Source organism: Streptomyces sp. NBC_01433 (genome assembly GCF_026340105.1).
GTDB lineage: Bacteria > Actinomycetota > Actinomycetes > Streptomycetales > Streptomycetaceae > Streptomyces.
The window spans coordinates 1-115,343 of sequence record NZ_JAPEPM010000002.1; the positions used below are offsets into that span (position 1 = coordinate 1).

Consider the following 115,343-nt stretch of genomic DNA (forward strand, 5'->3'; position numbering starts at 1 on the left):
CCCGCAGACACGACGCGCCGTCGCTACGCGACGGAACCCAGCCGCGCTCCGCGCGGCTGGGTGGTCAACTCCGTTGACCGGCGGTCAACTCCGTTGACCGTCAGCTCGGATCGCTCCGCGATCCGAGCTGACGGAATCCGCTTCGCGGATTCCTCAACGCGGCTGTTGGGTGGGGTGGTTGGGCTGCTGTCGGGTTTTGTTTTTCGGGGTGCTTATGTCGTCCGGGTGAAGGGGCTGTCTCCGGCCGCTGGGAGTCCGGGGTTTCTGCCTTGGCGGCTTCGGGTTGAACTGTGCACTCTATGGAAGCAAAAAACTATGGGATCTCCGGGACTTGGCCGGGCTCCTCTGTGGAGGGTTCATGGTCTGCCGTGATCCAATCGTCCTTGAGGATCTCCCTCATCAACTGGCTCTTCTCCTCGGACAGTTGGTGGAGATTTCGCCTGGTGCGCACCTTGCAGAGCCATGGGCCGATCATGACGCGCTCGCCGTCGGCTTCCATCCACTCCCGGGCACGGGGCGGGCGTCCCCGGCGCTCCACGAACAGGCGCAGGAGCTCGGCGGTCTGGTGGAAGGAACGGCGGGTCCGGGCCCTGGGCGTGGCGCTCGCGCTCTGTGCGGGAGACGGGACTTGACCGGGGGTCAGGCCGAGGTGGGTGAGGAGGGTGCGCCGGCCGTCCTCGAGCCGGGTCCAGGTGGTGAACTGACGGTGCAGCCAGCTGCCGGCCTTCACGCCCTCGATCACCAGGTCCCGGTGCAGGGTGGCAGGGGCGTGGCCGGCTTCGATGTGGCGGCGCAGCAGGTGGTATTTGCGGTGCCAGTCCGGGCCGTGAGGGAGCGTCCAGTGGGCGTCGAGGGCTGTGAGTTGGGTTTCGCGTGTGGGGTCGAGGTTGTTCTTGCGGGCGAGGGTGCGTTGGTCGGCGAGGAATTGGCCGCCTGGTTCGGTGGTGGGGATCGCGAGGTGGCCGTGGGCGGTGTGGAAGGCTTCGGCGGTGGCCATGTGGCCCTGCCAGGCGGCTTCGTGAGCGTCCCAGGTCATGCCCAGGTCTTCGAGTTCGGTGATCCATTGGGCGGTGAGCGTGCCTTGGTGGTAGGCGGTGCGCTGTCCGTCGATGAATGAGCCGAGGCGGTAGCCGTAGGCGTCTTCGTAGGAGGTCGGGATATGCAGGTGGCCGTGCTCGGCCTGGTAGCGGGTGGCGGCTGCGAGGCCGGCCCGGCGTGGCGCGGACAGGGCGGCGCCGGCTGCGGGCCAGGCGATCAGGTCCATCGCTTGGGCGATGCGGTCGGTGTCGAGGGTGAAGTCGAAGCGGAAGCGGCGAGCGAGCAGCTGGTGGGTATCGGTCGCCAGGCGGCGCCTGGTGTTCCCGCGCGGCGCGCGGGCGGCGATCGACTGGTCATGATGCCGGAGCGCCGCGGTGACCAGCCACAGGGCTTCGTAGGGGGTGGAGAGGAGGTCGGTGGGGTCGGCGTCGGGCCGGGTGTAGGCGGGGATGACCAGGCTCGCTGTTTTATGGTCGGTGGTGGGGGGTTTACGCAGGGCACGGCCCAGGGCCTGGACGATACGGCGCACACTCGCGGTACGGTCCGCGAACACGATCGCGTCCACGCCGGGCAGGTCAACACCCTCGCCCAGGACCTGCGCGTTAGTGAGCACGCCCCGGTCGGCGTTGGTGAAACGGGTCAGAATGGCGTGGCGCTGGTCAGGGGTATGAGTACCGTTGATCGACTGCACACTCACATCAGCAGCCCAGACAGGGCATCGGCCCGCAGGAACGGTACACAAGGTATGGACGTCGTGAGCTGCGGCGCCACAAAGATTGTGACCTGCACGGATCTCGGCCGCGGTCTGCGCCGAGTGGTCACGCACGACACCGAACAGCGACCCGGCACTCGCCCTGTACCAGGATACGGGAAGCCTCCTGATCACCGGACGACGAACTGCTGAGCCTCTTGCGTGCTCCCGGCTACCCGACCGATTGGAGCTGACCCGGGCGCGAGGCTACGCCCGGTCGGCGCTGCGGCTTTGGCGCCGAATCCCTACCGGCGCTCCCGTCGGACCAGGAGGCCCTGCCTTCATGCCCCGGTCCCGGCCTCAGACCTGGCCGTGGCCCCCGTCCCGGCCTCGGCCCCGGGAAAGACACGCAACACGGAACCCCCGATCCCCGGGCGAACTTCGCGATACCACAACGGCCTCTCACGTCTCATGCGTCTCGATGCTCAGCCGGGGCAGCAGAACGCGGAAGCAGCACCCTTCCTCGGGCTCCGACCGCAGTTCGATGCGGCCTCCATGCGCGCTGACGAGTGCGTGAACGATGGCGAGGCCGAGTCCTGAGCCCCCGCCCGCCGTGCGGCTGCGCGAGTTGTCCGCACGGTAGAAGCGTTCGAAGACCCGCTCCTGCTCATCAGCCGTCAGACCGGGGCCCGTGTCCTCGATCTCGATCACGGCGTGACCGTCCAGCGAGCCGACCCCGACACGGATGCCGCTGCCGGACGGGGTGTGGTTCACCGCGTTTCCGACCAGGTTGCTGACCACCTGCCGCAGTCGCGCCTCGTCCGCCAAGGCGGGTGCCGAGGTGGCCTTACCGGCGTTCGGGCCGGTCAGTGCGACGGACCGGGTGGGATCCATGGCGTGGATGTCGTGCAGGGCGTCGACCGCAAGAGTGCGCAGGTCCATGGGCGCGAGCTCCAGCGGGTACTGATCCGGCGCGGCGGCCCCCCGCCGGGCGAGGTACGCACTCTCGTCGAGCCTCGCGAGCAGCAGCATGTCCTCGACGAGTCGGCCCAGGCGCTCGGACTCCCGGGCGATGCGTTCCATCGTCTCGTCAACGTTCCGGCGCGTCGGCAGTGCACCCATACGGTAAAGGTCCGTATATCCCTTGATGCCGACCAGGGGGGTGCGCATCTCGTGACTGGCGTCGGCAACGAAGCGGCGCATTCGCGCCTCGGCCTCCTCCCTGGCCTGGAAGGCCGTCTCGATCTGCACGAGCATCCCATTGAGCGACGTGGTGAGTCGGCCCGTTTCGGTTCGCGACCCGGCCAGTGTCGGCACACGGCGGGAGAAGTCGCCGTGAGCGATCGCCGCCGCGGTCTCCTCAATACGGGTCAGCGGGCGCAGGCTCGAGCGCAGGGCCAGCCAGCCGGCCGACGTGAGGAGGCAGAGCAGGACGCTGCCCACGGTGGCGGATATCGTGCGGATCTCGCTCACCGTGTCGTCGACCTGGGAGAGGGACGCCGCCACGATCACGTTGTCCGGCTGGGTGGCGACATCGGCCGGGGCGCTGGTGCCCAAGATGTAGGGCACGGCCATGACCCTCCATCGCCCCGGCCCGTTCCGGGAGTCGACGGTGAACGGATCGCCCTTCCGCGCGTCGACGGCGTGCACGTCGAGGGCGGGCAGGTCCGGCCCGTCCCCCGGCGGAAGCTTCTCCGGTAGTGGTATCCGGTTGAGGACCGTGCCCTGATCGTCCGCGTAGAAGACCACAGGGTTACTGAAGTGGCTCCGCGAGGGAAATCGCTCGGCGCCCTGTGAGACTTCCAGCGCGGCGACGGGCAGCCGGGCACAGATCTGCGTGGTGACCTTGAGGCGGGTGTCAGCCTGCTCCATCAGGTACCCGCTCAGCGCACTGCTCACGAAGAACGCGTTGGTCACCAGACCGACGGCGAGCAGCGTCGCGGCCAGGAACAGCAGACGCGCGCGCAGGGAGTACCGGTTCACCGCCCGCCGGATCCGCGACGCCACCCTGCGCACCATCACGTGCGCGGGCCGCGCATCACATATCCGATCCCGTGGACGGTGTGGATGAGTTTCGGCCCGCCGTTTTCGATCTTGCGCCGTAGATAACTGATGTAGCTGTCCACAATGCTGGGATCGCCACCGAAGTCGTATCGCCAGACGTGTTCGAGGATCTGCGACTTGGACACGGTGCTGCCGGGGTTCGAGAGAAGGAAGTGCAGCAGTCGGAATTCGGTGGGCGAAAGGCGGACGGGCACGCCTCCCCTGGTCACCTGATGCCCCTCGGGGTCGAGCTCGAGGTCGGCCATCTTCAAGGTCGAGTAGGGGTTTCCCATGGTCCTGCGCAGAATCGCCTGTATTCGGGCGATCAGCTCTTCGAGGTCGAACGGCTTGGTTACGTAGTCGTCTCCCCCGAGCAGAAGTCCGTTGACCTTGTCCTGTGTCGCTTCGCGGGCGGTGAGGAAGACCACGGGAATGGGGCCCAGCCGGTCGGTCATGGCCACGTTCGGCTGCTCACGGAGGCGTCGGATCACTTCGAAGCCGTCCATGTCGGGGAGCATGACGTCCAGCAGAACCAGGTCCGGCGGGTGCTGTGCCGCCCTCTCCAGGGCCTGTTCGCCGGTGGCAGCCGTGTCCACCGTGAAACCGGCGTAGCGCAGTGCGGTCGGCAGCAGTTCCCGGACGGTCTGCTCGTCGTCGACGACGAGCAGATTTCCGCTGGCCGTCGGAAAGGGAGTGGTCATCGTCGGCATCCTGGACAGTCGGTCGCCTTATGGCGCGTTCACGAGTTCTCGGCCGCAGCCGCGGGCCGTGCGCGCTCCGCCGGCGCGGACTGGCTCCGACCGGGGCCGGGGCGGCGCTTCACGATGGGAGTCGTGACGGGTCGCCGCATGCGCAGCAGGCGATGGAGATGGCTTCCACCGTAGCCTGCAGCGCCGCCGAGCAGACCTCCGGTGAGACAGGCCAGAAGCCAGTCCCCGCTCAGGTCGGCCGTGGCGCCCCCCATCTGCATGCCCATGATACTGATGCCGAATCCACCGGAAGCCGTGGTGAGCCAGGACACAAGGACCGTGCACACAGACGTGATGACGCCGATGCGCACCGCGATCTGCAGGTGGAAACCGAGAAGTGCGTTAGCGGCCTCACGCGGGATGGGGCGGGGGGTACGGGCCGTGGCCACATAGCCGCAGACGAGCAGCGTGGACATCAGCAGGGCCAGCCCGACGGCCCACAGGGGAATCCCCGCGACGGCGATGTCCATCACTTTCTTGGCGCGGGGAGCCGACTCCGGGGCCGCGGCGGCCTGGCCTGTGAGCATGCCCCCGAGACCGCCGTTGCCCTGTTGGCGCTCCATGGTCCCCAGCCAGGCGAAGCCCTGACCCGAGGTGAGGAGGATCGTCAGGAGATTGGGCGTCAGGAGCAGCAGCCCCCCGATGGCCTTCCCGGCCGCGCCCGGCAGATCGCGACCGCTCAGCGCCACGGCGGCCAGGGCTGCGGACAGCAGCAACGGGACGAGGGCCAGCGCCAGGTAGACGTCGGCGACCGCAGAGGTCACCGGGTTCCACTTGAGCCGATGGGAAGACGTCGCGAGACCACGGGGCAGGGTGGTACGGCGGGCGACGACACAGCCGATCAGCAGGACGACGAGCGCCCAGGTGATTCCCTGGACCGCGACGGCTCCGGCATCCACGTCGACGGCGACGTCCTTCATCACATCGCTGAGTCCACGGCCCCCGGTGCGACTGCCTCCCTTCCCCTTGCCGATCTTCGAGGTGACCGACTCCGGCAACCGCAGCCTTCCGGATGCCTGGGAGGCGACCGCGGCGAACAGCGTCACCGCGGCGAGGGCCGCCCCTCCGAAGCGAACGCCGAGCATGGGCCCGGTCGGCCGTGCCCGCCGCCCGAGCGGCCGGTAGAAGAGCGTGGCGAGCACCACGGAGCCGATGAGCGTGAGCGACAGCGGCATCAGGTCCATGCCTCCTGTCACCTCCAGACTCATGCCACCGCCCCCTCCCGTGCCTCCGAGGAGTCCACCCAGCCCACCACCAGCGGCTTCGTCGCCCACGGCCGGCGTGCCACCCGCCGACGACAGCGTCAGCGAGCCGCCGACCGCCATGGCGAGGACCAGTGGCACCAGCTGAGTCAGCGGGCCGATCGATTCGGCGTGCAGACTCCGCAGAGCCGTGTAGCCCACAAGCGCCATCACCGTGACGGCGACGATCAGGGAACCCGCCCCTTCCAGAAAGTGACGGGTGACCGTTGCCGGGCCTTTCAGCACGGATTTCCGTGAGGTGTTCTTCTTCGACAGGATGGACATAGGGATTCCTTCTCCGTATTCGACCGTCAGGAATGGGTGCTGCGCACACGCGCGGCGAGCTCTTCGCGCTCCTCTTCGACCCGCAGGCCGTCCCCTTCGACATCCAGCTGGGGAAGGACGGAGTCGAGCCGGCGGGGAAGCCACCACGCCTTGTCGCCCATGAGCGCCAGTACGGCCGGAACAAGGGTCATCCGCACAATGAAGGCGTCGATGAACACCGCGACGGCAAGGCCGAAACCGATGGTCTTGACCATCTGCTCGTCCGCACCCATGAATCCGGCGAACACGGCCATCATGATCAGGGCCGCGGCCGTCACCACGCGGGCGCTGTGCCGGAATCCGGCGGTGATCGCGTCGTGGGCGGTCCGCCCGTTGACGTACGCCTCGCGGATGCGGGTGACCAGGAACACCTCGTAGTCCATGGCGAGGCCGAAGACGATTCCGACCATGAAGATCGGCATCATCGACATCACGGGCCCCGGGTCGGTGACGCCCAGCAACGAGGAGAGCCAGCCCCACTGGAAGACCGCGACGACGGCGCCCAGCGAGGCGGCGACAGAAAGCAGGAATCCCAGGGCGGCCTTCAGCGGCACGGCGAGGGAGCGGAAGACCAGGATGAGCAGGAGGAAGGCGAGTCCGACGACGAGGGCGAGGTAGGGCAGGAGGGCGTCGTTCAGCTTCTGCGACACGTCGACGTTCATCGCCGTGCTTCCGGACACCATCAGCCGGCCGCCGCCGTCGTTCATGACGTCGCCGCCCGCATCCCGGATGGCGTGGACCACGGCTTCCGTCTCGGCGCTTCCGGGACGTGATGCGGGGATGACGGTGATCATGGCCGTGTCGCCGGCGTTGTTGAAGCGGGGCGGGCTGACGGTGGCGACTCCGTCGATGTCCTTCATGACGGTGGTGAGTTCACCCACGGCCTGCTTCGGGTCGTCGCTTCCCTGTGTGTCGGCGATCGCGAGGAGCGGTCCGTTGAAGCCGGGGCCGAAGTTCTCCGAGATGAGGTCGTACGCCTTGCGCTGCGTGCTGGTCACCGGCTGGGAGCCCTCGTCCGGCAGCCCCAGCTGCATGGACGCCGCCGGGACGGCCAGCATGCACAGCACGGACGCACCGGCCACCAGCACGGCCACGGGCCGGCGGGTCACGAACGACGCCCAGCGGCCTCCCACGTTCGATGCCCGGCGTGTGCGGGAGCCGTCCGTGGACTCGGGGTCCTCCGGCTTGTTCCGCGTCCTCGGTGCCTTGATGCGGCCGCCGGCCACACCCAGGAGCGCGGGGACGAGGGTCAGCGCGACGAGTACGGCCAGGACGACGGTGCCCGCCGCCGCGACGCCCATCTTCGTGAGCAGCGGGATGTCGACCACGGCCAGGCCCGCGAGCGCGATCACCACGGTCAGACCGGCGAAGATCACCGTCGAGCCCGCCGTACCGAGCGCCCGCCCGGCCGCGTCCTCCGGCAGCCGCCCGTCGGCCAGCTCGCTGCGGTAGCGCGACACGATGAAGAGGGCGTAGTCGATACCCACGGCCAGGCCCAGCATCATGGCCAGCACCGACGTGGTGGAGTCCAGTTCGAACGTCGATGCCAGGGCGGTGATGGAGCACACGCCGATGCCCACGCCCATGAGCGCGGTGATCAGCGGCAGCCCGGCGGCGAGCAGCGACCCCAGGGTGAGCAGCAGGACGACGGCCGCGACGCCGAGTCCGATGACCTCGGCCGCGTGGGATCCCCGCTCTCCCTTGAGGGCGGTGCCCCCGGCCTCGACCGTCATGCCCGAACGGGAGGCTTTCGCCATCGTGTCGCTGAGGGCCCGGCGGGACTGTTCGGAGAGTTCCGCGCCCGAGACCTCGTAGGTCACCTGGGCGTACGCGGCCGACTCGTCGGCGCTGACCGCCTTGACCTCGAACGGATCGGCCACCTGGGCCACTTCGGGTCCGGCAGCGAGTTCGTCGACGGTGTCTGCGACCACGTCGCGCAGGGCCGGGTCAGTGATTCTGCTGCCTTCCGGCGCCTTGAAGACCACCCGTGCCGCGGCACCGTCGGCCCGCTGCCCTTCGAACCGGCGGTCGATCAGGTCGTAAGCCCGCTGGGACTCGGTGCCGGGCATGGCGAAGGACGTGGGCCCGGCGGCGGGGGCCTGGGCAGCGGCTGCACCGCCCAGCGTGAGCAGTGAGATCCACAGCAGGACCACGAGATAGCGACGCCGGTGAGCGAACCGGCCGAGTTTGCAGAGAAGGGCTGCCACGTGTGGCTCCTGGGAGGGGATCGGCTTGCGGGAGACCGCAGAGCGGTCGGCCTTGACGGGGCATTCGCGCGGCATCCGTACACAGGGGTCCGGCGAACGTCACACGTTCGGGAGGGCGAACGTGATGTTCGCCCGTGCCGTCGTCCGTCGGCGTGGCTGCACTCTCCCAACCGGACTTCGCAGCTTTCGGAGAGTTCCTGGGGGTTTCCTGGGTATCCGGCCTCGCTGCTGTCATGGAAGCGACCGGATTGCCCCGTTCTCCTCCCTCGTGCAGGCCGAGGATTCCCAGAGAACGCACAGAGGGGGGCCTCCGAAAATGAATGCGCGATCGTCGCCGTGGTCAAGCTGGTACCCGGTAACGGCAGTTACTCGGGAACGGACGGAGGTCACTGCACATGGCCGGCCCCGTCGAGCTGCCTCACCGCTTCATGCTCTCGCCCTGTCTTCCCTACCTCCCGGGCAGCGCCGATCCCGCGTCCCGCCCGGCATAAGGAGCGAACCATGCCCAAGCCTGAACAGAACTTGTCGCGCCGAGCGTTCGGCGGCGCGGTCGGAGCAGGGGCCGCCGCCGCGGTGGCGGGTCTGCCCGCCTCGGGGGCCCATGCGGCGTCGGCCGCCTCTGGGGCCACCGAGGAACGGTCTTTCCAGGCCGCCACGGACCGAAGGGCCAAGAGGCCGAACCTGCTCTACGTACTCGCCGACGATCTCGGTTGGGCCGATCTCGCCTGCTACGGGTCGCCGCACATCAGGACCCCGAACCTCGATCGACTCGCCGCGCAGGGTGTGCGGTTCACCGATGGCTACGCGGGGTCCTCGACCTGCTCACCCACCCGGCTCAGCCTCTACACCGGCCGCTATCCGGGACGCACGGAGGCCGGGTTGGAGGAGCCGATCATCGAGAAGTCCACCGTCGGTCTCGAACCCACCCATCCCACACTGGCCTCGCTCCTGGGCGGAGCCGGGTACACGACGGCGATGATCGGCAAGTGGCACTGCGGCTTCCTGCCGGACTACTCCCCCACCAGGTCGGGCTGGGACGAGTTCTTCGGGAACTTCGGCGGCGCCCTGGAGTACTACTCGAAGCTCACCAGCGACAGGAACTACGACCTGTACGAAGGCGAGACGCCCTACAAGGACTTGCGCTACTACACACGGGTCCTCACCGAGCGGGCGAGCGAGTTCATCGAGCGCGACCACGACAAGCCGTGGCTGCTCAACCTCAACTTCACCACCGCACACTGGCCCTGGATCGCCGAGGGCGACACTGGGGAGGCCAAGCGGCTGGAGAAGCTCGTCCTCGAACTACCGCTCGAACAGGCCCAACTCGCCCTCGCGCATCTGGACGGCGGATCCCTGGACACGTACCGGGAGATGGTCGAGGGCTTTGACCGTTCCGTCGGCGAGATCATGCGAGTCCTCAAACGATCAGGGCAGGAACGCGACACCCTTGTCGTCTTCTCCAGCGACAACGGCGGGGAGCGTTACTCGAACAGCTGGCCGCTGACCGGCGGCAAGTACGCGCTGCTCGAAGGCGGAATACGGGTGCCGACCATCATGCGGTGGCCCGCCCGCGTCGACGGCCGCCAAGTCAGTCACGTACCCGTGTTCACTCCGGACTGGACTGCTACCTTCCTCGACGTTGCCGGGGCCCGCCTCGACCCGGCCACCCCGCTGGACGGCGTGAGCCTCACCGGTTACCTGTTGCGCGGCGAGAAGGGGCCCGAGCGGGACCTCTTCTGGCGCACCCGCGAGGAGCGGGCCTTGCGCCGCGGCAAGTGGAAGTACCACCGCGCGGCCAATTCCAGGTTCCCGAACAAGAACGGCAAGGACACGCTCTACGATGTGGAGCAGGACCAGCGGGAGTGCGCCGACCGGTCAGCACACGAACCGCAACTGGTGGCCGAGCTCAAGGCAGCCTGGGAGAAGATCGACGCCGGCCTGCTGCCCTATCCGGCATAGGGATGCGGCAGCGGGCGCCATGAGTATCGCTCCACCACCCGCAGGTGGCCTCCGCCTCACCGCTCCCTGGCGCAGCGGAGATCCGCGTGGCCGCGCGTACTGTCCGGCGTGATGACGGTGCGGGCAGCCACGCGGCCCCGGTTGCCCGGGGTCGGCACGCCTTGCGCGGTGCCTCGCCCTCACAGGGGGACATCCACCCCGCACGAGACCACCTTGCGTCGCAGTCGATGAGCGCCGGCGCTCTGGTGTCGGCCCTGGGGCAGCTGGCTGACACGGCGGCTGCACCGGCGCCATAACAGCGGCAGTGCGCCACGAGCAGTTGCGGTCCATCACGACAGCGAGACGCTGCCGGGCATGGCCCAGCGAGCCGACGTCCTTTCGGGCTTCGGCTAGAGCGTGTCTCTTTGATCGCTTGGTCAGTTGATTGGGCGTGTCCGTCCGGGACGGCACCGGGGGCGGGACGGGCAGGCGCATGCCGAACGGGCGGGGCTATTTCCGGCCCCGCCGGATCCAGTGCGCGCGGCGCTGGTACCTGGCCACCGGGGGCGGCGGGGCCACGGGGGGCGGGGCAGGGGCGTCCGGGCCATCCGCTCCACCCGGCGGCACACGGGGAGCATCCGCCGGCGGGCGGAGCCCTTCCGGGGAGTAGTCGGTTCTCGCGATGCTGTCCACCAACTGCGACTCGGTGAAGTTCTCGGAGCCGGGCACATGCGGGACGAAACCGATCAGGACCCCCTCACCGACGATCTCCGCGTCGAGCCCAGCGGCTCCGTCAACGTCCCAGAGCGCCTCGATGCCCTGATCGAGGACCACACGGATACCGAATTCATAGACACCCGCCTGGACAAGGTGGGCCATCACCCTGCGTTCACGGAGCGCCGACACAATGCGCTCGGCACGTTCCGAATCCATCGCAACCGCACCTCCTCGTCTCGGCGTGCCGCTGATCCGGGCGCGTCACCACACGGCGGGAGCGCGGACCGTGCGGCCGGACGCCCGCGATCGCCCTCCTCTCCACCGTAACCCCGTCGGCCAGCCGCGACTCGGCGGCGTCCGGACCGGCCCAAGGGCCCGGCGACAGGGCTCAGCGGCTCGTGGTTACCTCTGCACGAGAGGTAATAGGCGATCACCGGCCTCAAACCACCACCCCGCCGCAGGCGCCTGGACGCAGCTGCGGCCCGTGCCGCCGACGGCGACCACGAGTACCCGCTGATGCCGGTCCGCCTCCAGGGCCGGTCCCGGCACATCGATGCTTTCGCCTTCCGGGTCGACGACCTCGGCGACGAACGACTCCACGATGTTCTCGCTGCCGAAGTCCGCGTCGTCGTCGTGGCCGTAGTTGTCCACCAGGCGGGCGACAGGGGCGGAAACCGTACGTCGCCGTCAGCTCGACCTGGCTGTATCTCGCCACGGTCATCGACATCTGCTCGAGGCGCGTGATCGGCTGGTCGATCGCGGATCACATGCGCACCTCGCTGGTCACCGACGCGATCGAGATGGCCGTGGCCGCCTGCGGCGGCCAGGTCCGCGACGTCGTCTTTCACACGGACAGGGGCGCGCTATTTGGATCGGCCGCCTTCGCCGAGGTCTGCCGTCGGCACGGCATCCGCCGCAGCATGGGCCGCGTCGGTTCAAATGATGACAACGCCCTCGCCGTGAAACCCGGTGTCCACCCCCGGGGATCAACTTCAGCAAGGGCCTGATCCTCAACGGCCCACACAACTGATCCGGTTGATCCGGTTCCGCACCGGCATGCCAGCCTACGGCGGTACAGAGCGTGGTGTCCGCCGCGGAGGGTGCAGAGCGTCCGATCCCAGCGGGGGCAGCCGTCGTGGAGGAAATCCCCTGCATCTGAGGGGTTGATGGCGCTCTTCCAAGCCCTCGGCCCCTGTGGCTGGCCCTGATCCGAGGCGAGGTGGAAGGTGTCGCAGTCGGAGCCGGGCGGCATTGCCCGGCGCAGTGAGGGAGAGTTTCTTGAACGTCACGACAACAAACGCGCCGGTGGACCGGCGGGTGATGACACTCGTGATGGCCTGCGTGGGTGTGTTCGTCGCCTATCTGCCGGTGACCACGGTCTCCGTGAGTCTGCCGGCCATCCAGCGGGCGCTGAACGCGTCGACGTCCGAGCTGTCGTGGGTGTCCTCGGCGTTTGTGCTGCCGGTGGCCGCGCTGATCCTGGCCTCCGGGGTCTTCGGCGATGTCCACGGCCGCAAAAGGGTGTTCCAGGCGGGCCTGGCCTTCTGTGCGCTGGGGGCGGCCGTGTCGCTGTCCGCACAGTCGGTTCAGAGCGTATGGGTGGGGCAGGCGCTGTCGGGCGTGGGTTCGGCCGCGCTGCTGCCGATGACACTGGCGCTGATCAGCCACGCGGTCCCAGACCCGGAGGAACGCGGGAAGTTCATCGGCCTGTGGGCGACGTCCCTGATGGCGGCACTCGCGGTCGGCCCGCTGATCGCCGGATTGATCCTGGACCATTTCGCCTGGCGGTGGATCTTCCTGCCGACCGTCCCGGTGGCCCTCCTGGTGATGGCCCTGTCGGTCCCGCTGCTGAGCGACTCCCGCGCTCCCGGCTCTCGCCGCCTGGACTGGCCCGGCCAGATCACCGCCGCCCTCGCCGTCACCGCGCTCGTGTACGGCGTCATCGAAGGCGGAGCCGGTTCCTTCACAGACGCCCGGGTGATGGTGGCTCTGTCGGTGGCGGCAGCCGGCTTGGTGGCGTTCCTCCTGGTGGAGGGACGCAGTGAGAGCCCGATGCTCGACCTCTCGTTGTTCCGCAGCCCGGCATTCACCGCGACGACCGTGGTCATCATGATCACCTTTCTCGGGCTGATCGGCTTCTTCTTCGTACTGAGCCTGTACTTCGGCACGGTGCAGCACCTCAGCACCCTTGAAGCGGGCCTGCGACTGCTGATGGTCACGCTGGTTCCCGTTGCGCTGGGCGGGGTGTTCGGGCGACTGTCCCGGAAGGTGTCGGCCCGTGTCCTGATTACCGGCGGACTGCTGGTCACCGCGGCCGCGCTGCTGAGTCTCACCACGATCGACGCGGTCACCTCGTTCGGTTCGCTGGCCTGGCGCCTGGCCCTGCTCGGCCTGGGGCTCGGCACGACGTTCACCGCGGTCACGGCCACCGCGGTCGCTTCGGTGCCGCATCACCTGGCCGGTATGGCGGCGGCCGGCAACAACGCCTTCCGGCAGGTCGGCGGCGCGCTGGGCCCGGCTGTTCTGGGCACGCTCCTGACCACCAAGGCCGTCGACGCGCTGCCAGGCCACCTCGCCGACGCCGGCGTCGGTGGCGCGGCAGGCGTGCGCATCGCCTCCGCCGTGGAGGCGGGCGGCTTCGGCGCGGTGGCCCGGATGGACCTGGGACCGATCAGAGGCAGGACGCTCGGGGCCCTGTCCGAGGCCTTCCTCGACGGCCTCCATCTCTGCCTGATCGTCTCGGCGGCACTCATGCTGCTCGCAGCCATGATCAGCGCGCTCCTGCTGCGCCGCCCGCGGCAGACCTCGGTTACCGTGGCCGTGGGCGCCGCGTCCGACGCGGCGCCCACGGCTGCTGCGGCGGCCGCTCAGGAGCGCATCAGCCAGTGACAGTTCGCCGGATCGGATTGCGCCGCGGGATGCGGGCGGTTCGGCGCGGCTGCCGCCCTGGGAACGGGTGGCCCCCCGCGAGGCCCGGGACACCGCACTGGCGGCGTTCCGGGCCTCAGCGGTCAAAGCCGCGGACGATGAGCCTCGTCCGTATCCCCCTACGCCCTTGTGGCAGGAGACATCCTGGTGAACCCCCGCACACCCGACGCACTCGACCTGAAGCTGCTCCAGGCCCTGCAGCTCGACGGGCGGGCGCCGTTCAGCCGTATCGCGCAGGTGCTGGGTGTCTCCGAGCAGACCATCGCCCGACGGTTTCGCCGCCTGCACGGCACGGCAGGGCTGCGCGTCCTCGGAATCACCGACGAGAGCAGGCTCGGCCGCAGCAGCTGGATCATCCGGCTGTGCTGCACACCGAACGTGGCCGAGCAACTTGCCGAGGCGCTCGCCAAGAGACCCGACACCGCACACGTCGCTCTGATCTCCGGTGGCACCGAGGTGATGTGCGCGATGAAGCCGCGCAGCCGGCAGGAGCGCGACGAGCTGCTCTTCGACCGCATGCAACGCACCCCCCGCGTCACCTCGGTCAGCGCCCACTGCGTGCTGCACTCCTTCTACGGCGGCGCCCTCGGCTGGCTCACGAAGATCAGCGCTCTCACCCCGGAGGAGGAGACCGCCCTCCGGCCGCCAGCGGGCGAACCGACCGCTGGCCCCGTATCGCTCGACCCGGCCGATGAGCGGCTGCTCGCCCCGCTCCGGCGCGACGGACGAGCCACGCTCACCGAACTCCAGGCCGTGACGGGTCTGTCGGAATCCGTGGTCAAGCGACGCCTGGGGCACCTGAGGGCAACAGGCGTGCTCTACTTCGACGTCCAGCACGACCATGAACCCCTGGGCCAGGAAGCCAACGCAATGCTTTGGCTCACCGTGGCCCCGGCCAGGCTCGCCGAGGTCGGCCGCGCGCTCGCAGCACACCCGGAAGTCCGCTTCGCCGCCGCGACCACCGGCCCGGCCAGTATCGTTGTCTCCACCCTCCACCCGGGCGTCAACGATCTGTACACCTATCTGAGCGACAAAGTCGGGGCCCTCGACGGCGTGCAGTCCGTGGAAACAGCCCTCATCCTCCGCCAGGTCAAACACCTCACCTACGAACAGCCCCGCGCACGCCTCACATAGTGGGCCACTGCAGCCGCAAGCTGTCGCAATACCCCGGCTTGCCGCTGCCGGGCCTGCGGCGCCGCAGCCAAGCCTGACCATCTTGCCCGCCCGGGTCCCTCCGTCCGGTTCCTTCGCCCCGAGGCGAATTACGTCCACCAATGCCACGCTTGTCGCGCAAATAGGGGGCGAAATACCGTGCACAGAACACTCGTATCTGGTGGCGACCGCGCGGTGGCACTTGAGTCGGTTGATGCCGCACTCGACCGCGTGCCGCTGCTTGTAGTCGGTCTCGACGCCGCCGGGCGCCATGGCGCCGGCCTTGCCCCGAGGCGGCGGAACCGCCCGTGCTCACATCCCGCCGGCGACCCTCATCACCGTGCCGGTGGCGTAGGAGGCATCGTCCGAGAGCAGCCAGGCGACCGCTCCGGCGATCTCCTCAGGCCGTCCGGCGCGGCCCATGGGGATGATCGCCGCCACCTTGGCGGGCCGCTGCGGGTCGGTGTGGAAATCGGTCCAGATCGTGCCGGGGGCGACGCCGTTGACCCGGATGCCGTCGGCCGCCACCTCCTTGGACAGCCCGACCGTCATGGCGTCCACGGCGGCCTTCGCCGCCGCGTAGTGGACGTAGGTGCCGGGGCTGCCGAGGGTCGCGGCGGCGGAGGAGATGTTCACGATCGCCCCGCCCGCCGTCATATCGCCGATGGCCCGGCGGGCGCACAGCAGGTAACCCAGAATGTTGACCTCCAGAGCCTGCCGCATCCCCTCCGGGTCGGCGCCGGCCAGCGGTCCGACCGGCCCGCTCACCCCGGCGTTGTTCACCAGTCCGGTGACCGGGCCCAGCTGCGCGGCGGCGGTATCGAACAGTCGGTCCACGTCCGCCGCGTCGGCGGTGTCGACCGCGACCGCGACGGCCGCCCGGCCCAGCGCGCGCACCCCTTCGGCCACACCCTCGGCCGCCTCGGCGTCCGACCGGTAGCCGACGGCGACGTCGTGCCCCTCGGCCGCCAGCCGCAGACAGATCGCGGCGCCGATGCCCCGGCTGCCGCCGGTGACCACAGTCACCCGCTGCCGCTCTTCCCGTTCCGCCATGTCCGGTCCTCCGAGCTGGGCATATGAATGATCGACTCGGACAGCCACTCTATCCAGAAGGCCTCCGCGTCGATTCCGCTGTTTCTTCTGCCCTTTCTTGAACTCCCCGTCGCGACTGCCGCAGCGTTCGCCGTTCGGCCTGCGCACACCGGAACCGTAGTCCGGGGCGCCCGCAGCCCCACCGCGGCAGTGCCACCCCAGCTCCGTGTGGCCCGGCGGAGCACTGTCGGAGGTTCGGCTGAAGGGTCTCATGCGAGGCTGAGGGCCGGACAGGTCCGGTGATCTCGCGGGGGCATAGATTGAGCCCCTCGACCATCCGGCGGGAGCACGCCGTGGAGATCACCGTCCAGTGGATACGGACGTTCTGGACGAAGGAGTCGCGTGACGGAGAGGCTGCCTCGCGCAGGAACGCGGCCCCGATCAGCTTCGCTCTACCGTATGACGCGGCCTCCTACGCGCATGTGATTCGAATGCGTGAGCGCGACAGCGCCTCGCGCGGGCCCACTCCGCGTACTCGACACGGCTCGCCGTCGCGGCCGGCCGGCCCCTGCCCACAACCACAGCGACTGCACGGCGTGGGTGGAATCCGGTGCGAAGCCCGCCGTCGGCCGCACCATGACGGTCGCCGACGGCGGCACGGCCTTCCCGGGAACACCCATCTGCGTGGGCCCGATCTCCGGGATGCCCGTCGCAGAAGCGGCGTGCTCGGTGTAGCCGTACCCGTAGCTCGGCGGGACGAGGGGAGGATGAGGGCGCGAAGATCCCCTGAGGGTACGGGATTTGACCCTTCACGCCGCCTCCACACATACTGACGTTCAGTGCAATGTCACATTGCAACTGCATCATCCTGAGTGCATCAGTGATGCCTGTGAACGACGCCTCTGAACAGAGAGAACTACCCTCATGTCTCGTATCGCTCTGCTCGCCACCGCGGCCGTGGGCCTGGCCTTATTCGGCGCGGCCCCGGCCACAGCCGTACACGCCCCCACCACCACCGCCACTACCGTGACGTGCGGTCCGTCCGCCCTCCGGGTGGGCTTGTCGACCAAGGTGTGCGCCGAAGTCACCGGCAACAGCGTGCAGTTGAACGGCCAGATAGGCCTGTCGGGCCCGCCCAGCCCGGGGTCCACGCTCCCGGTCAAGAACCTGACCACGACCCTGACCGGCAACGCCGTCGGTGGCACCTCCCTCGGCCACCTGGTGCAGCCGGTCCGTTTCCAAGCCGCGACCACCCGGGTCCGTGGTGTCGGTGGCATCGTCCCCTGCGGCTCGACCGTCCACGCCGAGTTCACCTCATCCGCCCTCGGCCATCCCTCCAGCCCGGTAACCCTGGACGTTCCGGTCACCTGCTGACGAACGTCCGACACGATGAGCAGGCTGCGCGGCCGGAACCGGACGCGGAGCCTGCCAGGGCGGCGAGCCGGTCTTGCGAGTCCGGGACCTGGCGGCGGCCCCACCTGCCAGTGGTGATGAACTGGCGGCCGATGTGCTCGGTGAAGGCGGGCGGGATGGCCTCGGTCAGCTCTTCGTGGACGCCGGTCCAGGTGGTCCATGGCGCTCTGCATCTCGGCGACGGTGCCTTTGCCTCCGCCCTTGCCGTACGCGGCGATGTACGGGCCGTCGCGGTAGACACCGTGGCGCCAGCCGCGCACGAGGCCACGGTGCCTGACGTGCGGGAGCCGCTCGGGGGAGGGACTCCGAGCCAGCCAGTTTCGAAGTGCCGGTGGCGGATGACGCCGAGGCCGAACATTTCGAACCTGGACGGTGAGGCGTGTCTGCTGTGCGGGACCCGCCGCCGTGCGCGCGGAGATGGCACACAAGCCCCAATAACCAGGGACTATGCCAATCAATCTACGATGGCATTCGATCAAAGTTCGATGCCACAGGACACTGGAGGACCGGGCGAGCGCCGTCTTGTCAGCCCAGGGCCGCGCCAAAGCTCTTGCGGTTGCCGAGGTGTACCAACGACGAATCTCTGACTCAGATCACTAGCCCGCTATCCCCGGGGGACGAGCAGTTGGGCGGTCAGCGTGTGCGGCGTCGCGCAGCGACGAAGATGATCGCTGGCGCCAGGGCGATCAGCCGGCAGATGTCCGCCACGAGCCACGGGGCATCGAGGGCCTGGGGAAACCAGCCCACGAAGGAGACCCAGCCCATCACGAGCGGCAGCAGCACGCGGTAGACGCGGTGGATACGGACGACGTCGGCAGGGCCATCCGGCCTAGTGCAGTATCCGACCGCAGCCAGGACGAGGAACACCGCACCCATGCTGCTGATTGCCCACGGCAGCCAACTCACGTCTCCCCCTGACTGATCAGCTGATCATAGCCGCAGGAACATCGCCCGCTGACCAGCAGCTACCGTTCACGCAGCCGGCGTCCGTCAGCGGATGCGCGTGACCGTGAGAATGCCGTGGCGGCCCGGCCCTGCGAGGACCTCGACCACGAGGCCGGTGTCCAGGCCGGTGTACGTCTCCCCCTCGATCACTTCCCCACCGGCCTCGCCCGCCGCGGCGAGCTCCCGGCCGATCCGTCCGGCCAGCCCCGCGACGAGGCGGGCCGACAGTCGCACCTCCGCTCCCCCGGCAGGGACCAGGGCCAGGCGCCGGCGCCGGGGCCGGGCCCGCGGTCCGGTGAACCCGACGACCGCGGCCTCGACCGTGTCCACGCGTCTCACCCTCACCCTTAACTGCACCATCCGGAGAACCGCTAGGCACTGGCCTCGGGACTGGTAAGCCCGCATGCTGAGGTGTCACGTATCCGAGACTGAAGTCAGCCACGTCACGTTCAGTGAGTACGTTCAGTCGCCTCCGCACCGGCGCGGGCGTCATCCGGAGGCTGACTGCAAAGCGAGGCGCTCGGCCGGCGCTCGTTCCTGCCGCCGAGAGCAGTCACCTGCCGCTCCTGGTCGAGCGGATGTCCCGGGCGGCCAGGGCGATCATGACGGCCGGAATGAGGATGTCGTTGGCCAGGATGCCGCCCGTGTTTCCGGCGGCGTGGTCTCCGTTGGCGAACCACTGGTAGACATGGCCGATCGCGGCTCCCCAGAGGAACGCGGCGGCCGCCAGCCCGCTCGTGAGGCGCTCACGGGGCGACGCGGACGCGGCGCGGAAGCCCAGCACGGCGAGGCCGAGGTTGGCGAAGGCGATCTCGAACTGGAACGGCGAGTGGGCGAAGCCGATGGTGTCGGCCATGACCTTCGGGACCGCCAGGAACGAGACCGTGATCCACAGGCTTCCGACGCCGAGCGCCCCGACGGCCCACCAGCGCTGCCAGATCTCCGCCGCCGGCCGGCCCGGGCCGCGGCGGCGGCAGCTCAGCACCGCCCCGAGAGCGGGCACCAGCATGAAGAGGAGCGGAAACGTGGTCTGAACAGCGTACGGGAGGTTGCCCATGACCCGAGTGTTGCATGGTTAATATTAACGACGCAATAGTCCGATAGAGTGGAGACATGGACGAAGGACTGGCAGAGCTCCTGTACCGCGTGGACATGCTGATGGGCGAGGCGGCCCGGCGCCGCGCCGGCCCGGACCGGCGCCTCTCCCACAGCCAACTGCGGCTGCTGGGCACCCTTGAGGAGATCCAGCCCGCCACCCAGCACCGGCTCGCCGAGGCCCTGGCCGTGTCCGACCCCGCCATCAGCCGCGCCCTGCGCCCACTGGAGGCACAGGGGTACGTGACGATCACCGTCGACCCCGCCCACCGGCGCCGACGCCTGGTCACCCTCACCCCGATGGGCCAGGACACCTTTCTGGCCGAGGGCAAACCTCTGGAGGAGGAACTCCGCACCGCCCTCCTCCAGGTCGGCTTCCCCTACGACCGCTACCTCGCCGACACCCACCGGCTCGCCGCGCTGCTGACACCCGCACAGCCGCGGCGCGCAGCCACAGCTCGGCAACCGGACAGCACACCGGAACCCGATCGAGCGGGGCCGACATGAGCAAGGAGAAGTCGAAGCCCAGGCGGTCATCGCCTTCCTCGCAAGCGCAGGCGCATCGTTCGTGACCGGCTCGGAATTCATCGTCGATGGTGGCTACACCGCATAGAGCCGCAGTCCGAACCGGCATCAACTTCGGTCGGCCGCCAGCTGCCGTCCTGGTCGTTGCGAGGGCAGCCAGGCGGCCCAACTGCAGCGTCGGGCGGGCACTGGTTCCACGAGGACAATTGCTGATGGCTCCACTCAGCGGGGTGGACTGTTGCTGGTCAGCGTGAGTTTCGGAACGACATAGCGGTGGGTCGAAGTGCAATCACGTCGACCCATGGCCGGTTCTGGGAATCCAAGGGGTCGGCCGGGCGGCCGGTGCGCACCGGCCGGACCTGGGCAAGGGGGCGCCGGGCGGCCTGTGCGCACGATCCGGGTGGTGCGCATCGCGTGCGATACAGAACATCGGGTGACGCGCGAGAGTGCGGTGCATCGTCGGCCGTGCGCCGATCCGGGTGGTGCGCACCGGATGGCATCGTCACCACAAGTGACACCACCTGATCATCCGGCCCGCTATCTGACAAAACCGCAGATCATGCCCCACGCCAAGACCGCCACCCATACTTGCGCCCCGGCCGAAGCACCCAACCAAAAGACCAACCAGCACACCAAACCGATAGGCCCCGGTGTGGCCACCACCCGCTGATCAGAAATACCGCTCCCGGACAGCACCGGCGAAGCCGTCCACAACACCGATGAGCGCCTTCGAGAAAGGGTGTGGCGGCCCCCTGGCGCAGTACAGGCCCGGCACCGGCTAGGCCGCGTCCAGGCGTTCGGCCAGGCGGAACGACGCGTATTGAGAACCCGCGTCGGAGTGATGAGGCAGGTGGCCCGGCGCCGGTGGGTGGCCCTCGCGATCACGCTGCAACAGGCCCATATCCAGTGCTTCCAGGACAAGTTGGGCCTCTTTCGACAGCGAGGCCGACCAGCCGCCCTACCGTGTGAGGCGTGCGACGCGCCGGCCAGGTACGCGCGGACTGGAGTAGCCGGAACCTGCTATCGGCCCCGATGTCTCCACCCCTCATTTCCGGACTTGCTAGTCCATTTTGTCGACCTAACGTTCAGCACATCAGACCCGCGCGCAACCTGATCGCGGCGGAGTGTGAGGCGATAGGAGAGTTCCCATGCACGCGATATTCGTACGCGGGTACGGCGGCCCGGAGGTCATGGCCGGGACCGAGTTCCCCGACCCGGAACCCGGTCCCGGCCAGGCACTCGTCCGGCTGTGCGCCGCCGGGGTGAACTTCATGGACGTAGGCGCACGAACCCGGCCGCTTCCCACCTGGTCGCTTCCCACCGTCCTGGGAGTCGAAAGCATGGGCCGGGTAACGGCGTTGGGCCACGGAGTGCGCGACCTGACCGTGGGCGACCGCGTGACGTGGTACTACCGCAAGGGCAGCTACGCCGAACAGCTCGCGATCCCGGCGGCCTCCCTGATCAAGGTCCCGGACGACGTGGACGACGAGACGGCCGCAGCGGTGATGATGCAGGGGCTGACCGCCAGTCACCTCACCAAGGCAACCTACGCAGTCAAGCCCGGCGATGTGGCCGTCGTGCACGCGGCCGCGGGCGGCGTCGGCCTGATGCTCACCCAGATGATCAAGGCACGCGGGGCCACGGTGATCGGCCTGGTCTCCCAGGAAAAAGCCGCCGTCGCACAAGAGGCCGGGGCCGACCATGTCCTGGTATCCACCGGGGGCGGCTTTGAGCAGCAGGTGAGGGAACTGACCGGCGGGGAGGGCGCGCACGTCGTGTACGACGGCGGGGGGCCGGCGACGCTGCGCTCGTCCCACTTGGCGCTGCGCACGCACGGCGTCCACGCGTACTACGGCGTCCTGATGGGCGACATGCTGCTCAATCCGAGGGACATGCCCAACAGCATCTTGATGTTCTATCCGACGGTGGGCGACCACGTGCGCACCCGTGACGCGCTCGTCAGGCACACCGGCGAGATCTTCGATCTGATCCGAACCGGGCGGGTCACCGCACGCATCGGAGCGCACTACCCGCTGATGGACGCGGCCGGAGCGCACGCCGACATCGAATCGCGCGGCACGACCGGAAAGCTTCTGCTCCTGCCGTGACGGCGACCGAAGGGGACGGAGGGGAGCACCGGGAAAACCCTTGACCGCCTCGACCTCGGCCACAAGTACGCCAACAGCCTGTTCGGTATCCACCCATCCACCCGGGCAGGTACCGATCCCGCCGCTGCTGGAGGGCGAGCGGTACTGGGACGTCGCTGCCCCGACGGGAACGCGAACTTCGAGGTGGCATTCCCCCGTGACCGCACTCAAGGGAGGCGTCGGCCTGCCGGTTGCCGTCAGACGCCCGTCGGGCCGGACCCGAGCCGCATGATCCCGACGTCGAGCGCGGCCCGTAGATGTGTGGACTGGCCCGTGGACAACATGATTGACACGCCGCCCTGAATACCCGCCAACAGCGAGGCTGCGGCCTTCTCCACATCGAGGCCGGCTCCGACCAGACCCCGATCCTGCAGCGCGCGGATCCCTGCGGCAAGGTACTGCTGCCACTGGCGCATCAGTTCGACCACTATCGCCCTGGCTCCGGGATTCGACCGGCCGACCTGCAGGAACAGCGCCCCCAGTGGGCACTGGTCGCCTTGCGCCTCGTAGCGCTCGATGACCGCGTCCCGCCACCGGCACCAGGTCTCCCAGGAATCCAGGCAGCCCAGATAGGGCTGCTGGTCGTCCAGGACCCGGTCCGCCTCGTACTGCGCCACCGCCAGCAGCAGTTGGTCTTTGCCGTCGGGAAAATAGTGAAACAACTGGCTCTTGCTCGTGCCCGTCCGCGCTCGTACGTCATCCAACGTCGCGAGGGCAACACCGCGCTCGCGCAGCACCTGGGCGGCGCCCTCGATGATGCGCGCCCGGGTGGCCTGCCCCTTCGGCGTCAGCACGGAATCCATCGACCTACCTCGCAAACTGGACCAGTCAGTCCACTATAGCGGCGGGGCGACTCACTTACTGAAGAGCGAAGAGCATCCCCGACCTCTTCAAGTACCCACGTAAAGACCTCCGCCGGGTGACCGAAGGTCATCACTTCGGCGACATCGAAGGTGCCCCTGACGGGACACGCCGGTCCAGCTAATGACGGGGCGCGGGGAACGGCCGTTGCGAAGCGGGAGTAGCGCCGGCCCGGTCGATGGCGCGCAACTCGTCGAGGCTGTCGGCGAGGGTGCGGCCTTCCAATGCGCCGAGGACGGCCGCCTCGGTCTCGTCGGTGAGCCTGACGAAGTACTCAGCGGAGTGGTTGGTGACCAGGCATTCCCGGGGCCCCTCCGGCCGGGGGGCCCAGAGCGGCTTGTCTCCGATGGATGAGCGGTAGATCTCTCCCAGCGTGATCCGGTCCGCGGACCTGCCGAGGCGGACACCCCCGCTGCGGCCCTTGATGGACGTGACGAGAGCGTCATGCACCAGCGGGACCATCAGTTTGCGCACCAGGCTCGGGTTCGTGTTCAAACTCCTGGCGAGCTGGGTCGAGCTGAGGACGGGGCTGCCCTCTTCCTCGGCGTGGCCCAGCAGGAGCATGACCTTCAGCGCGCTGGAGAACCTCACGTCCAGCATGCTCGTACCCCATTCTTCCGCCGTCCGGGTGGCTCCCGACGTCTTCATATTAGCAACTCCTACAGTTGCACTTCCGTCGAAGGATATGTACTTTTCACGCATGCAGATTGCGAGTGCCCGAGGTGCCCGTCGGCGGAGCACCAGCGACCGGGCGCCCGTCCGCCGCACAAGCCCGGACACCGACGGGCACTCCACCGAGAACCGGAGAAAGTCATGAGCACCGAGAACGAGCTCAGAGAGATCGTTTCCCGATACACCCGGGCTGCGGACCGGCGCGACGGCGACGCGCTGGCAAAGCTCTACGAGGCCGACGCAGTCGTCGAGGTCCACTACCACCGCGGGCCCGATGGGACGGAGTTGCTGGGAACCCTCTCCGGAGGGGCGCAGATCGCAGCGTCCATGTCCACGGCCATGGCGCCACACCCGCCCCTGGGCTGGAGCCACCACACCACCTACGACCATCTGGTCTCCGTCGATGGCGACAAGGCGAGCATCGATACCCAGTTCATCACCTTCGATGTCGTCGGAACCAGGAAGCCCGAGGGCGGCTGGCCCGCCGGCACCTTCGGCGCCCAGGGCACCATCAAGCCCATCGAGTCCGGGTACTACCGCTTCGCCTTCCGCCGAACCGACGGCGCCTGGCGCATCCGTCACCAGGACGTCGTACACGACATCCCCTACGTCTTCTGATCACCCTGCGGCCCGCCCCGACGCCCACACAGCGGGCTGCGCAGGTGAGTTGCCGAACCGCGACCGTTCGGCGTTCACCGGCCGGCCGCCATCCCGCAGCCAGGCGACCGGGACCCTGCCCGTCACCCACCGCCGGCCTGTCGAAGTCCTCGAATTGTCGCTCTGGCGGGACGATGCCGAGTGGACCAATTGGTACCGCGCCGAGGAGCTGACCGTGAGGACGCCTGTAGTGCCATCAGCGGTGCCTCCCGAGGTGGTCGAGGCCACACTGCTCCCGGCGGTCAACGATCTGACCGAACAGCGGCAGCACGGTTGACATTGCGTGTGGGATCGTCCGCCGCTCGGCGCTGACCTGAGTGTTGACCTCGGCAAGCAGCGCGTGGTCCCGGCTACCGGTGCCGCGTACTCCTGGTTCCCCCGCGATTGTGTGGACGCCCTGGCGTGCTCGGGACGGAGGGTAGCCCCATGATCGCGTTGACGCAGCAGAGGACCGCCTTTCCGCCGCCGGAGCGCGCGTATCTCGGGCACACCCTCGCGTGCGCCACCTGCCGTACGGGGGCGAACTGCGCGACGTTCATACGCCTCGGCCGCGCGTGGAAGAAGTCACGGCGGTGAGCACGCCAATCGGGTACGGGTACTGCTGGGCGGAGTGCCCCGGCATCTTCGCCCGCTGCACCCAGCGCGCATACAGGTCGCGCTGACACACCCGGCGATCTTGGTGAAGGCGGGCATGCCGAGGTCGACCGCGGCAGACGTGCGTAGGGCAGCGGCGTCCATCTGAACGAGCTTGTCCCGGGCGCCGGCCAGGCTGGCTTCGAGGCCTTCGACTTCCCCGAGCCAGTCCACGCGCTTGGCTTCGCCGATGCGGCCGACGAGATTGTCGCGGATCTCGACGAGCCGGGGACGCTCGGCGGGGATGGATCGTTGAGCCGCTTCGGCGGGACGAGAGTGGCCCATATGGGGGTTTGTGGTGTGATCAGGAGAAAATCCGGTAAGCCTCTGTCCCGGGCAGCCCGGTTGGGGCGATACCGCTGAGCTCCGCCGTGCTCCACCACCACAAGCTTCCGTATCCGCTTGCGGTGAGAGGTCTCCGCACTACAAGAGGAGTGGAACCGCGTGCCTGCCATTGACCGAGTACTCGTGATCGGCGCCACCGGCCGCACCGGCCGGCATGTCGTCGCGGAACTGACAGCCCATGGCCTCACACCCGTCGCCCTGGTGCGTGACGCGACCCGTGCCCGGGGGCTGCTGCCCGACGCTGAGATCGTGGTCGGCGACCTCACTGCGCCGGACACTCTCACGGCGGCCGTCAGTGACATCGATGCGGTGGTCTTCGTCCACGGTTCCGACGCCGACTCCCGCCCTGATTCTGTTGAGCGCGTCGACTACGGCGGGGTCGTCAATATTCTGGACGCGCTCGCAGGCCGCCGTCCCCGGATCGTCCTCATGACGGCGATCTTCGTCACCCGGCGTGGCCACCGCTTCAACGAAGGAGGCCACGCCGTGGATTGGAAGCGCAGGTCGGAGCGCGTCGTCCGGCTCAGCGGCGCTCCGTACACGATCGTGCGCCCGGGATGGCTCGACAAGGGACAGGGCGGCGACCACCTGCGTATCGAACAGGGCGACCGAGGCGAGGACAACATCAGCCGCACCGCTCTCGGTGCGCTGTTGGTGGCGGCGCTGGTCGACGACGGAGCGATCGGCAAGACCTTCGAGGTCTACTCCGGCCCCGGCATCGCGACCGACGACTTCACCACCCTGTTCGACGAAGCCCAGCCGGACGTTCCAGGAGCTCTCGACGGGGTCGATGACGCCAGCAATATGCCCCTCGACGCCGAGCCCGACAGAGTCAAGAACGACCTCACCCGGCTACAACGGCCCAGGCGATGAACCGAGCCGTTGTTGGGTCATGACGGAGACCGTGCTGTATCCCGGGACTCCCTCGGCCCTTCCACGGTGGGCTGCTGTTGAGCAGGGTGCAACTGCTCACGGGGATGGGTACCGTTCCCGCACCTGGTGCGGGGACTTGCCCTGCGCCGGCGCCCGGGAATGCACACGGCGCACCGTGCGCGAGCCGCGACGCGTGAGGACCGAGTCCGTGCAGCACCGCCGCAAGTTCGTGCGCCGACGACGTCCCCGTTCCGGACCACGGCAAACCCGGCCCTGCTGACCGCGCACGCGACTCACCAGGTGGCCTGCCGGGTGGGTCAAGGGGAACACGCCATCGCCGAGCTCAAGCGACGACGTCTTTCCTCCCCGCACCCCTGGCCGTATCAGGACCGGCCACTTCGCCCGGCTCGGCCGCTCCCTTGTCGCATGGTCCGCGATATGACCGGCACGGCCGTCAGCTGCCGGGGCGGTGCAGGAGCCCGGTGATAGTGGTGTTCAGGGCGCTTCGGAGTGTCTGGGTGAAATCGATACACGAGTCCGCCAGCCGGGGATCGCGGGTTGCCTCGGTGACGGCTGGGGAAGGATTGGCGATGGGCCACAGCCCCATGGTGAAGATGATGGATGTCGTGGCCAGCCGCATGGCGTTTTCGCTGTCCAGTTCCGGGATCCGCGCATTGATCATCCGGGCGAGCCTGGTGCGGTGCTGCACTTCCTTCAGCTTGAAGGCCCGGATCGCATCGACGGAGACATTGCGTTCCAGGACCGCGGACAGAATGCTCCACAACTCGCACAGAAACGGGCGCTGCGCCAGGGAGCGTGCCCATGTGGTGGCGACCTGGTCGGTGGCGGAGGGCGGGGTGCCGCGTACCGGGGGGGCCGACAGTTCCTGATCGAGCGCGTCGAGCCACTCCTGGGTGAAGCGATCGAGGAGTTCGAGGAAGACCGCCTCGCGGGTCTCGAAGTAGCGAATCACGTTGGATTTGGAGAGTCCGACCCGGCGGCCGAGTTCACGCAGGCTGATCTCGGCGGCGGGCATCTCGGCGAGCAGTGCCGTGGCGGCGTCCAGGATCGCCTGCCGCCTGTGTTCGCGCTGCTCCGGGCGTCTGGCGCGCTGGAAGGCTGTGTCCACACTGTCGCTCATGGCGCTTCGTCTCCTGTTCCGGCTGCCCCTCCCAAGCGTATCGGACCACTGGCCTCTTGGTAACGGACCACCGGTCCGTTATGGTTGACGGTAAGAGCCCACCGGGCTCTTACCGTCAGGCTCTTAATGGAAGGGGCCCCTGATGACCTCGTACGAGAAGCTCTTCATCGGCGGACGCTGGACCGCGCCTGCGGGGCGCGATGTCTTCGAGATCCGCTCCCCGCATGATCAGCGGCTGGTGGGCGCAGCCCCGCAGGCCTCCCCCGCGGACGTCGACCGTGCGGTGGCGGCGGCGCGGGAAGCCTTCGACCACGGGCCGTGGCCCCTCATGGACCCGGCCGAGCGCCGGGCCATGATCGAGCGTTTCGACGAACTGCACGTCGCGCGGGGAGCTGAGCTGGCCGCCCTGGTCACGTCGGAGAACGGATCCCCGCTGTGGTTCACGCGCTGGCTCCATACCGTCGGGATCTCCCAGCAGACGGCCGCCTATCTGCGGGCGGCCGAGTCCCTCGCCTGGGAGGAGCAGCTGCGTTCCCCGGCTCCGGGCCGTACTACGGTGCGTCGCGAGCCGGTGGGCGTGGTCGCCGCGGTCATCCCCTGGAACGCCCCCCACCAGTCGGCTCTCGCGAAGATCGTGCCGGCTCTCCTGGCGGGCTGCACCGTCATCCTCAAGGCCTCGCCCGAGACCGCGCTGGACGCACTTGTCCTGGGCGAGATTTTCACCGAGGCGGGCCTGCCGGAGGGTGTTCTGAGCATCCTGCCCGCCGGCCGGGAGACCAGTGAGTACCTGGTCTCCCACGCAGATATCGACAAGGTCGCCTTCACCGGCTCGACTGCTGTCGGCCGCCGCATCGCGTCCGTCGCCGGTGAGCAGCTCAAGCGCGTCAGCCTGGAGCTGGGCGGCAAGTCCGCCGCGATCATCCTGCAGGACGCGGACCTCGCCGCAGCGGTCGAGGGCCTCAAGTCGACCGCCCTGGCCAACAACGCGGAGGCCTGCATCGCCCACACCCGCATCCTGGCCCCACGCAGCCGCTACGAGGAGGTCGTTGCGGGGCTGAAAGCCATGATGGAGGGGCTCACCGTCGGAGACCCGGCGGACCTGGCGACCTACATCGGTCCCATGGTGCGGGCCGACCAGCAGCAGCGGGTACGGTCCTACATCGAACTCGGCATCAAGGAGGGGGCCCGCCTCGTGACGGGCGGCCCCGATGTTCCCGAGGGCCTGGAGGGCGGCTACTACGTGCGGCCCACGCTGTTCGCCGATGTGGACAACAGCATGCGCATCGCACGCGAGGAGATCTTCGGACCCGTACTGGCCGTCATCCCCTACGACGACGAGGACGATGCGGTGTGTATCGCCAACGACTCCGATTTCGGGCTCAGCGGCGGCGTGTGGACCTCCGACACCGAACACGGCATGGCCATCGCCCGCCGCATCCGTACAGGCGCCTTCTCCGTCAACGGAGCCTCCGGCTTCGACGGCCCCTTCGGCGGCTACAAGGCCAGCGGGATCGGCCGCGAATTCGGTGCCGCAGGCCTCGCCCAGTACCTCGAGTACAAGACGATCAGCACCTGAGACACACGCCGGGGCCGCGGCGTCCGGGAGCCGTGCGGCGCCGGCCACATCATCCACAGCGGCCTGCGCCATCCGGGACACATTCGTGCTGGGCCCGCCCGCTCCCGAAGGAGAGCCGCGGGCGGGCCCACCCGGCCGAGCGCTGGACCGCACGAGGGAAGACCCGTAGGCGTAAGGAGACGGAGAAGACGGCCCCACCCAGGGACACCGAAACCTCCCACCATCCCAGGACCACCACACTGATCACCGGAGCCGCCCGCAGACTCGGCCTGGAGACCGTCCGCCGCCAGGCCGGGGCCGGGCACACCGTCTGCCTCGGGGCACGCGACCTGGAACGCGGACAGCGGCCGCCCTGCCGATCGGCGCCCGCGCCATACAGCTCGACGTCACCGACGAGCACTCAGTACACGCGGCCGCGGAACTGGTCCGTGAGGAAGCAGGATCACTCGATGTCCTGGTCAACAACGCGGGCATCTCAGGCGCCTGGAATCCGCCTGCCGAGATCACCGCCGCTGACATGGAGACCGTCTACACCACCACCGTCTTCGGCCTGGTCCGCGTCATCCACGCCTTCTTGCCACTCCTGGAGGCCGGCAGCAGCCCTGTCATCGTGAATGTCAGCAGCAGCGGCGGCTCCATCGCCTGCTGCAGTGACCCCACCAGCCTGGAATCAACCTTCCCGATGGTCGCCTACCGCTCCTCCAAGACCGCCGTCAACATGATCACCGTCCAGTACGCCGACGCCTACCCGAACACGCGCATCAACGCCATCAGCCCCGGGTACACCTCCACCGGGTTCAACGACGACCGGGGGCCCCAGAGCGTCGAGGAGGGCGCCGAGATCATTGTCCGGATGGCCACAATCGGCTCCTCCGCCCAGCACGTTGAGAGCGTGGACGTGGCCCTCGAAGAACGCCTCCTGGCCCGCCGAGGCGAAGATGCGGTGGACGGCCGTGCCCGAGTACGACAACCGGAATGCGAACAAGTAGCAGGTCACCAGCTCGCCGGCCAGCTTCACCGTGACGTCCCCGAAGTCGACCTCGGCCTCGGCTCCGGGCGTGTGCGTCTGCGGGACGAAGGCGTCCACAACTCCCTTGCCAGCCTGCAGACGATCCTCCTCGCGGCGGACAGCGACGTATCCGCGGACCATTCGGTAGGAGCTTTCGACGGCGCCGTGCTCGTCATCAGCCGGACGTAGATCCGCTTGACCGTTTGCCGCTGCTTCCGCGGCGCGTTCAGATCCGCCATGAGGATGGCGTCGATCACCGGCCTATAGGGGTCCAGCCGCGTCTCCCGCGGACGCATCTTCTTCCGCGGCTCGGGCAATGCCGACACCAGAGCCCGCTGCACGGTCTCATAGCCGACGCCGTACTTACGCGTGGGCGCCCGCAGCGACATGCCAGTCCTGGCATCACGGCGGATCGCCGCGTACAGATCGACCTTGGACTTCGGCAGCACCCGGCCCCCCTCGTCGTGCAGAGCACAACCAGGGTCCCGAATCAAGCTACGGAGCGTTCTCGAAACTCAGCAACATCACTCTTCAGTGGAAGAGAGCGTTCCCGTGGCTGAGCTACAGGCGTTCTCGTAACTCGCCGACAAAGCCAGGCGGTTAAGCACTTCAGTTGGCGTGATCTGCCAGGCCTGCGTCTCAGTGTGACTGGTCGCGATAGATGACACCTGGTCGCGCGACTGACACCCAAAGCGCGACCGAACCCCCGCCACTAGACTCCAGCACCATGACGGCCGCCACTCCCGTATCGCCCATCCCGGTCGCGCCCGCCGGCCTGACCGACTGGGCCAGAAGGTTCGTCGAGGTGGACGGCGTTCGTGTTCCTCGACAGGGCCTCGGGCAGCACCGAGAGAGGTGCATCGAGCACGGGGTCCCGGCCGTGGAGATCGACCGTGCCTCGGCCTTCCAGGACCGTTGGGGCGGTCTTGCGCTGCCGCCTGCCCCGTTCTACGAGGGCGGTCCGCGCGTCCTGGGCGCCGACTGTCCCGCGGGCTCGGCCGCTGAGAGCTGGTCGTTTCCGGCGGGAAGCTGTCGGGTGTCCATGGCCTACGGATTCATGATCGGCTCCGACGGTGCATTCGGGATCGATGCCTACCGCTGGATACCGCTGCATGCCAGCACAGACGGATGAGTGGAGTCCTTGGCGCTCGCCGCCCATGCCGGTCGCTGGGCCAAGACCGTGACAAGGATCAAGGGGAAGGCCGTAGAGTCATTGGACCTCGTCGGCTTCGAGCCGGTGCCTGAAGTACAGGGCGTGACGGACACGTGGTGGCGGGGCAAGGACTCGCTCATCGCCCTCTACCGAGGCGAGGCCGTCGGCATGGACGCTCCGCGATGCCTTGAAGCCCACGTGTACGGCGGCCTCGACGAGTGGGGGCTCCACGGCGGCTGATCGCCGACGCCACCGAATCTCAGCACCTACTTGGCCGGGCGGCCCACGCCATGGCGCTCAGTCGCATCGAGCTGAGCAAGGTCCCCGGCTGGGAGGAACAGCTCAACGCCGGTGACAGGTCGGCCGACCAACCCGAGCAGGTGCCAACAACGATGACCAAACGGTGCCAACTATCGAGACCGGAGGGGAGCATCGCGCCTGCTCCGCTGGTGTCATCTATCGCGATCAGTCACAACCGCCCGGGCTTCGGTGGCCGGGCCGGTCAGGGGTGGGCGGGCGCGGTATCGAAGAGTGGGGCGAGCGGATCACCCTCGTACCCGAGGACGAGACAGGCCGCGGCCACCGGTCCCCGGGCGAGCTCCACGAGCCGGGCCAGGACCGTGTCCTCGGACGGCAGTCCGGCCGGGTCGAGCCCGAGCGCTCGGGCCGCACGGTCGCGTCGCTGGTCGAGGTCGGGCAGGTCCTGCCGGTAGTCGTCGGCGACCGCCCGGAGTTCTTCGGCCGTCCGCCCGGGAGCCTCCCGCCACCACGGCGCCACGAGGCACAGTCGCACCAGCTCCGGCAGGCCGAGTGCGATCGGTCCAGCCTCGCCGTCGAGGCTCACGTACACCACCGGGCGTTCCTCGCCGCCCTCGCCAACGAAACAGTACGCGTCCCCGGAACCAGCGCGTGCGAACTGCTCCAGCCTGGCCCCGGAGGCGAGCCGGATCCCGTCCTCCAGCTCGTGATCGGCCGGGTTCGTCGCATCGAGGTCCGCGACCCCGGCGAAGAACGCGACGACCTCCTCGTCGGTACCCAGAAGGGGCGACACCGCCCCCAGTACGTCAGGTCCGGGCGACACGTTCGATTGGTTCACCCGGCCACCGTATCCCCGGCCACTGACAGCGCCGCGGCAGACTGTCAGGGCTGTCGGCGGATCAGCTCAGCCGGGCGAGATCGCTTCTGCGCCGGCCAACGGTTCCGCCACCGGTCCAACTTCGATGGCAAACGATCCAGGTTCGGTGGCACGGGGCAGCTTCCACCGCGGCGACTCGGAGTGGTAGCTCTCCAGAGAATCGGACGGCCAAAAGCTGTCCGACGGATCCACGGTCGTTCGCACCTGGGAGACCCTGAGCACACCCCTGAGGTCCGCCCACCCGCAGCAGCTCGTCGACGACGTCCTGCGCCTCATGGCGGCCGACCTGACAGCTGAACGGGAGAACGCCGCTGACTGACCTGCCGGCACCCGCGGCAACCGGCGCCCCCGAAACGGTGCGCGGTTCGGAGGTCTACCTGTGCTGATGGCAGTACCAGTGCTCCTCTGAGGTACTGCCCGGAACAGCGCGATGCCGATCTCCTCCAGTGGCAGCTCGGTCCCGCCCTTCGGTAGAGCTACCGCCGGGTAAGGCCCACGGCGAGGAACAGCGCCATACCGCTCGGTGCGACTGTCAGCAGCGCAAACGAGGGGTGTTGGTACGTCACGTATGCGAGGCCGCCGAAGGTGAGCGCGGCCACTGCGACAAGGAGTACGAGGACGGTGGGTTGGGTGCGGTCCTGCGGTCGGTTCGCGGTCATGGACTCATCTGTTCCAGGCGCCGGGCCAGAGCGTCGATTGCTTCGCTGCGAGGAGTTCGCGATGTGCGGCAGTGAGGATTCCTCCCGTGCCCAGCGCCGGGTCGGTGATTTCCATGGCCGGGTCGCAGACGTCGATCATCTCGATCAGCGTCTCGATGACGACACGCGGCGTGTAGTAGGAGTCTGCGGCGGGCCGGGTCTCGACTGTGACGGTGGTGCCGGAGGAATCTGACAGATGTACGGAGTCGCCGTCGGCCGTCACCACCGTGGTGCCGAGAACGACACGTTGGCCGGTGGCCGTGTGTGACTGAGCGCTTCACGTGGCGAGTCTCGCGACGTGAAGCGCTCAGTCCGTGGTGCGAGCGAGACCTCCTCGCCGGTTGAGTGTGCTCATCGGCAGGCTCACAGGACTCGGTCGTAGACCATGGCCATTTCGCCCAGGTCGCCGGTCTGCTGGTGGGTGAGCTTCCACTTCGAGCTGAGCAGGCCGTCGTCGAACAGCCGCTGCCCGCCGCCGGCGATCTCGGGGAAGATCATGAGGTATAGCCGGTCCAGCAGGTCTGCGGAGAGGAGCGGCTTGATGACGCTCGGGCTGCTATTGGCGAGGATGTCGCCCTCGCCGGTGGCCTTGAGTTCGGCGACGACGTCGGCGGCCGGGGCGTTCACCACGCGGGTGCGTTCCCACGGCACTTCGGTCAGAGTGGTCGAGAAGACCACCTTGTCCGTGTCGACCAGCCACTTCGCGTATCCGCGGTCACGCGGGTCGGCGTTCTCGTCCGCGGCGACCGTCGGCCAGTAGCTCAGGAATCCCTCGGCGTTGATCCGGCCGAGCAGCGCCGTCGTCGCTCCCTCCCAGATGCGGGTGAGTTGGTCCCGCGCGACCTCGGAGGTCACGTACGGCGCGAACATGCTGAAATCGCCGGGTCCGCCAGGACCGTGGTACCGCCCGTCGAGGGTGAGGCTCAGGTTCGCGGTCACCCTGCGTCCGGTCAAGTCGTTCATTTCGCACTCCTTGTGTCGGTGCTGTCGGTGCCGTGGGGATCTGCGGCGAGGGCTGCCGCGAGCTTGTCGAGGCTCTGGCCGAAGCCGATCTCGATACCTGCGATGAAGTCGGCGGAGTCGACTGCGGTGTCGGTGATCCGCCAGTGGACGTCGAGGTCCGTTTCTGTGCCGGTGCCGGTGGGCCTCAGGTCAAGGGCGACGTGGGCGGTGAAAGCGAGGTTGCCGTCGGGAAGCCGCGGGGAGAGCCGGTAGGCAAGGCGCTCACCGGGGCGTACGTCGTCGACGACTCCCTCCTCGCGCCCGGCGACCGGATCGGAGCCTTCGGCGTCCTCGGCATCGCGGTACTCGTGGACGATCCGCCCGCCTTCTCGTACCTCGAAGACGAGTTCGGAGACGCGGAGGTCGTCGGGTGTCCACCAGCGGGCGAGCAGGGGGGCCTCGGTCAGGTGGCGCCACACCAGCTCAGGGCATCCCGTCAGCGACCGGTGGAACCTGAACGAGCGCCCGTCGGCCCACCCGGCTCCTCCGCGGCGAGCCGCTCCGCGTGGAGGTTGGCCCCGTAGCGATCGTAGGTCTCGCGCGGGCCACCGGCCTGATCCGCGGTGTCGGCGAGACGGCCGAGCGCAGCAGCCAAGTCCCGCAGGGGGCCTGGCCGGAGCGCGTAGATACGGCGCTGCCCGGCGCGCTGGGCGGTGACGACCCCGGCGCGCTCAAGGGTTTGCAGGTGCTTGGTCGTCTGCGGCTGGCGCGCATCGGCGAGCTGGGCGAGGACACCGACCGGGCGGGGCCGCTCGGCCAAGAGTTCCACGAGCTGCCACCGGGCCGGGTCGGCCAGTGCGGCGAGGAGTGCGTCCATGACACGAGTATTCATGATGAAGAATATTCACGTCAAGGAATATGTACCGTCGGCCCATGCGGGATCGGCCGGACCGTGGCCCGCCGGACAGGATGCGCTTCCAGCAGCAGCTGAAGCCACTGCTCGACGCCTACGCCACCCAGCTCACCCAAACCATCGACGCAGCCCGCTCCAGTCGCCAACTCACACGCTCACACGCTCACTCGCCAACTGAAGCGCTCAGTCGCATCCGGGCTTGCTCGCTGTTCGGGTACGGCCTCAACAGGTCGAACTCCAGGTGCAGTACATCGTTGATCTCCACCTCTCGCAGGGAGCCGGCGCGGCGGCCGCCGTCCTGGAAGTACCCCTCCCGGAGTGCGTCGGCGGCGAGCTCGCGCGGCCGGTCTTCGCCTGCGCCCTGCTGCTGGGCGTCGAAGAGGCGGGCGGCGTGCTGGGGCGGGAGGGCTACGGTCAGCTGCCGGAGGCGGTCCTCGTCCGTCGTGTCCATCGGCGCTCCGGCGTAGCCGAGGCGGGCATGGACGTCGATGCCGATGCCGCCGGTCGTCACGGCCTTCTCTCCGGCCTTGGCCCGGATCTGCGGCTGGCACCGCTTCTTGACCTCGGTCTCCAGCCGGGCGGCGAGGTCGGCCTGGGGGTTCTTGATCTGGTCCTTCACGTACCGCTCGACGGTGCGCTCGGAGATCCGCAGCATCTGGGCGACGGACTTGGTGCTCTTGAGCTGCTTGACCAGGTACCGCATCTGCGCGCCGGCCGTCTTCGGTGCCCGGGCGGGTGAACGCCTTCTGCACCGCCCTGTCGAGGCCGTCCCGAACGTACTCATCGCCTGTCTACTCCCCGCTGCCCTTGTCCGTGACGGTGCCGTCCTTGATGTAGCGGACGAGGTTGAGCTCGGGGGCGTTGTACCGCTCCCGTACGCGCTCGCCCCACCGTGTGGTCTGCGTGCCTCGTGCTTCACCAGGCCGGGGTTGACCCCGAGCTTGAAGCCGAGCGCCATCAACGCAGTCTCCGAGGCCGTGGAACACCTGACGCCGGACACACCTCGCCGTCAACGCGTACACCGAGTTGGCTGACATCGCCGCCGTCCCGCACCACAACGTCGTCAAGGTCGTCGTCGCGACCCAGGGGCGACGCCCCGATGTTCTCGCGCCGGCCCATCCCCTACCCGAAGGGTGACCGACCGAAGTACCTCCACCGGCTCGGCCTCTGCGGCTTCACCGGCGCAGCCCTCAACGCTCCCGGAAACTCCAGCAGGCCCCCTGGAACGCGCCGAGGGAGTGGAGATTCCGCGCTTCGTCGAACACGGCCACACCGTACGGATGGTCTCGGTCGCGGACGACGGCGTAGCGGTCGACGCTCCAGAGGATCTCGTGCGAGCCGAAATTCTTCGTGCCCGATGGCAGAACAACGATCACCACGCCTGTACACACGAAGACACTGCTCACTCCACCCGTCCCGGCTTGAAGGAAGCGCTCCGATCGAGACATCGCCGGACGGGGGCGCGATGATCCTTCATCACAACGTCGCAGGCCGGACCGTTGAGCGCCGAGTAAACGACATGGATCCAGCCACCCGCGAGATGGGGCTATTGATTATGATCGCCCGCCGGTGCAGAGTTATTTGAGCAAGCCAGAGTGACTGCTGTGTCGATGGATCGACACAGTCCGTATACAGGCCGGCGCCGAGGTGGCCCACACCCGGCGACGAGAGGGCGGTCCGCCAGGACACGGAGTTGACTCGTCCCGCCGGGCCTCACGAACCCCCATCACCCCACGAATTCACACCTCCTACCCGTCTGCACCTTTCCGAGTTGAACAGCGCATGCCCTGTCTCGCGGCCATTGTGTACGTACGACTGTGAGAGGGATGCACATCGTGCACCCTCTCCCTTGGATCGGTAGGGATATTCGAGATGTCCGCACGGTTATGCATTCCCCTCACCGAGCGGCCGCCAGGAGCTGTGGCCGTACGGTGCGACGGGCGCTCCCCGGTCACCTACTCCGAACTCGACGCCCGCCGTGCCCGCCTGGCGGAACGCCTGCTGGCGCGAGGTGTCGGCCCGGAGACCGTCGTCGCCGTCTCCCTGACCGCACGCGCCGACACCGTGGTGGCCCTGCTCGCCGTCCTGAGCGTGGGCGGTGTCTACCTGCCACTGGACACGACGGCGTCGGCCGAGTGGCGTCGGGAGGTACTGACGGACAGCGGTGCCCAGGTGGAACTGCGCGACGGTCCTCATGCGGGCGCCGAACCCGTCCTGGAAGGCCGCGCCGACCCACCGACGGCCGGTACCGACCCCACGGACGCCAACACCGCGTACGTTCTGTACACCTCGGGGACCACCGGGCGTCCCAAGGGCGTGTGCGTCTCTCGCGCAGCCCTGGCCGCCCACCTGGACGACATGGCCGAGCGGCTGGAAATGGAGCCGGACGACCGAGTCCTGTGGTTCGCCGCCCCCCACGTGGACGTCGCGCTGGAGCAGGCTCTGACAACGTTATTCGCCGGTGCCACGGTGGTGACGCGCGGGCCCGGGCTGCTGTCCTTCGGTGAATTGGCCGAGCTCATCGACCGCCATGCGGTGACGGTCGCCAACCTGCCGGCCGGTTACTGGAACGCGTTCGCCCTGTCGATGAGTGACCGTCAGAGCGCGGCCTGCCGAGGACTGAGACTGATGATCTCGGGCAGCGAACGCATGTCCGCCGCCGCCGTGGCCAACTGGCAGCGGCTCCTCCCGGACGTGCCGTTGCTCAACGCCTACGGCCCCACCGAATCCGTCATCACCTCGACTCTGTTCCGGGTCCCGCCCGGCATGACGACGCGCGAGGAGATCCCCATCGGAACCGCCTGCGGTGGGCGCCGACTGCATGTGCTGGACGAGCGGTTGGATCCGGTTCCCGGCGGACGCGTCGGCGAGCTGTACATCGGCGGTGTTCCACTGGCCCGGGGCTACCTGGCCCGTCCGGCGACGACCGCCGAACGCTTCGTGCCCGATCCGTACGCGGACTCCCCGGGCGCCCTGATGTACCGCACGGGCGACCTGGTGCGGGAGACCGAGGGCGGAAGCCTCGTTTTCGTCGGCCGCGCCGACGACCAGGTGAAGATCAGAGGGTTCCGAGTGGAGCCGGCGGAGGTGCGTCTCGTCCTGGAGCGCCACCCCGCGGTCCGCCACTGCGCCGTACTGGGGCGGTCCACGCCCCGTGGCCACACCTCTCTGGTCGCCTACACCGTGGCACCCGACACCACCGCCGCCGAACTGGTGGCCCACGCGAGCCACTTACTCCCGCCGCACATGGTACCCACCGTCGTACTGCTGCCGGCCCTACCGCTCACCACCGACGGCAAGCTGGACCGGGCCGCCCTCCCCGAGCCCGGGGAATCCGGCCCGGACGCCGCCGGGACCGCGCCGGAGGTGGAGCTGTCCGCCACAGAGGCGGCGCTGGCCGGGATCTGGTGCAGGATGCTGGACATACCGCGGGTCGGCAAGGACGCCAACTTCTTCGCTCTGGGGGGCGACTCGCTGGCCGCGCTGCAGCTGGCCGCCGAACTCCTCGCGGAGTACGGTCCCGGTCTGTCGGCCCAGGCGGTCTTCTCCGCCGGCACACTGGCCGAACTGGCTGCCGTCCTGGACGACATCACGGCTGACACCGCAGCGGAGTCCGCCGCGGAGCCGCCCGGGCCTGGCCAGGACGGTGCGCACCACACCGCCTCCGGCGAGCCGAGGGACGACGGCCTCTCGGCCGGCCAACGATCGTTGTGGTTCCTGGAGCGCTGGGCGCCCGGCACAGCCACCTACAACGTGCCCTGGGAGTTCCGGCTCAGTGGTCCGGTCGACCACGCCGCCCTCGAAGGAGCCCTGCGCACCGTCGTGAGCAGGCACGATGTACTGCGCTCTGTCTTCATCGAGAACCTCGGCCGGCCACAGCGCGTGATACGCCCGGACCTGGCGCCCGGCCTGCGCCTCGTGGAGCCGTCCGCGGCTGCGCTCCCCGCACCGGCCGGGAGCGACTCCCGGGACCCGGCGGGCCAGGAGGAATCCGTCCGCGCCTGCCTGCATGCCGCCGCCCGGGCCCCGTTCGACCTGGAGCACGGCCCGCTGCTGCGAGCGGTACTGGTACGAACCGGCGAGGAGCAGGCCGTACTGCTCGTGGTCTTCCACCACCTGGTCTGGGACGAGCTGTCCCTGCCCGTCTTCGAGCGCGAACTCGCCGAGGCGTACACCGCGGCCGTGGAGCAGCGCGACCCCGTGCTTCCGCAGCTGACCGCCACGTACGACGGCTTCGTCGCCTGGCAAGCGCGAAGTGCCGCAGGCGCGACCCACCGCGCCGGACTCGACCATTGGGCCCGCCGTCTGGCCGACGCGCCGGCTCTGCTGCGTCTGCCCACCGACCGCCCCCGTCCGGAGCAGCCCTCCTACGACGGCGCCACCGTCGGGTTCGCGCTGCCGGCGACCGTCGGTTCCCGAGTCCGCGCGCTGGCCCGGCAGGAGAACGCCACCCCCTTCCTCGTGCTGCTCACTTCCTGCGCGGCCACGCTGCTGCGGTACAGCGGCCAGGAAGACATGGTGCTCGGAACCCCGGTGTCCGGCCGGAGCAAGCCCGAGTTCGAAGGGCTGATCGGGAACTTCGTCAACCTGCTCCCCCTGCGCGTCGACCTCTCCGGCGAGCCCACCTTCCGGGAGCTGCTGCGCAGGGTTCGCACCGCCGTGCTGGCCGACTTCGGCCACCAGGACGTGCCGTTCGAGGCCGTGGTGGACCGGGTGCTGGGCCAGCGCCCCACCTCGCACGCCCCCCTGGTCCAAGCCGTCTTCGAGATGCACCGGCACGCCGGTGACGGATGGCGGGCAGGACCGCTCACCGCCCGTCGTGCGCTGGTCCCCACGGGGACCGCGAAGTTCGATGTCGGCTGGCAGGTCACCGACGACGGGCGAAGCCTCCACGGAGTGGTCGAGTACAACACCGGGCTCTTCGACGAGGAGACCGTGCGGGAACTGGTCGAGGGGTGGAAGGCCCTGCTGAGCGACGCGGTGAACGACCCGGACACCGCGACCCGCACCTGGGGATGGGGGGCACCGCGCACCCCGTCCGAGGCGGTACCGAAAGGAACGGCCATGGATGCCCCATCGTCCGAGCACCGGTCGAGCGCCCCGACCCTCATCGGCGGCGCGCGGAAATCCACCGCCCACCGGAGCGGCGACGCGCCGCCGGACATCGAAGAGACCCTGTACGACCTGATCCGTTCCCGTCCCGACGGTGACCCGGAGCGGCCCGCCGTGAGCGTCGACGGGGTCCACCTCGGCCACGCTGAGCTGACCGCCTCGGCCAACCGCCTCGCCCGCCGGCTGCGCGCGCTCGGAGTCGGGCCAGGGGTCGTGGTGGGCGTCCTGGCGGAGCGCGGCCTCGACCTGGTCGTGGCGCTGCTCGCGGTGGTCGCGTCCGGCGGGGCCTACCTCCCGCTCGACCCGGACCACCCGAGCGAGCGACTGGAGCACATGGTCAGCGACGTGGCCGCCCCGGTGGTACTCGCCCAGCACCGATTCGTCCCCCTGCTGCCCGCGGGGAAGGCCGCCGTGCTGGACCTCGACGACCCGGGTCAGTGGGCCGAGGAGTCCGACCGGCCCCTGGCGCCGCTCGCCGGCCCCGCGGATCCCGCGTACGTGATCTTCACCTCCGGCTCCACCGGGCGTCCCAAGGCTGTCTCCACCTCCCACCGCTCCATCCACAATCGGCTGGCCTGGATGCAGCGGCAGTACCCCCTCGGCGCGGACGACGTGGTGCTGCAGAAGACGCCCTTCGGCTTCGACGTGTCGGTGTGGGAGTTCTTCTGGCCGCTGATGACGGGTGCGCGACTGGTCCTCGCCCGTCCCGGTGGTCACCGGGACCCCGGCTATCTGCGGGAGTTGATCGTCGCCGAGCAGGTGACGACCGTGCACTTCGTGCCCTCCATGCTCCGCGTATTCCTCGCTCAGGAAGGGGTCGAGAAGTGCCTCTCGCTGCGCCGGACCATGTGCAGCGGGGAAGAACTGCCCCCGCGTCTGGTCAACGACTTCCTCAGCCGGATGCCCGGGGAGCTGCACAACCTCTACGGTCCTACTGAGGCCGCGGTCGACGTCAGTGCCTGGCGGTGCCGGCCACTGCCACGGACGGCCCGCACCACTCCGATCGGTCGGCCGATCAGCGGCGTACGGCTGTACGTGCTCGACCCCGCCGGTGAACCGGTGCCGGCCGGCGTCCGGGGAGAACTGCACATCGGCGGTGTCGCCGTGGCGATCGGCTACCTCAACCAGCCACGGCTCACCGCGGACCGGTTCGTACCCGACCCGTTCAGCGACGACGGAAGCCGGCTCTACCGCACCGGCGACGCCGCACTCCGGCGCGAGGACGGGGAGTTGGAGTACCTGGGCCGACTGGACGACCAGATGAAGATCCGCGGGCAGCGAGCCGAGCCGGGTGAGATCGAGACCATGCTGGAAGGCCACCCGGCGGTGTCCGCGGCGGTGGCCGTTCTCGTTCCCGACGGCGAGGACCACCGTCTGCAGGCGTACGTGGTGGTGGCGGCCGGATGCGAGGTCGACGCCGCGGAACTGCGGGCCCGGGCCGGATCGATGCTGCCGGACCACATGGTTCCCACGCACTTCCGTCGCCTGTCCGAAGTCCCGCTCACCGGCAACGGCAAAGTGGCCCGGTCCGCCCTGCGGGCCGGGGACGCCGGGGACCCGCTGCCGTCCGGCACGCCCCCGCCCGGGACCGACGGTTCGGAGGGGGGTGAACCGGTGGAGCAGGTGCTGAACCGCATCTGGTCCATGGTGCTCGCCCTGCCCGGCCTCCACCGGGACCAGGACCTGTTCACCTCGGGGGCACACTCGCTCAACACCCTGCGCGTGCGGGCCAGGATCGCGGTGGCGCTGCACACCGACGTACCCCTGCGCACCATGTTCAAGTCCCGGACCGTCGCCCAACTCGCACGGTCCGTCCGAGCGAACGCCGGCTCCCTCGACGAGATGGATCGACGGGCCTCGGCGGTGGCCTCGCTGCCACCGCTGGGCGACGCCGAGTGGGTACGCGCGGTGACCGAACTCGACAGCGAGGTGAGGTGAGATGAGCGAGTCCTGGCAGCCCATCATCCGTACCGGCGAGACGACGGCGCCGCTGTCGGCCGGTCAGCGGTCGCTGTGGTTCCTCGACCGGCGGGCACCGGGGAGGGCCACCTACAACCTGCCCTGGATCCAGCGGCTGCGCGGCCGGCTCGACCCGGCTCTCGTGGAACGCGCCCTGCGCGGTGTGGTCCAGCGGCACGAGGCCCTGCGCACGGTGTTCTCGGCGGCCCTCGGAGAGCCGCGGCAAGTGGTCCGGCCGGACGGCGACGTGCCCTTCACCGTGCAGGACCTCACCGACGGGCCGGACCCCGAGTCGCGGTCGGAGCAGCTCCTGCGCGAGGTGGTGCGCCGGCCCTTCGACCTGGAGAAGGGGCCGCTCCTGCGCGGCTGCCTGCACAAGACGGGCCCGGACCAGTGGGACCTGGCGGTGGTCTTCCACCACATCATCTGGGACGAGCTGTCCACCGGCGTCTTCGAACATGAGCTGGCCGAGCTGTACGACGCGGCGGAGCAGGGCCGGCCGCCGGCCCTGGAACCTCTGCCGGTGCACTTCGCCGACTACGCCCGCTGGCAACGGGAATGGATGACCGGAGCCACCTACGAGCGCGAACTGAAGTACTGGGAAGGACGGTTGGGCGACGCGCCGACGTCGCTGGCGCTGCCCGCCGATCGCCTCCGTCCCGCGACCCAGTCCTTCCGCGGCGCCACAGCCACCGTGCCCCTGCCCGGCGGTCTACTGGGCCGGGCGGGTGAGCTGGCTCAACAGGAGGGCGCCACCGGCTTCATGGTGCTGCTGGCCGCCTTCGCCGCCCTCCTGCACCGGCACACCGGCCAGGACGACCTGGTGCTGGGCACCCCGGTGGCCGGCCGCGACCGGCTGGAACTTGAGGGCCTGCTCGGATACTTCGTGAACATGCTGGCGCTGCGGATCGACGTCGGGGCGGAGCCGACCTTCCGGCAACTGCTGGAGCGCGTCTGTGACGGCGTGCTGGAGGACTTCGACCACCAGGACGTGCCGTTCGAAGCCGTGGTGGAGCGGGTGCTCACCGGCCGGCCGGCCGGCCACTCCCCCCTGGTGCAGGTGGTCTTCGGCCACCACACCGGCCGGGGCGTGGACCGGCCACGTCTCGCCGGGGCGGTCGGCAGCCCGCTGTCCACCGACACCGGCACCGCCAAGTTCGATCTGATCTGGTCGGTCTGCGACGAGGACACCGGGGCCCGGATCGAAGTCGAGTACAACACCGACCTCTTCGACGAGTCGACCGTGGTGCGCATGGCGCGGCGCTATGTTCGGCTGCTGGAGGCGGTCATGGCCGACCCCGAGGCCGGTGTCGGCGTCGTCGACCTGCTCACCGACGAGGACCGCGTGGTGGTCCAGCCGGTGCCCGCGCCCCGGGTTCCGCGCGGCGCCCGGCTGCACGAGGTGTTCGAGCGCGTGGCGGCCGAACACCCCGGGCGCACCGCGGTCAGCCACGGCCTGGAACACCTCACCTACGCGGAGTTGAACGGCCGCGCGAACCGGCTGGCCCGGTACCTCGAATCGCGCGGCGTCGAGCGCGGAGACCGGGTCGGGCTGTCGCTGGAGCGCGGCCCGGCCCAGGTGGAGGCGATCCTCGCCGTGCTCAAGGCCGGAGCGGCCTACGTGCCCGTCAACCCCGCCGACCCGGCCCAACGGCAGGAGATGGTCCTCGGGGACGCGCGGGTCCGGCTGGTGCTGCGCGACGAGGAGGTGGCCGACGCGGTGGGGTCCGATGCGTGGCCGGACGGGAACCCGGCTTTCGCCGGTTCGGGCGAGGACTCCGCGTACGTGATCTTCACCTCCGGCTCCACGGGGCGACCCAAGGGGGTGGAGGTGGCACACCGCAACGTGACCGCCCTCTTCGACGCGGTGTCCGCGAGGTTCGCCCTCGGCCCGCACGACGTATGGACCGCGTTCCACTCCTACGCCTTCGACTTCTCCGTGTGGGAGATGTGGGGAGCCCTGCTGCATGGAGGCCGGCTGGTCGTGGTGCCGGTCGCGACCGCCAGAGCGCCCGGGCGGTTCGCGGAACTGCTGGTACGGGAAGGGGTCACCGTCCTCAGCCAGACCCCGTCCGCGCTGGCGCAACTCACCTCCGCCCTGGCCGAACTCCCTGCCCCGGCAGTGGACCTGCGGTGGGTCGTGCTGGGCGGCGAGGCGTTGCAGCCGCACCACGTCGCCCACTGGTTCGATCGGGCCAAGGCTCCGGGGGCCCGCCTGTGCAACATGTACGGGATCACCGAGACCACCGTGCACGTGACCGCACACGAGATCGACTCCCCCCACTCCTTCGATCACAGCATCATCGGCCGCCCGCTGCCGCACCTCTCGGTCGCGGTCCTCGATCCTCACGGCGCGCCGGTGCCGATCGGTGTGGTCGGGGAGATGGTGGTGGGCGGGGCCGGTGTGGCCAAGGGCTACGTCGGCAATCCCGAACTGACCGCCCAGCGGTTCGCCCCCGGGCCCGTGCTCCACGACGGGTCTTTGTGGTACCGCTCCGGCGACCTGGCGCGGTGGCGGGAGGACGGCACCCTGGAATACCACGGCCGCGGCGACGACCAGGTGAAGATCCGCGGCTTCCGGATCGAGCCCGGGGAGATCCGCCACGCACTCCTCGCGCACCCGCGGGTCCAGGACTGCGTGGTGGTCGCGCACCAGGATCCGGACACGCCGCTTCATCTGGTCGCGTACGTGGTGGGAGAGGCCGGCTCCGCGGAGGTCCGCGCCTTCCTGGGCGCCCGGCTCGCCGCCCACCTGATCCCGTCCATCATCATGTCGCTGGACGAACTGCCGCTCACGTCCAACGGCAAGGTGGACATGCGGGCGCTGCCCGGGCCCCGGGCCGAGCGCGGTACCGAGCGCTCCGCACCGGAAACCGACGCGGAGCGGCTGGTCGCAGAGGCGTGGCAGGAGGTACTCGGTCTGGAGGACGTCGGCAGGGAGGACAACTTCTTCTCCCTCGGCGGCGACTCCATCCGCAGCGTCCAGGTGGCCGGGACACTCCGCAACCGCGGGTACGAGCTGGACCTGGAGGCGTTCTTCACCACCCCGGTACTGGCCGAACTGGCATCCCGGCTGCGACGCGCCGACGATACCGCCGACACCCGCGACCGCGCGCCGTTCGTGCTGGTCTCCGCGGGCGATCGCGGCTACCTTCCCGACGGCCTGGACGACGCCTACCCCATGACCTCCATGCAGCTCGCCATGGTCTACCACATGGAGGCCGACCCGGGGCGTCGGCCCTATCAGAACGTCAACAGCTACCGGATGTCCGGCGACTTCGACGAGAAGGCGTTCGTCTCGGCCCTCGCCGAGGCCGTGCACCGGCACCCGGTCCTGCGCACCGGCTTCGACCTGGTCTCCTTCAGCGAGCCGATGCAATTGGTCCACCGGGACGCGCCGGTGCCCCTGGTCGTAGAAGACCTGCGCGCCCTGGACGAGTCCGAGCAACTGGCCCGTGTCACGGACCTGGCGCTGCGGGAGTGGGCCGTCCCCTTCGACCTCACCATCGCGCCCATGCTGCGGGTCTACGTCCAGCGCCTGGCCGAGGACCTGTACCAACTCACCCTGGTCGAACACCACGCGATCCTGGACGGCTGGAGCTTCACCTCGCTCTTCGCCGAACTGCTTCAGCGGCACGCGGCGCTGCGCGACGATCCGATGAGCCCCCCTACGCCGGCACCCTCCTCCCTCTTCCGGGAGTACGTCGCCCTGGAGGCCGCGGCCAAAGCCTCCGAGGTGTCCCAGGAGTTCTGGCAACGGCGCATGTCCGGGGTCCGACCGACCCGGTTGGGCACCGTGAAGCACGACGAGGGACGCGGGGCCGACACGGGCGTGCTGGAGCGTACGCTCCCGACCGCGCTGGCCGCTCGGGTGCCGGCGATCGCCGCGGCCAACGGGGTCGGTGCGAAGAGCGTCGTGCTGGCCGCACACCTAGCGGCGATCTCCCGACTGGCCCGTACCCACGAGGTGGTGACCGGGCTGACCGTCAACGGCAGGCTGGAGGACGGGGCCGGGACGGAAGCCCTCGGCGTCTTCCTGAACACCGTCCCGCTGCGCGTACTGCTCGACGGGATGACCTGGACCTCCCTGGTGCGGGAGGCACACCAGCAGGAGAGCGAGATCACCCCGCACCGCAGGATGCCGTACAGCGAAATCGCCCGGCATATGGCCGATCCCACCCTGGACTGCAGCTTCACCTTCAACCGCTTCCACGCCCTGGGCAGCCTCTCGTCCGCGCAGACCCGCATCGTGGACCAGCGGCTCGGCGTGGAGCCGACGGTGCGCCGGGAGCCCAATCACTTCGCGCTGAACGTGGCCTTCGTCCAGGACCCGGCCTCCGACCGGTCGATGCTGATCGTGGACAGCGCGGACAGCTCACTGACGGACCAGCAACTTCACGATTACGTCGCCGACTTCTTCGCGACGATCCAGCGCATGGCCGAAGTACCGGATGGCTCCGTCACCACGTGGCGGGGCGGAGAGAGGCACCCATGAGTGATCCACAACCCCCGGAGCACTACACCGTGGTGGTCAACGACGTCGGCCACTACTCGGTGTGGTCCACCCACCGGGCGGTGCCCGCTGGCTGGCGAAAGGCCGGCTTCCAGGGCGACCGGGACAGTTGCCTCGACCACATCGAGAACGTGTGGGAAGGGCCCCGTCCCGCCACGCCCTACCCCGTCTGATCCCCCCAGGAGGAGATGAGCAGGTCATGTTCCGCCACCCGGCCTTCCGACTGCTCTTTCTCGGCCAAGTACTCACCAGCTTCGCCGGAAACGCGCTCTTCCTCTCCCTCGGTGTGTGGGCCAAGGACCTGACCGGCAGCAACACCGCCGCCGGGCTGGTTTTCTTCTTCGTCACGCTGCCGGTGGTCTGCGGCCCGTTCATCGGCCACCTCGTCGACCGCTTCCACCGGCGGTCGGTACTGATGGTCGCGTGCGGCGGAACCGCGGCCCTGGTCATGCTCCTGCTGCTGGTGCACTCGGCGGACCGGATGTGGCTGGTCCATGTGGTCGCCGCCGGTTACGGAGTCGCCGCCATCTTCGTCCGCGCGTCCCAGGCGGGACTCATCAAGAGCCTGATCCCACCGCGGGACCTGGCCGCCGCCAACGCGTACCTCAGGTCCGCCGGCGACGCGCTGCGGGTGGTGAGCCCGCTGGTCGGAGTCGGCGTCTACGCGGTCACCGGCGGCCCGGTCCTCGCTGTCCTGGTCGCCGGCCTGTACCTCCTGGCCCTGGTGATCTTCCGTCTCCTGCCCAGGACGCGGGACACCGCCGAGGGGGCGGGTAAGGAGGAGCTGTCCCTGCGCCGTCTCAGTGCAGGGCTCCAGCACCTCTGGTCCCACACGTCACTCGCGGTCATGACGGCGGCCATCGCCGCGGCCTACTGTGTGCTCGGCTTCTTCGACAGCACCGACTTCGCGGTGGTCCAGGAAAGCCTGCACCGCCCACCGTCCTTCTTCTCCGTGCTGACCAGCCTCCAGGGGGCCGGCAGCATCGGGGGCGGGCTCACCGCGGCCCTGCTGGTCCGACGGCTCGGTGAGCACCGGACCGCCGGGATCGGGCTGGCTGCCATGGCCTTCGGAGCCCTCGGCATGACCCAGACCGGCCTGGTGGTCGTCCTCGGCGCCTTCGCCCTCTTCGGCGTCGGAGCCACCTGGCTCGCCATCGGCTACAGCACCGCCTGGCAACGGCACACCCCGGGACCGCTCATCGGTCGCGTCTCCACCGCGGCCGACCTGTCCATGCTCGGGCCCCAGGCGGCCTCGATCCTGCTCGGTGCCGTACTGATCGGGTTCGTTCCGTACCGCGTTCTCCTGCTGGTCTGCTTCGTCACCCTGCTGGCGGCCGGCATCGCTCTGCTGTCCACCCACGGCCGGTCATCCGCCCAGGAACCGGACGCCGAGGCACCGCCGTCCCCGCTCGACCGACCGCCCGACAGGGAGCCGTACCACCGCACGCCCCGCGACAAGCAAACAGGACACACCACTTGACGGCCTTCGAAACCCCGACCCAAGGAGTGACCATGTCACGTCAGAAGGGCACCGGACCCGGTGCTTTCAGCCCCGAGGGCGACCCGGTCGAGCTCTACTCGATCCTGCGCGCCGGCCGAACGCCGCAGGTGGTGGACGGCGCTCTGCCCCGCCAAGCCTCGGTACTGGAACTCGGAGCAGGCACCGGACGGCTCACCCACCCGCTCGTCGCCCTGGGGCACCAGGTCGTCGCGGTCGACCACAGCACCGAGATGCTGGCCAAGATCGAGGGAGCCGAAACCGTCCACGCCGAGATCCCGGGACTGGACCTCGGACGGACCTTCGACGCCGTGGTGCTCGGCTCCTGCCTGGTCAACCTCACGGACGCGGAGGTGCGCTACGAGATGATGGCCACGGCCAGGCGCCACGTGCGCCCCGGCGGCAGCGTACTGATCGAACGGGCCCTGCCCGAGTGGTTCACCGGTGTCGGCGAACCCCGGGTGTGGGACGACATCACCGCCACCCTGCTCGAGGTGGAGCAGCTCACCCCCGATCTGGTGCGCGCGGTGATGGAGTACCGCTGGCAGGGCCGGCGTTGGACGCACCTGCAGATCGTGCAGTTCCTCGACGAGAACACACTGGACACCTACCTGGACGCGGCCGGGCTGCGCCGCAAGGAGTGGGTCACCGAGGACACCTCCTGGCTCGCGGCCTCCCCGGTCGACTGAACGCTCGACGCCACCGGTCGATGATCCGTCCACCGGGGCCGCCCGGCCCCTCGTACGTGACGGTGACCCGACGGACCTCACCACAAGAGAGCGAGGCGCCTTGTCCACTTCCCGAACGGCCCCCCGAACCGAGGGAGACTGGTTCTGGCTGCCGTCTCCCCGCCCGCACGCCGCCGTCCGGCTGCTCTGCTTCCCGCACGCCGGTGGTGATGCCACCGCCTTCGCCTCGCTCGGACGGCTGCTGCCCGAGGAGATCGAGCTGTGGGGGGTACGGATGCCCGCGCGCGGCGGGCGCGCCCGGGATCGCTACCCGGAGAGCTTCGACGAACTGGTCGGCGCGGTCGGCGAGGCGGTGCTGCCCCACCTCGACCGGCCGTACGCCGTACTCGGCCAGAGCATCGGCGCTCTGGTCGGCTACGAGGTGGCCAGGAAGCTGGCCGCCCACCTGTCCCCGACCGCCTGCTTCGTCATCGGATTCGCGCCCCCGAGCACCTGGCGGGAACCACCCGGATCCGGCGGCGAGGCCGACGTGCGTGAACTGGCGGACTTCATGCTCCGCAACGACGAGCGCGCCGGCGCGGTGGTCACCCATCCGGCGCTGCGGGAGATGGTGCACCAGGTGCTGCTGGCGGACATGGGTCTCGCCCGCACCTACCGGGACCCGGGCACCGGGCCGCTGACCTGCCCCGTCAAAGCCATCCTCGGGGCCGACGACGAGGCCGTCTCCGCAGGGGAGATGGAGGAGTGGAAACACTGCTCCACCGATGACGGCTTCGGGCTCGACGTGCTGTCGGCCGGTCACCTGGTGCTCCAGTCCGGCGAGACAGCAGTGCAGCAGGTGGCCTCGATCGTCCGGGACCTGCTGCTGCCGCCCCTGTACCAGTGAGCGACTCGCCGACGGCGGGCCGAAGACCTCAACCGATACCAGCAGGCCAAGGAGCAGCATGAACACGGTAGCCACGACGACCGCGCCGCCCGACCTGACAGATCCCACCTTCTGGGCCCGCGAGGACAGCCACCTCATCCTCCGTGAGCTGCGCCGCCGGGCGCCGCTGTGGCGACTGGAGTCGGAGGCGGAGGGGCCGCTGTGGTGCGTGCTGTCGCACGCGTTGGCCAATGAGGTACTGAGCGACGCGAACCGGTTCAGCTCGGAGCGCGGGTCGCTGCTGGGCACCGGCACCGATCGGGCCCCCGCCGGTGCGGGGAAGATGATGGCCCTCACCGACCCCCCGCGCCACCGCGACCTGCGGGGCCTGGTGCTGCCCTTCTTCTCCAAGCGGAAGGCGGCCGAGCTCACGGAACGCGTGGCCGACCTGACCCGACAGGTGGTGCGCGCCGCGTTGGAAGCGGAGGAGACCGACTTCGTCAGGGACATCAGCACGGCGGTTCCGCTGACCGTCATGTGCGACCTGCTCGGTGTCCCGGACGAGGACCGGGACCAGGTGGTGCGCATGTGCGACCGGGCGTTCCTCGGCGACACACCGGAGGAACGCGCCGAGGGGCATCAGCAGTTGCTGCCCTACCTGTTCGCTCTCGGCCTGCGCCGCCGGAGCGACCCCCGGGACGACATCATCAGCTCACTGGTCACCCACACGGTGGACGGCCGTCCACTGCCCCTGGACGAGGCGCTGCTCAACTGCGACAACATCCTGGTCGGAGGCATACAGACGGTACGTCACACCTCGACCATGGCCATGTTGGCGCTGACCCGGCATCCGGACGCCTGGCAGGCCATGCGTGAGGACGGATACGACCCGGAACTCGGGACCGAGGAGCTGCTGCGCTGGACCTCGGTTGGCCTGCACGTGCTGCGCACGGCCAGGGTGGACACCGAACTCGCCGGACAGCGCATCCGGGCAGGCGACCGCGTGGTGGTCTGGACACCGGCGGCCAACAGGGACGAGATGGAGTTCGAGGACCCCGACCAGCTGCGGCTCGATCGCACCCCGAATCGGCATGTGGCCTTCGGCTGGGGACCGCACTACTGCATCGGCGCACCCTTGGCCCGGGTGGAGTTGGCCTCGCTCTTCGGAGCGCTCACCGAGGCCGCCGAATGGGTCGAGGTGCTGCGGCCACCGGTGCCCAACCGCTCCCTCATCAACTTCGGGCTCGACTCCCTCGTTGTCAGACTGCACGCGCGCGGCGGAATCGGCTGACCGGCGCCTCGACCTCGGGGGCAGGGCCCCTGTCGCCGAAGCCTTACTTCACGCTGCGTCATCGGTGGAAGCGTGCAGTCGAGTGGATTTACTCAGAGTGAGAACAAGAGGCTAGCTCGCCCCGGGTGTACCTCCGTCTGCACCATCGTTCAATGTCGGGGAGAAACGCTCGACAGAAACGGACCAGGACGTAAGAGTGGTCGAAAAGGCAGAGGTTGAGCCGAACGTCTCGTCGGCCTTCTGACTGACGGACCCGTTGGGGAAACCAAGCGATTTCCACCGGGCCGGTTGACGGCCATGTGCGGTGGGCCGTGAGGGGAGGAGCGACATGCACAGCAATAGCCTCGCGCTGCGCCTGCTGGAAGGGGCATGCGGGATCATCGTGGGCGCTCGGCGCTGTCTACGCGGCGCTCTTGTTGTTGACCGCCCATCCCGACACAGTGTTGATCACATACAAGCGTGGTGGGCTCACCCCGTTGATCATCATCTTCGCGGTGGCATGCGCCGGCTGGTTCTGCCTGCGCCTGATCAGATCACGGCAGCGTCCACCGGTCCTGCTGGTCATCGGCGTTGTGTGTGCCGTCGTCCTCCTGACCGTGTTATGGCGGGGATCCCGCGGCTCGGCGGAAGAGCAGCACATCACGCCGTCCCCGAGCAGTGGGCACTTCCACCAGTCGCAGCCCCCGACAATGAGCCGGACAGGGGGGTTCCCCCGGCGCCGCCCACCGCCGGGCCGTGATTCGAGTACGGGGCCCTCGGCCGCCGCGACCCATGGCAGCCGAGGGCCCCGTACGTGCGGTGCCAAAGCAGGCATGAGCGGGTGCCTCTGCCCCAACAGCAGCCACGGCTCCGGGACCGCCTACAGCTCCCTCCTCTACGTGCCCTGCGTGTGAGTACGAAGTGAGACAGGATCTGTGTCCGCCCTGCCCGGCTGCGGCGGGCACAGGCACTCCCGGGAGGGCTTCACTAGCCGTGAACAGCGCCCGTGACAATGCCGTTTGGCGCGAGTGCCGCGCCCTGAGCCAATGCCTGCTGCCCCTGATCGACCAGGAAACCTGGCGGCGGGACCGTCGCCATGACGACTTCCGCGAACGCGGCCTGGGCGTGCCCGAAGGAGAGCGGTTGCTTGGGACCTTCGCAGCCCTCACCATGCACACCGTCATCCTGGACGCCGCAGCGGCCGGACGCCCGCCCGCCCTCGAAGCGCTGCACTCCACCCCACTGCACACCATCGCCCAAACCGTCATGAACAAGCGCGACTACGAGTTCCTGGCTGCGGCGCCCACGCATGCGGACGACGACGCCGAGGAACGGGACCTCGCCGCCTTCCGGCTGCTCACCTACCAGACCGGACACGCTGCTCACGTGTTTGCCTACCTCGGCAACCAGGTACGCACCACCTTCGACACCCTGGCCAACCGCAGCCGGACAACAACCGCAACCTGCGGCGACCTCCGGCACTGGGCGAGTCTGACGAAACTCCTTCCGTAGCAACTCCCGCGCAGCGGGGAAACCTCAGTTCGGCGTCACGTCGCGCTGATGGAAGAGGACAGCTACCGCATCAGTCCGACCGAAGCGGTCGCCCGCTGAATCTGCTCCGGCCTACGGCGCCGGAGGCCAAGTCGTTACCCGGTTGGTTCCCGGGGACGGCTGATCGTCGGGTGTCCTGGAGCTGACCGAACGACAAGCGCCAGGCAAAGGTCAGGGCTGTGAGGCCGAAGGCGAATGAAACCGGTCCGGCCCCGGGCAGCACCGGCAACGGCGACTTCAGCATCTGTCCGGCCCCGGTCTGGACCGGGTCACCAGCACGACCGCGGGTCTTGTACGTGCTCTGGCGAGTGCTGGTCCTCTCCCCTGCCCCGGCCGGTCCGGACCAGGAAGCCGGGGTTCGCTTCCCCCGGCGGGTAGCGATGTGCACCCTCCGGGTGCCGGGGATGCCCACCTCCACGAGGACCCCGCCGCGGAACATCCACAGACCGAACAGGTCGTCGTCCTCCTCGTCGTGCGATTTGGGACCCGGAGCCGTCGGGCTCCTTCCGTACGCGGAGTCCGCCGCCTAGAACTTGTCCGGTCGGTCATGTTCGGAGCCAGGTGGTGAGGGCTGCGGCAGTCGCGGTGCCGAGGTAGGCATAACGGCGCTTGTCGTAGTGGATAGCGACAGTCAGGTTGTTGCGTTTCTTGTACCGGTTCTCGTCGAAGCCGGGTGGTCGTCCGCCACGTGAGCCTTTGCGCAGGCGGGCTGCCTGGCTGTCGGTCTTCTCTACCAGGGCACCTGGCCTGACCCTGAATCATCTTTACTCCGTTGGCGCGCTGGAAGGACATCACAGGTGGGCGGCTGAGGTTGATACCGCCGTGTCCGGGCAGCCGGGCTTCCACCGGACGATCCGCAGGGTTCGAGGTCGCAGTCGCACGGGCCGCGGAGCCCGCTCACCGGAACACCATGCGTCACGGTCCGAGGCTGAGGCCTGGGGTCTTCCATCAGGACCTCCTGTCGTCGTGCTCGTACACACGGGAGGCTGCCCTGGGCCTGCCCAGCGCCCGTGGGCTCGCCCGGGGCCGCCTTGAGCACGTCCAGGGGTCAAGTACTCGACCGCCGCTTCAGCCGGTGCGCCGACTCCGCGGACGGTCCCCCTTCCGCCAGGCCCCGCGGCCGGCGATATGTCATGTGGCCTCCAGAGATGCGAGGCCGGAAGGGCACTCGTTCCACCAGGCGGATCGTGCCGAACAGCATGCTCTCCGGGGCGGCCCGGGTGTGTGAGCGGAGCAGGGTTCGGCGCCGCACCTCGCGCAGTGGAAGACCGTCATGCGAGCCGTTGTATCCCACCGACCGCGTGGGGCACGACTGCGCATCCTCACCGTCCGGGGTGCCTCCCTGCGGGTGGGCCCAGTCCGCGCGCGTAACGGGCGCGTGTGAGGACCGGCGCCCATCGGTTTCCCGGGGGCTGCGGCGGCAGAGAGGGTGACCAGCAGTGTGGTAGAGGCCCAGGGGTGACGGCGAGGACGCCAAGGGGGCGTACGTTTACCCGCCGTCGCCCGGCGGGTAAACGTGTACGCGGCGGGCAGCCCGGTTCACCGCTTCATGGTTCGGACGTCCGGCACCTGCGCACCGCGGACGTCGAAGCACACACCGTGCCGGTACCCGAGGAGCTCGCGATTGTTGAGTTCAACTGCGGCGGTCTTGCAGGACCTTGGCGAGCAGCAGCACCAACAGCCCGGCAAAGGGGATCACCAGCAGACCTGTGCGCAGGCTGGTCGCGTCGGCGACGTAACCGACGACCGGTGGGGACAGCAGGAAGCCCAGGCGCATGAGCCAGGAGACGATCGTCAGACCTGATCCGGGTTTGAGGCCGGGCAGAGCGTCGGCTTCGTGCATCGCCGCGGGTACCAGGGTCGCCACCCCGAATCCGGCCAGGGCGAAGCCGAGGATTGTTCCGGACAGCGTCGGCACCGCCAGTGCCAGCCCCATGCCGACCGCGGTGATCAGGCCGCCGGCCCTGGCCACAGCACGCTGACCGAAGCGGTCGACGAGGCGGTCCCCGATGATGCGCCCGATGAACTGGGCGCCCACCAGAGCGATGAAGCCACAGGCGGCGAGTGCTGCGGAGGTGTGCAGGGCGTCGGTCAGGTACAGGGCGGCCCAGGAGTTCCCCGCATCCTCGACGAGAGTGCCGGCTATGGCGATCAGGACGAGGGCTGCCAGCACGTACCCGACGTGCGAGGTGCCGTTTTCCCACTCGGCGGCCCGCTGTTCCGGGCTGGTCTCTTCCGGTTCGTTGTCCGGGCCGGGGAGGCAGAAGCGCCATGCGGCCACGGCGGCGATAACGAGGACGATCGCCGAGAGCGTGAGGTGTACGCCGCGCGACAGGCCCAGCGACATTGCTCCGGCGGCCATCAGCCCGCCGGTGACAGCGCCGATGGACCAGATCGCGTGGAAGGAGTTGAGAATGGACCGCCCGTAGAGCCGTTGCACACGAAGACCGTGCGCGTTCTGCGCGACGTCCGTAAGTGCGTCCATGGCTCCGGCCAGGAACAAGGCGGCCGCGAACAGCGCCACCGACGGGGCAAGACCGGCGGCCAGGATGCCCGTACCCGTCAGCAGGGTACCGACGACCGCGACCTGCGCCGACCCCACCCGGCGGATGAGCACCCCTGCCGCGAGGCCGGCCGTGATGGCCCCCGCCGGGAACGCGGCGACCGCCAGCCCGTAGGCGCCGTTACTGATCGCCAGATCTTCCTTGATCTGCGGATACCTCGGCAGCAAGTTGGCGAACAGCGCCCCGTTCGTGAAGAACAGGACGGCTACCGCGGCCCGTGCGTGCCGCCCGGCGCGGAGGGGCAGTGCCTCGATGTCGACGGTCATACGGACGACCCTAACCCCAGAAAGTACGAACGTACACTCCCCCTAGCGGTAAATTCCGACCGAGTGGTAAGTATCTGATCGGCAGCCGCGCCGGGGCCGCCCGGAAAGGGCCGGCACACGGGCGCAGCGTCTGTCCGCGACGCCACCAGCACACAGCCAAGGAGAGATCAGCACGTGGAGAGCATCACCAAGAACAGGCAGTCGACCGCCGTCCTGCGCCTCATGATCGAGCATGCCTACGGTGCCGACAGGGTTCCGACGGGCGACGGCTGGAGCAGCGAGCTGGGACACGGATGGTTCAACGTCGCCTACCGCATCCGCCTGCGCGACGGCGCCGAGGTCGTCCTGAAGATCGCCCCGCCGTCGGAGGTGGAGGTGATGGCCTACGAGAACGGTGCCATGTCGATCGAGCTGGCCGCACTGGAGCTTCTGCGCACGCGTACGTCCGTTCCGGTTCCCACCGTGGACTTCGCGGACCGGAGCCGTGAACTGTGCGACGCCGACTACTTCTTCATGCCGTTCATCGACGCCGACAACCTCGGCATCATCTTCGACACGCTCCCCCGCGCCGAGCGCGAGGCGTACATGGAACAACTCGGCACGCTGAACCGTGAGATCAACTTCCTTCGCGGCGAGAACTTCGGTCCGCTGGCCGGGCCGGGCGACCCGAGCTGGAGGCGCGTGTTCACGGGCATGGTCGAGGACGTACTCGTCAACGGTGAACGCCGGGGCGTCGGCCTCGGCTGGGACTACGACATCGTCCGCGCGACCGTGGCCGAACACGCCGACAGCCTCGACGAGGTGACCGAGCCGCGACTGGTCGAGTGGGATCTGTGGGACAGCAACGTCATGGTCCGCGACGGCAAGATCGTCTGCATCATCGACCATGAACGCGCCTTCTACGGCGACCCGCTGATCGAAGCCGGGTTCACCGGAAGCCAGATGGCTGCCTTCGGCGACGCGGCACCCTTCATACGCGGCTACGGCCACGGCGAGTTGACCGGGACCCAGCAGGTGCGCCGACGCCTGTACTGCCTCTACCTGGCGCTCATCATGGCGATCGAAACCGTGTACCGCGGACACACCGACACCGAGCAGTACGACTGGGCCCGCCTCCGGATCGACGAGGCCATGTCCCTTCTCGGCCGCACCCGCCGGTGACCTCCACGCCCACTGCCCCCGACCACACCACCCGGCTCGGCACCGAGCCGGTGGGCCACCTGCTGCGGCGCGCCTGCGTCCAGACCACGGGCGCCGTCGGCGTGTACGGCATCTACGCACTGACGAACGCCTGGTTCGTCGGCTACGGCGTGGGCGAGACCGCGATGGCCGCGGTCAACCTGGTCGCCCCCCTGCTGCTGTTGCTCGGCGCGGTGTCCACCACCGTCGGCGCGGGCGGCGCCTCCCTCATCTCCCGCGCCCTGGGCGCCGGGGACCGGCAGGCCGCCGCCCGCGCAGCGGGCAACACTCTGACCCTCTTCTGGATCAGCGCCGCGGCCACCACCACGCTCGGCCTGGCCTTCCTCGACCCCCTGCTCTCCCTGCTCGGCGCGCACGGCGAACTGCGCGAGAGCGCACGCCCCTACGCCGTGGTGCTGCTGGCCGGGGCCTTGGTCTCGACCGGCTTCTCCAGCCTTGTGCGCGCCGAGGGCCGGATGGGCTACTCCACCCTGCTGTGGGTGGTGCCGGTCGCCGTGCAGATCACGCTCGACCCCTTGCTCATATTCGGACTGGACATGGGTGTGCAGGGCGCCGCGCTCGGCACTGTCGGCGGCCAGGCCGTCTCCGCCGCGATGAGCCTGTGGTTCTTCTTCGGGCAGCGCGACCGCCCCTACCGCATCGGCCCCAAAGAGCTCCTGCCCCACGGGGCAACGCTGCGGGCGCTGCTGGGCATCGGCCTGCCGTCGTTCCTGGCCGGAACGGGCGTCACTCTGCTGGCCGTCCTTGTCAACGCCACCCTCGCAGCCACCGGATCTGCCACCGCCCTCGCTGCCTACGCCGTCTGCGTCCGCCTGCAGACTTTCGTGATGATGCCGCACACCGGAGTCAGCCAGGGCCTGCAGCCCATCGTCGGATACAACGTCGGCCGCGGACTGGCCGACCGCGCCCTGCGGGCCCGCAACCTCGCGCTGGCGGCCTCCCTGCTGTACGGGCTCCTCACCGCCACGGTCCTCGCCTTCCTGGGCCGGCCTATCGCCGGCTGGTTCCTGAGCGACGCGGACACCATCGCCACTGCCGGGCAGGCCCTGCGAGTCATCGCCCTCGGTCTGGCCGTCGCGGGGATCGCCCCGCTGGTGGCGGCCTACGCCCAGTCCCTGGGCCGCCCCGCGCCCGCCTACCTCATCTCCACCGGCACCCTGCTCCTGATCAAGATCCCCCTGCTTTTGATCCTCGGCCGACTGGGCACCGGCGGCGTCTGGACGGGACTGGCGGCCGGCGAACTGGCGACCGCCGCTGTTGCACTCCTGCTGCTTCGCCGCCTGGGCGGTCCTACGCGTCGCACTCGCCCTCGCCCACAGCGCTGAACGGCACAGCCAGGACCTTCTCGGACGCGAGCCAGAACGAACCGTTCCCGATCACGACGCCCCCTCCCCTCCCCTCACGCTCAGCGCGGGCGTGAGTACGTCGAGGTCGTCGGCGGCGCCCTGGACTGAATACTCATCTACGTCACGACCTGGACGCCCAAGGAGCGGAGGACCGGGGCCGTGCTGATCACGAACGACGACCGGTACGGGCCCGGCGGCCGCACCGACTACGAAGCCCGCCCCGATGGTCCGGACCAGTGGGACCGGGACGGCGACGCCCCCTGATACCAGCCGGGCCCCGGGCAAGCCCGCCCCGCAGTGGGATTTGGGCAACCGGGGCACCGCAGGAACCCACCGCTCACTGCCCACTGTCAGTTGGTGTCGTCGAGGGCGAGGTCGGGGCGCAGGCGGCGCCAGGAGGGGTGGCGCAGGCGTCCGGCCCTGGTGCGGGTTGCGTAACGGACTTCGCCGACCAGGCGCGGCAAAACCCATCGCGCCCCGGTGGCCGGTGGGGTCTCGGTGAAGGGGCAGGTGTCGACCGAGGCGGCTTTGAGGAGTCCGGCGAGGGCGGTGCGTTCCGTGTCGCTCCATCCGGTGCCGAAGCTGCCGACGTACCGCAGGGTGCCGTTCTCGTTGCGCTGGCCCATGAGGAGGGCGCCGGACAGTCCGGCGAGACGGCCGCGGCCGGGCACCCAGCAACCGACGATGACATCGACGGTGGGGACGCGCCTGGGCGCCGTGACCGGTGATCACCGCCGGTACCGACCGGCTCGGGCCCGCCAAGCCACAGGCTTCGAGTACTTCGCGGCGCGATCGCGAGAACCGGGTCCCCGTGGGCCTCCAGCATAAAACTCCACAAGTAACTTTACCAAGCCGCTTGTGGAGTTTTATGCTGGAGGCATGGCTATGAACCCCAGGCCGCAGGACTCCACCGCGGCCGCTGAGCACCTGAACGACGCGATGAAACGACTGCGGGCACGACTGCGCGTGGAGTCGGGGCAGCACAGGACGGGGCTGAGCGCCACCCAGCTCGGCGTCCTGGCGAGCGTCGCGCGTGAGGGCCCGATCACCGCGGCCCGGCTCTCGACCGTCGAGCACGTGAGCGGGCAGGCCATCGCCCAGAGCCTCGCCGTGCTCAAGGCAGCCGGGCTGGTCCACAGCGAGCCCGACCCGAAGGACGGACGCAAGAAGCTGATGAGCGCCGACCCGTCCGCGACCGAGCTGATCGACAAACTGCTTTCGGGCCGTGCTGCCTTCCTCACGCGCGCCATCGACCACGTCGTCGCCGCGGACGAGCGCAAGGACCTGGACAAGGCGATCGAGCTGCTCCAGCGGCTTGCCGATGCCGACCTGGACGAGGGCGCCATATGAGAACGACCGCTGTCGAGGGCGAACACACCCCGCGTGAGCTCGGCCGCAAGCCCTTCGCATGGACGTTCACCACTCCGCTCTATGTGGGTTCCAGCCTCAACCCGATCAACAGCTCCATCATCGCCACCGCGCTGGTGCCGATCGCCACTGACCTGAACGTCGCCGTGGGCGCCACGGCCGTCCTCGTCTCGTCCCTCTACCTCGCAAGCGCCGTCGCCCAGCCGACCGCCGGCAAGCTCGCCGAGGTCCTCGGCGCCCGCCGCGTCTTCCTTGCCGGGATCGTGTTCGTGCTGCTCGGCGGTGTGGTCGGCAGCCTGGGCCAGAACCTGGCGATGCTGACCGTCGCTCGCGTCCTGATCGGCCTCGGCACCTCCGCGGCGTTTCCGTGCGCCATGGTCATGGTGCGGCACCGCGCCGCTCAGGCCGGACTCGACCAGCCGCCCGGCGGCGTACTGGGCGGCCTCGCCATCGCCGGCATGGCCACCGCCGCCGTCGGCCCGCCCATCGGCGGACTGCTCGTCGGCGCGGCAGGCTGGCGCTGGGCGTTCCTCATCAACATCCCGGTCACCGCCATCGCCCTGGCGATGGCACTGCGGTTGCCCAAGGACCCGCCGCTCGATCGTGCCGACAGCGGCTTTCGCACGATCGCCCGCCGGATCGACCTGGCCGGCATCGTCGGATTCGCTACCTCGATGACCTCCCTGGTCGTCTTCCTGATGAGCCTGCCGGGCATCAACTGGGCCGCACTCACCGTCTTCGTCGCAGCCACGATCCCCACCCTGTGGTGGGAGCTGCGCCGGACCGCGCCCTTCTTCGACCTGCGCGCCCTGTCCTCCAACGGCGCCCTGAGCCGAACCTACCTGCGCCAAGCCCTCACCCTGCTCGGCGTCTACTCGATGATGTTCGGCCTCACCCAGTGGATGGAGGCCTCCTACGGCCTGTCCACTGTCCAGACCGGGCTGATGCTGCTGCCGATGGGCGCCGTCTCCGCGCTGCTGTCCCGGCCGCTCGCCCGCCGCAACCTGGTGCGCGGACCAGTCATCGCCTCTGCGGTGAGCATGCTGCTCGGCTCGATCGGCATCATGTTCCTGGATTCCGACAGCCCCGTCCTCGCGCTCGTCCTCCTCTCACTGGTCTTCGGTGTCACCACTGCCACGACCACTGTCGGCAACCAGACGGCGCTCTATCTCGCAGCGCCGGCCGACCAGATCGGCACCGCCTCGGGCCTGTTCCGGACCTTTGGCTACCTCGGCACCATCACCTCATCGGTGATCGGCGGCATCGCCTTCCGTCACGGAGCCAGCGACCACGGCCTGCACAGCCTTGGCGTCGTCCTCGTCCTGGCCGGCCTCGCGGTCCTGCTGCTCACCCTCCTCGACCGCGCTCTGATGCAACGCCACGCCACCGCCTGACGGCCGCACATGGCACTGCCGCACTCTTGAACCTGCTAGGAGAACTCTTCAATGACACCATCTGCTCCCGCCGTCCCCGCACTCGTCCCCGAGCGGACCGCCCTGCTGGCGATGGACTTCCAGAACGGCATCGCCCCTCTGAGCCCGGAACCCGACGCGCTCATCGCACGGGTCCGGAACGCGATCGCAGACGTGCGCGCCGCCGGCGGCACCATCGGCCACGTCCGTGTCGCCTTCACAGAGGACGACTGGGCGGCCGTCCCCGACCGCAACAAGTCCTTCAGCTCACTCGCGGCGTCCAAGGCGATGCATCATGAGCACGACGCCACACAGATACACGAAGACGTCTTCCCTCGTGAGGCGGACATCGTCGTCCGCAAGGTCCGCTTCGGCGCCGCCTCGACCACCGACCTGTACGGCCAACTGGCCGACCGCGGCATCGACACCCTGATCCTCACCGGCATCAGCACCAGCGGGGTCGTCCTGTCCACACTTATGGACGCCGCAGACCGCGACTACCAGATGTACGTCCTGTCCGACTGCGTCGCCGACCGCGACCCCGAAACCCACCGGATCCTGGTCGACAAGGTCTTCCCCTCACGCGCGCACATCATCGACACCGCCCGGCTGCGGACACTGCTGGCAGCCGGCTGACTGCAGGCAGATACAGCGTGCACGGCGCGGCCGGCACCAGTCACCCTGTTGCCACATCACCGGGACCGGCACCTCTCAAGAAGTCCAAAGCCACGAGCGCCGCCGGAGCCACCGCAGCGCCGCCCCGTTCTCACTCACGGCCCGGCACCCCGCGCCGTCGGCCCGGCCGGAAGTGCCACGGACGTGAGACCGGCCGACCGGGACACAGCGAGAGACAGAGGCGAAGCTTCTGGTCACGACATCGACACACGCCACGGAATCTGAGCCTGGCCCGTCAGAGCCTCCATCGTCATCACCCACAAGGGTGATCACCTCGCCGCGGTCGCTACCCGTGACGAAGGCCGGCCACGTCCGTGAGACTAAACAGCCCGGCCACGGTGCCACTTATGGCGTCATGGATCTGCGACTCCCCTGCGGGGGCGCGAATGATCCAGAAGCGACCCGGGTCAGGGTCGCCAGCCCGTGCAGGGCCGCCCAGAACGCCTCGGTGCCATCAAGGGCGACAGCGCCGATAATCTCGCGCTTCCCGCGAGCGCTTAGCAGTGCGCCGGCCCTCGGTCATCACCGACGACGTGCCCACACCGTCCTCCGCCGTCGCGCCGACGGCGGAGGACGAGGACATCCATCCCGACCTGCTCACCCCCACCGGCCGTGGCAGAAGACCCCGGCGTACCCAGAGCACACCGACTTCGCCGCCCTCCAGATGGTGAAGTTCCCGGGCCCGCCTCGCCCACCCTGACAGAGCGTCACTCTGACTACAGAGAAATACTCGTCGCTTCGCGGCAGCTTCGAGAAAGCCACGCCGATCAGCTGTGCTAGTGGCTCGTCTCGGATCCTTGGCCGGTTAATTGATTCGTTGTCCGTTGCCCGGCAGGCTGCTTCCAGACCGTGATCGTGGAGGTGGCTGTGGGGCGTCGTCCTGGAGTGTTCGTCCGGCCAGTGAGTATAGGGTCGGCGGCTGCAGCGGATCAGCCGGACTACGAAGGATCCTGTGAGGCTTCGGCGAGCCATCGTGGTGATGATGTCGGCCCAGGGCCAGTCGGTGCCTGACATCACGTCGTTGATGCAGGTCAGCGCCGACTATGTGCGTGACGTCATTCATGCGTTCAACGAGCGGGGGTTCGACGCGCTGGACCCAAAATGGAGCGGGGGACGCCCCAGGACAATCGGTAGCCAGGTGCGCGAGCACATCTGTCTGATCGCCCGGACGTCCCCCGCCGACTGGAAGATCACCTCGTTCTCCACCTGGAGCCTGGCCAAACTGGCCGAACACCTGGTCAAACAGCAGGTCGTCCCCGCCGTCAGCCGCGAGACCCTGCGCCGGATACTGCGCGAGGGCAAGGTCTCCTGGCAGACCACCACGACCTGGAAGTCCTCGAACGACCCGGACTTCATCACCAAGATGCACCACGTCCTGGCTCTCTACGACACCCCACCGCCCGATGGCCGGGTCGTCTGCGTGGACGAGTTCGGGCCGCTGAACCTGATCCCCCGCAAGGGCAAGGCATGGCGACCAGTCCGCTCACCGCGCCGGCTCCGGGCCACCTGCAACCGCTACGACGGCGTCATGCACATGCTCGCCGCCCTCGACCTGGCCACCGGCCGGATGTACTACCGCATCCGCCACCGCAAACGCTGGCGCGAGTTCCTGTCCCTGCTCAAGGCCCTGCGTGCCCGCTGGCCCGGGGAGAAGCTGCACATCGTGCTCGACAACTTCTCCCCGCACAAGCATCCGAACGTCCGGGCCTGGGCCACGGCCAACGACGTCGAACTGGTCTTCCTGCCGACCTACGGATCGTGGCTGAACTGGATCGAGTCCGAGTTTGCCGCCTTACGCTACTTCGCGCTCAACGGCACCGACCACCGCAGCCACGGCGAGCAGAACGCCGCCATCGCCGCCTACATACGCTGGCGCAACGCCCGAACCGAACCGAAAACGGCGTTCGCACCCGAGTCACCCATCCGTGCCTGGACCCAGTACCCGGCGAAGCCGGCCTGAGAAGTCCTCCACAGGCCCCTCCGGGACCGGCGCCCACGTCTCCATGGCCGCCACGATCTCCGCCAGCCGGGACTCGAAGGCCACCACACCGACCTCGCCAGCTCCGTATCCCTGCCACAGTCCGACGAGCTGATCCTCCCGCTCGCCAAAGTCGATCAACTTGTCGGCGAGTGCGAAGCCGTCCAGAGAAGACTTCCCGACCTCAAGCACCCAACGGCTCGCGGCCGCGTCCGCGGTGATACCGCGACCCGCCAGCTCGACGACCCTGAACGGCACCCCGGGGTGAGCTGCCACAGCCAGAAACACACCCAGCGACACTGAGTTCCGCACGGCGTTCTCCGCCACCCGCCAAACCCTCCCCACAGCAGCAAGCCGTACGGTGATCACGGCAAGTCGGCAGCCTACAGAGATACCCGGACAAGGATCTGAGACGAGCCACTAGCCACGATCGGGGTCGCGCTGGGCGCCTGATACGACGCGCCCCGCATCGCCGCCTTCGTGGACGACCTGCCCGTCCCCGGCCGACGGATCTCGCCCGCCTCGATGTGCGTTGTCACAAGTCCCGGCTTCACATGGATCTGGCACTGCTCCTGGGCCAGATCGACCTGCGCCTTGAGCCGGCCGTTCATCTCCCACCGCAGCCCCTTTCCCGGTTCGGGGAAGGGGGGTGTCAGGGTGATGTTCTCCATTTCGAAGACATAGAAGTCGTTACCGCGGTCTTCGACCAGATCGGCAGCCATTGGCCAGAGAGGTCAGTGTGAGGTCCCAAGTCCCTTGGCGTACCGGGAGACTGTGACCTGTCGGGATCCGAGGCGTCGCGCGCCCACGACTACGTTCCCGTCTCGTGGGTGTGGCCGTTCCCGCTTCCTCGCGCCGGTTCTGAGCCGCTCGACCAGTGAGTCGTCGCCGGGCGAGTACCGGGTGCCCGCCACAACGACGAGGCGGACCACGGCTCAGATGATGTCGAAGCGGTCGGGCCGGCAGCCGTCGGCGCCCTGCCCAGGTGATGGCCCGGACGCCGAAGATCCGGGCCGGATCGTGCGGCCCTGGCCGAGCGCGAGGCTGCCCTGTCCGCCATGGACAGGCGCGTGGGGCACCGGTGCGCTCCACCCCGCTCCATGTCAGCTGTGGGGGCCCGGCCTCGGGGTGCGGTTGACATCTGCGGTGCACTAGCTACTCTCGATATTGCTAAGAATATTGGTAATCAATGAACAGAGGTAAAATGGGTGCCGACCCGACCACCGAGCCGTACCGGTGGCGATGGCTGATCCTGGTGGTGATGATCGTTGCGGAGGTCATGGATCTCCTGGACGCGTCGATCGTCAACGTCGCAGGTCCCGCGCTGGAGGAGTCCCTCGGTGCCAGTTCCGTCGGTCTGCAGTGGGTGATCGGCGGCTATGCCCTCACACTGGGGGCCGGCCTGGTCCTGGGCGGCCGGCTCGGTGACCGCTATGGGCGCCGCCGGATGTTCCTGACCGGTCTGGCGGCCTTCACGCTGTGCTCGATGCTGTGCGCGTTGTCTCCGAACATCGAGTCGCTGATCACCTTCCGGCTGCTCCAGGGCACTGCGGGGGCGATGCTGCTTCCGCAGGGCCTGGGTTTGCTGCGCGAGAACTTCTCCGGGCCCGAGCTCACCAAGGTCTTCGCGATCTTCGGTCCCGTGCTCGGCCTGGGTGGCATCATCGGCCCGGTTCTGGGCGGCTTCCTCATCGAGGGCGACTTCTTCGGCCTCGGGTGGCGCTCGGTGTTCCTGATCAACCTGCCCATCGGGCTTGCGGCCTTGGCCATCGCGGCGAAGTTCGTCCCGAAGAAGCAGGGCGATCGCACCGTGCGCGTCGACATGGTCGGCGCGGGCCTGGTCGTAGCGTCCTGCGCGTTGATGGTACTGCCGCTGAACCAGGGGCAGGAGGACGGCTGGCCACTGTGGACCTGGCTGTGCATGGTCGCCTCAATCGTCGGATTCAGCCTGTTCGCGCTGCAGCAGCGCCGCACCGCCGCGGCGGGCCGTGAGCCCCTGGTGACCCCGGGTCTGCTGCGCAAGCCCGCCTTCACCGTCGGGCTCGGCGGTATCGCCCTGTTCTTCGGCGGGCTGATCGGCACGCAGCTCGTGCTCACGCTGTTCCTGCAGATCGGCCAGCACTTCAGCGCCGGGGACGCGGGCCTGGGCAACCTGCCTCTCGCGGTGGGTACAGCGATCGGCGGCGCGGTCAGCGGCGCGTTCCTCGCCGACAAGATCGGCCGCATGGTCCTCCAGGTCGGGCCACTGATTCAGCTCGCCGGTGCGGCGCTGCTCTGGTTCGAGCTCGACAGTCTGAGCGCCGGTTCGTTCTCGATCTGGGACATCGCCCCGGGTGTGGCGGTGGCCGGTATCGGAGCGGGCATGGTGATCGCCGCCCTGTTCAGCTTCATCCTCGCCGCGGTCGATGACGACGAGATCGGTTCCGCCTCCGGCGTGCTGTCCGCGGTGCAGGCCATCGGCGGCTCCATCGGTGTGGCGATCTTCGGCTCGGTGTTCTTCGCACAGGCAAAGACCGGTGACTTCACCGCCGGCTTCCACCATGCGCTGATCGTCCAGGCATGTCTGCTGGCGGCGTTCTTGGCCATCACCTTCCTGCTGCCGAAGAAGGGCCGGCCCGAAGAGGAGCAGCACGGCATCACCCCCTCTGCTTCCGACAGCGGTTCTGCCGGTTCCGGTGCGAAGCGGGACGTCGCTGTGTGATCCCCGGTCCGGTGCCGCCAGAACGGCGGCCCCGGACCTGCACGCGTGGAGCGCACATGAGGAAGGCAGCGAGGGAGCGTTGTGGCCCATCGGAATGTCCTGGTCGCGGGAGCGGGCATCGCCGGCCCGACCTTGGCCTACTGGCTGCACCGCCACGGCCTCGCGGCCACGGTGGTCGAGCGTGCCCCCGCCGTACGGGAGGGCGGGCAGACTGTGGACCTGCGGGGCGCCGGACGCACCGTGGCCCGCGAGATGGGCCTGACGACCGCCTACTTCACCATCCCCGGTGAGCCCCGCGACGGGCGCTGGGCACGTTGGTACAACGCTCCGGAGGGACGCGTGGTCACCCTGCGCCCCGACAACCGCGGCACCACCCGCGCCTCACTGTCCTTCCTCTCCCGACCTCACGGGGACGAGCAACACGAGAAGTTGGTGCCGGAAGCGCAGAAGCAGCTCCTGCACCGCATCTTCCGCGAGGCCGGCTGGGAGACGGCCCGCGTCCTGGCGGCCATGGACACCGCGCCGGACTTCTGCCTCGACTGCGTCAGCCAGGTGCGCATGCCCCGCTGGTCCCACGGCCGCGTCGCCGTGCTCGGGGACGCGGGGTACTGCCCCTCGCCCCTGAGCGGCATGGGCACCAGCCTCGCCTTCACCGGCGCGTACGCCCTGGCCGGCGAACTCGCCCACCATGCCCATCATGAGCAGGCGTTCACCCGTTACGAGGAGGTCCTGCGCCCCTACGCCGAGCGGGCCAAGGACCTGCCGCCCGGCGTACCGCGCGTCGCCGTACCACGTACCCGGACGGGTATCCGCACCCTCCACCTGGTCCTGCGGGCCGCTGCCCTGCACCGCTTGGCAGGGCGGCTGAACCGCTTCCTCGTCCCGCCCGCCGACACCTTCGCCCTGCCCTCCTACAGTCTGTAGATCTCACGCATCATTGGTTGCCAACGCCCCAAGCTATCCAGGAGCAGCTTCCACGCCATGACTGCCAACCAGCCCACCGATCCCCAGCCCGCGGCCCCAGCGGAGGGCCCCATCCGCGACCAGCTGCGGAACCTGACCCGCCGCCAGCAGCGGTTCGAGCGGTACCTGGGCCGGCAGATGCACGTCGATCCCGCCGGACTTGCGGTGATGGACCGTCTCGTCAGCGCCGGTCCGGCGACGCCGAGCGAACTGGCACGCGAACTCACCACGTCGACGGCGGCGATGACGCTGGTCATCGACCGCCTGGCGGACGGCGGACACGTGAGCCGGCAGCCGCATCCCAGCGACCGGCGCAAGGTGCTCGTGACACCGGCGGAGCACTGGGAGGAGACCGCGTTCGAACACGTCGAGCCCCTTGTCGTGGGCATCGGCGAGATTGCCGAGTCCATGACAGCCCAGGAGCAGGCCACCGTGGCGGCGTTCCTCAAGCGGGCGGTGGCCGCATACGACCGGGCAACCAAAGCGTAGACGGCCTGCCCCGATCGCGGCTTCCAGCCCCCTGTGAGTCCGGCGGTGCTGTCGCCGTCGCCCGGGAGCGGGCCACGAGCGGCGCCGACGGTCGCTTGGACGAGCCCGGCGGCGCCGCGCTCCGGGTGCGACCGGCTCACCTCCGAGCAGCACGCGGGGCTCGTCGAGTTGGGCATGGAGTGGGCGTAACGGTGGCAGCAGGGCGATGATGCCGGACACGTCATGCCCGCCGGCAACCGATGATCCGCATCATCGTCAGAAGTGTCGGCCTCGGATCGGCATCCAGGTCACACTCGCGTCAGGAAGCGCTGCCGGGGGCATCCGGTCGCGTCCACTCCCCGGCCAGGCCGCAACTCGTCCAGGCGGTGACCTCTGGAGATACACGCCGCTGATGAGTTCTGGCGGTGCCGGGAACTTCGCATCGGGATCCCCGGACCCGGGAGGCCGGGGGAAGGTCGTGTCGTGACTGCTGCGTCTCCCAGTGGCCCATTTCCCGTCGATCTCGGACATGTTTTTGCGACGTTGTATTACGTTTTGTGCGTTGAGAGACTTGAGAGAGATGTTCGGAGGCTGCTGTGAGTGTCATCCGTCGTCCGGCGATGCGCGTGGTCATGGTCCTGCCGTATGCGCTGATCGTTCTCGTCATCGTGGTGGACGTCCTCGCGGGATCTGCCATTCTGCTGTCGTTGCTGGCAGCCCCGGCCGCGCTCGCCTCCGCCACCGGCCGCCCTCGCTCCGTACTCCTCGTGGGCGTTCTGGCGTTTGTCGTGTGCATCGGGGCCTTCGTGGCGGACGAGGGGGTCACCGAGGAGCGCGGGGCGGTGGCGCTGAGCGCGGTCGCGCTCGTCGCACTGGCCGCCGCGTACGCCAGCGACGTCCGACTGAAGGCCGAGCGTCGGCTGGTGGGCGTCCAGACAGTCGCTGACGCGGCCCAGAACGTGATCCTGAGACCGGTGCCCCGACGCAGCGGGCATTTCGATCTCGCGGTCTCCTACATCTCCGCGACCGTCGGCGCCCGGATTGGTGGTGACCTCTACGAGGCGCTGCCCCACCCCGGCGGCCTGCGCATCATCGTGGGCGACGTCCAGGGCAAAGGCCTCACAGCGGTCGGGGCCGCCGTCACGGTCCTGACCGCCTTCCGTGCGGCCGCACCGGCCGACGACTCTCTCCAGGAGGTGGCCGAACACATCGAGGAGGCGCTGGAGCGCCGTGAAGAGGGCGAGGAGTTCGTCACAGCGGTGCTGGCCGACTGCACCGAGCGCGGGGACGTGACACTCCTGAGCTTCGGCCATCCGCCGCCTCTGGTGCGCCGGGCCGGCGGCACCGTCCTGACGGCGGAACCGGAAGTCCCCGGGCCGCCTCTGGGCCTGCCTGGAGGACTTGCCGCGCTGCACGAAGACGGACCGGGTCGGTTCGCGCTCCGGCTGGAGCCCGGGGACCGGATGCTCTTCTACACCGACGGCACTACCGAGGCACGCAACGCCGAAGGTGAATTCTTCCCCCTGCCGGACCACACAGACCTGCTCGGCGAACCGGACCTCGCGGACGCTCTTGCAGGACTGCGGGACCAACTGGCCTCCCATGTCCAGGGGCCGCTCGACGACGACGCGGCAATGCTGCTGCTCCGGTTCGCCCCTTCGACGGACGGGACCTGAGAGACCCGGACCGCTGAGCTGCGCGCGCACGGACACGTGTGCTTGCCCCTGCCGGACACCCGGTCCGAGGTCGACTGGGCGCAGTTGCGGGCGGTCGGGAAGGGGCGGCGGTCTCCGCTCGCGTCGCTGCGCGCGGAGCAGGAGGGGGGCGGCAGCAGGCGTGGCCGAAGCCATCAAGCTCCCAGCACTCCTCGGAGTACACGGTCCGTTTCTCGGCCGCAGGCCGGGCCACTGGCCGCAGCGACAAGTGCGGCAGCCCGTTGCGCCGGAGTCACCGTCGGCCGGGTGACCACGTGCGAGGAGTTGATCTCTATCGTGTGCGACTTGGCGCGCTTGGTCGCGAAGCGCTCCACATCGGGGGTGATGGCCTTGTCGTTCCTGGCGACAATGAACCAGGGCGGATTCGTCCTCCACGCCGCCTTGGTCGCGTTCTGAGCGAACCCGGTGTACGGGACCGGCCGTGCCGGGGGCACGGTGCGCTCCCGGCAAGGGCGGAGCGTGATATCCCCCTGCCGACCGCGTAACACTGCCGGGCCGCTATTCGCCCGGAGCCCCGGCCTCCGTGTGGGGTGTGAACCTGCTCAATGCCGCGCCGGCTCCGGGGACACGCTTGTCTGCTATTCGGCCGTTGGGGTGGGGAAACGATTCCGCGACCGGACGGATGCGCGTCACCAGGGCATTTCGGACTCACCTGCGGGCGCACGCGGTAGTTGTGGCGGATGGACGATCCCTTTGCCTTATGCCCAGTACGGACAGGAACAGCTCCGTCGGACGACTCGCACATCTCCGATGGCCAGGAAACCGGTCCGGTTCAGACAGCTGCCGCGACGAGGGCGGCCATGGCTGACGGTCGGTCAGTACCGTGGCAGCCGGGCTGAGGAAGCGCGGCCCCGCTCGATCAGCTCGACTGCCTGGCGCTGCCGCGGGAAGCTGCGCATGTGCTGGAGCATGCGGGCCAGCGCACGGCCGACCTCGTTGGAGCCGACGACGTGCGGGTAGTGGTCGAGGAAGATGTGCCAGTGCGTGCAGGCCGCTTCGAGCTGGCCGTCGGCTACCAGCGCCTCCGCGAGGCGGGCCTGGGTGAGAGCGTAGGGGCGGTGCCGGCCCGGGTCTCGATGCAGGACTGAGGCCTGGAAGGCAAGTACAGCCTCGCCCGGACGTTGCAGTGCTTGCAGCGTCCGGGCGCGTCTGTACTCGATGCCCGCCTCCGGGTAGACGGTGAACGCGCCACCGTGGCCGTCTGCCCGGCCATGGGCGTCCGCGCTGTCCACGAGGTCGACCGTCGCATCTTTCCCGTTGTGCCGTGCGGCATGCGTGTGGCCGCGCTGGGCGAGGACGAAAGCCAGGACTGCCGGATCGTTTCGCCCCGCGCACTCGACAGCGGAGTCGGCGAGGCAGTGTGCCTGATGAATATGGCCGAGGCTGAGGGCCTGGACGCTCATGGCGCGCAGAGTGATCGCGTAGGAGTGCCGGTTCCCGGCCTCGCGGGCCAGTTCCAGGGCAAGGCGGTAGTACCGGTCGGCCAGACCGTGATGCCCGCTGTCGGCCGTCATGAAGGCCAGCAGGTGGACCAGCCGGGCACAGTGGTTCAGCACGTGGGGATTGACGCTGTCCCCTGCCGGAACCGACGTCAGCCGGGCCGCGTTGTCCGCCAGGTAGGCCGCCAGTGCCGAGCGGATGTAGGCACCGCCATGAGCGCCGACCAGGCCGGCGAAGAGCTCCACCATGGTATTCAGGAACTCCTGGTCCGCCGATGCGTGGAGCTCCCCGCCCGGCCCCGGATGAGACGGGTCCGGTCTCCATACCGGTGGACTGTGCGGAACCAGCAAGTAAGCGATGCCGACGAGGGCCGCCCGTTGATTCGGGTCGGCGTCCTGGCCGCACAACGCGATGAGCGCGGGAAGCCCGCCGCCGCCTTCCCGCCCGGTACCGGGCGGCAGACGACCGGAACCCGGCAGGCGGTCGGGATGGGTGAGCCCGGCGTCCTCGGCCGAGATCAAACGGCCGGCCCGAAGGCTGAGCGCCTGGGCGACCAGGTCGGGCACCGGTCCACGGGGCCGGGAGCCCCTGAGCCAGTGCGCCACGGACGTACGGTCGTAGCGCAGCCGCAGCCCCCGAGCCTCCCCCAGCGCGTTCACCGCACGGGCCAGATCCGCGGCACTCCAGGATGTGGCTTCAAGAAGAACAGCGAGCTTCTCGTTGGCAACGCCACGCGGCATAGCCATGTCCCCTTCCGCTCCTACCACGCGGCGGGTACGCGCATGTCGCGGGTCCAGAACTGATGCCCGCCACGCCGCTCTGTACTCGCACCGGCCGAATCTGCGGCCAGGGGGGCGACCGTTCCTCGCAGGGTGAGTCCGAACATGCCGTCAGCGTTGAAGTACACGCTCCTCCGGTGGCGGGTGCCGCGGGTGGGTGACCAGTCATGTCACACCGTCGTTGCGAGGAGCCGGCTTTGCTCTGCGGCCAGTTGCCCACTGTCTGCGGCCGTCATCTCCTGGCTGTTGCGGTCTGATCCTGGGAGTCCCGTTGCCTTGTGGGAAGGCTTCTTCGATCTCGTCGGCACCGTGGGCGCGGCACAGGCGGCGCAGCGGTGCTGCAACGACGTACCAGACTGCCGGGTACGGGCTGTCGTAGTCGTGCCCGAGGATGGCGTGGGTGATGATCCCGGTGTTGGGCTCGCCCAGCACCCGCACCGAAGTGCCCGCTCCGAAAGCAGTCCGGCGAACTGTCTCAGTCATACGGGTGGCCAGCAGCTGCTTTTCCTGGTCCGTGGTGCAGGCGTGGGCGCGTGCGTCGTACCGCGCATGACCGGTCCGTCGCATGTAGACCAGTGCGTTCGCCATCTCCTCGCTGAGGAGAAGCCTGAGCTGGGTGGCGTCGGCCTGTTGCCACAGAAGGTACAGCTGCCGCTGGAGGACGGGAGTGTGGGCGCCGTCCAGAGACTGCCGCACATGGTCGGCTTCGGTATCATCGGTTACGGATTGTGTGCTCATCACGCCCTCAACACGGCAGCGAGCCGGAAGTCCTGCGACATTGACCCGGTCCCCCACCACATCAAGCCCCTCCAAGAGTGCGTACACCGTCTACTGTGCCGGCGTTGCGGCAGGTTGAACCGGTCCCGCACCGCATCAAGCCCTTCCGGGGCTGCCCCGGTGTGAAGCGTCTCCCGTCCTGTCCGGCGGAAGTGCACCCGCCGGAACTCACCAGCCGGTCCGCCGTCACCCACCACGGTCGTCCCTGCCTGCCACCTCCTCGTCACGCCTGTCGGCCCACCCCGGAAGGACACCGAAAGCACGGAACTTGACCAGCAGGAAACCGCGTTCGCTTCGGCTGCGACCGGTTTCGGCGCTTTCTCCGGCATGTGGGTTGAGCATTCAGGCGATGAGGGCTCTCTATCCGTCTGTGGTCGCGACGAGGTAGTAGCAGGTGTTGCTGAGGGAGTACGAGCCGTCGCCACAGCGGTAGGGCGCGATCGATTCGGCGATGGCTTCGGCTACTCGGCCCTGTCCGGAGTGACTGATCGCCTGTGCTGCCGGGCCGGTCGAAAGGAGGCCGCGCAGTGCGGTGCCCAGATCGGGGTATTCCCAGGGGCAGTGCACCTTGCGCCACGCGGACGGAGTCAGTCCTGCCCTGGTCATGAGAGCTCCGGGTGCGTCAAGGTCGGTGGGGTCGAGGGAGGGTGGGCGGTCTGGCGGTCCTTGCGGCATCAGTGAGCCGAGGTCGAGCAAGTAGGTGATGGCATCGCATTCAGAGGGCGGACCCCACGTCGCGATCACGATGCTGCCGCCCGGGTGGGTGACCCGTATGGCCTCCGCGACGGTGGCTGCGGGGTCGGTGGCGAAGTGGAGACTGTTGAAGGCGGTCACGACGTTGAAGGCGTCGTCGGGGAACGGAAGGTACTGCATATCACCGACACGGAACAGGCCCGCGGGGTTCCGCTTCCGGGCGATCTCGATCAGTGCGACGGAGGCATCCAGCCCGCTGCCCCTCGCGCCCAGGCAACTGGCCATGCCCACGAAGTCGCCTGCGCCACAGCCGATGTCCAGTAGCGTCCTGCCCTGCCAGGCACCCAGTTCACCGAGGACGGTGCGGCAGACCGGCCGGATGGTCGGCTCCTGTACGTCGGCCCAGTCACGGGCGCGAGCTCCCCAGAGCGCGCCCTCCAGTTCCGCACGGTTCATAGTGCCCCCGTCGCCGCGTTCGCCAGTCGGGCTCACCCGCCGGCGATCGCGGTGAAGAACTCGATACAGTCGTCCTCGGACAGCGGCATGTCGATGTCGGGCCGATTGACGATCTCACTGTTGAGGCACACGCGGTGCGCTTGACGCAGTTGTCCCCTGTTGTCCAGCAGGAGTCTCTTCAGTTCCGGGAATTTCGATGTCAGCTCGTTGAGCGCATCGCTCAGTGTGGTGGCCGTGATCGACACCGTGCGCTGATGGTCGGCTGCCCGAAAGAGCATTCCGTTGAATTCGAAAGTCATGGACGTCTCCGTTCTTCTCGTGTCATGAGGCCGGCACGCGGATCGAGCCGAGGTCTGTGGAGCCAACTGCTTCTTGGACCGTCGGCGGGCAAGCCCGGGTCCGGGACCCGCGCGCCACCGCGACGTCTTGCCGCCGGCGGTCGGGGTGGGTGTTCCGATCGCGCTCTTCCTCGCCATCTGCACGGCCGTGGGCCTCCCTGCCGTCAGGCTGAGGCCCTTCGGGCAGTGCGACGGGACTCTGGATCTGTCCTTACAGCGCTGAGTGCGGTTTGGCGGCGGGCGGTCTGCCCGCGCGTGCCGCCACTCCCGCCCCCAGATTGACTTCGAGGATGTCCTGGGTTCCCGCGAGCAGAGAGAGTCCGGAGAAGTCGCGCATGTACCTTCCCAGGTCCGGAGTCCCGTAGAAGCCGTGGCCACCCAGCAGGGCCAGGGCCCGATCGAGCACGAACCGGACCTGCTCCACGGCGAAGTACTTGGCTGCCGCGACCACCGGATCGAATACCTGCTCCGCACGGCCGGCCGCGACGCGCCCAAGTGCGTGATAGAGCACGGCCCGAGCCGTCTCGACCGCCACGTACATGCGCCCGAGGGATGCCTCAACGTTCTTCAGCCCGGCGAGAGGTTCGCCGTAGCGGTCGATGGCGGCCAGCCGTGTCGCGCAGTCCTCCAGGACTGCCTGGGCTCGGCCCAGCGGCGCACACGCGGCCCACAACCGCTGGTAACTGAGGAAGCCTTGAGCGTGCGTCAGCCCGTCGGTCGCCACGAGTATGCGGTCGGCCGGCAGCGGAACGTCTTCGAAGGCGATCGAGGCCGCGCCGGCCGTCCGCATCGCAACGGGCTCGGCGGCCGTCACTGTGACGCCGGGATCATCGCGCTGCACCATACATGCCTGCATGTCCCCGGCCTCGTCCAGCGCGTAGGTGAGGAACACTTCGCTGATCAGCGCGCCGGTCACATAGGTCTTGTGTCCGGACAGGACGTAGTCGTCACCTCTACGGCGCAGCAGGGTGCGAAACGAGAAGGCGTCGGCATCCTCTGTGTACGCGATACCCGCACCTGACCGGCCCTGGGCAAGCGGAACCGCATACGTCTCGATCAGGTCGGCGCGGCCCGACGCGCACACGAGCCTCGCGATATCGATCTGATGATTGATGATCAGCGGAAGTGCGGAATCCGCACAGAGATATCCGATCTGTTCGAGCACCATCCCCCAGGTCAGGGCGTCGGCGTCCTCCCCGCCCACGTGTCGCGGCAGCGAGAGCGACAGCAGCCCGGTGGAACCCGCCAGAGCCAGCAGATCGTTCGGCGGTGGGAGCCTCGCCTCATCCCGGTCGACCACGGTCCTGCCGATCTCGGCCAGCAGGTCCCCCCAGCGGTGACGGACGAATCCGGCCACCTCGTCGCGACGGTCCATGACATCAGCCATGCGCATACCTCCCTCGACGAACCCACTCCACCGCCGACAACTGGCTCCATCGGCGGAGACGTCCAGCCGCATGCCCACGCTGAGGGCAATAGCTGTAGCCAGGACGGATCCCGACGGCGGGGTGCTGGCTGATTGCCGCCCCCAGGTGGGCACGTCACCATTAAGCACCCGCTTCATGGGAGCGGGAACGGGGCCCGCACGACCGAGGCATGCACGCGTTGAACGCTTGTGAACATGTGCGTCCTCCACGGGGAGGGACAGAGGCTCCGGCGTACAACACGCGGCCCCGGCCCGGAGCAATGCCGCAGGTCATGGGCGAAGCGCGGAAACGGTGTTTCACCAGCTGCCAACGGGCACATCACGCCTGGGCACCGCGGCGGCCAGGAAATGCAGCCGTTGAAAGGGGTGGGACGAGCATCGCGGGTGCCGGCCTGCCCGAAGCGCCTGCACGTCCCGTGGCCCGCAGCACGCGGGTCCCGATTGGCCGGTAGTCACAGCCGCTACGACCGTGACTGCCGTCGGAGAAACATGCGTTGGCGAACCTCAGCGGGTGACAGGACGCGTTCGCCTCACGGTACAGACCTGCACGGATGGCGGTCCCGCTGGTCGGCAACCCTTCGACGAAGCCGGCGTATCTTTTGCGCCTCACCTTTCGCACGCCCTCCAGGTCGGGGTCGCCGCGCTCCGGTTCCTCCCGGTGGCTCTTGATCCTGAGCTGCCGGAGAGCACGCGCCGCGGCCCTGCGAGCCCCCTGGTACTCCAAGGCCTTCTGCGCCGCGATCTCGGTGTGAGGCTTCGGGGCATGCCCTGACCCGTAACCGAGCAGCCGTCATGACTGACACCACCACCGCTGTCCGGTCCGTCGTACGGGGCGAATCCCCCACCGCGCACGCCATCGAGCCCGGCCCCATCGGCGCCGCCGACCTCGCCGGACTCCGGGCCTCCCTCGATGCGTCATCGACAGTGACGGCCCCCGTGGCGTACTGCGGCGCGCGGACCTCACCGTCCGCACCACCCGGACCACACCGGCGGCCCGCCACACCTGACCGCCCGGCCGGCGACTGTACGGTCCGTACGGCTGAAGCACCTCGGCCGGCAACCCCAGGTCACGACCGACACCCGAGATCTCCGTCAAACCGGGTCACGGTTCAGGGACGCCAGTTGGCGGGCCTCCGTCGATCGGATGCGTGCCGCCTGTGGTTCGGTGAGGACATCGCACACCCAGTCCCAATGCAGCGCCACCACATCGCCGCAGGCGATTCCCGGGATCAGCGACCGGCCGCCCGTCGACCAGCGTACGGACTCCTCGCGGGCAGCCCCGTGGGCCAGGTGGGTGCCTGTCCAGTCCAGGGGGCGGGACTCGACCGTGGCGGATTCGCCGTCGACCGAGCGGACCACGCCCGTGCGGATGCGGCACCGGTCGAGAACGGAGAGAGCCGTCGGATTGCCCGAGGTGCGCAGCAGGTGGGCCCAGGGGTACACGTCGAAGACCTGGAAGCTGTGGTGGGCGCGGGCGCGGTCGGACGCGTCGTGCCAGGTTCCGCCCCGCTGGCCCCGGAAGCGGTCACGCAGCCGGGCCAGCAGGGCGGCCGGGTCGGTCCGGTCCAGGAGTTCGTTGCCGATCCAGTACGCCTCGACCACCCGTTCGTCGAGGGGGTCGGAGAGACCGGCTGTCTCGGCGAGCAATTCGAGATAGCACCAGGCCCCCTCGAACCGGCGGGCGTGACGCTCGATGCCCGCGGTCTCCTCGGGGCGGAGGAGGGTCGAGGCGTCGGCGGGGCCGCAGTAGCCGAGTTCGTTGGGCGGATAGGCGTATCGGGCGAAGAGGATCGCGCCGCGCTCGCTCATTCAGCAGATCCGCGGGAGCTGTTCGCCGACCGGGAGGCTGACCACCCGGGAACCGCCGAGGCCGGTCCTGGCCACCACCATGCCGGGATGGTCTGGCACGCACGTGCCGATCCGGCGGGCCCCGCGGCCCAGCGGGTGCGAGGTGAGGGCCGCCAGAACCCGCTCGGCCGATTCGGCGGGCACGATGGCGATCAGTTTGCCCTCGTTCGCCACCTGGAGCGGGTCGAGTCCCAGCAGGCTGCACGCGTCGCGCACGGTGGCAGGTACGGGCAGCTCCCGCTCGATCAGTTCGACGCCGACCTCCGAGGCGCAGGCGATCTCGTTCAGCGAGGCCGCGACACCTCCGCGGGTGGGGTCGCGCAGTACGTGCACGTCGGCCCCGGTGGCGAGCATCGCGGCGACGAGGCCGTGCAGGGGCGCGGTGTCGCTCTCGACCGTCGTACCGAACTCCAGGCCCTCCCGGCAGCTCATCACCGCGATGCCGTGCACCCCGATGTCGCCGCTGATGAGTACGACGTCCCCGGGCCGCGCGCGGCGGGGGCCGATGTCAACACCCTCGGGGATCACCCCGATCCCCGAGGTGTTGACGAAGACGCCGTCCCCACTGCCGCTGTCGACGACCTTCGTGTCGCCGGTGACCAGCCGGACCCCCGACGCCCGCGCTGCCGCGCCCATGTCCTGCGCGATCCGCCCGAGGTCGGACAGTGCCGTCCCCTCCTGGAGGATGAAGGCACAGGACAGGAAGAGCGGCACGGCGCCCGACATCGCCAGGTCGTTGACCGTTCCGTTCACCGCGAGGTCGCCGATGGACCCGCCGGGGAAGAACATCGGCTTCACCACGAACGAGTCGGTGGAGAAAGCGAGCCGTGTGCCGTCGCCGACGCCGAGCACGGCGGAGTCGCCCAGCTCGGGTGTGGCCGCGGAGCCGTACGCCGGGAGGAACAGGTGCTCGACCAGCTCGGCGGACATCGCCCCGCCGCCGCCGTGCCCCATCACGATCGTCGGGGTCTCCCGCAGCGGAACCGGGCAGACCCAGCTCTCGAAGTCCAGACCGACGGCCGGGACGGCCGGGGCCGGGGCGGGTGCGTGCTTCGTCATCTCAGTCACTTCGCATCGACCAATTCCAGTCGGCGGTACGCGTGGTACGCGGCACACGCGCCCTCGGAGGACACCATGGTGGCGCCCAGGGGATTTCTCGGGGTGCACTCCTTGCCGAACGCCGCGCACTCGTGCGGCTTGATCAGCCCCTGGAGTACCTCGCCCGACCGGCACAGCGACGACTCGGCCGTACGGATCGCTGCCACGTCGAACCGGAGCTCGGCGTCGAAGTCGGCGTACTTCGCGGCCAGTCGCCAGCCGCTGCTGGGGATCATCCCGATGCCGCGCCACGTCCGGTCGGTGACGTCGAAGACATCCCGCAGCATCTCCATGGCGGGCAGGTTTCCCTCGTCCCGCACGGCACGGGGGTAGGCGTTCTCCACTTCGTGCCGGCCCTCTCCGATCTGGAGGAGCGTCCTGCGAATGCCTTCGAGGATGTCGAGCGGCTCGAATCCGGTGACGACGATGGGGACCCGGTACCGCTCGGCCAGCGGCGGGTACTGGGAGGTACCCATCACGCTGCACACATGTCCGGCGGCCAGGAACGCCTGCACCCGGCAGGTGGGGGACTCCATGATGGCCGCCATCGCGGGCGGAACGAGGACGTGCGAGACGAGCATGGAGAAGTTGCGCACGCCCAGTCGCCGTGCTTGATGGACCGTCATGGCGTTGGCGGGGGCGGTCGTCTCGAAGCCGATGCCGAAGAAGACAACCTCCCTGTCAGGGTTCTCCCGGGCCAGTTTCAGTGCGTCGAGCGGGGAGTACACGACGCGGACGTCACCGCCCGCGCTCTTCACGGAGAACAGGTCCTGGCTGCTGCCCGGCACCCGCAGCATGTCGCCGAAGGAGCAGAAGATGACGCCGGGCCGCGCGGCGATGGCGAGCGCCCGGTCGATGATCTCCAGGGGGGTCACGCAGACGGGGCAGCCGGGCCCGTGAATCATCTCGACGCATTCGGGAAGCAGCTGATCGATGCCGTGCCGGATGATCGAGTGGGTCTGGCCGCCGCAGACCTCCATCATCGCCACCGGCCGGATCGTCGCCGCGTGGATCTGGTCGAGCAGTCGTTCGGCCAGCTGGGGGTCGCTGAACTCGTCGAGGTACTTCACCGGTCGGCTCCTTCCGTCGGGTCCTGCCGTTGGGCGGCCAACGCGAAGCCGTCACCGAACTCCTCCTCCAGGAGTCCGAGCCTCTCGAAGTTGGCCAGGGTCTCCCGGGCCGACGCCTCGTCGAGCCGCTGAATGGCGAAGCCGACGTGAACGACGACGTATTCGCCGGTCACCGCGTCGGGAACGTACTGAAGGCACACCTCCTTGCGCACGCCCCCGAAATCGACCTCCGCCATCAGGACGCCGTCGACCTCGGCGGTATGGAGCACACGCCCCGGGACTGCCAGACACATGGTGTCTTCTCTTCTCTGCGGGTCTTGGGTGGGATTCGGTCGCGGGTGTCAGCCGGACGCCGCGATGAGCAGTTGCCCGAAGGCGAGGCCGCCGTCGTTGGGCGGCAGTAGACGGGGGCGGAGGACGGTGAAGTCCCTTTTCTCCAAGGAAAGTTGCGTCGCTTCGAGCAGGACGGCGTTCTGGAAAACCCCACCGCCCAGTGCCACCGTGCCGATCCCGGTCTCCTTCCGGCATGCCTCGGCGAGAGAGGCGGTGAGCAGGGCGACGGCCGTGTGGAAGCGGGCGGCGATCAGCTCCGGCGGAACGCCCGCCCGTACGTCGGAGACCACCGCGCGGATCACCGGACCGGGGTCGGCGAGGACCGGCTCGCCGGCAACCGGCGCGGTGCGCGTGCCGAAGAGATAGGCGTTGCCGGTGGGCTCCGGCGGCGCCGCTCTGGCCAGGCCCTCCAGCGTGATGGCGGCCTCCGCCTCGTACGCCACCTCGTGCCGTACGCCCGCCAGCGAGGCCACGGCGTCGAAGAGCCGGCCCATACTGGACGTCGGGACACAGCCGAAGCCCGTCGCGAACTGGTGGGCCAGAACCCCACGTTCGGTGGCCGGGCAGGCCGCGACCGCGGGCAGCTCCCTGTCCCAGTCGACACCCGCGGCGTACAGATGGGCCAGTGCCATCCGGTACGGGCGCGAAACGCTCGCGTCGCCACCGGCCAGGGGCACGTACACCAGGTGCGCCGCACGTCGGTAGGCCTTGTAGTCGGCGATCAGCACTTCGCCACCCCACACCGCGCCGTCGGTGCCGTGGCCGGTGCCGTCGAACGCGAATCCGATGACTCGCTCACCGGGGCCGAGCCCGTGCTCGCCCATCACGGAGGCGATGTGCGCGTGGTGGTGCTGCACGGTGCGCACCGCCCGGCCCCTGGAGTGCGTGCGCGCCCAGGCACCGGTGCGGTAGCCGGGGTGGCGGTCGGCCACGAGCTGTTCCGGTTCGACGCCGGTCAGCAGCCCGAGGTGGTCCGCCGTGCGGGTCAGCGCCTCGACCGTGGAGAGGTCGTCCATGTCGCCGATGTGCTGGCTGACCCAGGCGTAGCCGCCCTCCCCCAGAGCGCAGGTGTTCTTCAGGTCGGCGCCCGCGGCGAGCAGCGGTGGCACCTCGAAGGGCAGGGCGAGTGGGAGCGGTGCGTAGCCGCGCGATCTGCGTACGGGCAGTTCGCCACCCGCGACGAATCGGCTGACCGAGTCGTCGCACGGCACCTGGATCGTCCGGTCGTGCCGCAGCCAGGCGTCGGCGAGCGGGGCGAGTTCGCTCAGCGCCTTTTCGTCGTCCGTGACGATCGGCTCGCCGGAGCGGTTGCCGGAGGTCATCACGAGGGCGTCGGGGCCGGGGGCGTCATCATCGAGGCCGAAGAGGAGAACGTGCAGGGGGGTGTACGGGAGCAGCACGCCGAGATCCGGGCTGCCGGGCGCCACCGCGTCCGCGACGCCCGGGGCGGGGGCGGGTGTACGGCGAGGGAGCAGCACGATGGGTTTTCTGGGGCCGGTGAGCAGCGTTTTCTCGTCCTCGGTCATGGTCACCAGTTCTCCGGCGACGTCGAGGCCGGCGACCATGACGGCGAAGGGCTTGCCGCCCCGGTGCTTGCGGCGCCGCAGCCGCTCGACGGCGGCCTCGTCGCGGGCGTCGCACGCGAGGTGGTAGCCGCCGAGTCCCTTGACCGCCACGATCCGTCCCTCGGCGAGCAACTGCCGGGCGACGCGCAGCGCTTCCTCCTGGTGGAGGGGTGCCCCGCCGTCCTTCCGGATCAGTTCGAGGCGTGGACCGCAGGCGTGGCAGGCGATCGGCTGGGCGTGGAAGCGACGGTCGCGCGGGTCGCGGTACTCCGTGCGGCAGTCCTCGCACATCGCGAACGCCGCCATGGTCGTCGCCGCGCGGTCGTAGGGCAGGCCGGTGACGATCGTGAACCGCGGCCCGCAGTGAGTGCAGGTGATGAAGGGGTGGCGGTGACGACGGTCCCCCGGGTCGCGCAGTTCGGCCAGGCAGTCCTGGCAGGTCGCGGTGTCGGGCGAGACCAGGGTGCGGACCCGGTCGGCGACGCTGGAGTCCGCGATGGTGAATTCGGCGCCGCCGGAGAGCGGCCGGTCCGCCTCCGTGACGGATTCCACGACCGCGAGCGGTGGCGGATCGGCCCGTAGTCGTCGGCCGAACTCCGTGACCGCGGCGGCGTCACCCTCCACCTCGGCGACCACTCCGGCGCCGGTGTTGGCCACCGAGCCGACGAGGGCGAGTTCGGCGGCGGTGACGTAGACGAAAGGACGGAAGCCCACCCCCTGCACGACGCCACGCACCTCGAACCGGCGCCTGATGCGCCCCTGTCGAGGAAGTACGTCGCCCTCCTCCCGGGCGCCGCTGCCCATCATCTCCAGCCCCGCCAGCGCTGCCGCCGCCTTGGCCTCGTCGATGACTTCCACCGCGAAGCCCATATGGAGCAGGACCCAGTCACCGATGGCCGGGGGCGCGTCGAGCATGCCGACGTTGACACGGCGCCGGGCGCCCTCCACGTCGACGAGAGCGAGCTGGCCCGCGTATCCCTCGACGACCTCCACGACACGCCCCGGAATGCCGAGACACATGATCAGGACCTCCGGGGCGGGTCGGACAGGGGGGCGGCTTCTCGGGAGGGTGCGGTTCCGGTCGGGGACAGCTGACGGATCAGCGTGCGCACCGCCGCTTGCGCCCGTGGGACGGCCGCGGCGACCGCCTCACTGAGACCGATGCCCTCTCCGACGTCGGCGGGCGTGCAGCCCACGACGTGAGTGAGCGGAAGCGTACCGCCTAGTTGATCCAGATTTGCCAGCACTGCGACAGGATTCATGCCATGTGCGTCGAATTCACCTGTTCCGAGGTCGTCCGGGCCGACCTTCAGCACGGTCAGCTCACCGGGTGGCCCACCGCCGGGATAGGCGTCCACCAGCACCAACGCGTCATAGCCGTCGAGCAGGTCGTACGCGAGGTGCATGCCCCGGATGCCGTAATCGACGATCCGGACCCCGGTGGGGAGTGTCTCTCCGAGGTCGGCGGCGAGCCGGCGCACGACCTCCGGGCCGAAGCCGTCGTCGCCGAGGAAGAGGTTGCCGATGCCCGCCACGAGCACGCCTCCCGGCAGGCCGGGGCCGTGGCCGCGCGCCGTGCACGTCACCGGATGCTCTCTTCCCACTCGCGCGGCGCACTCACATGGAGCGCATTCTGACGTACCTGCGGATGTCGGGGATCGACCGCACGCCGACGGCGATGGCGACCACCGCGAGGGCGGCGGCCACACCCGTGGTGACCAGTCCGATGATTTTCACGATGGGCTCTCCTTCCGGGACTCCGATGGATCGGGGACGCCCTGTCGCAGGTCGCGGACGGGCAGCGGTTCCAGTTCGTCGGGGGCGAAGTAGAAGTAGCGGCCGTACCAGTCGTGCAGGTCGGCCGCCGGGTCGTCGACGAGGACGAGGGCCACGTGCACGCCTCCGTCGACATCGCCGAGCACAGCTGTCACCCGCGCCACCTGACCGGCGAAGAACAGGTCCTGCGCGTCGGCACGGCGGGCAGGATGCACGCGCACAAGACTGCCCTTGGCAACGCTGACCCCGTCGATCACGACGGCGTCGGACCCCGGCGACACAGCGGCATCGGCTGCCGGATCCCACCAGGGGACTCCCCCGGTGTCGAAGCCGACGGGCTCGGCGTCCCGCAGATCGCCCGCCCGCCCCGCCGCGCCGGGTGTTGCCGACGCCGCTGCGGACACATCCCGGGAGACGGCCGGAGCGTGGGGGTCCCGGAGAAGGCCGTGGAGCTGTTGGAGCTCTCCCGGCGCCATCGCGTCGCAGCGGTCGATGATCTCGCGGGCGCGCGGATCTGTGGCCCTGGCCTCCGCCTTCTCCTGTTCCGTCATGGTCATCACCCGGAGCGTCAGGATCTCGTCGATCTCGGTGGAGTCGAACAGGGCGCCCGCGCTCTGCTCGGCGATCTCCGGGTAGTCGTAGAGAATGATCGGCGCGCCGATCACCGTGTCCGTGGAGCCCTTCGGCCCGGCCAGGACCGGCCAACACCTGCGCTGTTCGCACCGGGCCGCGGCGGGAGCCGCCTCGTCGGGGGGCTCCCGCAGGGAGACGAAATCGGCTCCATGGGCCTGGAGGATCAAGTGTGTGCCGATCAGCGAGGCACGGATCGCGGAGTCCTTGTCGACGGCGGTCGCGGCATGCTCGTTGTCCACCGAGACCGACAGCCGCAGGAATCCGTCGTCCCGTGTCGTACGGGTACGGATCCTGGCGGTCAGAGGCTCGCGACGCCGGACGATCCGGCCGACCGGCACCCCGCACGCGTCCGTCAGCCGCTCGCTCTCCTCACCCCCGGGAACCACGCAGATCCGGTCGATCGGTCCGGTCACCGGGACCGCCCCCAGGTCGATCTCCCGCTCGACCGCCTCGTCCCAGCTCAGGAACGCCACGCCGTCCACGGTGAGTTCACCGGCATCGGTGTGGCCGCCGTCCTTGTCGCGGCTCTGCACCTGACGCACCTGGTGCTGGAGGAAGCGCAGCCGCACCGTCACCTCGGCCGTGGCCGACGCTTCGGCCGGAACCGAGAGCAGGCATTGCATGGCCATGCCCGGTTCCTCGGCGAAGCTCGCGGGAGCCGCGGAGGGCGGGCCGAGGACGCCGAACTGCCAGCGGGACCGGTTCTTGTGGGAGCTGGCGCGATACGGGTACAGCAAGTAGCCCTCGTACAGCACCGCGTCGGCGATCTCGCGCACATGGTCGAGGTCCACCGGAGTCGGCCGGTTCACCGGGTCACCTCGTCGAGATCATCGGCGTCGGCGCCATGGCCCGTGTCCGACAGCAGCGTACGGACCGTCTCGTCCCAGCTGATGAGCCCGCGCCGCTCCCGGAAGGCGGCGAAGCCTGCGAGGACGTCGTGGTCCAGCCTGATCCAGCCGGAATGGGGGAAGTGGAACGAGATCAGCTGCCGCCACACGTCGACCGGCAGCTGATAGCGCGCCTCGCAGTCCCAGGGCACCTGCCGTACGCCGAAGCCCGCAGCGCCCCCATGGCGGGTGAAGACGGTGCCGGAGAAGAGCAGACTGATCGGCACCGTCCCGTTCCCGAGCGCGTGCAGATAGCGGGAGCCGACGACGTCGAAGTCATAGGTGCAGGGCAGCGCGAGGTCGACCTCCGTGGAGCCGGTGAATCCCTGCACCGTCGTGTTGCACTGCATCCACAGGAACGGACGCAGCGTGTCCGACCACCGCTCCCGCCCACCGAACAGCCCCCGGAGTCCGTCCTGTTCGGCCTGGTCGTAGGGGCGGCGCTGCGGTTCGATCCGGACCTGGCAGCGCAGCACGATCGCATGGATCCGCTCGCCCGTGCCGTCCTCGATCCGCAGCCGCGCGGTGAGCTGCGGCGCCGCGGTGTACGGCTCGGCGACGATCTCGCGTACGGAGAACTCCAGGCCGGGCTCCGCGGGCCGGGTCATGAGGGACCTTCCACGTGCGTCGGCCGCGGAGCCGTCCGGCCCGCGCTCACGGGCCTGCTGCGGGCCTGGACCTGCTCGAAGAACGCGTCCATCGCGGCGTGCGCCTCCTGGCCGCCGTCGAAGCCGCGCCACAGCGTGCGCAGTCGGCCGACCAGCTCGTAACAGGCGTCGATCGGGACCAGATGGCACGAGGTCACGCCCTCACGTCCGCCCCCGTCCGTCCGGCGGACCAGGAGGGCCTCGACATCGGGGCGCACCGTCGACAGTTCGGGGCTGGCCTCCACGAGGGTGTTCCAGGCGTCGAGCGGCAGTTCGGACTCCGTCGCCCCGGCCGGGCCGGGGTAGAACGCGACGGTACGGTCCTGGGCGGAGTTGCGGAACAGAAAGGCCAGACCCACCGGGATCTGCAGTTCGTCCCACGCCCGCGCGTCCAGCGGGAGCCCCTCGAAGGCCAGATAGCGGTCGGGAACCGAGCGATAGCGCAGCCGCGCCTCGTCGTCCGTGAACAGCAGGTAGCAGGCCCGGCAACAGCACATCAGGCTGCGGCTCTCCAGATTCACCACATGCTGGTGCTCCTCACCGACCGGCGCGGCGCACATGTCGCAGCGCTCGCCGGTAACCGGCTCGGGACGGTTGCGGCCGACCCTGAGCAGCGCGGCGACCGGGGACCCGGAACGGCCCATGGGCGCGCTCATGTGGAGACCGCGGGCGCGGAGGGCACGGCGACCGAGACCGAGGCGCCGTCCGCCAGCAGGGGCAACGGGTCCAGGTGCGCCCCGTCGGCGTCCCCGTCGAGGCAGGCGCCGGCCCGCCGGACGTCGTAGTGCGCGCGGCAGGAGGAGCACCGCAGCACCCCGTCCCCCGAACCGCCGCCGAGCCGCCGGGCCAGCGTCGCGCCCTCCAGGGGCCGCTCGCACCGGGCGCACCGGTCGCGGAACGCGAACAGCTCGGCGCCGATCCGGCAGGCCACCAGGGGGAACCCGTCGGCGCTCGTGCGCTCGACACCGCCGGACTCCAGGGCGGCCAGGGACGGCACCGGCTGCCAGACCGCTTTCGTGTCGTCGGCGCCCTCTGCGGGCGGACCCGCCTCGTGCAGCCGGGAGAACAGCGAGTCCACCGGCACCAGCGGACCCGATGCCTCGGCGGTCCCGGTCGCGGGCTCGACCTCGATCGTGGTGACCTCCGGCGCCGCGGCCTCGACCGCGCCGCGCACGGCGAGCGCGAGTGTGGCGGAGGAGGAAGGGCAGCCGTCGCACGTGCCCAGCAGCCGCAGCCGCACGGCCCCCTCCTTCGTGACACCGAGCAGATCCACATCGCCGCCGTGCGAGCCGAGATAGGGCCGTACGCTCTCCAGCGCGCTCTCGACCCGGGCCTCCACGCTGTACGGGTGCAGTCCGTGCACCAGGAGCAGGCTGGCCACCAGGTCATCGGCGGCGAAGGCGGCCAGGACCGGGTCACCCAGTCCCCCGTGCTCGTGGACGAGGTCGAGCAGCCGTTCAAGTCCGGCACCGTAGAAGTCGGTGACGAGCCGGACCAGTTCCTCGCTTCGTTCGCGTGCCACGACGCCACCCGTCGCGCTGGCGGTGATCAGGCTCTCGACGCGGTCACCGGTCGTACGCCAGGTGTCGGAGGACGGCTCGTACGTCTGCTGCTCCGCCATGTCACTCACTGCCCGCGGACTGCGTGGGCGAGTGCAGCAGCTCCAGTTTCTTGCCCTCGCCGAGATACATGTGCACACCGCACGGCAGGCAGGGGTCGAAACTGCGCACCGTGCGCATGATGTCGATGCCCTTGAAGTTCTCCCGGTCGTTCTCCTCGAAGATCGGCTGTCCCTGCACCGCGTCCTCGTAGGGGCCGGGCGTCCCGTAGGTGTCGCGCGGGCTCGCGTTCCAGGGGGTCGGTGGGTAGGGATGGTAATTGGCGATCTTGCCGTCCCTGATCACCATGTGGTGCGACAGCACACCGCGTACGGCCTCGGTGAAACCGCAGCCGACGCCCTCCTCCGGCACTTCGAACTTCTCCCAGGTCCGGGTCCGGCCGGCCCGGATCTCCACCAGCGCCTTCTCGGCGAAGTGCAGCGCGCAGGCCGCGGCGTACGCCTGGAAGTAGGTGCGCGCCCGGTTGCGCTCGATGGTGTTGCTCCATCGCGGAATGTGCCACTCCAGCTCGACGGGGCCCTTGAGCGCGGTCTTGGGGAGGTTGATCTTCACGCTCTTTCCGGTGGCCTGGATGTATCCGATGTCGACCAGGCCCGCCAGCGCGGTGACCCACAGCCGGGCGAGCGGACCGCCGCCGGTGTCGAGCGCCAGGTAGTCCTTGCCGTCGAACCAGCGCGGCGACATGACCCAGCTGTACTTGTCGCCCAGGTCGCGCTTCTGCGGCTGCGGGTTGGTGTGCTGGTTCCAGGGGTGCCGCCGGTCGACCGGGTTGCCGAGCGGGTCGTGCGTCACGAACATCTCCTGTTCGTCCCAGTCGTTGTAGTACGACGAGCCGAGCAGGATGCGGATGCCGAGGTTGATCTTCACCAGGTCGGTGGTGACCAGCTTTCCGTCGACGACGACACCGGGGGTCACGTACATCTTCCGGCCCCAGTCGGTCATGTCCTTGTACGCGAAGTTGCAGTGCTCCGGGTCCTGGAAGGATCCCCAACAGCCCAGAAGGATACGGCGGTTGCCCACCTGCTCGTATCCCGGAAGAGCCTCGTAGAAGAAGTCGAAGAGGTCGTCGTGCATGGGCACGACCTTCTTCATGAACTCCACGTAGCGCTGGAGCCGGGTGATGTAGTCCGTCATGAGCTGGATGGTCGCCACCGTCCCCACCCCGCCGGGGTAGAGAGTGGAGGGGTGCACATGCCGCCCCTCCATCAGGCAGAACATCTCGCGGGTCATGCGGCTGACCTGGAGTGCCTCACGGTAGAACTCCCCGGTGAAGGGGTTCAGCGAGCGCATGATGTCGCCGATGGTCTTGTACCCGTGATCCGCGGCGTGCGGCGAAGGAGTCCGATTCGCCTGTTCGAGTACGCCGGGATTGGTCTCGGCGACCATCTTCTCGCAGTAGTCGACCCCGACCAGATTCTCCTGGAAGATATTGTGGTCGAACATGTACTCGGCGGCCTCGCCGAGATTCACGATCCACTCACCGAGGTGCGGCGGCTTCACGCCGTACGCCATGTTCTGCGCGTAGCAGGAACAGGTGGCGTGGTTGTCGCCGCAGATTCCGCAGATCCGACTGGTGATGAAGTGGGCGTCGCGTGGATCCTTGCCCTTCATGAAGACCGAATAGCCGCGGAAGATCGAACTGGTGCTGTGGCACTCGGCAACGATCTTCTGCTTGAAGTCGATCTTTGTGTAGATGCCCAGACTCCCGACGATACGGGTGATGGGATCCCACGCCATCTCCACCAGTTCGTCCTTGCCCTGGCTGGTCGCCGTCATGGGGCCGCCTCTTCTTCCGTCTCGGTGCTGTACCAGGTGAGTCGTGGGTCGGGAGTTACCAGGTGCGGGTGGCGCCGGTCGTCAGTTCCTTGCCGCGCTTACGCCACTTCGGCTCGTGGTCCAGGGTGTGCGTGGTCATGCGCCGAAGTCGGCGCATTGTCGAGCCGTACAGTCCGACGGCATTGGTGGAGAGCTTCCCGCCCGGCGGCTCGTCCATGAACGGCATGAATTTGTCGGGGAATCCGGGCATGGTGCAGCCGATGCAGATTCCACCGACATTGGGGCAACCGCCGATGCCGTTCATCCATCCCCGCTTGGGAACGTTGCATTTCACGGTGGGACCCCAGCAGCCCAGCTTGACGATGCACTTGGGCGAGCCGTACTCCGTCGCGAAATCGCCCTGCTCGTAGTAGCCGGCCCGGTCGCAGCCCTCGTGCACCGTGCGGCCGAACAGCCAGGCCGGACGCAGCGCGTCGTCGAGGGGAATCATGGGGGCCTGATCGGTGGCCATGTAGAGCAGGTAGGTGAGCGTCTCCGACAGGTTGTCCGGCTGAATGGGGCAACCGGGGACGCAGACGATCGGAATCCCGGCCTTGGACTTCCAGTCCCAGCCCAGGTAGTCCGGCACGCCCATGGCGCCGGTCGGGTTGCCCGCCATGGCGTGAATGCCGCCGTACGTCGCGCAGGTGCCGACCGCGACGATCGCGGTGGCCTTGGGCGCCAGCCGGTCGAGCCACTCGCTGGTGGTCATGGGCTGCCCGGTCGCCGGGTCGTTGCCGAAGCCCGACCAGTAGCCCTCGTCGTGCAGTTTCTCGTTGGGGATCGATCCCTCGACGACCAGGACGAACGGTTCCAGCTCGCCGCGGTCGGCCTTGAAGAACCACTCGAGGAAGTCGTCGGCGCCCCCGTTGGGGCCGCACTCGAAGTCGATCAACGGCCAGTGCACGGCGATCTGTGGCAGGCCGGGCAGCGCTCCGAGCGCGATTTCCTCGATGCTGGGCTGTGTGGCGGCGGTCAGGGCGACCGAATCCCCGTCACAGCTCAGTCCGGCGTTGATCCACAGCACGTGGATGAGGGTGTTCTCCGCTTTTATCGCTGCTTCTGTCGGCATGGCCCGCTGCCTTCCGGGATTGAAACCGCCCGATACTCATGCGTGTGGTGCCACACGCATTGCTACCATCAAGAATCCGCCAGACTGTTCTGTCAACACGAGGTTATTCAGGGCGGCCATCCTTTCCCCCTCGGGCGACTGCACCCATGTGAGTGAATTCAGGAAAGCGGGACAGCTGTGCATGAATTATCAATTACCCAGAGCGTTGTCGACACGGTGTGTGAGCGCGCTGCCGGAAGGCCCGTGCGCACCGTCAGGGTCCGGGTGGGAATACTGACCGCCGTGGTGCCCGACTCGATGCGATTCTGCTTCGACCTGACGACGGTGGGCACGGTCGCGGAAGGCGCGCTCCTTGAGATCGATCAGCCGCCCGGAAGAGCGCACTGCCGGGCGTGTGAGAAGGACTTCACCCTGATCGATCTTGTATTGCTTTGTCCGTGCGGCAGTTCCGACGTGGACGTCACGTCGGGGCGGGAGCTGCAGATCGTTTCCATGAGAGTGGGCTGACGGCATGTGCGGTACTTGTGGTTGCACCGACAGCAGTGTTGAGGGCGGCGGCGGGCCTCGAATCGCCTCGCCGCACGCGCATCCGCACCCCCACCACCGCGATCAGGTGCACGACGGCCACCGCCACAACGACAGCCACGGGCGGGATCACGGTCACGGCACTGTGCGGGATCTCGCGCCGTCCGTCGGCGCGGCGGCCCAGGGGGCCCAAGGCGGCGAGGGGGGCGAGGGGGGCGAGGGGGGCGAGACCATCACCCTCGAACAGAAGGTACTCGCCAAGAACGAGGACCTGGCCGCGCGAAACCGCTCCTGGCTCGCTGAACGGGGCATCGTGGCGGTGAACATGATGAGCTCGCCCGGGGCCGGCAAGACCACCCTCCTCGAACGCACCATCAGGGACCTGAACGGTCGCGGCCGTCCGATCGCCGTCATCGAGGGCGACCAGGAGACGATGCTCGACGCCGAGCGGATCAGCGGCGCGGGCGGCGCCGTCGTGCAGGTCAATACCGGTGCCGGATGTCACCTGGACGCGGAGATGGTTCGGGGCGCGCTCACGGCCCTGGCACCGGAGACCGGGTCGCTGATCCTGGTCGAGAACGTGGGGAATCTGGTCTGCCCCGCTCTCTTCGACCTCGGGGAGGGGGGCCGGGCCGTGATCATCTCGGTCACGGAAGGAACGGACAAGCCACTCAAGTACCCCTATATGTTCGCCGTCGCGGATCTCGTGATCATCAACAAGATCGACCTGCTCCCGTACGTCGACTTCGACAGCGACCAGTGCGAGAAGTACGCCCGGTCCATCAATCCGGACCTACAGGTGCTGAAGGTCTCGGCCACCACCGGAGAGGGCATGACGGACTGGTACGACTGGTTGGGCGGGCGGTACTGACGCCCTACCGGCCGCCCCGGTGATTCGTCAGCAGTGCCGAGGTGATGTCGTCCTTGGTCCGTGGTTGTGCCCGTCGGTTGCGGGGCGGCCGGTGTCGGCAGCCCCGCAACCGACACCGGGTACCGCGGACCGGAAGATGAGTACGACGGCTCACGCCCCGGCGGCGCCCGCCACCGACGATGAAGAGCAACATCATCATCGAGACCGGGGACCACACATGCTCAGCCGTATAGCCGACATCCTGGCGCCGGGCGTCGGCCGCCTGTCGGTCACCACCGACTCCGGCACCGAACTCACGCCGGGCAGCATCATCGCCGTGAACCACACCTCACTCGCCGACCCCGCCGTCGTCCTCGCCGCCCTGTACCGCCTCGGCGTCGAGCCCGTCGTCATGGCGACTGCGGGGCTGTGGCGCGTCCCGTTGCTCGGCCGCACCCTCGCTCGCGAAGGGCACATCCCGGTGTTCCGCGGAGACCGGCGAGCCGCGACCGCGCTGGACCTGGCGGCCCACGCGCTCGACCGTGGTCGGCTGATCCTCATCTACGCCGAAGGCGGCCTGCCCCGCCGCAAGGACTCCGCGGAGGCGGCCCCCGGTGCCTTCCACAGCGGCCTGGCCCGGCTCGCCGAGCGCACCGGCGCCCCCGTCGTACCCGTGGGCCAGGCCGGCGCCCGCCGGGTGACCTCGGGCAGCATGGCGAAACAACTCGCCGGCCTGGCCACAGCGCCGCTGCGCCGACCGGGCCTGCACGTACATGTAGGCGTACCGCTGGAACTGACGGGCGACCGCGCCATGTGCACGGCGCGCGCCCGCACCGCGGTGACCGCAGCGTGGCGTACGGCCGCCGCCCGCCTCGGCGAACCCGCAGCGCTCACCGGCACAACCGTCGAAGCGGGCCGGTCAGCGACGGGACCGGCCTCAGCGGGCCGCTCATCGCGGGAAGACCTGGCCACTGCGTCTCGCTGATCGACGGGTCGCCTACCGATGACAGACTAGACGCAGGGGGGTCACAGCATGACCGCGCCGGTCACCATCGCCGCGACCCCGCCGACCAGAAGGATGATGATCACACCGATGGACCTCTCGTTGCCACGTCGATCGGCCGCGAGGTCGGTCGTGTAGACGGCCGGGTCGGAGGGGGCGTAGTAGAGGGTGAGGTCGCGGTCGAGGGACAGGCCCGGGGCGGGGATGCCGTCGCGGGACAGGACAGTGACTCGGGTGCCCTCAAGAGTGGTGAAGGTGACGATAGGGGCGTGGTTGACGATCTCGTCGCCCTCCCCGTCGGTGTAGACGTCCTTGGTGACGGCCACGACACGCGCCGGAACCGCGACGGCCGAGGCCAGCAGGGCGTCGCGGGCACGGGCCAGGCGGATGTCGGGGCTGGCCGCCGCGAAGGCGGTGACGAGGGCACCGAAGCCGATCAGCGCCGCCGGCCAGCCCCGGATGACGGTCGCGTGGATCGCCAGCCCGATGAGGAGCAGGACGACCGTGCAGTTCGGGCCGATGCGGCCGTTCTTCTCACCTGCGGTGTCCAGTACCACGCGGAATCGGTCCGGCCGACCGGGTGGGTAGCGCACCTCGAACTCACGGCCCACCCAGGCTTCCTCGATCGCGTCGCCGTGCTTCCCGGCGTTCGGCAGGATGAACTCCCGCCCTGTGGAAGGGTCCTGGAACGCGACCGTCACCGGTATCCCGGGTCTCTTGGAGGCGCCGTGCGCCGGCTGTCCCACCCCGACGATCCGTGCCTTCACCCAATCCGCCCGCTGAGCGCGGGTCAGCCCGGCCAGCGAAAGCACGTACCCGAGCAGCGCCAGCCCCGTGGGCACCACCCACCACAGCGCAAGCAATTCGTCAACGCTCATCCGATCCCCCGCCCTTACCCGCGGAAGTCAGCCTGTGGAACCGGCGGCTGACACTACGTACCTCGGTGCCGGGCTCACGGTGTCACGCCATTCCCGGCATAGAGGTATCCACCGGGCCGGGCGGGATCGGCGATCAACAGTACCGGGTCGCCGACGCGTGGGATCACCAGCTTCGAGACGATGGTCTGGAGGGTGATGCGATCGGCCGTACCGGAGAACTGGAGCACCAGGTCGACGACCGGGTCGAAGTTGACCAGCTTGCCGGTGTCGGTGATCGACACGACGACGGCAGGTATGGTCGGCACCCCCGCGGCGAGCAACTGCTGTACGTCCAGAGCGGAGTGGTGCGCGCCGATGGACTGCTGGACCCTGGCGAAGTCCGCGTCGCCGAGGAAGGCGCGCGTGGCGCGGCCGTAGAAACCCTTGCCGCCGGCCACCTCGTCGGCGATCTCGGCGGCCCGCTCCTCGCGGCTCTTGCGCTTTCCGAAGATTCCCATGGTGTTCTTCCCTTCCGGTGATGTCAGGCGTGGGGGGGGCGCCCGGCGGTCGGCCGGCCCCCCGACCTCGTCGTACGGAGCCACGAAGACGGCCGGGTCGCGTGGACGATCGTTGCGGTCATGGGTTCCCCCTCGCTGTCGCCCCTGGCTGACGGTATGGACGCTAGGCGGCCGGGGACGCCTACCGATCCCAGGTTCGTCCGCCCGTTTCCGGTCGGCGTACTCTCCTCCCATGCCGCCCCCGAGCCAGCCGACCGGCGCGCGCCGACCGCGCGCCATGGTCATCGACCACGCCTGGCGTGGTCTCGGGCCGTCGACACAATCGCTGAGTGGCCCGGGCGGGGCACCGCTGACCCGGACGGTCAAGCTGATCGTGCTGCCACTGATCGTCAGACCGGCGCTGCGTCCCGAACTCGCGGCGGATTTCCTCGGACCGGCACAGGCGGCGCGCCTCGACGGATTGATCCGGGAGTCCGGTGCGCGCCTCGCGGCGACGGCGCAGTGGTTCGCGCTGCTCAAGCGGACCCGCCGGGCGTTGAGCATCGTGGCGGGCAATCCCCAGGATCTGTACTTCCAGCGCTGCTTCGAGCTGGCCACCGAACACGGGGCGCCCTCGGCCGGTGCGGACGCTATGGCCAGGGCCGTGGTCGAGGACGTGGCGGACACGGCCGACGGACGCACGGTGGAGGCGCTGAAGAGCTATCTGTCCGACGCGGCCCGGCGCTCCCGGCTCGACGGAGAGCTGACCGCCGCCTGGGAGAGCCGCCCCCCGGCCCCGGCCGCCGACCCGTCCGCGGCGGTCGCGCTCGCGGCCGCGGTCCTGGACGCCTGTGGCGCGCCGGGCCGGACACGTAACGCGCCTGAGTACGCGTCGATGGTCGAGGCGGGACACGGAGACCTGTTCGGCAGGGCCCTGTGGGAACACGCGGACGGTGCCTGGGGCCGCGACGACCTGCCGACGCATCTGGGGCTGACCACGCGGCAGGTGCCGCCACGCCCGGAGGTCGGCCGGGGTGCGTCGACGGCCACGCTTCCCGCGCCGCTGGACCGCACGCTCTTCGAGCGGCTCTTCGTCGTCCTGCAGTCGTCGGCCCGGCGGGAGGAGCTGCCGCCGGTGCCGGAACTCGTCGGACGGGAGGCCGCCCGCAGTTGCGCTCCGCTCGGCCTGAACGACGAGAGCCTGCGCGTCGCCGTGGTCCTCGGCGGCCGGCTCGCGGTCGGTCTCGATCCGCTGGGCACCGGGGAGCACGCGCCGGGGCGGACGGCGGCGCACCGGGCCGTCAACAGCCGCTGGCGACGGGAGGCATCCGTCCTGCGCGCCCGCAGGATGACCGTTTCTCCCCGTCCCGACCCGGACGGCGGCGTCCTGGACGCCCTCGCCCAGGACCTCCGTACCCCGTGGGCCGCCTACATGCGGCGGCTGTGGGTACGGCTGCACGGGCGGGACGTCCGCGACGCACCACTGGAGGACCTCGCGTCGGCCTGGGCGGTGCTCGACGGGGTCGCCCGTTCGGTGATGATGGACCACCGTGCCAGAGTCCGGTCGGCGCTGCGCACCCTGTCGGCGGCACCCGCGCGGGCGACCGGGTCGAGGAGCGTGTGATGGCGCGGGCCCACATTGACGTCGATGTCACGGGGGCCGAGGACGGCACGATCCGGATCGCCGCCCGTCCCGCCCTCCGCCACGCCGGGGCCTACGACGGATACGACGACGTGGTCGCCGCGGGCCCCGACTTCACCCGGGCGGTTCTCGATGTCGCGGGCGCCGTTCTGAGCTGGCCCGTCCTCGGCGACCCAGGCCCGCCGTCGGCGGAGGTCCATGACACGGGACGGGCCCAGCAGTGGCTGTGGGCGCTCTACGGCGAGCGCGTCGCCGCCGCCGTCCACGACCGTGCGCCGGGTGTGCCGGCCGGCATACGGGTGGCGGCGGACTCGACCGCCCTCGCGGGCAGCGCCGCCCGGCTCGGCCTCGGGCACTGGGCGGCCCGCTGGTGGCCGACGTCGTACCTGGACGGGATACCTGCGCTCGAACCGGACATGCTCGGCGTGGAGTTGGCCGCGCTCACCCACCGTTGCCAGCAACTGTTCGACGACGATCAGCCCGATGACTCCGTGGCCGAACTGATCGAGGAGCACCGGACCGCCCTCGAACCGCTGATCCAGTGGTGGCGCGCGGCACCGCGAGCGGACACGGCACACCATCTGGAGAGTGTCCTGCGGCTGATCGACGACGCGGCGGACAGCGCCGGACTGGACGGGCCGGCGCTGCGGCTTCTCCGGTCCGCCCTGGGCCGGCACCGTCCGCCGGGCACACCGGCCGGCTCCGGGGCGCCGCTCGCTCGGCACGACGGCTACGCTCTCGCGGCGGGCGGACCGCCCGCCGCAGGCGGCCGGGTGATTGCCCGGGGCTCGGGCACCAACGACTGGCGCCGCTACCCGCCCGGCTTCGTCGACGCGGCCGAGAACGCGGTGTCCTGGACCGCTCGCGCACTCGGCGCGCGGCGGCGGATCGAGGTCGAGGCTGTCGCGCACATCGCGGCGCGCACCGCCGGTGTGCCCCTCGTCGCGGAGATCCACGTGGACGGTGGCCGCCCGAACCGGGTGCCCCTCGCCGGACGGGACGACATGTGGACAGGCGGTGCGGACCTGGACCTTGGCCTGCCGGCCGGGGCGGTGCCGCCGCGTATCGAGGTCGGTGTCCTGCTGCCCGGCTTCGACCCGGGCCCCGGACCCGGTCTCCCCGGTACGTCCGGTGCAGCCGAGGGCCGCGCCGACCGGGACGCGATCCGCACGCTGGTACGGCGACGACTGACCGCCGCGGCACAGCCCCTGGCGTACGACGGGGCGCCGTACGACTCACCCTCGGGCCCGTTCCTGGCCGAGACGGCCGCCGCCACCACCGCTGGGGACTACTGACGGATGCCCGACGAGGACGACGAGTACGAGGGCGAGGAGGACAAAGCGGTGACGCTGCTGTACGGAGAGCCCTTCGACAGCGGCTTCGCGCTGGCCGAGCGGCATCAGCTGGCGGCTGACCACACGGCCGCGTGCGCCGTCTACGAGGAGTTGCTCACCGAGGCCGAGTCCGTCGAGGACTCGCCCGACAGCCGGTTCCTGCGAGCACACCTGCTGTCGGACATCGCGAGCGTCCGGCTCACCGCCACGGACCTGGCCGGGGCACAGGATGCCGTCGAACGCTCCCGCGGCCTGCTCGACGGCATCGCCTCGGTGCCAATGGGGCCGCGCGGCCGTCAACTGTGGTGCGAAGTCCTGCTGAAGACGCTGATCGCCAGGGCCGACCTGCTGCGCAGGACCGGGCGCCTGGACGAGGCACTGGCATGTCTTGACGAGGTGGCGGCCAAGCTGCCCGAGTTCGACGATCCCGAGGGGCTGCGCACCGCCGAACTCGGCCTGAACCGGGTGCATCTGCTGATCGAGCGGGGCGAGTGGGGTGCGGCCGAGGAGCTGGCCTCCGCGCTGCTGTCCACCGTGCCGCCGACCGCGGTGGAGATCCTGCCGCGGCTGCTGACCGCCCTCGGCCTGATCTGCGTCTCGACCGGACGCTTCGATCCGGCCGAGGACTGTTTCGCCCGCGCGGAGGACGGCTTCCGGGCGATGGGGGACATCGGTGAGCAGCAGGTGCTGCTCACCCACCGGGCGTACGTCGCGATGCACCGGGGTGACCTCGATCTCGCGGAACGCCTGTACGCCGAGGCGTCCGGGTTCTTCGAGCGGCAGCGGCGGTTCGGCGATCTGGCGGTCTGTGAACAGGCCCGTGGCTTTCTCGCCGGCCGGCGCGGCGACATCACCCGCGCCGACGATCTGACGGCGGCGAGCCTGGCCCGGTTCGAACGGCTCGGCGCCTCGATCGCCGCCGCCGACACCATGCTGCTGGGCGCCCAGCACGCCTATGACCGGGGCGACATCACCGAGATGAAGCGGCTGGCCCAGGAGGCCCGCGACGTGTATCAGGCGCGGGAGGTGTACGAGCGGTGCGCACAGGTCGACCTCATGCTCGCGAGAACCCTTGAGGACAACCTGAACCGCACGGACCACGGCGACCGCGAGCGGGAGTCCATCGATACCGCGCTCTCCCTCGCCCTTCCCGCCGCGCTGACCCTGGAGGCGGCGCGCTACGACTTCGTCACCGCCCATGCGCGCAGTCAGTGGCTTCAACTGGCCGACGAAGCCGTGCGGTTGGTCTTCCGGCTCGTCGAGCGCCGACAGGATCAGGGACTGCTCTTCGAGGTGGTGGAGCACCGCTGCGCGGGCGCCTCCCTGGCACTGGACCGTACGCCGCGGTCGGCGCCGCGCGCCTCACCCTCAGGGTCCCCCGCCGACGCCGTCTCGGCCTTCCCGAGTGCGGCCATGAAGGCGTACGGGCACGGCGACGGCCCGATGACACTCGGAGGTGTGGCGGCGGAGGCCGCTGCCTCGGCCGGCCTGCGTGTCGCGCCGCCGCCGAAAGTACGGATGTCGTCGGAATCCGGCCGCGTCGCGCTCCAGGAGTACATCGCGGCGGCCGAGTTCCGCTACCACCGACGGATCGTGAACGAGGAAGAGGTGCCTTTCTGGGTCACCGACGACCTGACGAGCCGTCCGGTGGTCCAGATCCGATTGGCCGACGCCGGTGACCTATTCATGACCTGGACGTGGGCAGGAGGGGCCCGGGGGTTCGGCACCGGCCGCGGGCCCGGTGACGAAGTCGACCGGGCTGTGGGTGCGCTGGCCGCCGCGCTGCCGGGGCCGGGCGGAGGGACGGAGGGGATGCGGCACACGTTCGACTCGGGAGCGCTGGCCGATCGCCGGACCGAGCACCGGCTCGCGCGGGTGCTGGCCGAGGCGCTGTGGCCGGAGGGACTGACGGCGCAGATACGCCAGGTGTCGGCGCGCGCGGGCCGTCCGCTGGTGCGGATCCAGCCGTCCCCCCGGGTCGCCCAGGTCCCTTGGGAACTGCTCGCCGTCGACGGCGACGTCCGGCTCATCGATCTGGCGGACGTCGTGACCTCCGCGCCGGCGTCGCTGCGGCGGCAGGCCCCCGTCCCATGCCCTGAGCCGGACGTGGATACCGCCGCGCACGCCGACGCCGACGCCGGCGCAGTCGTGCTCGTCCTCGACCCCCGGGTCCCCGGCTTCCGGGCCGACTCCGCGCTCGGCTCGGTCCTGGGACCGCCCGGCTCGGATCCAGAACTGCTGTCGTTCGTCCGGAGCCGTCTCGCCGCGGGCGCCGTCGTACCGTCCGTCGCCACCCCGGCTGAGGCCTTCCGCCGCACCGACCTGGACCGGGACTGGCTGAGTGACGTACTCCGCAGGGGGGCACGCAGACTCATGTACGTCGGGCACGTGAGCGGCGCGCCGGTCGAGGGCGGGCAGAGCGAGGACGGCACGCTCCATCTGTGCTGCGACCAGGGGACCGTCGGCCTGGCCGAGCCGGTCCGCACCCACCGGCCGCTGTCGGCCAAGGACCTCCTGCTGGGCACGCTTCCCCTGCGCGCCGACGGGGAGCCGGGTGCGCGGATCTGGCCGGCGCCACCACGTGTCGCCCTCATCGCCTGCGAGAGCGGCGGCGATCTCCGGTTCGCCGAGTCGTTCGGCCTGGCGACCGCGATGATCCACAACGGTGCCGAGCTGGTCACCGCCACCCGCTGGGTGCTGCCGACCAGCTTCGCGTTCCATCGGCTGGCCGGCCTGCCCGAGTCCGTACGTCCGCTGTCCGAGGCGATCATCGCCGTCGACACCGCCCACGAGGACCACGATCCCGTGGAGCGGCTCGGACGCTGGCAGCGCGAGCAACTCGACAAGTGGCGCGCCGGTGGCCGCATCGAGCACTCTCCCCTGCTGTGGGCGGCCATGACCTGCATCGTCGTGTGACCGCCGAACGATCCGTCAAAGTCGGTGGCGCGGCACCGACCACCAAGTCCGGCTGGAGACGGGGAAGTGGGCCGAAGCCCGCTCGTCGTCGGGATCAGACCCTGATCGTCTACCCACAGGACTTGCACGAGCCGTACGAGCTCGACATCGTCGGTGTACTGAAGCAGCTGGGGGCGGTAGTACCGCCGGGTATCGAGTCGCGGTGTCGAGGTCGACGGAGATGCCGACCAGATCGCGGTCCAGGGTGCGGATGTCCGCCTCGCTGGTCAGGTTGTTCTCCAGCCGCTTCGCCGCAGAGGTCAAAGAACGCGATCCGGGCACCGCCACGGCCGGACTGTGGGGTCATCAGGCGACGGCCGGGCGCTGAGCGGTAAGGCGGGCGAGGCGGGCCTCGCGCAGCGCCTCCCGCGGCGGGCGTCGACGACGCCGTCGACGCCCGCCAAGAAATGGCCGCATCCCCCCGCCAACAGATCCGTGGGTGCCGCCGGCCCGTTGGCGGAGTGTAAGGGTTTTCCGTGTCTCGCCCAGGGCGAGGCCGAGGTTGTTCCACGCGCCGGCTTCGCCCGAGCTTCGCCCGAGCTGCGCCCGAAGCCGTGGACGTCCAGCGCGGGCGCTGCCTCACGAGCTGCTGCCGAAACGCTGCTCTGCGACGTGAACAGAGCCCCCCCCCCCCGAGACGTACTCTGCCGCCCCGGACGGCACGGCGATCGTCACGACTCGGTCCGCGATCGAGGTCAGCACGTGTCGGCCTGACGGGACGGTCGGTAGGTGATCAGCAGGAAGCCTGCCAGGCGGGAACCAGTTCGGCGCTCGGGTTGGGCGGGTCGGCCGACGTGCAGAGCGTTCCGAGACCGGTGGAGCGATCGCACGATGGGTCTCGGCGTAGTCCTCGCGTCGGCCGGTGTAGCGCTGGAGCGGGCGCCACTGCCGTAACTCGGCGTTGGCGTGCTCGACACGGATCCGATCCGAGGACTGCCGCCGTCGCATCTCCCGCCGGGCGTAGTGCTCGCCGAGCGGGACGTCGCAGAAGGCAGGATGAGGCAAGGCCGCACGGACTCACTTCTTGGTCGCACTCGAAGAACGTGTGCGGCCGTTGGTCACGGGCCCTGGTCGGGCGGCATCGCGGAACCCGTCGTCAACCTCGTCGCCTACCAGGGCAGAGGGCCCGCCGCGTCGAAGTAGCCACCGGTCGGGCCGTCCGTCCCCGGTTGAGCCATCCGAACGATGATCTCGGCGCCCTGCTCGACGGTCTGCGTGCCCTCGTGCCGGTTCAGGTCCGTCGCGGTGTAGCCGGGCCCCACGGCGTTGATCCGCATCCGCGGGAACGCCTTGGCGAACTGCACGGTGAGCATGTTGACCGCGGTCTTGGAGGCCGGGTAGGCGGCCCCCGGGTACGCCTTGCCGGCCTGGGCCAGCGAGCCCGTGTTACTGCTGACATTGACCACGACCGGGGCGGCGGAGCGCTCCAGCAGTGGCAGGAAGGCATGGGTCACCCGGACCAGGCCGAAGACGTTGGTCTCGAACACCTCCCGCATCACGTCGGCGGTCAGCTCCGCGGCACCGATGATGTCGCCTCCCGGTGACCGCACCTCGATTCCGGCGTTGTTGACCAAGACGTCCAGGCCGCCGTCGGCCTCGATGGTGGCCACCGCGGCGGCGACCGACGCATCGTCGGTGACATCGAGTTGCACGAACCGGGCGCCGAGCTCGGTCGCGGCCGCCGCGCCCCGCTCGATGTCGCGCGCTCCCAGGTAGACAGTGTGCCCCGCGGCGACGAGGCGGCGGGCGGTCTCGTGGCCGAGGCCCTTGTTGGCCCCAGTGATCAAGGTTGTCGTCATGGGGTACAGCCTCCCCCGGGATGATGCGATCGACCAGTTGATTACGACGCGGTCCGCGATGCGGCTCGGCCAGGACGACGAGGCCCATCGTGCGATCGCTTCACCGGTCTCGGACCGCCCCACCCGTCGGCCGGCCCGTCAGGCCGGCACGTACTGACCTCAATCGCGGACCGAGTCGTCAGCGGTGATCCACCGGTGGGACGCGCCGGGGCCCGTAGGCACACCGCTCGCCGCATCGGCCGTCGCACTCCCGGACCGAGCAGCGCGGAGCACTGCCGGCGTCCGTGAGCTGCGGTGAGGCGTCGGCAGGCCAGACCCGGCGCGCGGCCGCGGTACCGGTGTGGAGCCCTTCGACCAACACCCGGACGGCCGGACCGGGCCACCCTGGCCCAGGCCGTCTCGTTCGGATCATCTGATCGTTGGTTCGGTTGTGCCGTTGAGCGACGCGCAGTGGGCGCGGATCGAGCCGTTGCTACCGGACCGGGAGGTGATCGATGCGATTGGGTGGAAGTTTCAGGCTGGATCGCAGTGGGTGCATCTGCCGGAGCAGTACGGCAACTGGCATGGGGTCTGCAACCGTTTGAGGATGTGGGCAATCGACGGCACTTTGGGACGGGGCTTCACCGCGTTGCCGGCTCAGGCTGACGCAGATGAAGACCTGAATCGGGTGGTCTCGGTGGACTCCATGGTCGTGCGCGCGCGTCAGCACGCGGCCGGGGGCGCGTAAAAAGGGGGCCCCGGTCGGTAAACCGCACGACCACGCCATCGGCCGGTCTCGTGGCGGGTCGACCACGAAGGTCCACCTCGTGTCCGACGACCGGTGCAGGCTCCTGGCCTTCATCCTCACCGCCGGGCAGGCCGGCGACGCCCCGTTTCCCTATGTGATGGGCCCGTCCGCGTGTTCCCCGCCCGCGGGGACGGCCGCGTACTCGGCCTGATGTGGTCCTGGCTGACAAGGCGTACTCTTCCCGCGCCATCCGGGAGCATCTGCGCAGACGCGGAATTCGGGCGGTCATCCCCGTCCCTGCTGATCAACGGGGCCATCGTCTGCGTCGGGGCAGCCGGGGCGGCAGGCCGCCTTATGCCCAATTGGAGATGCCGCTCAGCCGGTCGGCGGCTTTGGCGGGGTCTCCGGTTCGGGTGAGCTGGCCTACCTCGAAGTCGCGGCCGGTCAGGCCGCTTTCGTCCTCGGCGATGTGAGCGATGCGGTAGGCCAGTTCCATCATTTCCAGCGCTGCTGGACCCGAGTGGCGGTAGACGATCTCGATGTGGGCTGTGTCCCCGCAGTAGTCGAGCTGTACGCGTCTCGGCGGACCGACTGTCTCCAGGGTGAGGCTGTACAGGTACTCCTCGGAATCGACAGCTCCGATGTCGCGCGAGACCCGGTCCAGAATCCGGTCCCACTCGTCACGTTGCGTATCGGTAAGTCGGAGCAGGGGCAGATCTGCGTCAGGATCGAACCCGTCGTTGAAGCTGTCAAGTGTTTCCTGAAGCGTCAAGCCAGGCTGCACCCTGACCAGCGTGATGTCGTAGGTCACCGGGTGAATCTTCGGAACTTCTCGGCACTCGGCGACAGCGTTGGCTGGACCACCAGCACCGGCGCGCCCGTAGTGATCCAAACGAAAGCTCCCAGGTGCGGTGACTCTCGGTCCATCGGTTCAGCGAGCACGGGGAAACGCAAGGTCGGCGTGCCGGCCCGACGCGGGCACGAGGGCTGTGCAGGGGCTCCGCAGAAGCTACCTGCTCGCGGCCGGCGCTTTTCCCGACCTGAGTAGCAGCGCCCATGCCGCGTGGCAGCTGGTCCTGCGACGATTTGCGGCCACTGCCGAGTGGAGGGGGACAGCACCTGATGAGGCGGGAGCTCATGGAAGAGACGGTGGCCGTCGAGGACGAACACCGCCTTGCCCTGGCGGCTCTTGAGCGCCTCATGGCCAGACTGCGTCATGGCGTTCAGCTGACCGCAGTCAGCGTGTGCCTGGCCGTTCCCGCCGTGGTGGACGGTCTCCGCGATGTGTTCTTCGATAGCAATCTCGTGCTGACCGAACTAAATGAGGAGGACAGCGAGGACGATCCCGAGCTGCGCGACCAGCTCGTCTGCGTACGCGCCGCCCATGCCCCCGGCCCAGAACTCCAGGATCTCGAATACAACTGCAAGATTCTGGCCCGCAGCATGAAGCGAGCGCACCCGCGAGCACTACCGCGACGAGAGCGCCCAAATTCCAGGTACGACAACAACCTCGTACCGCTCGGGGATGTCTACTCGCACGCAGCAGCCAATTTGGCCGCTGTCCGTGAGGACGGCTACACCGTGCGGTGGGCTTTCCGCAGCGTGGCCGAGGCGATCCGAAACGGTGAGGACACCGACCCACTGGTCGACACATACCGAGCCCTCGGCGGCACAAGCGCCGTCCCCGAAGACCACGCCCCCGTCATGGCAGCGATGGCCGAGCTCTTCGCGCTCCTCCACACCATCAGCGGATTCCCGCAGTTCGCCAAGTCCGTCAAGTCACTCCGCCCCATACCCAGGACAACGAGCCAGAGATCAGACAGTCGCATGATCGGGCGGGCGAACTCTAGCCGTTCCCAGCATGTGCCCCCCAAGGGCAAGAAGACCCCGTGGACAAGGCAGACGGTGTAGCCGAGTTTCGGCAACGCCCGATTGCTTGACTCGCACTGATGTTGTGCGCCCCCCCCTGGCTGCGTGTCGCGGGCAGTCATCGTACGCACGACGGGCAAGGGACAGGGTGGCAGGATGACTCGGTGACCGACTCTCTCCATGAACCGTGGCTGCGCGGCATCGCCTTCAATCCGGCGGCGCCCTCCGACGTACTGATACGCCTGCTGGATCACGCGGCCGGTGAGGTCGGCCTGCTGATGTGCAAGGGCCGCGATCTGCCCGACGCCGTCATCGACGCAGCCCTCGCCCACCCGGCCTGGCGGATCCGAGGCGCGCTCGCCGGCAACCGCCACGTCGACCCCGCCCGACTCGCCCCCTTGGCAACGGACCCGTCGGGACTCGTCCGTGCCCGGCTCGCCGGCAGCCCTTATCCCCGTCCCCGATGGGTCCGACCGCTTCCGGACGACATCCTCGTCACCCTCCTGACCGCCCAGGACGGGGGCGAGGACGGCAAGCTCACCGAGAACGAGATCATCGGGGAGCTCGAATCGTCCCAGCAAATCCCGCTGTCCTTCTACCACTCCATGGCCGGCCGCGAGCACCCCGAACTCCGGATACGGGCCACCTGGAGGTGGCAGTCGCTCACCCCGGCACAGCGGGCGGGGCTGCTCGACGATCCAGACCCCGCGGTCCGTGAAGCGGCGCAGGACAGGAGCTGGGAGCTGGACCCGGAACGGGTGGAGGCCAAGCTGCCGTCCATCGGTTCACGCAGCAAGGGATTCGTGCTCGGCACGTGCGCCCTGTCCCCCACGCTCGTCGAGCAGTGCTTCGCGGACGGCACGGTGCACCCCCTGACCGGGAACCCTCACATCCCGGCCGACACCGTCGCCCGGCTCTCCCACCACCCCGAGGCGAAGGTCCGCGAGACGGTCGCCGCCCGGCCCGACCTGGGACCGGACCTGGTAGCGGAGCTGAGGGAGGACCCGGACGAGAACGTGCGGATGCGCGCACGCCTCCACCCCTTCCCCCGCAGCTGGGCCGAGTACCGCGCGATCAACTGGGTTATCGGGCACGGTCCAGACTGCACCTGCCCGATCACCGACCCGTCCCCCGGCCCGTCCCCCGACTGGTTCGCCGCTTGCGCGGCGTCCGAGGAACCGGTGCTCCGCCAGGTTGCGGCGAGCTGGCCCGGCCTGCCCGCAGCACTCGTCGGGACACTCGCCCAGGACGACGACGAGGAGGTACGGATCCGGCTTGCCTGTCTCCACCCGCTGGCTCCGCCACACCTTCTCCTGGACGTCTTCGTCACCCGCGCGGCCCACCGTCCGCACCTGCTGACCCTGCCCGCTTTCCCCCGCACGGGCACGACCCACCTCATCGACCACCCGGACCCCGAGGTACGCGCCCTGGCCGCAGCCGATCCCACCCTGCCCGAACCCCCGGTGGACGATCCCGACGAGTCAGTGTGCCGGGCGGCCGCCGCCAACCCGAGCCTGACGCCGGAAATTCTGGAGAGCCTCCTCGCGAACCCCCGCACCGCGGAGGGCGCTGCGGCCAACCCGTCCCTCCCCGTCCCCCGCATGCACACACTCCTCGACCGCTCCCTGAACGAAGCCGCCACCCCACCGACTGCGGGGCGACGTCGAGGGACGACGCCCGCGTAGCGATCACAGGCAGGGCAACCTCTGCCCGCCATCGGCCGACGCCGACACGCCGGACAGGCGTTTCCAAGTCTCATCAACATTCCGGGCACCAGGGACAAGCGACCGCTCCCGCAACTCGTCTGGGAGATGAGGACCTGCGACGTAGCCGGGGAGAACAGAGGAGTAGCCGACTGCCTCCCCGGGCCGGTGCCCGCCGGGACCCCCGCGGGCACCGCGACGGGGGTAGTCACGCCGATGACGGCCGTGGAACCGCTGCCCCACGCCCAGAGCCGAAGACAGGCACCCAGTCCTCCCGGCACCGCCCCCGTCTGACGGAGCGGACGTCAAAGCCCACGGCCTGTCAGGAACGGCCACGGAGACGGCGGGAAGGCACCGACGGGAGCTCTGCCCCCGCAGCCCGGCACTGGGGGCGGGGGAGGAAACGTCCGCGCCGGCCACCACCGGCCTACGGCAACCCGGGTACCCACACGCCGCGTTCGCACCGTCAGACGCCTGGACCAATGCACCAAAAGCGCCACAAGACGCAGCACCAGGAAGTAGCCTGACCGAACGCTGTGGGCCCCGGCCAACCACCCGGACCGGGCCCACAGCCACACCCACACAGTCCTTCACCGGCCGGGCAGTTGACCGGGGCACCGCCCTGTGTCCGTTCAGCTGTCGAACTGCACGGACGCGAAGGCGCCGACTTCCTCGGTGTCGTCGGCGGAGACGGTCCGGACGATGTCGCCGTGGCAGGCACGTCCGGCGTAGAGGGAGGCGTCCCGGTTGGCGCTGTTCTTCACCTCGCCACTGGCGTTGCCGACGGCGTAGCACCGGCCACCGGCGGGGTTACTCAGGGTCCGCACGTTCCCGCAGGTCTTGTAGGTGAACGTGCCCATGGCGCCCTGGGCACTGAGCGGGAACCCGGCACAGAGGGCCGCGGCGATACCTGCCGCGGCCAGCGCCCTTCCGAAAGCCGTCATGAGTACTCCCTCTTCGCGAGAAACAGTTGTGCGTTGTCTGTCCACTCGCAGCCGCACGGATCCGGGACGCTGTCGGCACCCGGAGGCGACGGTTGTCCGCAGGCACGAACTACCGCTCCAGCACGGCGCACAGGCCTTTGTCGGTCGGCGTCGGCCGGCGGGACAGTGTCCGCGGGCCGACTGGCCTTCTCCTACTCGGGCGGCTGGTCCTCGGCATCCGGTTCGGGAGCCGGGCGGCGGTGGACACGAAGGGGTGCCGGAGGCGGGGTGAGGGTCATGCGCACCACGGGCCGGAGCGGCACCGTAGGGGCGGGATCGGACAGTAGCCAGCGGTCGGCGACGGTGGCCAGTGCGAGAACCGACTCGCTCCAGGCAAAGTCGTTCCCGACGCACTTTCGCGCTCCCGCGCCGAAAGGCACATAGTCGGTACGCGGGCGTTGGGGGGCGTCGTCGCCGAGCCAGCGGTCCGGGTCGAACCGGTCGGGGCTGGGGAACAGATCCTCGCGATGGTGGAGCAGGTAGGGACTGTAGATCAGGGAGGCACCGGCGGGAACACGGTGACCGGCGAGGTCGGTGTCCCGGGTAACGGTCCTCGTAAGGGCCCAGGCGGGCGGGTAGAGGCGCAGAACCTCGGTGATGAAGCGGCCGGTCAGCTTCAGGCCGGGCAGGTCCGCCCGGTCAGCCGCGCGCCCGCCCAGTACCGTTCGGGCCTCGGCGTGCACCCGGTCCTGGAGGTCCGGGTGCCGGGCGAGCAGCAGGCATGCCCACGCGGTGGCGGCAGCGGTTGTCTCGACGCCGGCCACCAGGATGCTGACGACCTGGTCGTAGATCTCGTCGTCCGTCAGAATCCCGGCCTCGTCCTCTCCTCCTGTCCTCAGGAGGATGGACAGGACGTCCCCGTGGTCGACGCCCTGGTGCCGGTAGTCGTCGATGATGCCTTGGACGATCCCCCTCAGCCGGGCGTTCGCCCGGGCGTAGCGGCGATTACCTGGGGTGGGCATCCGTACCAGGGACCCTGGGGTGATGATCTGCCGGAATCCCTGGGCGAGCAGGATGCCGATGGAACGGCGCAGATCGGTGACCGCGGACGTGCCCATCTTGACGGCGAAGAGAGCATCGGCCCCGATGCCGATGGATACGTCGTACATCTCGGCGCTCGGGACGATGGTTTGGCCGTCCTCCCAGGACTCGGTGACCGAGTGGATGTGGGCGCTCATCGCGGCCCCGTATCCGCGCAGCCGGTCGCGGCGGAAGGCCGGCTGGACGAGGCGGCGTTGCCGACGGTGATCCCGGTGCGGGCAGGTAATCAGCCCGTTGCCCAGGAAGTCCTGGGCCTTGTCGAAGAGTGGGCCTCCCTTGTCGAACGTGCGGTCGTCGAGCAGCACCTTCGACATGAGGTCGGGGTGGCAGACCACGTATCCGTGCCAGGTGCCGGCTCTGATGCGTACGAGGTCCGCCTGGCCGGGCAGCGAGGTGAAGAACCGCAAGGGGTCCCGCACCAGCCCTACGGCGTGCCCCAGGACCGGGAATCCGCCTGCCGCGTCCGCGAATGTCGGAACGTGTGCCATGACCACCCTGACTCCGGCCGGCCGGTGCCGGCGACTCCTTGCAGTCTCGCCGGAGCCCGGGGGCCGGCCCAGGCGCGTATGGGGATGGTTGGTGCGCGGGCGGGGCGCGGGGCACTTCAGCGGGCGCCTCGCCCCCGGTGTACCGGAGCCTTCTCCAGGCTCTGTCCGTCCTGACCATCTCGCTGCCCTGCGGCAACAGCACCTTGCGGGGGTGATCCTGAACCGCACGGCTCACGCCGCGGCGCCTGCCGGGCTGTCCTTGGAGCCGAGGGGCTCGCAACGCCCCCGAAGAGGCGGTCCATCGCACCGTTCCGTAACCGGTCCAGTCCTGCGCTGCTGTCCGCAGCCGCCGCCATCCCCGCGACCCAACGACATGACCTTCGCAGCAGGGAAGGTCATGTCCTGCAGGCGGTGGCCGGAAGGCGCAGCCGCTCGCCGGCCCGGGCCGACAGTCCACGCCGCTCGGCCAGGTGGACCAACGATTCCAGCCCGCCCTACGTGACCAGGGGCAGGTCATCGAACGCGTACAAGACCGCCATAGGAGCATGGGAAGACTGCATCTCGCAGGTGTTCTTTCAACTGGTGCCTGATGGAGCCGCAGGAAGCCCCACCATCGCAGGTCAGAGGGCACCTGTTTCTCTATGCCCCACCCAATAGCCGCTCTCATTGCCCGGTGGATCCGGGCTCAGGGCTGCGGCTTCTTCCATTGCCTGACCCAGCTCTCAAACCGTGCGGGATCGCGGACACCGTCATCGAGGACCGCGCGGTAGACATCGAAGCTCTTGACAGTCGTGCCGTACTCGGGGCGGTCGGCCCAAGTACGCTTGATCTCGATGATGGCCGCGCGACTCTCGTCCGTCAGACGTGGGCGCAGGGTGGTCAGGTGGGTGGTCGAGGGCTGGCGTTCGGGCTTGTCGAGGAACCAGATGTCGATGTTCCAGGTGGCCTCGGACGATACGCACTCCACACCGAGGTACAGGCCGTCGGGGTAGGCGTCCGGCTCCCGGTTCCACGCTCCGCAGTCATTGCGGAAGGTCACAACGCGGACGTGCGGGTGGGTTGCGAGCCGAGCACCGACCGCGGCGACGGCCGCCACGGCCGCATCGTCCAGACGCTCGCACACCACGTCCAGATCCAGGTCCCGACGGACCATCAGGCCCAGCGCCGCGCTCCCGACGACGGTCGGAGTGCCGACATCGGCCAGCAGCTTGTCCAGCCGGAGCTCCCGATATACGCCCTCCGCTTCGGCTCGCAGCGCATCCTGCTCCCCCAACACCTCAGATACGTCCACACGTTCACCCTAAGGCGTCCGGTGGATCACGTCGCCGGCCTGGTGGACTGGCTCCACAGTCCAGGTGGGGGATCTCGCCCACGCCATGATCCGCCGGACAGGCCCCAGTAGGGCTTTGTCAGGTGGTGGGTCTGGGTCTGGGTCTGTTGCGGGACAGGGGGCGGTTGCAGGTGGTGCAGGTGCCGGTCCAGCCCTTCAGCAGGTCCTGGAGGAGGTCCAGGACCTGGTAGCGGGTCAGGCCGGCATGTGGACTCCGACGGGTGACATCGGATGCCCTGAGGGGTGAGTTCGGGCTCCGGGGCGATGCGGGTGCGGCCCAGCGTCGTTGAACAGGCTTCGAACGGTCGGGGCGGTGACGGGCACGCGGGCATCACTACGCTTGCTCCGCGGCCTCTCAACAGCAAGGAGCGGCACATGGGGATCTTCGACAAGTTCAGGGACCAGGCCAAGGCCAAGGGGAAGGACATCTCCGACAACCTTGAGCAGGAGGCCAACGAGAAGACCGGCAACAAGTACGCCGACCAGATCGACAAGGCGCAGCAGCAGACGGAGCAGCCGCTGGGTATCGACGACGATCCCAACAAGTAGCCACACGGCCCCGGTTCGGGTGGCGGCCGCTCTTGCCTTCCGGAGCGCCGACCTGCGGGACTGGGGCCTGATGCCGGTGGCCGTCCTCCCGCCCCTTGCGAGGTGCGAACGAGTCCCTGACCTCAGTGACGGTAGAGACCGTGCTCGGAGCGGTCCTGTACGACGGCCGGACGCGGGACACCGTCCAGGCCGGTGACGTTCACGAGGCGTGCGTGCCTTGCAGGGGACGGGCGGGTCGGGCACGGCGGCTCCGGGGACCGGGGCGCGGGCGAGCTCGCGACACTCCGTTGAGTTGGAGCGGTGGAAGTACACCGCCGGTGGGCGGCTGAGGTTGATACCACTGTGTCCGGCGGGGGCTCCCGCGCGTCGCGCGGGGAGCACCATATGGTGGCCGGGCGCCGCCCTCCCCCGGTCCTGGAACGAGGAGCTGCTGGACGGGATACCGGTCCGGCCGGCTGAGGGTGTGGCTCTCCAACACCGCGCCCCGCGCAGGCCTGACCGCGGAGCAGCCGGCCGCAGCATCCGCGACAGCCAATGACCAGCTCAACGGGATGAGAATCGGCTGGCTGGCTGGGCGAAACGCGGCACCGCCGGGTTCGAGCGTCAATCCGGATCTCCGGTGCTCTCGGCTTCGGTCTTCCGTGGCAGCGTCGCCGGGTCTGCCGGGGTGGCCGCCCAGGAGGCCAAGAGACGTAGCCCCTGGTGGGAGGAGGTGCCGGGCGGGGCGGTCATGAGCATGACGGCTTGGTCCGGATCGTGGGGGCAGGTGAGGATCTGCCAGTCGAGGGTGAGGTCGCCGACGACGGGGTGGTGGTAGCGCTTGGTGCCGATGGTTTTGCGGGCGACGTCGTGTGAGGCCCACCAGCGGCGGAAGTCCTCATCCCGCAGGGAGAGCTCTCCGACCAGGATCTGAAGCTCCCGAGCCTGTGCGGCGTGCGCCGCCTCCATGCGGACGAACGCCACGCACTGGCGGGCGCTGGTCTCCCAGTCGGCGTACAGGGCGCGGACCCTTGGGTCGAGGAAGGTGAGCCGCATCAGGTTCCGCTCGGCCGGGGGCAGGGCGGAGAAGTCGGTGTAGAGCGCGGCGGCCAGCGGGTTCCAGGCCAGAACGCTCATATACCGGCCCAGGACCATGGCCGGAGTGTCGGTGAGGTTGTCCAGCAGTCGGCCGGTCTGCGGGGCCACACGCTGCGGTGTGTGCTTACGGGGGCGGGCGCTGCCTGCCTTGTTCGCGAGCTGGTAGAGGTAGCTGGTCTGGTCGGCGTCCAGGTGCAGGGCGCGGGCGATGGCGGCCAGAGCCGGGGCGGACGCTCCCTGGAGCCGGCCCTGCTCGATGCGGGTGTAGTACTCGGCACTGAGCGAGGCGAGCTGTGCCACCTCCTCACGGCGCAGGCCCTTGACCCGGCGGGGATGCCCGACGGCGGGCAGGCCGGCCTGCTCGGGGGTGACCTCTGCTCTGCGGGCCTTGAGGAATTCACCGAGGTCGTTGTTCCTGCCGCGGCTGGTACTGGTACTGCTCATGCCTCCCATGGTGCCTCGTAGGGGGCGGGTGTGAGGGGGCAGGTTTGTGCCCCGGCACCGGGGTGACCAGGAATAAGCCTGGCCTGGCCGGGACCGCTGAGCAGGGTGAGGATGAAGGAGTCGCCGAGGTCTGGTACCGAACAGCGGTTCTCCACGGCGACGGACCCGCAGGCAGGTCGAGTCCCTGACCGTGTGCGTGACCCCGGAGGAATCGCCGACCTTGGAGAAGCCATGAAAGCAGTGACGTCTTCCCCGGTCACAGCGGTGTCGGTGGTGGATGTCGCCAGGCCTGAGCCTGATGTCGGGCAGGTCCTGGTACGGGTCACCGCGTCGGGGATCAATCCCGTCGACGTGGACGCGTCCCGGTCCGGCCCGTGGAACCGGACCCTGGGCTGGGAGGCGGCCGGCATCGTGGACGCTGTCGGCGCGGGCGTCGACGATATTCGCCCGGGAGATGTGGTCATCGGCTGGACCTACTGGTTCTCCAACGGCCACGGCACCCAGGCACAGTACGTCGTGCTCTATGCGTCCGCGACGGCCAGGGCGCCGTGCGCGGTCGATGCCGCGCACGCCGCGACGTTGCCGCTCAACGGCTCCACGGCCTGGCAGGTCCTGGCCCAGCTGGGCATCAAGGCTGGGGAATCGTTGCTGGTCATCGGTGCGGCGGGTGCGATCGGAGGGGTCGCGATCGACCTCGCCACCGCCCGGGGCGTCGAGGTGCGGGGTATCGCGTCGCCCGCCGACGCCGCTTTCGTCACCGGGCGCGGAGCACACTTCACCGCCCGCGGGGACGCCGCCATCGACGAAGTCCTGGCAGCCCGTCCGCCGGGGGTGGACAAGGTCCTCGCCACCGCGCGCATCGACGATGCCTGGCATCGCGTGATCCGTCCCGGCGGCCGTTTCCTGAGCACCGTCGGGCAGACCTTCCCCGGCTCCGACAGCGGGTTCCTCAACGCCCACCCCGACGCGAGCACCCTGACCGCCCTGGCCCAGCACGTCGACCAGGGCGAGATACGTCTGCGTACAGCCGGGCGGCACACCTTCGGCCAGGCTCCCACCGCCTATGCCCGCGCCGCCGCGCCCGGACTACGAGGACGCGTCGTCCTCATCCCCTGACCTTCCCTCACACAGATCATCCTTCCCCCAACGACGAGGTGTTTTCCATGGAATCCGTGACCTTCAAGAACAAGAGCCTGGATGTCGCCGCCGACCTCTACCTCCCGCCCGGCTTCGAACCGGACCGGAGGTACGCGGCAATCGTCAGCGCCCACCCGATCGGCAGCTGCAAGGAACAGACCTCCGGCGACGTCTACGGCGCCAAGCTCGCCGAAGCCGGCTACGTCGTCCTCGCCTTCGACGCCACCCACCAGGGCGCCAGCGGCGGCGAACCCCGCTGGATCGAGGACCCCGGCTTGCGCGTGGAAGACTTCCGCTGCGCCGCCGACTACCTCGTCACCCTCGACTGCGTCGACGAGGACCGCATCGGCGTCCTCGGCATCTGCGGCGGTGGCGGCTACGCCGTGAACGCCGCGATGACCGAACGCCGTTTCAAGGCCGTGGGCACGGTCACCGGCGTCAACTTCGGCCGCATGATGCGCGAAGGAGACCTCAGCCCCGATGCGGCCATCAACACCCTCGACGCCGTCGCCAAACAGCGCACCGCCGAAGCTCGCGGCGCCGAACCGCGCATCGACGTCGCCCTGCCCGACTCCCCGGAAAAGGCCGCCGAACTCGGCATCACCGCCCTCGACGTCCTGGAGGCCACCAAGTACTACCGCACCGACCGGGGGCAGCAGTCCAACGGCGTCAACAAGTCCCTGTTCTCCCGCATGGGTCCGGCCATCGGCTGGGACGCCTACCACCTGGCCGAGCAACTGCTCACGCAGCCGCTCCAGATCGTGGTCGGCGGCATCGCGGGCGAGTTCGGCGCCTATCGCGACGGGTTCGAGCTCTTCAACCGGGCACGCTCAGAGGAAAAGGACATCCTCGTCGTGCCCGGCCAGTCCCACTACGACATGTACTGGAAGCCCGAAGCAACCGAACAAGCCCTCGCCGCCCTGATCCCCTTCTACAACAAGCACCTCTGACCAACTGACTGGCCGGCCCTGCGACCAGTCCGCGCGGATTCCCCGGCCGACGCCGGAACTCCGGCGCCGGTCACCATCTCGAAGCCCTCACCGCCGCGCGTTCGATGGCCGAATCAAACGGGCTGGGCTCGCGCGGGAGAGGCGCCCCGCCTTCCCCGCGTGGTGGGTGACCCTGAAGAACGCACCACGGTGCTCGTCATCGGCTCCGGGCAACGGTGAGGTGCCGGGGCGGCCCCGCCCCGGCAAGGACCTCCACGACCAGGTCGGTGTCCAGGCGGGTGCGGGTCTCCCCTCGACCGCTCCCCCACCGGTCTCTCCCTCTGCGGCGAGCTCCCTGCCGATCCGTACGGCCATGAGCTCGCCGCAGGCACTTACGCGGGCGGCAACCGGAGGCACCAGAGCAGTGATCGTTGGGGGGAACCCCACCGCGCACACTCGGATCAGGTGTCAGCCGACACGCGTGCCGACGGGATTCTTCTGTGGCGACATCAGCGAACTCTTCCTTGCGCGAACCGGCCGGACACGGGAAAACAACTCGTGTCTTTCCGCAGGCTCCCGGCCACTGCTCACGTTCCTGCCGCTCCATGTCCTCCTCTGCCATCACTGACATGGAAAGCAATCACTTACGGTCTCGTGACATGCCGCCTCGGAGGCGTTCGACTCAGCTCCGGGCGGCCTAACGTGGGCGTATGCGCGTATTGGTTACCGGCGGAGCCGGGTTCATCGGGTCGGAAATCGTCCGGGCTCTCACTTGTGCCGGGCACGAGGCGGTGGTGCTCGACGCTCTGTTGCCCTCGGCGCACGGCGGCAGTGCGGTCCGGCAGGCCGCCGTTGAGGGCGGCGAGCAGATGATCATCGCGGACGTACGTGACCGCGAGGCCGTGGACCGCGCCTTGTTGGGCATCGATGTGGTCTGCCATCAGGCGGCGATGGTCGGCCTGGGCAAGGACTTCGCCGATGCCCCGCAGTACGTGGGGTGCAACGACCTGGGAACGGCTGTACTGCTTGCCGCGATGGCCGCTGCCGGGATGCGGAGTCTGGTGCTCGCCGGATCGATGGTGGTCTACGGGGAGGGACGCTACTCCTGCCCCCGTCATGGCGGGGTCCGGCCGGGTCCACGGGCGGAGGCCGACCTGGCAGCGGGCCGGTTCGAACCGTGCTGTCCGGACTGCGGTGCCGAGCTGGTGCCGGGGCTGGTCGCGGAGGACGCGCCGGCCGACCCGCGCAACGTGTACGCGGCGACCAAGCTCGCCCAGGAACATCTTGCCGCGGCCTGGGCGCGGGCGACGGGTGGCAGCGCGGTGTCGCTGCGCTACCACAACGTGTACGGGCCCGGGATGCCGCGCGACACCCCGTACGCCGGTGTCGCCTCCTTCTTCCGTTCGGCCCTGGCCCGGGGCGAGTCGCCCCGCGTTTTCGAGGACGGCCGCCAGCGGCGGGACTTCATCCACGTACGGGACGTGGCCTCCGCGAACGCCGTGGCGCTGGATGCGGTCGCGGGACGCGGTCCGGGCAGCTTCGCCACGTACAACACCGGGAGTGGACAGCCGCACACCATCGGCGAGATGGCCGCCGCCCTGGCTGACGCCCACGGGGGCCCCGCGCCTGTGGTCACCGGTGAATACCGGCTCGGGGACGTACGCCACGTCACGGCGGACTCACGGCGACTGCGCGAGGAACTGGGCTGGAAACCGGGGGTGGGCTTCGCCGAGGGGATGGTGGAGTTCGCCGCGGCACCGCAGCGGGAGGCAACCGAGGGACTGCCCGCCTGAGACTCACGCCGACGGCAGGGTCACCTCGAAGCAGCAGCCGCCGGTGACGTTGCGGACCTCTGCCCGGCCGGCGTGCGCCTCGACGATCCCTCGCACGATGGCAAGCCCGAGGCCCGCGCCGGCCGGGGGCGTGCGGGCATGGCTGCCGCGCCAGCCGGTGTCGAAGACTCTGGGCAGATCCTCCTCCGGGATCCCACCGCAGCCGTCGGTGACCGACAGGATCACACCGCCCTCCGATCGGTGCGCGGCCACCGCTACGGTGCCGTCGGCAGGGGTTCGGCGGATCGCGTTGATCAGGAGATTGCCCAGGACCCGGCTCATCTCCTTGGCGTCCACCTCGACGGGAACGGCCTGGATCCGGTCGCCGACCAGCCGCACACCGAGCTCGCGGGCCAACGGGTCCGCACCGGCGAGCGCGTCCCCCACCAGGTCGTAGACGGAGATCCGGGTGGGGCTCAGGGTGAGCGAGCCGGCGTGGATGCGGGAGAGTTCGAAGAGGTCGCCGACCATGTCGTTCATCCGCTCCACTTCCGTGCGTATCTGCCCCAGGTAGCGCCGCGAGTCGACGGCCATGCCGTCCTCCAGCGCCTCGGCCATGGCGCGCAGACCGGCGAGCGGGGTGCGCAGGTCGTG

94 protein-coding genes and 9 pseudogenes (1 of these 103 running past the window's edge) are annotated in these 115,343 nt (G+C 69.4%); 47 read left to right on the forward strand and 56 right to left on the reverse strand.

Features of this window, described 5'->3' with window-relative positions:
- Positions 1–313: 313 nt before the first annotated feature.
- From OG413_RS27670 to OG413_RS27690, 5 genes are all read right to left on the reverse strand, one after another.
- Positions 314–1,735 (reverse strand): helicase associated domain-containing protein, encoded by a 1,422-nt coding sequence (locus OG413_RS27670; RefSeq protein ID WP_266810498.1) that lies wholly within the window; start codon positions 1,733–1,735, stop codon positions 314–316.
- Positions 1,736–2,191: 456 nt separating this feature from the next.
- Positions 2,192–3,736, reverse strand: a complete 1,545-nt coding sequence (locus tag OG413_RS27675; RefSeq protein ID WP_323137923.1) for a HAMP domain-containing sensor histidine kinase — start codon at positions 3,734–3,736, stop codon at positions 2,192–2,194.
- Between the two features lie 11 nt (positions 3,737–3,747).
- Positions 3,748–4,473 (reverse strand): response regulator transcription factor, encoded by a 726-nt coding sequence (locus OG413_RS27680; protein ID WP_266810500.1) that lies wholly within the window; start codon positions 4,471–4,473, stop codon positions 3,748–3,750.
- 38 nt (positions 4,474–4,511) lie between these two features.
- A complete protein-coding gene (locus OG413_RS27685; RefSeq protein ID WP_266810501.1) occupies positions 4,512–6,047 on the reverse strand; it encodes a streptophobe family protein in 1,536 nt (511 codons plus the stop codon).
- A 26-nt stretch (positions 6,048–6,073) separates the two neighbouring features.
- Positions 6,074–8,293: an MMPL family transporter gene (locus OG413_RS27690; RefSeq protein WP_266810502.1), complete on the reverse strand. Its 2,220-nt coding sequence runs from the start codon at positions 8,291–8,293 to the stop codon at positions 6,074–6,076.
- 501 nt (positions 8,294–8,794) lie between these two features.
- Between OG413_RS27690 and OG413_RS27695 the strand changes: the two genes are divergently transcribed.
- Entirely contained in the window at positions 8,795–10,252 is a 1,458-nt protein-coding gene (locus OG413_RS27695) for a sulfatase (protein WP_266810503.1), read from the forward strand.
- 489 nt (positions 10,253–10,741) lie between these two features.
- Here OG413_RS27695 and OG413_RS27700 read toward each other — a convergent pair whose 3' ends face one another.
- Positions 10,742–11,164, reverse strand: coding sequence for a hypothetical protein (locus OG413_RS27700; RefSeq protein ID WP_266810504.1), 423 nt, complete (start codon positions 11,162–11,164; stop codon positions 10,742–10,744).
- A 186-nt stretch (positions 11,165–11,350) separates the two neighbouring features.
- Entirely contained in the window at positions 11,351–11,599 is a 249-nt protein-coding gene (locus tag OG413_RS27705; protein ID WP_266813319.1) for a hypothetical protein, read from the reverse strand.
- A 26-nt stretch (positions 11,600–11,625) separates the two neighbouring features.
- Here OG413_RS27705 and OG413_RS27710 point away from each other — a divergent pair.
- The 3 genes and pseudogenes from OG413_RS27710 to OG413_RS27720 all read left to right on the forward strand — a co-directional run.
- Positions 11,626–11,907, forward strand: a pseudogene (locus tag OG413_RS27710) (DDE-type integrase/transposase/recombinase); the annotation flags it as partial.
- 361 nt (positions 11,908–12,268) lie between these two features.
- Positions 12,269–13,837, forward strand: a complete 1,569-nt coding sequence (locus OG413_RS27715; RefSeq protein WP_266813123.1) for an MFS transporter — start codon at positions 12,269–12,271, stop codon at positions 13,835–13,837.
- Positions 13,838–14,023: 186 nt separating this feature from the next.
- On the forward strand, positions 14,024–15,010 hold the full coding sequence (locus tag OG413_RS27720) for an Lrp/AsnC family transcriptional regulator (protein WP_266810505.1): 987 nt from the start codon (positions 14,024–14,026) through the stop codon (positions 15,008–15,010).
- Between the two features lie 330 nt (positions 15,011–15,340).
- On the opposite strand, the gene OG413_RS27725 is transcribed toward OG413_RS27720, so the two are convergent.
- Entirely contained in the window at positions 15,341–16,081 is a 741-nt protein-coding gene (locus tag OG413_RS27725; protein WP_266810506.1) for an SDR family NAD(P)-dependent oxidoreductase, read from the reverse strand.
- A gap of 517 nt (positions 16,082–16,598) precedes the next feature.
- Between OG413_RS27725 and OG413_RS27730 the strand changes: the two are divergent.
- Together OG413_RS27730 and OG413_RS27735 are read left to right on the forward strand one after the other, a co-directional pair.
- A pseudogene (locus OG413_RS27730) lies at positions 16,599–16,747 on the forward strand (IS5/IS1182 family transposase); the annotation flags it as partial.
- A gap of 237 nt (positions 16,748–16,984) precedes the next feature.
- Entirely contained in the window at positions 16,985–17,434 is a 450-nt protein-coding gene (locus OG413_RS27735) for a hypothetical protein (RefSeq protein WP_266810507.1), read from the forward strand.
- Here OG413_RS27735 and OG413_RS27740 read toward each other — a convergent pair.
- The 4 genes and pseudogenes from OG413_RS27740 to OG413_RS27755 form a co-directional block, all read right to left on the reverse strand.
- A pseudogene (locus tag OG413_RS27740) lies at positions 17,424–17,834 on the reverse strand (DNA cytosine methyltransferase); the annotation flags it as partial. The gene OG413_RS27735 and the pseudogene OG413_RS27740 overlap by 11 nt on opposite strands.
- Positions 17,835–18,106: 272 nt before the next feature.
- Positions 18,107–18,379, reverse strand: coding sequence for a hypothetical protein (locus tag OG413_RS27745; RefSeq protein ID WP_266810508.1), 273 nt, complete (start codon positions 18,377–18,379; stop codon positions 18,107–18,109).
- Positions 18,380–18,463: 84 nt separating this feature from the next.
- Entirely contained in the window at positions 18,464–18,748 is a 285-nt protein-coding gene (locus tag OG413_RS27750; protein ID WP_266810509.1) for a hypothetical protein, read from the reverse strand.
- A gap of 223 nt (positions 18,749–18,971) precedes the next feature.
- Positions 18,972–19,475 (reverse strand): DUF6790 family protein, encoded by a 504-nt coding sequence (locus OG413_RS27755; RefSeq protein ID WP_266810510.1) that lies wholly within the window; start codon positions 19,473–19,475, stop codon positions 18,972–18,974.
- A gap of 56 nt (positions 19,476–19,531) precedes the next feature.
- On the opposite strand from OG413_RS27755, the gene OG413_RS27760 reads away from it, so the two are divergent.
- The 3 genes from OG413_RS27760 to OG413_RS27770 all read left to right on the forward strand — a co-directional run bounded on the left by OG413_RS27760 (position 19,532) and on the right by OG413_RS27770 (position 22,146).
- A complete protein-coding gene (locus OG413_RS27760; RefSeq protein WP_266810511.1) occupies positions 19,532–20,020 on the forward strand; it encodes a MarR family winged helix-turn-helix transcriptional regulator in 489 nt (162 codons plus the stop codon).
- Complete coding sequence (locus tag OG413_RS27765; protein WP_266813125.1) at positions 20,001–20,126, forward strand: SDR family oxidoreductase; 126 nt, start codon at positions 20,001–20,003, stop codon at positions 20,124–20,126. The genes OG413_RS27760 and OG413_RS27765 overlap by 20 nt, the downstream gene beginning before the upstream one ends.
- 1,060 nt (positions 20,127–21,186) lie before the next feature.
- The gene (locus tag OG413_RS27770) at positions 21,187–22,146 is read left to right on the forward strand and encodes a quinone oxidoreductase (RefSeq protein ID WP_266810512.1); all 960 of its coding nucleotides are present in this window, start codon (positions 21,187–21,189) and stop codon (positions 22,144–22,146) included.
- A 236-nt stretch (positions 22,147–22,382) separates the two neighbouring features.
- Here the strand turns inward: OG413_RS27770 and OG413_RS27775 are convergent, their stop codons facing one another.
- Positions 22,383–22,988, reverse strand: a complete 606-nt coding sequence (locus tag OG413_RS27775; protein WP_266810513.1) for a TetR/AcrR family transcriptional regulator — start codon at positions 22,986–22,988, stop codon at positions 22,383–22,385.
- 178 nt (positions 22,989–23,166) lie between these two features.
- On the reverse strand, positions 23,167–23,694 hold the full coding sequence (locus tag OG413_RS27780) for an Rrf2 family transcriptional regulator (protein ID WP_266810514.1): 528 nt from the start codon (positions 23,692–23,694) through the stop codon (positions 23,167–23,169).
- A 165-nt stretch (positions 23,695–23,859) separates the two neighbouring features.
- Between OG413_RS27780 and OG413_RS27785 the strand changes: the two genes are divergently transcribed.
- Together OG413_RS27785 and OG413_RS27790 are read left to right on the forward strand one after the other, a co-directional pair.
- Complete coding sequence (locus tag OG413_RS27785) at positions 23,860–24,336, forward strand: nuclear transport factor 2 family protein (protein ID WP_266810515.1); 477 nt, start codon at positions 23,860–23,862, stop codon at positions 24,334–24,336.
- A 49-nt stretch (positions 24,337–24,385) separates the two neighbouring features.
- The gene (locus OG413_RS27790) at positions 24,386–24,652 is read left to right on the forward strand and encodes a hypothetical protein (protein ID WP_266810516.1); all 267 of its coding nucleotides are present in this window, start codon (positions 24,386–24,388) and stop codon (positions 24,650–24,652) included.
- Between the two features lie 287 nt (positions 24,653–24,939).
- Here OG413_RS27790 and OG413_RS27795 read toward each other — a convergent pair whose 3' ends face one another.
- On the reverse strand, positions 24,940–25,293 hold the full coding sequence (locus tag OG413_RS27795) for a hypothetical protein (protein WP_266810517.1): 354 nt from the start codon (positions 25,291–25,293) through the stop codon (positions 24,940–24,942).
- A gap of 159 nt (positions 25,294–25,452) precedes the next feature.
- On the opposite strand from OG413_RS27795, the gene OG413_RS27800 reads away from it, so the two are divergent.
- On the forward strand, positions 25,453–26,226 hold the full coding sequence (locus OG413_RS27800) for an SDR family oxidoreductase (protein WP_266810518.1): 774 nt from the start codon (positions 25,453–25,455) through the stop codon (positions 26,224–26,226).
- 454 nt (positions 26,227–26,680) lie between these two features.
- Here OG413_RS27800 and OG413_RS27805 read toward each other — a convergent pair whose 3' ends face one another.
- Complete coding sequence (locus tag OG413_RS27805) at positions 26,681–27,367, reverse strand: TetR/AcrR family transcriptional regulator (RefSeq protein ID WP_266810519.1); 687 nt, start codon at positions 27,365–27,367, stop codon at positions 26,681–26,683.
- Between the two features lie 142 nt (positions 27,368–27,509).
- On the opposite strand from OG413_RS27805, the gene OG413_RS27810 reads away from it, so the two are divergent.
- The 3 genes and pseudogenes from OG413_RS27810 (at position 27,510) to OG413_RS27820 (ending at position 31,345) form a co-directional block, all read left to right on the forward strand.
- Positions 27,510–28,943: an aldehyde dehydrogenase gene (locus OG413_RS27810; RefSeq protein WP_266810520.1), complete on the forward strand. Its 1,434-nt coding sequence runs from the start codon at positions 27,510–27,512 to the stop codon at positions 28,941–28,943.
- Between the two features lie 239 nt (positions 28,944–29,182).
- Positions 29,183–29,811 (forward strand): annotated as a pseudogene (locus tag OG413_RS27815) (SDR family NAD(P)-dependent oxidoreductase); the annotation flags it as partial.
- 868 nt (positions 29,812–30,679) lie between these two features.
- Positions 30,680–31,345 (forward strand): annotated as a pseudogene (locus tag OG413_RS27820) (hypothetical protein).
- A gap of 262 nt (positions 31,346–31,607) precedes the next feature.
- Here OG413_RS27820 and OG413_RS27825 read toward each other — a convergent pair.
- The 7 genes and pseudogenes from OG413_RS27825 to OG413_RS27855 all read right to left on the reverse strand — a co-directional run bounded on the left by OG413_RS27825 (position 31,608) and on the right by OG413_RS27855 (position 36,169).
- The gene (locus OG413_RS27825; RefSeq protein ID WP_266810521.1) at positions 31,608–32,201 is read right to left on the reverse strand and encodes a hypothetical protein; all 594 of its coding nucleotides are present in this window, start codon (positions 32,199–32,201) and stop codon (positions 31,608–31,610) included.
- Positions 32,202–32,716: 515 nt separating this feature from the next.
- Positions 32,717–32,899, reverse strand: a complete 183-nt coding sequence (locus tag OG413_RS27830) for a hypothetical protein (protein WP_266810522.1) — start codon at positions 32,897–32,899, stop codon at positions 32,717–32,719.
- Positions 32,900–32,903: 4 nt separating this feature from the next.
- Positions 32,904–33,164, reverse strand: coding sequence for an N-6 DNA methylase (locus OG413_RS27835; protein ID WP_266810523.1), 261 nt, complete (start codon positions 33,162–33,164; stop codon positions 32,904–32,906).
- A 137-nt stretch (positions 33,165–33,301) separates the two neighbouring features.
- Positions 33,302–33,901 (reverse strand): dihydrofolate reductase family protein, encoded by a 600-nt coding sequence (locus OG413_RS27840; RefSeq protein ID WP_266810524.1) that lies wholly within the window; start codon positions 33,899–33,901, stop codon positions 33,302–33,304.
- Positions 33,898–34,757: pseudogene (locus OG413_RS27845) on the reverse strand (metalloregulator ArsR/SmtB family transcription factor). The gene OG413_RS27840 and the pseudogene OG413_RS27845 overlap by 4 nt, the downstream one beginning before the upstream one ends.
- A 262-nt stretch (positions 34,758–35,019) precedes the next feature.
- Positions 35,020–35,545 (reverse strand): annotated as a pseudogene (locus tag OG413_RS27850) (XRE family transcriptional regulator); the annotation flags it as partial.
- Between the two features lie 438 nt (positions 35,546–35,983).
- Positions 35,984–36,169 (reverse strand): hypothetical protein, encoded by a 186-nt coding sequence (locus OG413_RS27855; RefSeq protein ID WP_266810525.1) that lies wholly within the window; start codon positions 36,167–36,169, stop codon positions 35,984–35,986.
- Positions 36,170–36,665: 496 nt separating this feature from the next.
- Here OG413_RS27855 and OG413_RS27860 point away from each other — a divergent pair, with 496 nt between their 5' ends.
- The 7 genes from OG413_RS27860 to OG413_RS27890 all read left to right on the forward strand — a co-directional run bounded on the left by OG413_RS27860 (position 36,666) and on the right by OG413_RS27890 (position 50,720).
- Positions 36,666–41,843, forward strand: a complete 5,178-nt coding sequence (locus tag OG413_RS27860; protein WP_266810526.1) for a non-ribosomal peptide synthetase — start codon at positions 36,666–36,668, stop codon at positions 41,841–41,843.
- 1 nt (position 41,844) lies between these two features.
- The gene (locus OG413_RS27865) at positions 41,845–46,359 is read left to right on the forward strand and encodes a non-ribosomal peptide synthetase (protein WP_266810527.1); all 4,515 of its coding nucleotides are present in this window, start codon (positions 41,845–41,847) and stop codon (positions 46,357–46,359) included.
- Positions 46,356–46,550 carry an MbtH family NRPS accessory protein gene (locus OG413_RS27870; protein WP_266810528.1) on the forward strand — a complete coding sequence of 65 codons (195 nt, stop codon included), beginning with the start codon at positions 46,356–46,358 and terminating at the stop codon, positions 46,548–46,550. The genes OG413_RS27865 and OG413_RS27870 overlap by 4 nt, the downstream gene beginning before the upstream one ends.
- 26 nt (positions 46,551–46,576) lie before the next feature.
- Complete coding sequence (locus OG413_RS27875; protein WP_266810529.1) at positions 46,577–47,857, forward strand: MFS transporter; 1,281 nt, start codon at positions 46,577–46,579, stop codon at positions 47,855–47,857.
- 32 nt (positions 47,858–47,889) lie between these two features.
- A complete protein-coding gene (locus OG413_RS27880) occupies positions 47,890–48,564 on the forward strand; it encodes a bifunctional 2-polyprenyl-6-hydroxyphenol methylase/3-demethylubiquinol 3-O-methyltransferase UbiG (RefSeq protein ID WP_266810530.1) in 675 nt (224 codons plus the stop codon).
- 100 nt (positions 48,565–48,664) lie between these two features.
- Positions 48,665–49,450, forward strand: coding sequence for a thioesterase II family protein (locus OG413_RS27885; protein WP_266810531.1), 786 nt, complete (start codon positions 48,665–48,667; stop codon positions 49,448–49,450).
- Between the two features lie 58 nt (positions 49,451–49,508).
- Positions 49,509–50,720: a cytochrome P450 gene (locus OG413_RS27890; RefSeq protein ID WP_266810532.1), complete on the forward strand. Its 1,212-nt coding sequence runs from the start codon at positions 49,509–49,511 to the stop codon at positions 50,718–50,720.
- A 400-nt stretch (positions 50,721–51,120) separates the two neighbouring features.
- On the opposite strand, the gene OG413_RS27895 is transcribed toward OG413_RS27890, so the two are convergent.
- A complete protein-coding gene (locus OG413_RS27895) occupies positions 51,121–51,285 on the reverse strand; it encodes a hypothetical protein (protein WP_266810533.1) in 165 nt (54 codons plus the stop codon).
- Between the two features lie 407 nt (positions 51,286–51,692).
- On the opposite strand from OG413_RS27895, the gene OG413_RS27900 reads away from it, so the two are divergent.
- Complete coding sequence (locus OG413_RS27900) at positions 51,693–52,211, forward strand: hypothetical protein (protein WP_266810534.1); 519 nt, start codon at positions 51,693–51,695, stop codon at positions 52,209–52,211.
- Positions 52,212–53,883: 1,672 nt separating this feature from the next.
- Here the strand turns inward: OG413_RS27900 and OG413_RS27905 are convergent.
- Complete coding sequence (locus tag OG413_RS27905; protein WP_266810535.1) at positions 53,884–55,080, reverse strand: MFS transporter; 1,197 nt, start codon at positions 55,078–55,080, stop codon at positions 53,884–53,886.
- Between the two features lie 174 nt (positions 55,081–55,254).
- On the opposite strand from OG413_RS27905, the gene OG413_RS27910 reads away from it, so the two are divergent.
- Together OG413_RS27910 and OG413_RS27915 are read left to right on the forward strand one after the other, a co-directional pair.
- On the forward strand, positions 55,255–56,241 hold the full coding sequence (locus OG413_RS27910; protein ID WP_266810536.1) for a phosphotransferase family protein: 987 nt from the start codon (positions 55,255–55,257) through the stop codon (positions 56,239–56,241).
- Entirely contained in the window at positions 56,238–57,605 is a 1,368-nt protein-coding gene (locus tag OG413_RS27915) for an MATE family efflux transporter (protein ID WP_266810537.1), read from the forward strand. Before OG413_RS27910 ends, OG413_RS27915 begins: the two co-directional genes overlap by 4 nt.
- A 371-nt stretch (positions 57,606–57,976) precedes the next feature.
- Here OG413_RS27915 and OG413_RS27920 read toward each other — a convergent pair.
- Positions 57,977–58,427: pseudogene (locus OG413_RS27920) on the reverse strand (ATP-dependent DNA ligase); the annotation flags it as partial.
- Between the two features lie 78 nt (positions 58,428–58,505).
- Here OG413_RS27920 and OG413_RS27925 point away from each other — a divergent pair.
- From OG413_RS27925 to OG413_RS27940, 4 genes are all read left to right on the forward strand, one after another.
- Complete coding sequence (locus tag OG413_RS27925; RefSeq protein WP_266810538.1) at positions 58,506–58,976, forward strand: MarR family winged helix-turn-helix transcriptional regulator; 471 nt, start codon at positions 58,506–58,508, stop codon at positions 58,974–58,976.
- Positions 58,973–60,388: an MFS transporter gene (locus OG413_RS27930; protein ID WP_266810539.1), complete on the forward strand. Its 1,416-nt coding sequence runs from the start codon at positions 58,973–58,975 to the stop codon at positions 60,386–60,388. Before OG413_RS27925 ends, OG413_RS27930 begins: the two co-directional genes overlap by 4 nt.
- A gap of 51 nt (positions 60,389–60,439) precedes the next feature.
- Positions 60,440–61,042: a cysteine hydrolase family protein gene (locus tag OG413_RS27935; RefSeq protein WP_266810540.1), complete on the forward strand. Its 603-nt coding sequence runs from the start codon at positions 60,440–60,442 to the stop codon at positions 61,040–61,042.
- 991 nt (positions 61,043–62,033) lie between these two features.
- Positions 62,034–63,041 carry an IS630 family transposase gene (locus tag OG413_RS27940; protein ID WP_266810541.1) on the forward strand — a complete coding sequence of 336 codons (1,008 nt, stop codon included), beginning with the start codon at positions 62,034–62,036 and terminating at the stop codon, positions 63,039–63,041.
- On the opposite strand, the gene OG413_RS27945 is transcribed toward OG413_RS27940, so the two are convergent.
- The 3 genes from OG413_RS27945 to OG413_RS27955 all read right to left on the reverse strand — a co-directional run bounded on the left by OG413_RS27945 (position 62,997) and on the right by OG413_RS27955 (position 64,138).
- Positions 62,997–63,428: a hypothetical protein gene (locus tag OG413_RS27945; protein ID WP_266810542.1), complete on the reverse strand. Its 432-nt coding sequence runs from the start codon at positions 63,426–63,428 to the stop codon at positions 62,997–62,999. The genes OG413_RS27940 and OG413_RS27945 overlap by 45 nt on opposite strands.
- Before the next feature lie 14 nt (positions 63,429–63,442).
- Positions 63,443–63,781 carry a hypothetical protein gene (locus tag OG413_RS27950; RefSeq protein WP_266810543.1) on the reverse strand — a complete coding sequence of 113 codons (339 nt, stop codon included), beginning with the start codon at positions 63,779–63,781 and terminating at the stop codon, positions 63,443–63,445.
- 213 nt (positions 63,782–63,994) lie between these two features.
- Positions 63,995–64,138, reverse strand: coding sequence for a hypothetical protein (locus OG413_RS27955; RefSeq protein ID WP_266810544.1), 144 nt, complete (start codon positions 64,136–64,138; stop codon positions 63,995–63,997).
- Positions 64,139–64,263: 125 nt separating this feature from the next.
- Here OG413_RS27955 and OG413_RS27960 point away from each other — a divergent pair, with 125 nt between their 5' ends.
- From OG413_RS27960 to OG413_RS27975, 4 genes are all read left to right on the forward strand, one after another.
- Positions 64,264–65,760 (forward strand): MFS transporter, encoded by a 1,497-nt coding sequence (locus tag OG413_RS27960; RefSeq protein WP_266810545.1) that lies wholly within the window; start codon positions 64,264–64,266, stop codon positions 65,758–65,760.
- A gap of 81 nt (positions 65,761–65,841) precedes the next feature.
- A complete protein-coding gene (locus OG413_RS27965) occupies positions 65,842–66,684 on the forward strand; it encodes an FAD-dependent monooxygenase (protein ID WP_266810546.1) in 843 nt (280 codons plus the stop codon).
- 57 nt (positions 66,685–66,741) lie between these two features.
- A complete protein-coding gene (locus OG413_RS27970) occupies positions 66,742–67,212 on the forward strand; it encodes a MarR family winged helix-turn-helix transcriptional regulator (RefSeq protein ID WP_266810547.1) in 471 nt (156 codons plus the stop codon).
- A 575-nt stretch (positions 67,213–67,787) separates the two neighbouring features.
- Positions 67,788–68,867 (forward strand): PP2C family protein-serine/threonine phosphatase, encoded by a 1,080-nt coding sequence (locus OG413_RS27975; protein ID WP_266810548.1) that lies wholly within the window; start codon positions 67,788–67,790, stop codon positions 68,865–68,867.
- Between the two features lie 173 nt (positions 68,868–69,040).
- Here OG413_RS27975 and OG413_RS27980 read toward each other — a convergent pair whose 3' ends face one another.
- From OG413_RS27980 to OG413_RS28065, 18 genes are all read right to left on the reverse strand, one after another.
- Positions 69,041–69,340, reverse strand: coding sequence for a hypothetical protein (locus OG413_RS27980; protein WP_266810549.1), 300 nt, complete (start codon positions 69,338–69,340; stop codon positions 69,041–69,043).
- Positions 69,341–69,721: 381 nt separating this feature from the next.
- The gene (locus OG413_RS27985; RefSeq protein WP_266810550.1) at positions 69,722–71,092 is read right to left on the reverse strand and encodes a tol-pal system YbgF family protein; all 1,371 of its coding nucleotides are present in this window, start codon (positions 71,090–71,092) and stop codon (positions 69,722–69,724) included.
- Between the two features lie 198 nt (positions 71,093–71,290).
- Entirely contained in the window at positions 71,291–71,863 is a 573-nt protein-coding gene (locus OG413_RS27990) for a hypothetical protein (protein WP_266810551.1), read from the reverse strand.
- 399 nt (positions 71,864–72,262) lie between these two features.
- On the reverse strand, positions 72,263–73,051 hold the full coding sequence (locus tag OG413_RS27995) for a class I SAM-dependent methyltransferase (RefSeq protein WP_266810552.1): 789 nt from the start codon (positions 73,049–73,051) through the stop codon (positions 72,263–72,265).
- Between the two features lie 32 nt (positions 73,052–73,083).
- Entirely contained in the window at positions 73,084–73,350 is a 267-nt protein-coding gene (locus OG413_RS28000; protein WP_266810553.1) for a MoaD/ThiS family protein, read from the reverse strand.
- Between the two features lie 250 nt (positions 73,351–73,600).
- Positions 73,601–74,764, reverse strand: a complete 1,164-nt coding sequence (locus tag OG413_RS28005; RefSeq protein ID WP_266810554.1) for an acyl-CoA dehydrogenase family protein — start codon at positions 74,762–74,764, stop codon at positions 73,601–73,603.
- A gap of 1,143 nt (positions 74,765–75,907) precedes the next feature.
- On the reverse strand, positions 75,908–76,624 hold the full coding sequence (locus OG413_RS28010) for a DUF6390 family protein (RefSeq protein ID WP_266810555.1): 717 nt from the start codon (positions 76,622–76,624) through the stop codon (positions 75,908–75,910).
- A complete protein-coding gene (gene hypE, locus OG413_RS28015; protein ID WP_323137925.1) occupies positions 76,625–77,722 on the reverse strand; it encodes a hydrogenase expression/formation protein HypE in 1,098 nt (365 codons plus the stop codon).
- Between the two features lie 5 nt (positions 77,723–77,727).
- Positions 77,728–78,831, reverse strand: coding sequence for a hydrogenase formation protein HypD (hypD, locus tag OG413_RS28020; RefSeq protein WP_266810556.1), 1,104 nt, complete (start codon positions 78,829–78,831; stop codon positions 77,728–77,730).
- On the reverse strand, positions 78,828–79,124 hold the full coding sequence (locus OG413_RS28025; protein ID WP_266810557.1) for a HypC/HybG/HupF family hydrogenase formation chaperone: 297 nt from the start codon (positions 79,122–79,124) through the stop codon (positions 78,828–78,830). The genes hypD and OG413_RS28025 overlap by 4 nt, the downstream gene beginning before the upstream one ends.
- Before the next feature lie 48 nt (positions 79,125–79,172).
- Entirely contained in the window at positions 79,173–81,749 is a 2,577-nt protein-coding gene (hypF, locus tag OG413_RS28030; protein WP_266810558.1) for a carbamoyltransferase HypF, read from the reverse strand.
- Positions 81,750–81,751: 2 nt separating this feature from the next.
- Positions 81,752–82,315 (reverse strand): hydrogenase maturation protease, encoded by a 564-nt coding sequence (locus tag OG413_RS28035; RefSeq protein WP_266810559.1) that lies wholly within the window; start codon positions 82,313–82,315, stop codon positions 81,752–81,754.
- 147 nt (positions 82,316–82,462) lie between these two features.
- Positions 82,463–83,947 (reverse strand): hypothetical protein, encoded by a 1,485-nt coding sequence (locus OG413_RS28040; RefSeq protein WP_266810560.1) that lies wholly within the window; start codon positions 83,945–83,947, stop codon positions 82,463–82,465.
- Complete coding sequence (locus OG413_RS28045) at positions 83,944–84,633, reverse strand: DUF6084 family protein (RefSeq protein WP_266810561.1); 690 nt, start codon at positions 84,631–84,633, stop codon at positions 83,944–83,946. Before OG413_RS28045 ends, OG413_RS28040 begins: the two co-directional genes overlap by 4 nt.
- Positions 84,630–85,328, reverse strand: a complete 699-nt coding sequence (locus OG413_RS28050; RefSeq protein WP_266810562.1) for a DUF5947 family protein — start codon at positions 85,326–85,328, stop codon at positions 84,630–84,632. Before OG413_RS28050 ends, OG413_RS28045 begins: the two co-directional genes overlap by 4 nt.
- Complete coding sequence (locus OG413_RS28055) at positions 85,325–86,293, reverse strand: NifU family protein (protein WP_266810563.1); 969 nt, start codon at positions 86,291–86,293, stop codon at positions 85,325–85,327. Before OG413_RS28055 ends, OG413_RS28050 begins: the two co-directional genes overlap by 4 nt.
- A gap of 1 nt (position 86,294) precedes the next feature.
- On the reverse strand, positions 86,295–88,067 hold the full coding sequence (locus OG413_RS28060) for a nickel-dependent hydrogenase large subunit (RefSeq protein WP_266810564.1): 1,773 nt from the start codon (positions 88,065–88,067) through the stop codon (positions 86,295–86,297).
- A gap of 55 nt (positions 88,068–88,122) precedes the next feature.
- The gene (locus tag OG413_RS28065) at positions 88,123–89,178 is read right to left on the reverse strand and encodes a hydrogenase expression protein HypE (protein WP_266810565.1); all 1,056 of its coding nucleotides are present in this window, start codon (positions 89,176–89,178) and stop codon (positions 88,123–88,125) included.
- Positions 89,179–89,355: 177 nt separating this feature from the next.
- Here OG413_RS28065 and OG413_RS28070 point away from each other — a divergent pair, with 177 nt between their 5' ends.
- The 3 genes from OG413_RS28070 to OG413_RS28080 all read left to right on the forward strand — a co-directional run bounded on the left by OG413_RS28070 (position 89,356) and on the right by OG413_RS28080 (position 91,538).
- Positions 89,356–89,685, forward strand: a complete 330-nt coding sequence (locus OG413_RS28070) for a hydrogenase maturation nickel metallochaperone HypA (RefSeq protein ID WP_266810566.1) — start codon at positions 89,356–89,358, stop codon at positions 89,683–89,685.
- A 106-nt stretch (positions 89,686–89,791) separates the two neighbouring features.
- On the forward strand, positions 89,792–90,574 hold the full coding sequence (hypB, locus tag OG413_RS28075) for a hydrogenase nickel incorporation protein HypB (protein WP_266810567.1): 783 nt from the start codon (positions 89,792–89,794) through the stop codon (positions 90,572–90,574).
- Between the two features lie 217 nt (positions 90,575–90,791).
- The gene (locus tag OG413_RS28080; RefSeq protein WP_266810568.1) at positions 90,792–91,538 is read left to right on the forward strand and encodes a lysophospholipid acyltransferase family protein; all 747 of its coding nucleotides are present in this window, start codon (positions 90,792–90,794) and stop codon (positions 91,536–91,538) included.
- A 41-nt stretch (positions 91,539–91,579) separates the two neighbouring features.
- On the opposite strand, the gene OG413_RS28085 is transcribed toward OG413_RS28080, so the two are convergent.
- Positions 91,580–92,434, reverse strand: coding sequence for a DUF3592 domain-containing protein (locus OG413_RS28085; RefSeq protein ID WP_266810569.1), 855 nt, complete (start codon positions 92,432–92,434; stop codon positions 91,580–91,582).
- Between the two features lie 74 nt (positions 92,435–92,508).
- Positions 92,509–92,931 carry a hypothetical protein gene (locus OG413_RS28090; RefSeq protein WP_266810570.1) on the reverse strand — a complete coding sequence of 141 codons (423 nt, stop codon included), beginning with the start codon at positions 92,929–92,931 and terminating at the stop codon, positions 92,509–92,511.
- 232 nt (positions 92,932–93,163) lie between these two features.
- On the opposite strand from OG413_RS28090, the gene OG413_RS28095 reads away from it, so the two are divergent.
- The 4 genes from OG413_RS28095 to OG413_RS28110 all read left to right on the forward strand — a co-directional run bounded on the left by OG413_RS28095 (position 93,164) and on the right by OG413_RS28110 (position 99,169).
- Positions 93,164–94,534, forward strand: a complete 1,371-nt coding sequence (locus OG413_RS28095; RefSeq protein WP_266810571.1) for a hypothetical protein — start codon at positions 93,164–93,166, stop codon at positions 94,532–94,534.
- A complete protein-coding gene (locus OG413_RS28100; RefSeq protein ID WP_266810572.1) occupies positions 94,534–95,847 on the forward strand; it encodes a hypothetical protein in 1,314 nt (437 codons plus the stop codon). The genes OG413_RS28095 and OG413_RS28100 overlap by 1 nt, the downstream gene beginning before the upstream one ends.
- Positions 95,848–95,850: 3 nt before the next feature.
- Complete coding sequence (locus OG413_RS28105; RefSeq protein WP_266810573.1) at positions 95,851–98,802, forward strand: CHAT domain-containing protein; 2,952 nt, start codon at positions 95,851–95,853, stop codon at positions 98,800–98,802.
- Positions 98,803–99,022: 220 nt separating this feature from the next.
- The gene (locus tag OG413_RS28110) at positions 99,023–99,169 is read left to right on the forward strand and encodes a hypothetical protein (protein ID WP_266810574.1); all 147 of its coding nucleotides are present in this window, start codon (positions 99,023–99,025) and stop codon (positions 99,167–99,169) included.
- Between the two features lie 781 nt (positions 99,170–99,950).
- Here the strand turns inward: OG413_RS28110 and OG413_RS28115 are convergent.
- Positions 99,951–100,640: an SDR family NAD(P)-dependent oxidoreductase gene (locus OG413_RS28115; protein WP_266810575.1), complete on the reverse strand. Its 690-nt coding sequence runs from the start codon at positions 100,638–100,640 to the stop codon at positions 99,951–99,953.
- Between the two features lie 415 nt (positions 100,641–101,055).
- Here OG413_RS28115 and OG413_RS28120 point away from each other — a divergent pair.
- Positions 101,056–101,648, forward strand: a pseudogene (locus OG413_RS28120) (IS5 family transposase); the annotation flags it as partial.
- A 71-nt stretch (positions 101,649–101,719) separates the two neighbouring features.
- Here the strand turns inward: OG413_RS28120 and OG413_RS28125 are convergent.
- The gene (locus OG413_RS28125) at positions 101,720–102,178 is read right to left on the reverse strand and encodes a hypothetical protein (RefSeq protein ID WP_266810576.1); all 459 of its coding nucleotides are present in this window, start codon (positions 102,176–102,178) and stop codon (positions 101,720–101,722) included.
- Between the two features lie 326 nt (positions 102,179–102,504).
- Between OG413_RS28125 and OG413_RS28130 the strand changes: the two genes are divergently transcribed.
- Both OG413_RS28130 and OG413_RS28135 read left to right on the forward strand, forming a co-directional pair.
- Complete coding sequence (locus tag OG413_RS28130) at positions 102,505–103,278, forward strand: hypothetical protein (RefSeq protein ID WP_266810577.1); 774 nt, start codon at positions 102,505–102,507, stop codon at positions 103,276–103,278.
- A gap of 122 nt (positions 103,279–103,400) precedes the next feature.
- Positions 103,401–104,921 carry a hypothetical protein gene (locus OG413_RS28135; RefSeq protein ID WP_266810578.1) on the forward strand — a complete coding sequence of 507 codons (1,521 nt, stop codon included), beginning with the start codon at positions 103,401–103,403 and terminating at the stop codon, positions 104,919–104,921.
- A gap of 650 nt (positions 104,922–105,571) precedes the next feature.
- Here OG413_RS28135 and OG413_RS28140 read toward each other — a convergent pair.
- The 3 genes from OG413_RS28140 to OG413_RS28150 all read right to left on the reverse strand — a co-directional run bounded on the left by OG413_RS28140 (position 105,572) and on the right by OG413_RS28150 (position 108,742).
- Positions 105,572–105,883: a hypothetical protein gene (locus OG413_RS28140; RefSeq protein ID WP_266810579.1), complete on the reverse strand. Its 312-nt coding sequence runs from the start codon at positions 105,881–105,883 to the stop codon at positions 105,572–105,574.
- 191 nt (positions 105,884–106,074) lie between these two features.
- Entirely contained in the window at positions 106,075–107,451 is a 1,377-nt protein-coding gene (locus tag OG413_RS28145) for a cytochrome P450 (protein ID WP_266810580.1), read from the reverse strand.
- A 685-nt stretch (positions 107,452–108,136) separates the two neighbouring features.
- Positions 108,137–108,742 carry a hypothetical protein gene (locus OG413_RS28150; RefSeq protein ID WP_266810581.1) on the reverse strand — a complete coding sequence of 202 codons (606 nt, stop codon included), beginning with the start codon at positions 108,740–108,742 and terminating at the stop codon, positions 108,137–108,139.
- Between the two features lie 414 nt (positions 108,743–109,156).
- Between OG413_RS28150 and OG413_RS28155 the strand changes: the two genes are divergently transcribed.
- Entirely contained in the window at positions 109,157–109,330 is a 174-nt protein-coding gene (locus OG413_RS28155; protein ID WP_266810582.1) for an Rv0909 family putative TA system antitoxin, read from the forward strand.
- A gap of 603 nt (positions 109,331–109,933) precedes the next feature.
- On the opposite strand, the gene OG413_RS28160 is transcribed toward OG413_RS28155, so the two are convergent.
- Positions 109,934–110,851, reverse strand: a complete 918-nt coding sequence (locus tag OG413_RS28160; protein ID WP_266810583.1) for a helix-turn-helix transcriptional regulator — start codon at positions 110,849–110,851, stop codon at positions 109,934–109,936.
- Positions 110,852–111,082: 231 nt separating this feature from the next.
- Between OG413_RS28160 and OG413_RS28165 the strand changes: the two genes are divergently transcribed.
- The 3 genes from OG413_RS28165 to OG413_RS28175 all read left to right on the forward strand — a co-directional run bounded on the left by OG413_RS28165 (position 111,083) and on the right by OG413_RS28175 (position 114,710).
- A complete protein-coding gene (locus tag OG413_RS28165) occupies positions 111,083–111,967 on the forward strand; it encodes an alcohol dehydrogenase catalytic domain-containing protein (protein ID WP_266810584.1) in 885 nt (294 codons plus the stop codon).
- 47 nt (positions 111,968–112,014) lie between these two features.
- Complete coding sequence (locus OG413_RS28170; RefSeq protein ID WP_266810585.1) at positions 112,015–112,938, forward strand: alpha/beta hydrolase; 924 nt, start codon at positions 112,015–112,017, stop codon at positions 112,936–112,938.
- Positions 112,939–113,627: 689 nt separating this feature from the next.
- Positions 113,628–114,710, forward strand: coding sequence for an NAD(P)-dependent oxidoreductase (locus OG413_RS28175; protein WP_266810586.1), 1,083 nt, complete (start codon positions 113,628–113,630; stop codon positions 114,708–114,710).
- A 3-nt stretch (positions 114,711–114,713) separates the two neighbouring features.
- Here the strand turns inward: OG413_RS28175 and OG413_RS28180 are convergent, their stop codons facing one another.
- Positions 114,714–115,343: the 3' portion of a sensor histidine kinase KdpD gene (locus OG413_RS28180; protein ID WP_266810587.1), read on the reverse strand. It continues 477 nt past the right edge of the window; 630 of the gene's 1,107 nt are visible here — the last part of the coding sequence; its start codon lies off the right edge, out of view — the gene reads right to left on this strand; the stop codon is at positions 114,714–114,716.

Bases quoted from the DNA above. Each gene is read 5' to 3' on its own strand.
- OG413_RS27680 (WP_266810500.1), bottom strand. From the start codon at position 4,473: ATGACCACTCCCTTTCCGACGGCCAGCGGAAATCTGCTCGTCGTCGAC.
- OG413_RS27685 (WP_266810501.1), bottom strand. From the start codon at position 6,047: ATGTCCATCCTGTCGAAGAAGAACACCTCACGGAAATCCGTGCTGAAA.
- OG413_RS27695 (WP_266810503.1), top strand. From the start codon at position 8,795: ATGCCCAAGCCTGAACAGAACTTGTCGCGCCGAGCGTTCGGCGGCGCG.
- OG413_RS27700 (WP_266810504.1), bottom strand. From the start codon at position 11,164: ATGGATTCGGAACGTGCCGAGCGCATTGTGTCGGCGCTCCGTGAACGC.
- OG413_RS27715 (WP_266813123.1), top strand. From the start codon at position 12,269: ATGACACTCGTGATGGCCTGCGTGGGTGTGTTCGTCGCCTATCTGCCG.
- OG413_RS27725 (WP_266810506.1), bottom strand. From the start codon at position 16,081: ATGGCGGAACGGGAAGAGCGGCAGCGGGTGACTGTGGTCACCGGCGGC.
- OG413_RS27735 (WP_266810507.1), top strand. From the start codon at position 16,985: ATGTCTCGTATCGCTCTGCTCGCCACCGCGGCCGTGGGCCTGGCCTTA.
- OG413_RS27755 (WP_266810510.1), bottom strand. From the start codon at position 19,475: ATGGGCAACCTCCCGTACGCTGTTCAGACCACGTTTCCGCTCCTCTTC.
- OG413_RS27760 (WP_266810511.1), top strand. From the start codon at position 19,532: ATGGACGAAGGACTGGCAGAGCTCCTGTACCGCGTGGACATGCTGATG.
- OG413_RS27770 (WP_266810512.1), top strand. From the start codon at position 21,187: ATGCACGCGATATTCGTACGCGGGTACGGCGGCCCGGAGGTCATGGCC.
- OG413_RS27775 (WP_266810513.1), bottom strand. From the start codon at position 22,988: ATGGATTCCGTGCTGACGCCGAAGGGGCAGGCCACCCGGGCGCGCATC.
- OG413_RS27780 (WP_266810514.1), bottom strand. From the start codon at position 23,694: ATGAAGACGTCGGGAGCCACCCGGACGGCGGAAGAATGGGGTACGAGC.
- OG413_RS27785 (WP_266810515.1), top strand. From the start codon at position 23,860: ATGAGCACCGAGAACGAGCTCAGAGAGATCGTTTCCCGATACACCCGG.
- OG413_RS27795 (WP_266810517.1), bottom strand. From the start codon at position 25,293: ATGGGCCACTCTCGTCCCGCCGAAGCGGCTCAACGATCCATCCCCGCC.
- OG413_RS27805 (WP_266810519.1), bottom strand. From the start codon at position 27,367: ATGAGCGACAGTGTGGACACAGCCTTCCAGCGCGCCAGACGCCCGGAG.
- OG413_RS27810 (WP_266810520.1), top strand. From the start codon at position 27,510: ATGACCTCGTACGAGAAGCTCTTCATCGGCGGACGCTGGACCGCGCCT.
- OG413_RS27830 (WP_266810522.1), bottom strand. From the start codon at position 32,899: ATGACCGCGAACCGACCGCAGGACCGCACCCAACCCACCGTCCTCGTA.
- OG413_RS27840 (WP_266810524.1), bottom strand. From the start codon at position 33,901: ATGAACGACTTGACCGGACGCAGGGTGACCGCGAACCTGAGCCTCACC.
- OG413_RS27860 (WP_266810526.1), top strand. From the start codon at position 36,666: ATGTCCGCACGGTTATGCATTCCCCTCACCGAGCGGCCGCCAGGAGCT.
- OG413_RS27865 (WP_266810527.1), top strand. From the start codon at position 41,845: ATGAGCGAGTCCTGGCAGCCCATCATCCGTACCGGCGAGACGACGGCG.
- OG413_RS27870 (WP_266810528.1), top strand. From the start codon at position 46,356: ATGAGTGATCCACAACCCCCGGAGCACTACACCGTGGTGGTCAACGAC.
- OG413_RS27875 (WP_266810529.1), top strand. From the start codon at position 46,577: ATGTTCCGCCACCCGGCCTTCCGACTGCTCTTTCTCGGCCAAGTACTC.
- OG413_RS27880 (WP_266810530.1), top strand. From the start codon at position 47,890: ATGTCACGTCAGAAGGGCACCGGACCCGGTGCTTTCAGCCCCGAGGGC.
- OG413_RS27890 (WP_266810532.1), top strand. From the start codon at position 49,509: ATGAACACGGTAGCCACGACGACCGCGCCGCCCGACCTGACAGATCCC.
- OG413_RS27895 (WP_266810533.1), bottom strand. From the start codon at position 51,285: ATGACCAGCAGGACCGGTGGACGCTGCCGTGATCTGATCAGGCGCAGG.
- OG413_RS27905 (WP_266810535.1), bottom strand. From the start codon at position 55,080: ATGACCGTCGACATCGAGGCACTGCCCCTCCGCGCCGGGCGGCACGCA.
- OG413_RS27925 (WP_266810538.1), top strand. From the start codon at position 58,506: ATGGCTATGAACCCCAGGCCGCAGGACTCCACCGCGGCCGCTGAGCAC.
- OG413_RS27930 (WP_266810539.1), top strand. From the start codon at position 58,973: ATGAGAACGACCGCTGTCGAGGGCGAACACACCCCGCGTGAGCTCGGC.
- OG413_RS27935 (WP_266810540.1), top strand. From the start codon at position 60,440: ATGACACCATCTGCTCCCGCCGTCCCCGCACTCGTCCCCGAGCGGACC.
- OG413_RS27950 (WP_266810543.1), bottom strand. From the start codon at position 63,781: ATGGCTGCCGATCTGGTCGAAGACCGCGGTAACGACTTCTATGTCTTC.
- OG413_RS27960 (WP_266810545.1), top strand. From the start codon at position 64,264: ATGGGTGCCGACCCGACCACCGAGCCGTACCGGTGGCGATGGCTGATC.
- OG413_RS27970 (WP_266810547.1), top strand. From the start codon at position 66,742: ATGACTGCCAACCAGCCCACCGATCCCCAGCCCGCGGCCCCAGCGGAG.
- OG413_RS27985 (WP_266810550.1), bottom strand. From the start codon at position 71,092: ATGGCTATGCCGCGTGGCGTTGCCAACGAGAAGCTCGCTGTTCTTCTT.
- OG413_RS27990 (WP_266810551.1), bottom strand. From the start codon at position 71,863: ATGAGCACACAATCCGTAACCGATGATACCGAAGCCGACCATGTGCGG.
- OG413_RS27995 (WP_266810552.1), bottom strand. From the start codon at position 73,051: ATGAACCGTGCGGAACTGGAGGGCGCGCTCTGGGGAGCTCGCGCCCGT.
- OG413_RS28000 (WP_266810553.1), bottom strand. From the start codon at position 73,350: ATGACTTTCGAATTCAACGGAATGCTCTTTCGGGCAGCCGACCATCAG.
- OG413_RS28005 (WP_266810554.1), bottom strand. From the start codon at position 74,764: ATGGACCGTCGCGACGAGGTGGCCGGATTCGTCCGTCACCGCTGGGGG.
- OG413_RS28010 (WP_266810555.1), bottom strand. From the start codon at position 76,624: ATGAGCGAGCGCGGCGCGATCCTCTTCGCCCGATACGCCTATCCGCCC.
- hypE (WP_323137925.1), bottom strand. From the start codon at position 77,722: ATGACGAAGCACGCACCCGCCCCGGCCCCGGCCGTCCCGGCCGTCGGT.
- OG413_RS28025 (WP_266810557.1), bottom strand. From the start codon at position 79,124: ATGTGTCTGGCAGTCCCGGGGCGTGTGCTCCATACCGCCGAGGTCGAC.
- hypF (WP_266810558.1), bottom strand. From the start codon at position 81,749: ATGTGTCTCGGCATTCCGGGGCGTGTCGTGGAGGTCGTCGAGGGATAC.
- OG413_RS28045 (WP_266810561.1), bottom strand. From the start codon at position 84,633: ATGACCCGGCCCGCGGAGCCCGGCCTGGAGTTCTCCGTACGCGAGATC.
- OG413_RS28050 (WP_266810562.1), bottom strand. From the start codon at position 85,328: ATGAGCGCGCCCATGGGCCGTTCCGGGTCCCCGGTCGCCGCGCTGCTC.
- OG413_RS28055 (WP_266810563.1), bottom strand. From the start codon at position 86,293: ATGGCGGAGCAGCAGACGTACGAGCCGTCCTCCGACACCTGGCGTACG.
- OG413_RS28060 (WP_266810564.1), bottom strand. From the start codon at position 88,067: ATGACGGCGACCAGCCAGGGCAAGGACGAACTGGTGGAGATGGCGTGG.
- OG413_RS28065 (WP_266810565.1), bottom strand. From the start codon at position 89,178: ATGCCGACAGAAGCAGCGATAAAAGCGGAGAACACCCTCATCCACGTG.
- OG413_RS28080 (WP_266810568.1), top strand. From the start codon at position 90,792: ATGCTCAGCCGTATAGCCGACATCCTGGCGCCGGGCGTCGGCCGCCTG.
- OG413_RS28085 (WP_266810569.1), bottom strand. From the start codon at position 92,434: ATGAGCGTTGACGAATTGCTTGCGCTGTGGTGGGTGGTGCCCACGGGG.
- OG413_RS28090 (WP_266810570.1), bottom strand. From the start codon at position 92,931: ATGGGAATCTTCGGAAAGCGCAAGAGCCGCGAGGAGCGGGCCGCCGAG.
- OG413_RS28095 (WP_266810571.1), top strand. From the start codon at position 93,164: ATGCCGCCCCCGAGCCAGCCGACCGGCGCGCGCCGACCGCGCGCCATG.
- OG413_RS28100 (WP_266810572.1), top strand. From the start codon at position 94,534: ATGGCGCGGGCCCACATTGACGTCGATGTCACGGGGGCCGAGGACGGC.
- OG413_RS28105 (WP_266810573.1), top strand. From the start codon at position 95,851: ATGCCCGACGAGGACGACGAGTACGAGGGCGAGGAGGACAAAGCGGTG.
- OG413_RS28110 (WP_266810574.1), top strand. From the start codon at position 99,023: ATGCCGACCAGATCGCGGTCCAGGGTGCGGATGTCCGCCTCGCTGGTC.
- OG413_RS28115 (WP_266810575.1), bottom strand. From the start codon at position 100,640: ATGACGACAACCTTGATCACTGGGGCCAACAAGGGCCTCGGCCACGAG.
- OG413_RS28130 (WP_266810577.1), top strand. From the start codon at position 102,505: ATGGAAGAGACGGTGGCCGTCGAGGACGAACACCGCCTTGCCCTGGCG.
- OG413_RS28140 (WP_266810579.1), bottom strand. From the start codon at position 105,883: ATGACGGCTTTCGGAAGGGCGCTGGCCGCGGCAGGTATCGCCGCGGCC.
- OG413_RS28145 (WP_266810580.1), bottom strand. From the start codon at position 107,451: ATGGCACACGTTCCGACATTCGCGGACGCGGCAGGCGGATTCCCGGTC.
- OG413_RS28155 (WP_266810582.1), top strand. From the start codon at position 109,157: ATGGGGATCTTCGACAAGTTCAGGGACCAGGCCAAGGCCAAGGGGAAG.
- OG413_RS28160 (WP_266810583.1), bottom strand. From the start codon at position 110,851: ATGAGCAGTACCAGTACCAGCCGCGGCAGGAACAACGACCTCGGTGAA.
- OG413_RS28165 (WP_266810584.1), top strand. From the start codon at position 111,083: ATGAAAGCAGTGACGTCTTCCCCGGTCACAGCGGTGTCGGTGGTGGAT.
- OG413_RS28170 (WP_266810585.1), top strand. From the start codon at position 112,015: ATGGAATCCGTGACCTTCAAGAACAAGAGCCTGGATGTCGCCGCCGAC.
- OG413_RS28175 (WP_266810586.1), top strand. From the start codon at position 113,628: ATGCGCGTATTGGTTACCGGCGGAGCCGGGTTCATCGGGTCGGAAATC.